74 protein-coding genes and 12 pseudogenes are annotated in these 89,778 nt (G+C 57.6%); 48 read left to right on the top strand and 38 right to left on the bottom strand.

Annotated features, from left to right (window positions below; translation table 11 throughout):
* Window positions 1-55: 55 nt before the first annotated feature.
* Window positions 56-235 (bottom strand): ribbon-helix-helix domain-containing protein, encoded by a 180-nt coding sequence (locus tag HMPREF1257_RS12020; RefSeq protein WP_084529672.1) that lies wholly within the window; start codon window positions 233-235, stop codon window positions 56-58.
* 278 nt (window positions 236-513) lie between these two features.
* Here HMPREF1257_RS12020 and HMPREF1257_RS12310 point away from each other — a divergent pair, with 278 nt between their 5' ends.
* On the top strand, window positions 514-678 hold the full coding sequence (locus HMPREF1257_RS12310; RefSeq protein WP_156904636.1) for a hypothetical protein: 165 nt from the start codon (window positions 514-516) through the stop codon (window positions 676-678).
* Between the two features lie 41 nt (window positions 679-719).
* Here HMPREF1257_RS12310 and HMPREF1257_RS09690 read toward each other — a convergent pair whose 3' ends face one another.
* Window positions 720-1,115, bottom strand: coding sequence for a hypothetical protein (locus HMPREF1257_RS09690; RefSeq protein WP_034659523.1), 396 nt, complete (start codon window positions 1,113-1,115; stop codon window positions 720-722).
* Window positions 1,116-1,322: 207 nt separating this feature from the next.
* Between HMPREF1257_RS09690 and mobF the strand changes: the two genes are divergently transcribed.
* On the top strand, window positions 1,323-5,759 hold the full coding sequence (gene mobF, locus HMPREF1257_RS09685) for a MobF family relaxase (RefSeq protein ID WP_034659525.1): 4,437 nt from the start codon (window positions 1,323-1,325) through the stop codon (window positions 5,757-5,759).
* 83 nt (window positions 5,760-5,842) lie between these two features.
* Here the strand turns inward: mobF and HMPREF1257_RS09680 are convergent, their stop codons facing one another.
* The 3 genes from HMPREF1257_RS09680 to HMPREF1257_RS12545 form a co-directional block, all read right to left on the bottom strand.
* Window positions 5,843-6,082: a peptide transporter gene (locus HMPREF1257_RS09680; protein WP_232208548.1), complete on the bottom strand. Its 240-nt coding sequence runs from the start codon at window positions 6,080-6,082 to the stop codon at window positions 5,843-5,845.
* A 7-nt stretch (window positions 6,083-6,089) separates the two neighbouring features.
* Window positions 6,090-6,686, bottom strand: a complete 597-nt coding sequence (locus HMPREF1257_RS09675) for a ParA family protein (protein ID WP_023024441.1) — start codon at window positions 6,684-6,686, stop codon at window positions 6,090-6,092.
* A gap of 357 nt (window positions 6,687-7,043) precedes the next feature.
* Entirely contained in the window at window positions 7,044-7,748 is a 705-nt protein-coding gene (locus tag HMPREF1257_RS12545) for a hypothetical protein (protein WP_232211484.1), read from the bottom strand.
* On the opposite strand from HMPREF1257_RS12545, the gene HMPREF1257_RS12305 reads away from it, so the two are divergent.
* Complete coding sequence (locus HMPREF1257_RS12305; RefSeq protein ID WP_156904637.1) at window positions 7,738-8,337, top strand: hypothetical protein; 600 nt, start codon at window positions 7,738-7,740, stop codon at window positions 8,335-8,337. The two genes, HMPREF1257_RS12545 and HMPREF1257_RS12305, sit on opposite strands and share 11 nt — an antisense overlap.
* Before the next feature lie 689 nt (window positions 8,338-9,026).
* On the opposite strand, the pseudogene HMPREF1257_RS09665 reads toward HMPREF1257_RS12305, so the two are convergent.
* Together HMPREF1257_RS09665 and HMPREF1257_RS09660 are read right to left on the bottom strand one after the other, a co-directional pair.
* Window positions 9,027-9,737: pseudogene (locus tag HMPREF1257_RS09665) on the bottom strand (IS6-like element ISCef5 family transposase).
* A 329-nt stretch (window positions 9,738-10,066) separates the two neighbouring features.
* Window positions 10,067-11,053: a hypothetical protein gene (locus HMPREF1257_RS09660; protein WP_023024452.1), complete on the bottom strand. Its 987-nt coding sequence runs from the start codon at window positions 11,051-11,053 to the stop codon at window positions 10,067-10,069.
* Window positions 11,054-11,411: 358 nt separating this feature from the next.
* On the opposite strand from HMPREF1257_RS09660, the gene HMPREF1257_RS09655 reads away from it, so the two are divergent.
* Together HMPREF1257_RS09655 and HMPREF1257_RS09650 are read left to right on the top strand one after the other, a co-directional pair.
* Window positions 11,412-11,666: a hypothetical protein gene (locus tag HMPREF1257_RS09655; RefSeq protein ID WP_034659529.1), complete on the top strand. Its 255-nt coding sequence runs from the start codon at window positions 11,412-11,414 to the stop codon at window positions 11,664-11,666.
* The gene (locus HMPREF1257_RS09650) at window positions 11,666-12,259 is read left to right on the top strand and encodes a recombinase family protein (protein ID WP_011117489.1); all 594 of its coding nucleotides are present in this window, start codon (window positions 11,666-11,668) and stop codon (window positions 12,257-12,259) included. Before HMPREF1257_RS09655 ends, HMPREF1257_RS09650 begins: the two co-directional genes overlap by 1 nt.
* 861 nt (window positions 12,260-13,120) lie before the next feature.
* Here HMPREF1257_RS09650 and HMPREF1257_RS09645 read toward each other — a convergent pair.
* The 4 genes and pseudogenes from HMPREF1257_RS09645 to HMPREF1257_RS12690 form a co-directional block, all read right to left on the bottom strand.
* Window positions 13,121-13,384, bottom strand: coding sequence for a hypothetical protein (locus HMPREF1257_RS09645; RefSeq protein ID WP_023024454.1), 264 nt, complete (start codon window positions 13,382-13,384; stop codon window positions 13,121-13,123).
* Between the two features lie 353 nt (window positions 13,385-13,737).
* Window positions 13,738-14,155 (bottom strand): annotated as a pseudogene (locus HMPREF1257_RS12430) (transposase family protein); the annotation flags it as partial.
* A gap of 164 nt (window positions 14,156-14,319) precedes the next feature.
* A complete protein-coding gene (locus tag HMPREF1257_RS09640) occupies window positions 14,320-15,174 on the bottom strand; it encodes a 23S rRNA (adenine(2058)-N(6))-methyltransferase Erm(X) (RefSeq protein ID WP_011117480.1) in 855 nt (284 codons plus the stop codon).
* A gap of 99 nt (window positions 15,175-15,273) precedes the next feature.
* On the bottom strand, window positions 15,274-15,321 hold the full coding sequence (locus HMPREF1257_RS12690; RefSeq protein WP_011116968.1) for an erythromycin resistance leader peptide: 48 nt from the start codon (window positions 15,319-15,321) through the stop codon (window positions 15,274-15,276).
* An 83-nt stretch (window positions 15,322-15,404) separates the two neighbouring features.
* Between HMPREF1257_RS12690 and HMPREF1257_RS09630 the strand changes: the two genes are divergently transcribed.
* Window positions 15,405-16,639 (top strand): IS3 family transposase gene (locus HMPREF1257_RS09630; RefSeq protein ID WP_176453645.1). Its coding sequence is split into 2 segments (ribosomal slippage): window positions 15,405-15,693 and window positions 15,693-16,639, totalling 1,236 coding nucleotides; the frame shifts between segments, so codons are not numbered across the junction.
* A 16-nt stretch (window positions 16,640-16,655) separates the two neighbouring features.
* A pseudogene (locus HMPREF1257_RS09625) lies at window positions 16,656-16,946 on the top strand (transposase); the annotation flags it as partial.
* Here HMPREF1257_RS09625 and HMPREF1257_RS12295 read toward each other — a convergent pair.
* A complete protein-coding gene (locus tag HMPREF1257_RS12295; protein ID WP_023024419.1) occupies window positions 16,943-17,080 on the bottom strand; it encodes a hypothetical protein in 138 nt (45 codons plus the stop codon). The pseudogene HMPREF1257_RS09625 and the gene HMPREF1257_RS12295 sit on opposite strands and share 4 nt — an antisense overlap.
* A gap of 135 nt (window positions 17,081-17,215) precedes the next feature.
* Between HMPREF1257_RS12295 and HMPREF1257_RS09620 the strand changes: the two are divergent.
* Window positions 17,216-17,839 (top strand): annotated as a pseudogene (locus HMPREF1257_RS09620) (transposase); the annotation flags it as partial.
* A gap of 31 nt (window positions 17,840-17,870) precedes the next feature.
* Here HMPREF1257_RS09620 and HMPREF1257_RS09615 read toward each other — a convergent pair.
* Window positions 17,871-19,063 (bottom strand): IS3 family transposase gene (locus HMPREF1257_RS09615; protein ID WP_156904635.1). Its coding sequence is split into 2 segments (ribosomal slippage): window positions 17,871-18,784 and window positions 18,784-19,063, totalling 1,194 coding nucleotides; the frame shifts between segments, so codons are not numbered across the junction.
* 73 nt (window positions 19,064-19,136) lie between these two features.
* On the opposite strand from HMPREF1257_RS09615, the pseudogene HMPREF1257_RS09605 reads away from it, so the two are divergent.
* A pseudogene (locus tag HMPREF1257_RS09605) lies at window positions 19,137-19,856 on the top strand (IS256 family transposase); the annotation flags it as partial.
* A 49-nt stretch (window positions 19,857-19,905) separates the two neighbouring features.
* Here the strand turns inward: HMPREF1257_RS09605 and HMPREF1257_RS12540 are convergent.
* Window positions 19,906-20,746: pseudogene (locus tag HMPREF1257_RS12540) on the bottom strand (IS481 family transposase); the annotation flags it as partial.
* Between the two features lie 135 nt (window positions 20,747-20,881).
* On the opposite strand from HMPREF1257_RS12540, the pseudogene HMPREF1257_RS12685 reads away from it, so the two are divergent.
* Window positions 20,882-20,980: pseudogene (locus HMPREF1257_RS12685) on the top strand (DUF2188 domain-containing protein); the annotation flags it as partial.
* A 218-nt stretch (window positions 20,981-21,198) separates the two neighbouring features.
* Here HMPREF1257_RS12685 and HMPREF1257_RS12535 read toward each other — a convergent pair.
* Window positions 21,199-21,397 (bottom strand): annotated as a pseudogene (locus HMPREF1257_RS12535) (hypothetical protein).
* Between the two features lie 7 nt (window positions 21,398-21,404).
* A complete protein-coding gene (locus HMPREF1257_RS09595; protein WP_084529695.1) occupies window positions 21,405-22,451 on the bottom strand; it encodes a pseudouridine synthase in 1,047 nt (348 codons plus the stop codon).
* Window positions 22,452-22,571: 120 nt separating this feature from the next.
* Here HMPREF1257_RS09595 and HMPREF1257_RS09590 point away from each other — a divergent pair, with 120 nt between their 5' ends.
* The 3 genes from HMPREF1257_RS09590 to HMPREF1257_RS09580 all read left to right on the top strand — a co-directional run bounded on the left by HMPREF1257_RS09590 (window position 22,572) and on the right by HMPREF1257_RS09580 (window position 24,588).
* A complete protein-coding gene (locus tag HMPREF1257_RS09590; RefSeq protein WP_023024400.1) occupies window positions 22,572-23,471 on the top strand; it encodes a universal stress protein in 900 nt (299 codons plus the stop codon).
* A gap of 178 nt (window positions 23,472-23,649) precedes the next feature.
* Window positions 23,650-23,901: a GlsB/YeaQ/YmgE family stress response membrane protein gene (locus tag HMPREF1257_RS09585; RefSeq protein WP_023024398.1), complete on the top strand. Its 252-nt coding sequence runs from the start codon at window positions 23,650-23,652 to the stop codon at window positions 23,899-23,901.
* 78 nt (window positions 23,902-23,979) lie between these two features.
* Complete coding sequence (locus HMPREF1257_RS09580) at window positions 23,980-24,588, top strand: TetR/AcrR family transcriptional regulator (RefSeq protein ID WP_023024396.1); 609 nt, start codon at window positions 23,980-23,982, stop codon at window positions 24,586-24,588.
* Here HMPREF1257_RS09580 and yidC read toward each other — a convergent pair.
* On the bottom strand, window positions 24,545-25,489 hold the full coding sequence (gene yidC, locus HMPREF1257_RS09575; protein ID WP_023024394.1) for a membrane protein insertase YidC: 945 nt from the start codon (window positions 25,487-25,489) through the stop codon (window positions 24,545-24,547). The genes HMPREF1257_RS09580 and yidC overlap by 44 nt on opposite strands.
* Window positions 25,490-25,524: 35 nt before the next feature.
* On the opposite strand from yidC, the gene HMPREF1257_RS09570 reads away from it, so the two are divergent.
* Together HMPREF1257_RS09570 and HMPREF1257_RS12420 are read left to right on the top strand one after the other, a co-directional pair.
* Window positions 25,525-26,187, top strand: coding sequence for a class E sortase (locus HMPREF1257_RS09570; RefSeq protein ID WP_023024392.1), 663 nt, complete (start codon window positions 25,525-25,527; stop codon window positions 26,185-26,187).
* Window positions 26,187-26,339 (top strand): hypothetical protein, encoded by a 153-nt coding sequence (locus tag HMPREF1257_RS12420; RefSeq protein ID WP_023024390.1) that lies wholly within the window; start codon window positions 26,187-26,189, stop codon window positions 26,337-26,339. The genes HMPREF1257_RS09570 and HMPREF1257_RS12420 overlap by 1 nt, the downstream gene beginning before the upstream one ends.
* Here the strand turns inward: HMPREF1257_RS12420 and HMPREF1257_RS09560 are convergent.
* On the bottom strand, window positions 26,336-26,866 hold the full coding sequence (locus HMPREF1257_RS09560) for a DUF2020 domain-containing protein (RefSeq protein WP_034659534.1): 531 nt from the start codon (window positions 26,864-26,866) through the stop codon (window positions 26,336-26,338). The two genes, HMPREF1257_RS12420 and HMPREF1257_RS09560, sit on opposite strands and share 4 nt — an antisense overlap.
* Here HMPREF1257_RS09560 and HMPREF1257_RS09555 point away from each other — a divergent pair.
* Both HMPREF1257_RS09555 and HMPREF1257_RS09550 read left to right on the top strand, forming a co-directional pair.
* Complete coding sequence (locus tag HMPREF1257_RS09555; RefSeq protein WP_023024386.1) at window positions 26,865-28,028, top strand: sensor histidine kinase; 1,164 nt, start codon at window positions 26,865-26,867, stop codon at window positions 28,026-28,028. The two genes, HMPREF1257_RS09560 and HMPREF1257_RS09555, sit on opposite strands and share 2 nt — an antisense overlap.
* A 37-nt stretch (window positions 28,029-28,065) precedes the next feature.
* Entirely contained in the window at window positions 28,066-28,704 is a 639-nt protein-coding gene (locus HMPREF1257_RS09550) for a response regulator transcription factor (protein WP_023018163.1), read from the top strand.
* A 4-nt stretch (window positions 28,705-28,708) separates the two neighbouring features.
* Here the strand turns inward: HMPREF1257_RS09550 and HMPREF1257_RS09545 are convergent, their stop codons facing one another.
* Together HMPREF1257_RS09545 and HMPREF1257_RS09540 are read right to left on the bottom strand one after the other, a co-directional pair.
* Window positions 28,709-29,020 carry an Lsr2 family protein gene (locus HMPREF1257_RS09545; RefSeq protein ID WP_023024383.1) on the bottom strand — a complete coding sequence of 104 codons (312 nt, stop codon included), beginning with the start codon at window positions 29,018-29,020 and terminating at the stop codon, window positions 28,709-28,711.
* A 193-nt stretch (window positions 29,021-29,213) separates the two neighbouring features.
* Window positions 29,214-29,846, bottom strand: coding sequence for a DUF6474 family protein (locus tag HMPREF1257_RS09540; protein ID WP_023024381.1), 633 nt, complete (start codon window positions 29,844-29,846; stop codon window positions 29,214-29,216).
* Between the two features lie 68 nt (window positions 29,847-29,914).
* On the opposite strand from HMPREF1257_RS09540, the gene HMPREF1257_RS09535 reads away from it, so the two are divergent.
* On the top strand, window positions 29,915-31,348 hold the full coding sequence (locus HMPREF1257_RS09535; protein WP_023024379.1) for a TM0106 family RecB-like putative nuclease: 1,434 nt from the start codon (window positions 29,915-29,917) through the stop codon (window positions 31,346-31,348).
* Here HMPREF1257_RS09535 and HMPREF1257_RS09530 read toward each other — a convergent pair.
* From HMPREF1257_RS09530 to HMPREF1257_RS09520, 3 genes are all read right to left on the bottom strand, one after another.
* Window positions 31,345-32,643: a hypothetical protein gene (locus HMPREF1257_RS09530; protein WP_023024377.1), complete on the bottom strand. Its 1,299-nt coding sequence runs from the start codon at window positions 32,641-32,643 to the stop codon at window positions 31,345-31,347. The two genes, HMPREF1257_RS09535 and HMPREF1257_RS09530, sit on opposite strands and share 4 nt — an antisense overlap.
* 10 nt (window positions 32,644-32,653) lie before the next feature.
* Entirely contained in the window at window positions 32,654-33,805 is a 1,152-nt protein-coding gene (locus tag HMPREF1257_RS09525; protein WP_023024375.1) for an MFS transporter, read from the bottom strand.
* Window positions 33,806-33,930: 125 nt separating this feature from the next.
* On the bottom strand, window positions 33,931-34,533 hold the full coding sequence (locus HMPREF1257_RS09520; protein WP_023024372.1) for a superoxide dismutase: 603 nt from the start codon (window positions 34,531-34,533) through the stop codon (window positions 33,931-33,933).
* Window positions 34,534-34,696: 163 nt separating this feature from the next.
* Between HMPREF1257_RS09520 and msrA the strand changes: the two genes are divergently transcribed.
* Window positions 34,697-35,344, top strand: coding sequence for a peptide-methionine (S)-S-oxide reductase MsrA (msrA, locus tag HMPREF1257_RS09515; protein WP_023024370.1), 648 nt, complete (start codon window positions 34,697-34,699; stop codon window positions 35,342-35,344).
* Here msrA and HMPREF1257_RS09510 read toward each other — a convergent pair.
* Window positions 35,341-37,083 (bottom strand): alpha/beta-hydrolase family protein, encoded by a 1,743-nt coding sequence (locus tag HMPREF1257_RS09510; RefSeq protein WP_023024368.1) that lies wholly within the window; start codon window positions 37,081-37,083, stop codon window positions 35,341-35,343. The two genes, msrA and HMPREF1257_RS09510, sit on opposite strands and share 4 nt — an antisense overlap.
* Window positions 37,084-37,170: 87 nt before the next feature.
* Here HMPREF1257_RS09510 and HMPREF1257_RS09505 point away from each other — a divergent pair, with 87 nt between their 5' ends.
* From HMPREF1257_RS09505 to HMPREF1257_RS09490, 4 genes are all read left to right on the top strand, one after another.
* Window positions 37,171-38,118, top strand: coding sequence for an L-lactate dehydrogenase (locus HMPREF1257_RS09505; protein ID WP_023024366.1), 948 nt, complete (start codon window positions 37,171-37,173; stop codon window positions 38,116-38,118).
* Window positions 38,118-38,822: a glycerophosphodiester phosphodiesterase family protein gene (locus HMPREF1257_RS09500; RefSeq protein ID WP_023024364.1), complete on the top strand. Its 705-nt coding sequence runs from the start codon at window positions 38,118-38,120 to the stop codon at window positions 38,820-38,822. Before HMPREF1257_RS09505 ends, HMPREF1257_RS09500 begins: the two co-directional genes overlap by 1 nt.
* 20 nt (window positions 38,823-38,842) lie before the next feature.
* Entirely contained in the window at window positions 38,843-39,763 is a 921-nt protein-coding gene (locus HMPREF1257_RS09495) for a DUF5926 family protein (protein WP_023024362.1), read from the top strand.
* A gap of 736 nt (window positions 39,764-40,499) precedes the next feature.
* Window positions 40,500-41,774, top strand: coding sequence for an MFS transporter (locus HMPREF1257_RS09490; protein ID WP_023027957.1), 1,275 nt, complete (start codon window positions 40,500-40,502; stop codon window positions 41,772-41,774).
* Window positions 41,775-42,355: 581 nt separating this feature from the next.
* On the opposite strand, the gene HMPREF1257_RS09485 is transcribed toward HMPREF1257_RS09490, so the two are convergent.
* From HMPREF1257_RS09485 to HMPREF1257_RS09475, 3 genes are read right to left on the bottom strand one after another with little or no spacing between them, the layout of a single operon-like run.
* Entirely contained in the window at window positions 42,356-43,618 is a 1,263-nt protein-coding gene (locus HMPREF1257_RS09485; RefSeq protein WP_023024358.1) for an LCP family protein, read from the bottom strand.
* 59 nt (window positions 43,619-43,677) lie between these two features.
* Window positions 43,678-44,388, bottom strand: coding sequence for a CPBP family intramembrane glutamic endopeptidase (locus tag HMPREF1257_RS09480; protein ID WP_023024355.1), 711 nt, complete (start codon window positions 44,386-44,388; stop codon window positions 43,678-43,680).
* Window positions 44,385-45,521 carry an amidase gene (locus tag HMPREF1257_RS09475; RefSeq protein WP_023024353.1) on the bottom strand — a complete coding sequence of 379 codons (1,137 nt, stop codon included), beginning with the start codon at window positions 45,519-45,521 and terminating at the stop codon, window positions 44,385-44,387. The genes HMPREF1257_RS09480 and HMPREF1257_RS09475 overlap by 4 nt, the downstream gene beginning before the upstream one ends.
* A 33-nt stretch (window positions 45,522-45,554) precedes the next feature.
* On the opposite strand from HMPREF1257_RS09475, the gene pheA reads away from it, so the two are divergent.
* Together pheA and HMPREF1257_RS09465 are read left to right on the top strand one after the other, a co-directional pair.
* Window positions 45,555-46,463 carry a prephenate dehydratase gene (pheA, locus tag HMPREF1257_RS09470; RefSeq protein WP_023024351.1) on the top strand — a complete coding sequence of 303 codons (909 nt, stop codon included), beginning with the start codon at window positions 45,555-45,557 and terminating at the stop codon, window positions 46,461-46,463.
* Window positions 46,464-46,472: 9 nt separating this feature from the next.
* Complete coding sequence (locus HMPREF1257_RS09465) at window positions 46,473-47,126, top strand: histidine phosphatase family protein (protein WP_023024349.1); 654 nt, start codon at window positions 46,473-46,475, stop codon at window positions 47,124-47,126.
* Here the strand turns inward: HMPREF1257_RS09465 and HMPREF1257_RS09460 are convergent.
* From HMPREF1257_RS09460 to HMPREF1257_RS09450, 3 genes are read right to left on the bottom strand one after another with little or no spacing between them, the layout of a single operon-like run.
* Window positions 47,123-47,470: a metallopeptidase family protein gene (locus HMPREF1257_RS09460; RefSeq protein ID WP_023024347.1), complete on the bottom strand. Its 348-nt coding sequence runs from the start codon at window positions 47,468-47,470 to the stop codon at window positions 47,123-47,125. The genes HMPREF1257_RS09465 and HMPREF1257_RS09460 overlap by 4 nt on opposite strands.
* A complete protein-coding gene (locus HMPREF1257_RS09455; RefSeq protein WP_023024345.1) occupies window positions 47,471-48,520 on the bottom strand; it encodes a septum formation family protein in 1,050 nt (349 codons plus the stop codon).
* 27 nt (window positions 48,521-48,547) lie between these two features.
* A complete protein-coding gene (locus HMPREF1257_RS09450; RefSeq protein ID WP_023024343.1) occupies window positions 48,548-49,297 on the bottom strand; it encodes a GntR family transcriptional regulator in 750 nt (249 codons plus the stop codon).
* 65 nt (window positions 49,298-49,362) lie between these two features.
* On the opposite strand from HMPREF1257_RS09450, the gene serS reads away from it, so the two are divergent.
* The 6 genes from serS (at window position 49,363) to HMPREF1257_RS09420 (ending at window position 57,483) form a co-directional block, all read left to right on the top strand.
* The gene (gene serS, locus HMPREF1257_RS09445; RefSeq protein WP_023024341.1) at window positions 49,363-50,619 is read left to right on the top strand and encodes a serine--tRNA ligase; all 1,257 of its coding nucleotides are present in this window, start codon (window positions 49,363-49,365) and stop codon (window positions 50,617-50,619) included.
* 27 nt (window positions 50,620-50,646) lie between these two features.
* Window positions 50,647-52,278: a 1-acyl-sn-glycerol-3-phosphate acyltransferase gene (locus HMPREF1257_RS09440; RefSeq protein WP_023024339.1), complete on the top strand. Its 1,632-nt coding sequence runs from the start codon at window positions 50,647-50,649 to the stop codon at window positions 52,276-52,278.
* 300 nt (window positions 52,279-52,578) lie between these two features.
* Window positions 52,579-54,303: a glycerol-3-phosphate dehydrogenase/oxidase gene (locus HMPREF1257_RS09435; RefSeq protein WP_034659536.1), complete on the top strand. Its 1,725-nt coding sequence runs from the start codon at window positions 52,579-52,581 to the stop codon at window positions 54,301-54,303.
* A 12-nt stretch (window positions 54,304-54,315) separates the two neighbouring features.
* Window positions 54,316-55,053: an MIP/aquaporin family protein gene (locus tag HMPREF1257_RS09430; protein WP_023024334.1), complete on the top strand. Its 738-nt coding sequence runs from the start codon at window positions 54,316-54,318 to the stop codon at window positions 55,051-55,053.
* A 29-nt stretch (window positions 55,054-55,082) separates the two neighbouring features.
* On the top strand, window positions 55,083-56,630 hold the full coding sequence (gene glpK / locus HMPREF1257_RS09425) for a glycerol kinase GlpK (RefSeq protein WP_023024332.1): 1,548 nt from the start codon (window positions 55,083-55,085) through the stop codon (window positions 56,628-56,630).
* A gap of 22 nt (window positions 56,631-56,652) precedes the next feature.
* A complete protein-coding gene (locus HMPREF1257_RS09420) occupies window positions 56,653-57,483 on the top strand; it encodes a Cof-type HAD-IIB family hydrolase (protein WP_023024330.1) in 831 nt (276 codons plus the stop codon).
* Between the two features lie 19 nt (window positions 57,484-57,502).
* On the opposite strand, the gene HMPREF1257_RS09415 is transcribed toward HMPREF1257_RS09420, so the two are convergent.
* Window positions 57,503-59,404 (bottom strand): N-acetylmuramoyl-L-alanine amidase, encoded by a 1,902-nt coding sequence (locus HMPREF1257_RS09415; RefSeq protein ID WP_023024327.1) that lies wholly within the window; start codon window positions 59,402-59,404, stop codon window positions 57,503-57,505.
* Between the two features lie 157 nt (window positions 59,405-59,561).
* Here HMPREF1257_RS09415 and glf point away from each other — a divergent pair, with 157 nt between their 5' ends.
* The 3 genes from glf to HMPREF1257_RS09400 all read left to right on the top strand — a co-directional run bounded on the left by glf (window position 59,562) and on the right by HMPREF1257_RS09400 (window position 61,989).
* Window positions 59,562-60,758 (top strand): UDP-galactopyranose mutase, encoded by a 1,197-nt coding sequence (gene glf / locus HMPREF1257_RS09410; RefSeq protein WP_034659538.1) that lies wholly within the window; start codon window positions 59,562-59,564, stop codon window positions 60,756-60,758.
* Window positions 60,759-60,820: 62 nt separating this feature from the next.
* On the top strand, window positions 60,821-61,036 hold the full coding sequence (locus HMPREF1257_RS09405; protein WP_023024323.1) for a hypothetical protein: 216 nt from the start codon (window positions 60,821-60,823) through the stop codon (window positions 61,034-61,036).
* A 23-nt stretch (window positions 61,037-61,059) separates the two neighbouring features.
* Window positions 61,060-61,989 carry an alpha/beta hydrolase gene (locus HMPREF1257_RS09400; protein ID WP_023024321.1) on the top strand — a complete coding sequence of 310 codons (930 nt, stop codon included), beginning with the start codon at window positions 61,060-61,062 and terminating at the stop codon, window positions 61,987-61,989.
* Window positions 61,990-62,117: 128 nt separating this feature from the next.
* On the opposite strand, the gene HMPREF1257_RS09395 is transcribed toward HMPREF1257_RS09400, so the two are convergent.
* Together HMPREF1257_RS09395 and HMPREF1257_RS09390 are read right to left on the bottom strand one after the other, a co-directional pair.
* The gene (locus HMPREF1257_RS09395; protein ID WP_023024319.1) at window positions 62,118-62,870 is read right to left on the bottom strand and encodes an aminotransferase class IV; all 753 of its coding nucleotides are present in this window, start codon (window positions 62,868-62,870) and stop codon (window positions 62,118-62,120) included.
* Window positions 62,867-64,714, bottom strand: a complete 1,848-nt coding sequence (locus HMPREF1257_RS09390) for a chorismate-binding protein (RefSeq protein ID WP_023024317.1) — start codon at window positions 64,712-64,714, stop codon at window positions 62,867-62,869. Before HMPREF1257_RS09390 ends, HMPREF1257_RS09395 begins: the two co-directional genes overlap by 4 nt.
* 166 nt (window positions 64,715-64,880) lie before the next feature.
* Here HMPREF1257_RS09390 and HMPREF1257_RS09385 point away from each other — a divergent pair, with 166 nt between their 5' ends.
* The 7 genes and pseudogenes from HMPREF1257_RS09385 to HMPREF1257_RS09355 form a co-directional block, all read left to right on the top strand.
* Window positions 64,881-65,468 (top strand): three-helix bundle dimerization domain-containing protein, encoded by a 588-nt coding sequence (locus tag HMPREF1257_RS09385; RefSeq protein ID WP_023024315.1) that lies wholly within the window; start codon window positions 64,881-64,883, stop codon window positions 65,466-65,468.
* A gap of 143 nt (window positions 65,469-65,611) precedes the next feature.
* Window positions 65,612-67,564 carry a glycosyltransferase gene (locus tag HMPREF1257_RS09380; RefSeq protein WP_023024313.1) on the top strand — a complete coding sequence of 651 codons (1,953 nt, stop codon included), beginning with the start codon at window positions 65,612-65,614 and terminating at the stop codon, window positions 67,562-67,564.
* Window positions 67,554-68,069: a phosphatase PAP2 family protein gene (locus HMPREF1257_RS09375; protein WP_023024310.1), complete on the top strand. Its 516-nt coding sequence runs from the start codon at window positions 67,554-67,556 to the stop codon at window positions 68,067-68,069. The genes HMPREF1257_RS09380 and HMPREF1257_RS09375 overlap by 11 nt, the downstream gene beginning before the upstream one ends.
* Entirely contained in the window at window positions 68,062-69,042 is a 981-nt protein-coding gene (locus HMPREF1257_RS09370) for a decaprenyl-phosphate phosphoribosyltransferase (RefSeq protein ID WP_023024308.1), read from the top strand. The genes HMPREF1257_RS09375 and HMPREF1257_RS09370 overlap by 8 nt, the downstream gene beginning before the upstream one ends.
* A gap of 62 nt (window positions 69,043-69,104) precedes the next feature.
* Window positions 69,105-70,799, top strand: a complete 1,695-nt coding sequence (locus HMPREF1257_RS09365; protein ID WP_023024306.1) for a hypothetical protein — start codon at window positions 69,105-69,107, stop codon at window positions 70,797-70,799.
* Between the two features lie 139 nt (window positions 70,800-70,938).
* Window positions 70,939-71,973, top strand: a complete 1,035-nt coding sequence (locus tag HMPREF1257_RS09360; RefSeq protein ID WP_023024303.1) for an alpha/beta hydrolase family protein — start codon at window positions 70,939-70,941, stop codon at window positions 71,971-71,973.
* A gap of 239 nt (window positions 71,974-72,212) precedes the next feature.
* Window positions 72,213-72,458, top strand: a pseudogene (locus HMPREF1257_RS09355) (IS3 family transposase); the annotation flags it as partial.
* A gap of 130 nt (window positions 72,459-72,588) precedes the next feature.
* Here the strand turns inward: HMPREF1257_RS09355 and HMPREF1257_RS09350 are convergent.
* On the bottom strand, window positions 72,589-73,413 hold the full coding sequence (locus HMPREF1257_RS09350) for a GDSL-type esterase/lipase family protein (protein WP_023024297.1): 825 nt from the start codon (window positions 73,411-73,413) through the stop codon (window positions 72,589-72,591).
* A 93-nt stretch (window positions 73,414-73,506) separates the two neighbouring features.
* Window positions 73,507-74,724, bottom strand: a pseudogene (locus HMPREF1257_RS09345) (IS3 family transposase).
* 324 nt (window positions 74,725-75,048) lie between these two features.
* Between HMPREF1257_RS09345 and HMPREF1257_RS09335 the strand changes: the two are divergent.
* The 6 genes from HMPREF1257_RS09335 to HMPREF1257_RS09310 all read left to right on the top strand — a co-directional run bounded on the left by HMPREF1257_RS09335 (window position 75,049) and on the right by HMPREF1257_RS09310 (window position 86,673).
* Complete coding sequence (locus HMPREF1257_RS09335; RefSeq protein WP_023024295.1) at window positions 75,049-76,998, top strand: alpha/beta hydrolase-fold protein; 1,950 nt, start codon at window positions 75,049-75,051, stop codon at window positions 76,996-76,998.
* 2 nt (window positions 76,999-77,000) lie between these two features.
* The gene (locus tag HMPREF1257_RS09330) at window positions 77,001-77,528 is read left to right on the top strand and encodes a hypothetical protein (protein ID WP_023024294.1); all 528 of its coding nucleotides are present in this window, start codon (window positions 77,001-77,003) and stop codon (window positions 77,526-77,528) included.
* Window positions 77,529-77,561: 33 nt separating this feature from the next.
* On the top strand, window positions 77,562-78,482 hold the full coding sequence (locus HMPREF1257_RS09325) for a cutinase family protein (protein WP_023024292.1): 921 nt from the start codon (window positions 77,562-77,564) through the stop codon (window positions 78,480-78,482).
* Between the two features lie 60 nt (window positions 78,483-78,542).
* The gene (locus tag HMPREF1257_RS09320; protein WP_023024290.1) at window positions 78,543-80,288 is read left to right on the top strand and encodes a FadD32-like long-chain-fatty-acid--AMP ligase; all 1,746 of its coding nucleotides are present in this window, start codon (window positions 78,543-78,545) and stop codon (window positions 80,286-80,288) included.
* A 90-nt stretch (window positions 80,289-80,378) separates the two neighbouring features.
* Entirely contained in the window at window positions 80,379-85,142 is a 4,764-nt protein-coding gene (locus tag HMPREF1257_RS09315) for a type I polyketide synthase (RefSeq protein ID WP_023024288.1), read from the top strand.
* The gene (locus tag HMPREF1257_RS09310) at window positions 85,117-86,673 is read left to right on the top strand and encodes an acyl-CoA carboxylase subunit beta (RefSeq protein ID WP_023024286.1); all 1,557 of its coding nucleotides are present in this window, start codon (window positions 85,117-85,119) and stop codon (window positions 86,671-86,673) included. The genes HMPREF1257_RS09315 and HMPREF1257_RS09310 overlap by 26 nt, the downstream gene beginning before the upstream one ends.
* Before the next feature lie 406 nt (window positions 86,674-87,079).
* On the opposite strand, the pseudogene HMPREF1257_RS11995 reads toward HMPREF1257_RS09310, so the two are convergent.
* Window positions 87,080-87,267, bottom strand: a pseudogene (locus HMPREF1257_RS11995) (transposase); the annotation flags it as partial.
* 40 nt (window positions 87,268-87,307) lie between these two features.
* Between HMPREF1257_RS11995 and HMPREF1257_RS12530 the strand changes: the two are divergent.
* Window positions 87,308-87,481, top strand: a complete 174-nt coding sequence (locus tag HMPREF1257_RS12530) for a hypothetical protein (protein ID WP_023024284.1) — start codon at window positions 87,308-87,310, stop codon at window positions 87,479-87,481.
* 268 nt (window positions 87,482-87,749) lie between these two features.
* Here the strand turns inward: HMPREF1257_RS12530 and HMPREF1257_RS09305 are convergent.
* Window positions 87,750-88,124, bottom strand: a pseudogene (locus HMPREF1257_RS09305) (transposase); the annotation flags it as partial.
* A 289-nt stretch (window positions 88,125-88,413) separates the two neighbouring features.
* On the bottom strand, window positions 88,414-89,652 hold the full coding sequence (locus HMPREF1257_RS09300; RefSeq protein WP_023024270.1) for an IS256 family transposase: 1,239 nt from the start codon (window positions 89,650-89,652) through the stop codon (window positions 88,414-88,416).
* Window positions 89,653-89,778: the final 126 nt, after the last annotated feature.

Below are 89,778 nucleotides of genomic sequence, written 5' to 3'. Positions count from 1 at the left end.
GAAACAAGCCATCAACCAAATGGCCGTAGCCTTTCCCGCCCGCTTCGACAAATACCTATAAACCTAGCCCCACACACAAACAACTTGACACGCTCAGCATGGCTGTAATAGCCATTTTTAAGTAGAACCCTCGACTACGTCCTGTCCTATCGCAGAGAGTGTCGAGTCGTTCAATGATTTCGTCTGGCATCCGTACAGACACCACACGTCCGGAAGGGTGGGGAGATTGTTTCATGTGCAGGATCCTCTCTTTGGCAGCAATGGTAAACAATGTTTACTCTCTGCGAGACTGGTGGAGTCTTTTCAAAACTCTTCAATGGCACCATGGGTAGCACGCACCAAAGAGAGGGAGGAAGGACAACCCCATGGACGCACTGCCCTTTATCGAATCACCAACCACGTGCCCGGCAGCTAGCACTCATCGCCATACCAGCCTGGATGCTCATTGCCCAGATACGGCGCGCAGGACTGGTGGCAGGAATCATCAGAGCCATCGGTGGAGTGATCGCCTGGGTGATCATCTGGTACTTCCTTACCTTCGTCGGCGTGATGATTGGCTCCATGGCCGACCACTACGAGCGCGCCACGGACGAGACCAACGACTCGCCATACTCCAACACGTATGAAGACGCGCCCGCCAACCCCGGCGAGTACTACGACCCGAACGAACAGCAGTAGTCGCTGTCACCAATGCCGAAGACTGTCTTTGTCTCTACTGACTACTGGCCACCATTGTCATGGTCACCATCGCCGTCAGCGCCACTGAGGGCGCTGGCGGCTTCGTCATCGTCCTGGCACTCACTGTCGCCAGTATGCGACTCGTCTTCTCTAGGCGAATCGTTCACACTAGGAGAAGACTCCTTAGCAGTCTTGAGCATTGCGTTGAAATCTCGCTGGCTCATACCGACGAGCTCGCGCACAAATTCCTTAGCTTCGCCTAGGTCGATAATGGACTGTGAGACTTCACCAATCTTTCCGTTCAACTCGTCTCGCTGATCAATAAGGCTGAGCAACGAGTTGGTGCTCTTTTTCCGGTCGCGCAGCTTACGCTGTCCTTCTTCGAGATGCTGACGCAGTTCCTGACGCTTCTTCAAACTTCTACTTGCGGTAACCATAAACCCACAATGCCAGCGAACACACCGCCCCGCTCCTGACACAAACACCACGCGGGAAGTTCGGCGTAATCGGAAGCAAGCAGTGGACTATCCCTGCAGGCTTTCGACAGCGCTGTAGGCCTGTCACGGCGGGCGCGAGCGCCCTTTCCACAACACACTATTGGCACTCTTAGTGTTAATCGGGTTTTGGCTGCTAGACTAGGGCGCATGATGACCCTGCGCGTAGTCAACAGCGGAACAGGTTATGAGTACCTGTTGCGCTCTGTGGCTACCAATGATGGGCCGACAGACGCGCCAAGTTTGTCGAAGTATTACGACGCGAAAGGAACCCCGACAGGTCGTTGGCTAGGTGCTGGGTTGGCCGGTTTGAACACCGAAACGGTCGCCCAAGGTGGGGAAGTTACCGAGTCTCAAATGGCCGCATTGTACGGCGAAGGTCTGCACCCAGATGCGGATATGAAGATGTCCGAGGGGCAGAAAATCAAGGACGTCCAGCTGGGTCGTCCGTTTGCTAACTTCACGAATGATGTCCCGGTTTTGGTCGCTTTACGTGACGCGGAACGCCGCCATAGGCAGACAACTGGCACGTTGATGAGCAAGCAGGAGCGAGCCGAGTTAGTCCAGGATATTGGCCGGGAGTTCTTCATTGAAGAACACGGAGTCGAGCCGCAATCGGGCCGGGAAGTCGTCAACTGGGTCAACGGATTAAAAGACAATGTGCGTCAGTCTGTCTCAGGTTTTGACCTGACGTTTTCGCCCGCTAAGTCCGTGTCGGTGGCGTGGGCGTTGTCCGATGAGAAGACCGCGCGGCGTATTGAGGCGCTTCATCACCAGGCCGTGAGTGAGGCTATAGCGTGGGCAGAAGACAACGTGATCTTCACTCGCTCTGGCAAGCAAGGGCGCGAACAAATCAAGACAAAAGGTGTTATTGCGTCCGAGTTTAAGCACTACGATACGCGCGCAGGAGACCCTGATCTGCACTCGCACGTGCTGGTATCCAACAAGGTTCAAGCCGAAGATGGACGTTGGCTATCGCTTGATTCCAAGGCACTACATAAGCAGGCTCAGGCTATTTCTCACCGCTATGACTCCATCTTGAACACCCTGCTTTCTAACGAGATGGGCTACACATTCACCGCCTGTGACCACGGGGCAAATAAGGAACCCACGTGGGAAATCGACGGTATTTCCGCCTCGCTGATGGAGTCGTTTTCTAAGCGTCGACGCGGCGCACAGCCGGTCTACAAGCGACTGGTGGAAGAGTTTGTTGCCGAGCGTGGCGCAACCCCTAACTCGGTTGAGGTGGGTCGTTTGTGGCAGCAAGCTATCTTGGAAACCCGTGACGCGAAGCGTGAACCAGAAAGCCTCACAGAGCTTCGAGCAGGCTGGAAAGCGGAAGTTTCTGCCCGCGATACTGGGGCAGAAGAACTCGCTGCAATCAACCAACTTGCCGCAGATTCTGGCCGCGATGAGCGTCCAATCTTTCACGCAGAGGAACACCTTCCGGGTCTTATTGACGAGGTTTTAGACACAGTTACCAGGCGTCGCTCTTACTTTCGCGCCTCGCATGTAGCTACTGCGGCGGGCGGAAAACTCCAGGGCTATCGCTTCGCCTCACTTGCCGAGCGCGACCTTATCCACGCCACTGTGGTGGAAGCAATTGTGCGCGATAAGGCCATTTCCTTGAACGATTTTGACGTCCTGGAACTACCCGAAGCACTCAAAAACGCGGCAGGTAAAGCCCGCGATACCCGCGCTGATAGTGAGCTTTATACCACCCAGGACATTCTCGATACCGAAGACAAAGCACTGGGCGCACTCAACGAGCCGGTGGCTGCATTCGCACCGTCTGCAGCGATTGATACAGCACTAGAAGAGCACGAAGCAGAGGCTGAGTTCCGCCTTAACACAGGGCAGGAATCCATGGCGCGCTACCTCCTTACCTGCGGCACACTGGCCGCTACCGGCGTAGGCCCGGCAGGTACCGGCAAGACCGCATCTATGCGTCTGGTTGCCAACGTGTGGGCCAATGAAGGCCGCAACGTGATTGGCTTGGCCCCGTCTGCTCAGGCGGCAGAGGTGTTGTCGAAAGACTTAGGCTTTGACGCTTTTACCATCGACAAACTCACCTACACCTGGCGCGGTAACCACCCGACAAAGCCCGGCCATAGTCTTAAAGACCTTCCGGTATCCATTAACGCAGGCGATATGATAATCGTTGACGAGGCCGGCATGGCCTCTACTCCTAACATCGGGTCACTGTTAGAAATTGCCGAAGAGGCAGGCGCAGTCGTGCGCTTTATCGGCGACCATAAACAGCTCGGCGCGGTCGAAAACGGCGGACTTTTCGGCGCTATGGTCAACGCCGCAGACCGCACCGATAACCAACTATCCGAAGTCGTACGCTTCGGCGGAGATAGTGAGCAATCTGCTACCAGCTTGCGCTTGCGTGAAGGAGATTCGTCTACTTTCGACTTCTATCTAGAGCGTGGTTGGGTCAATGGCGGCGCACGCGGCGACATGCTGGATAAGGCCGCAGCAGACTACCTGGCAGATATTTCTAGCGGTAAAACCAGTCTTCTTATTGCTGCTACCAACCGCGATGTGGCAGAACTCAACGAGACAATCCGCGCCCACTACATCGCTCACAGCGTTGTTGACACCACCGTGGAAGCCCAGCTTTCTAGAGGCGAAAAAGCAGGCGTAGGCGATACGATTCTGGCGCGTAAAAACCAGACTTTCTACGACGATGAGACTGCTACCAGTACCCGTATTAACAACGGCACGCTGCTTACCGTTACTGCCATTGCCGATGACGGAAGTATCACCGCCCGCAACCAAACCACCGGCGAGGCGCTGTGCCTTCCAGCAGACTACGTACGAGGCAATGTGCAGCTAGGCTACGCCGCTACCGTCCACCGCGCCCAGGGCAGCACCGTGGACTGCACCCGCGCCGTCATCGACCACCACGTCGATAGGGCAGGGCTGTATGTTGCACTCACCCGAGGAAAAATCGTCAACCACATCTATGCGGTCACCGAACACCAGCTAGATGAACTTGCCGAAGAAGGCCACTACCACTACCAAGGAATAGACCACGCCCCGAGTGCTAGGGACGTCTTTAATAAGGCAATCTCACGCGATAACAGCCCGAAGGCTGCACGCGAGGTCATCGCCGACGTCGTAGACGAGCAAACCTCACCCGATCGCATCATGGGCCTGTGGCTTATGGGCAAAGACGAAGCCACCAACGACTTCATCGACGCCTACCTACCCGACTGGATCGACACCCTGCCCGGTGATCTTGCTAGAAAGATTGAAGCCAGCGACGACGGTGTCGCACCTATTTGCTATGGCTGGGCACAGCTTATTGATGCAGGCATTGACCCGCGTACCGTCATGGACTCGGCTACCCGCGATATTGACAATGCTCATGATCCGGCACGGCTTATCCGCTACCGCCTAGATGAACAGCTCCGCCAGCTTGATACGGGCAAACGCAACCAACTACCACCTATCTCCAGGCATGCGGACATGGAACTCGATACCTGGCTTCGCACCCACAACCCTTACGACCGCGCGGAGACCACCCGCCTTACAGGTCAAGAACACAACCTCAACCGGCTTAACCAGTCTGTGCTGGCAGAGCACGCACGCTTTGCGCGCTCGAAAGTTGAGTCTCTTACTTGGCAGGAAGCAAGTATTACTACTCGCCTCCACGAAGACAAGAATGCCGCTGTCAACGAGGTAAAGGCTAACTATCAGCAGATAGCACTTGATGCTGCGCGTATTCGCGCCTATGAGCAGGCTATGGCAGACCACAGTGCGGCCCTTCGTGAAGAAGAAGCTGCCCTGGCAGACATTGAGCACCAGCGCCTACTGGCAGAGGACTACACCCGCCCGGTTGCAGACCAAGCCTACGACCACGACGCCGTGGGCTATGGCACCTACCAACAGCGCATAGACCAGGCGCACACGCGCCTTGATATGGCCCAACAGCAGCGCAAGCGTGCCCAGCAGGCCATTGAAGATACCGGCGCTAACCTGCCGGAGTCAGGTCTGTGGGAGGAAATCTGCTACCGTGCCGACGATCAAGAAGAATGGGACAAACGCCTGCGCGAAGCCGAACACCACGACAGCGAGCACACCGATAGACTGCAACAGCGCCTCGATACCATTCGCCGCGAGAAAATGGACTTCGCCGACCGTGCTGATATTGCTACGCGCTTGCGTGCAGAAGAAATCCCTCACGATGTTGCCGACCATGCAGGCTATATCGCTGATGAAGTAAACCTGCTGGCCGCACAACGCACCTACGAACTACGCCGCCTTGGCATAGATGAACCTGCTCAAGAGGCAGTCCGCGAGATGATGGCAGATACCATCGCCGCTGCTTACGAACCGGACAACACTGACTATGACGAGCCAGATACCTCCTACAACGAGGTGGAGGAAGAACCACCAGCACCTGAGACCACCCCAGAACCGAAGCTCCACCCCGGCGCACAAGCAAGCATGGACTTTATCGCAAGTCTCGGACTAGACGACGCACCGCACATCATCACTACCCACAGCAACAACCACGACAACGAGGGACAAGCCCCCACCGACGATCTTGAAGAAGAACAGGGCCCAGAGCTTTAGAAAACAGTGAGGTCAAAGCTCTAGAGATGCATGTGTATATACCTACATACACATGTGCGTATGTAGGTATATACACCGGGCAATCAGCTTCTTTCCTCGAGCCATCGTGTTGCCCACTCTTCAAAAAGCTGGGAGATGCTCTTCTCTTCTTCCACTGCGGCGAGCTTGAGCTCTTTAATCAATTGTCGATCACGGACGTACAACTGAAGTCGTGTCGCTTTATCATTAGCTTGAGCGAACATCTTTGTTGAAGGCGAGCTCTCCAACCTATTTCCAGACGATTCTTCTCGCGCCTTATTCTTAACCTTTGGAATTGCCATCATCTACCCCTTAATCCTCAAATGCTGCGACTACTTCTCGGGCCAAAGAATCCCACACCTTCGTACTGCTGGGCTTTGTTCCGAAAACACGCCGTGTAGCCGCCCTAGTCGGGATGACTGTTTCAGCAAGCGCTGCAGTCTCATCACCCTCCAGCTCGGCATGGACTTCATCTAGAAGTTTTTCCCTCCTGTCGACATTCGCCAGAACAACTGCTGTTGGTATCCCCATTTCTATTAGCCAAGAAAGCGTTACCTGAGTTCGATCAATATCCATCGGGGAAACACCAGTTGGAAGAAGGACTAAATCGGCAGCCTCGGCGCTTTCGGTTATGAAAGATAAACCACCTGGAGGGGTATCGACTATAAGAAAATCCGGATTGTTCCCCCTTCTGACAACTCCAGAGAAATCACTTGAGCTGCGGACAGATTCGATAGGAAATGGAAAATCCTTCACTTTGGTTGCCCATCGGGTAGCAGATTGCTGGGGGTCGCCGTCTGCGACTGCGACCGTATAGCCCAGCTTCCGAATTGCCTCTGCGAGCATTACCGAAAGTGTGGTCTTTCCCGTACCACCCTTCGACTGAATTACGGAAATTACTCGAGTCATACAAAAAGAATAGATTCAGGAAGGATTTACCTGGGTAGTGACATACATATGTGTGTATATCATGCTATACGTATGACACTCGTTAAGTGGAGAGCTGAACTGAAAATCACTTTATACCCATGTACTGATATACACATATGTGTATATACGCATTCTTAAATTTAAAGCTATCCACTTGCCGAGGGATACTCCGGTTGCGGGCGCGCTGTAAGGCGGTATGGTTTTGGGTGTCCGCAGCGCGCTTCCCCCGGCGCATAGTCGGACGGAAGGAAAATAAAAAAGCCACGACTCCCGCACCCCCGTAGGTGGCTTCTCCCCTAGTGCTTCCAACGACGAGAAGCACTAGGGGAGTTTCCTTTATTGCGCGTTTTCCAGCCTTTCTTTGAGGCTGGTGGCTAAGTCTAGAAGCTCGTCAGGATTATCTGCAGGCCTCTGTTGAGACAGATTCCGTTGTGCTGCGCGTACGAACTGAGCGAGCGTGCCGGCGTCGCGGGCCAGTGGGGAAGTGGCAGGTAACTCCGCTTGTATTGCTCGTAGGTGCTTGGCGGCACTGTTGGCGGCGTCGAGTGCATACTCGTAGTCTCCAGTATCCCCGTGCGCCCCAATAAACAACGTACACAGGTGCGTGTCCTGGGCTTCATGCACAATGTCCGTCACGCTGATCCTTTCACCATCCTCAGTACTGTTTTTCTTAGCGGCAGGCGTTGGAATAAGGTCTGCCGCTTTCCACGCAATACATCCTGCGGCACCCTGGCAGACGGTACCGATAGTCAGTTTTAAGAACTTCCACCACGAGGCATTCACCACTCCAGGCGTAGCGAATATTTCGACCCCAGCTGGGATGACCGCTATAAATGTCACGAAAACTAGACCAGTAATCAACATTGGGGGTTTCGGGTGCTGTTGCAAAGTTCGGGCGACAGCACCATATTTTCTATGATTTTGACGATATCTAATGCGGATATCACCATCGCGCCTTACACTAAGAGAGTCCTTCCAATCCAATCTACTTAAGGAGTTCCCTTTGAATAAGACAAGGACGGCAGCTGCTTTGGCTGGCATATTACTGACCTCTACCTTGGGTGTAACTACAGCATCAGCACAGGAAGCTGCAAGTATTAAAAACAATACGGTGGCAGAGAAGTCACCTTCTGAATCATTAACGGGTTTGTTGAGCCCTAGGGAAATTGAAGAAGCTAAGACAAACGGATCCCCTGTCTTTGAAATCACAAAGGGCACCGACCGTGGATTTGATGCGAAGGTCTATAATGCTTCTATCAAGCAAAAAGGAGATAAGCTATCCCTAATAGATAAAAATGGACGAGAGTCACTATATCTAAATTCTCATGTTCTGTTAACTGACGGATCTTCAGTTAAAGTCAACTATAAAGTGACCGGAAGTAAAATAACCGGAACATTTGAGAAACCAGTTCCTAAAAATAAGGTTGTAATCAGCGGCGCTCAGGAACGTGGAGCGGCTACTTGTGCTGCGGGCGTTCTAACGTCTATCGGGGCAGTGACGGGTGGAGCTGCAGGAATTCTTTCCGCCCCCGCAACCGGGCCAGTTGGGCCATTGGCAACGGTTGCCGCTGCTACGTCAATAGCTGGAACCGTTGGTGGAACTGCTGCTGCCTGCAGCGGCCGTGGGTAAAGAGATCCAATTTCTAGGATTGTGAGGAAATATGCGCGAATTATCAATACTAATCGCCGCTTTGTTTGCGCTGATGATTGGAGTTGGGGTATTCACTTTTTCAATATCCACATCTAATCCTTCAACAGGAATTTTGATCAGCTCGGGTGCGTGTGCGCTAATTGGCGCTTTCAGCACTTTTCTTGCTGCCAAAAAGTTCCAAGAGTCAAGGAACCAATAAAAACTCCTGATCCCCTCTTAACCTGCGATCATCACTCACTTTTTCATTGCAGGTTCAGGGGGTGCTCCCTATTTATTTCAGAAATAAGGTTTTTATAATAAAACCATTAATTCGAAAGATTTCAGCAGTCTCTCTGTCTACCATTTCTCTTGGTTTCGCCGTGTCCACTGCGGACGCTTCGGCTGCGGAACCAACGGGGTCATCAAGCGTACTGCAATCCATCAAGTACCAATCTTGCCTTGCGAATGCAGGTCACTCGCCTTTGTTTAACCGACCCGCCACCGTGACTCCCATCAGCCCACAAGAACTGTGTAAGGAACTGCTCAAGTAATATTCGAAAGCATAAAAGGTTGGAGGCACTTAAATACACCCAACCTTTTCTTCTATATACGGTGCTGTTGCAAACTTCAGGCGGAGAGCCGTGACGACCCAGTCTTCATCCTCTGATGCTCGCTGCGGGTCGGCGTTCTCAGGCAGCCTCGAACACCCGGCTGACGATCACCGCATCCGGGTTCGGTTGCCCGTAGGCAAACATCGCGCCCTGGCCTTTCCGTAATGAGTGCATCGCTTCCATCCCTTTCAACGTCCGGTACGCCGAGGTCCGGTTTTTGAACGCCCCCTTCGGTCCGAGGATCCGTTTCAGCCGCCCATGATCTCCTTCAATGACGTTATTGAGGTATTTCACCTGCCGGTGTTCCACGGTCTGCGGGCAGATTCCCTCTGACTTCAACTCGGCGATTGCCCTGGCCAGGGAGGGTGCTTTATCGGTGTTGATCACCCGCGGGAACCCGGTTATCGTGTTCGACCTCAGGGTCTTGGCCAGGAAACGCTTCGCTGCGGCGACGTTACGCTTTGGGGACAGGTAAAAATCCAGGGTATGCCCGCCCGCGGTGATGGCCCGATAGAGGTAGCACCACTTTCCCCGACCCGGATATAGGTCTCGTCCACCCGCCAGGACCGGGCCTGCCAATCCGGGACTTGTCGGTACCACCGGGTCTGCTTGTCCAGCTCAGGAGCATATTTCTGGACCCAGCGGTAGATGGTGCTGTGATCGACCGGTACGCCGCGTTCGGTCATCATTTCTTCCAGATCGCGGTAGCTGAGCCCGTAGCGGCAGTACCACCGGACCGCCCACAGGATGATTTCACGGGGGGAAATGACGACCGGAGAAGATGCCCATGGCTGTGATTATTTCACGCAGGTCTTCCTGTCGCCCGAACTTTGCAACAGCACCCCTAATGTACTCTTCACAGATCCCCTCGCTCCTGAGAATCGCGGCAAGGGCAACGACCTGCAATAAGCACAGGTCGGGGTTCCCGTTTTGAGAAATGGGTCGCTGTCAGGGTTGCGACCCCTAATGTTTAATGGGATTGCTACTGCGATTGCAACCCTTATTGGTTAATAGGGATGCAACTTAGGTTGCATCCCCAATTCAAGACAAACCCCGCCCGGTTATGGGTAAACAACGTTTACACCCGGGTTATGAGGTGGCCAGGCTGGCGCATCAACTCACTGTTCCCACTCGTCTATCTGCACAAGATCTCGTTTCTCCCCTCCCTCAGTAACAGGGGCAAAAGGGGGATTGCCACTGACCTCTCTCCACAGTTCCTGCCAAGAGTGCGATTCCACTAATCGGCTCAATTTTTCGACCCGTTCAAAAATGGGGTAGGGCATAGAGATTTTCATGTTCACTTCTGGCATCCAGACCGTGTACCCTTCTGAGGTTTGACCTCGTTCGCCAGGATAAGCTTTGATGATCTCCATAAACGGCCAGCAGTATGCGGTGTCTACGAGCGTTTTAAATTCATCGTCAGAATATAGAGACTCCACCGGAGCCCCGGGAGGGTCGACCATATATCCACTCCAGTGGCCGTTTTCGAAATAAGATAGGGAAGCAATCCTTGGGGCACCGCTACCGACGAGTTGTAGTACTTCGGCTGGCGCTTCACGCAACTGTTTTTTCGCCTTTTCGACGGGAGGTTGGGAGAATCCATTTGTTCGCCCTTTCGCCTCTAAGAGCAATCTCCCTAGACTGTTCGCTGTCGCGCCTTGCCTGTAGCCCACGAGGTCGGGTCGTTGGACGTTTCCTATTTCCTTTCCGAGAATTTCCAGTACCGCATCGACGTGCACCAAATGGGGTGTGTTCCACAGCTTCTTGGCCATAATGGCCGACAGAACCATACCCAGGTAGTAGCTCACTGCACTTTTCTCACTGGGGTCGAGGCGCTTATATGAAGGATTTTGCTTCCAGCCACCTGAAGTTTGGTCCAAGTTCGCCAGGATCATGTTTACTCGCCATAAAAACTCGCGCCATGTGCGCGGCCGATATCCAAAAACTGCCGAGGTTGCCCCGACTTCTGCGGCGGCCTTGTAGACCTCATCGGATGAGACATCAATAGGAGAGCTGCCGTTTGGCCAAGGCCTACCTCTTCGCCAAGAGGTAGGCCTTGGCAAAGAGGTAGGGAAATTTACAGTTGTGATCTCAATCTGAGGCATGGGATATCTACTTTCATATTAGAAATATCAGTTGATCGCGTATCGCGATTGAGGAACGGTACTTGTCTATATCTCGCTGGAATGAGCCGTAGGCAGACGTCCATAAAACATCTCACGCACCCCACAATACGGGGCGGGGTGCGGGGATAGCCCCGTCATAAAATACGTGTTGCGTGCAGGTCGCAAGTCCGCCACATGCGCGTGGGATCACCCGTAGCCATCTTGTAATCGGTGGTACACCCTATTGTTACGCCGGTGTGCGGCAGAATGTTTCCTGTAAAATAGGGCCGTTCCTAGCATTGTTTTACACGTGTCTAGCGGGGTCTAAGCCTTATGTTTACAGAAAGTGGTGAGTGTGATGTTATCGTCTGACGGTTTCCATATTGAAAGTCATATTGACTCTGTACCCGCGTTGGCGCGGGTGAAAGATCTGCATGGTGGACTCTCGTCGGGGCAGCAGGCGTTGGGCAGGATTGTACAATCCTTGCTTGCTGACGCTGATGGCCTCGACGGTGTTCAGCTTTATGCCCTCTCGGATGCAATCGAGTCGTATCGTGATGCAGTCATAGAACAAGAGAATGCCGCCTTTAAACCTTCGCGGAGCGAAGACTAATGGTCAATGACTCTGGTTCGCATGGGCAGCGGGTGGGCTATATCCGTGTCTCCACGGTGGAGCAGAATAATCAGCGCCAGAAAGAACTACTCAATGCTTCCGGCAGGATTGACCGGTTTTTTGAAGATAGGATTTCCGGCCGCACCAAGACTGCCCGCCCTGGACTTGTCGAGTGTATGGCGTACGTGCGAGACGGTGACGAACTTGTCGTGTCGTCGATTGACCGTCTCGCCCGATCGCTGACAGATCTGCGCGGTATTGTTGATGAACTTACCGGCAAGGGTGTGACTGTTACTTTCCTGCATGAGAATCTCGCGTTTGCGAAAGACACGTCCGATCCGCGCGCGGATTTAATGCTCGGAATTCTCGGTAGCTTCGCGGAGTTTGAGCGGGCCATTATCCGCGAGCGCCAGGCGGAGGGGATTGCGTTGGCGAAAAAGGCCGGAAAGTACAAAGGCCGCAAACCCGCTCTTAGCCCGCAGCAAGTAGCGGAGATTAAACGGCGCATATTGGCAGGGGAGTCAAAGGCAGCACTAGCGCGGGAATTTGGGGTAACCCGTCCTACGGTGTATCGAGCATTGAAAAACACCTAGGGTAGTGCAGCCGTGATGGTAGATCAGCGCGCCCATGAGCCCCGTCATATGTCTTGCCATATGGCGGGACATATGTTTAGGCATATGCTAAAGCATATGTCGGCAGTTATGTAGCACTGCCAGCATTTTCGTGCGTCTAGATAGGGTGACAGGCAGAGAAATTAGCGGTGTTGAGTGCAGCTGCAAGTAGCACTGTACGGGTTTCCCCTCATGGGCGGCTTTTATAAAGGCAGGGGTGAAATCATGCTTCTAGGTCTCGTCAGGGGTGGCTGCTAACGTTAGTGCCGGTTCACAATCATGCCCCGCCACCTGTGGTGGGGCGTGGGCGTGACTTCCTCGTCGGTGCGCGGTAAGGCCCGCGCGTGACGTGGGCTGTCCCGCGCGCCTTTTTCAGGCGAGCGGACAACCCTACGACGTAAAGGGAGGTAGACAATGGGTAAACACTCATTGGATACACCCGGTCGCAAAAGAAAAGACCTTGATGCCACCAAGCTTGACTGGCTAGATGTGGCTACCAAGGTCATAGTTCTTGTGACCGTAATCGTGAAGCTCGTTACCGCGATGCTTCACGTGGGTCTTTAGGCCCGAGGGTCTCAACGAGCTGGCACTCGTTGGGGCCCTTTTTATTGTGCAGCCGCAATTCAGGGATGAACTGTGCTGTCACTTTTTAGGCTAATGGGCGCGCGAAGGTTTCGCAATACTCCCACACTGAGCCCGTAGCCCTCCTTTTCTCTACTGCGGGCGGGAATCTGCGTATTCGTGCGCCCGCGAGTCCTGCCATATGGCGGAACATATGTTTAGGCATATGTTATAGCGTATGTTCCGCCATATGCTAAAGCATATGTTCTGTGTTATGCAGGTTTACCTGCTAGTTCTTGTGTTTAGGCGGAGTCCGAAAATGGTAATCCACAAGGCTAGTAGGCCGAAGGAGATGAGCAGTGCGGCCAGTTCTCGCGAGAGACCGGCCTGGGTGAAAAGGAAGGAGGGGACAAGGATCATTGCTGCGCTTATGCTGCCTCCAAGCGCGGCGTAATACATACGGTCTTCTGGCCGTTCGCGGCGGATGGTCTGGATGATTAAGACGAAAAGTACTGCGAGTGCGGCGAGGGTGATGGTCGTGTACATTCCTTCTCCTTTCGGGACTGGTGCCCATTTTATCGGTGAGGGTGTGCACGGTCTGTGTGCTGCGTTTTCCAAGAGTCAGGGTGTGTTAGTGTTATCCCCCGTAAGATCCTGATGAGCAGTTGAACAAACTGCACCACCGGAAGTAACAAACTCGAAAGGGTATGTTACCTCCGGTTTCTTTCATTTTTCAATCTTTGAGGTGCGAAGATTGCACGCGTGGGGATTGAGGGTGTGAATCCCACTGTCGTGGGTTTGATGAGGTAGTCGATGTTGCGGAAGCTTTGGCATCGGCGTGCGTTGTGCTCCGTACGTTGTTTCAAAAACGGGTTTCATCAAACGGAACAAAACCTGGGACACTTCATATCCCACCCCAGGCCTAATGACTTGGGTGCAGCGGCAACGCTCATCCGATTTAGGCAGAGTCGTTGCAGGATCCAGTGGGTCACCTGGTCCGTGGTCTTTGAATTGTCGGGCGCGCAGGCAAGGCCAGCACGGAAGATCTTCTGCAAGCAACGCTTGTTGGTGCACCGGTAGCGTGGAAGGCGCACATGAAGTTGTTGGGTGGCCGACGATGGGCAGATCGACCAGGCTGCGGATGACGTGGTCGCGGAATACTCCAGGCTGCCCGCAGGTAGGGCATTCATTGATCGGCTCGACGGGTTCGGCTTCAATAACAGTGACGTCACCGTTTTCTGTGGCACCGGTGATAGTAGTTCCTAGTTTTGCGGTGCGGCAGATGGTATCGACGATGACATTTCCGTTAGGCTGCACAGTAGGTCCTTAGTTTTGTACGGATGGATTAGATACCTTTTTCCTACAAAGCCAAGGACCCCAATATCTTGTGCCACGCCCGAACCCCCGGCGAACTAATCAATGCACTCTAAAACCGGAAGAGCCCTTTTAGTACTACTGGTGGATTTCGGTTTTGGTGGGGATTAACGCCGCCGGCTTCGGTTTTTCCGTTGAGGAGGTCGTTGACTACTTCCCGATGGTGAAATGGGTCGATGGTGAGGTAGAGAGGAACCAGTCACCTGGAAGAGATCGATCCAGTCGTTGGTGTGCAATCTGGGAGGTAGGGTCGCGGGGTCGATTCCTCGCGAGCGCAACCATGATTGTGTTTCTGAACGTGATGAAAACAACCCTGCCCTTCGGAGAATTTCCCCTATCCCGCGTCCCCGGGCAGTGAAAACGGTGTGCACCATCGCCTGAAAGGCTTTGCGCTGCTCTATCGGAATCTTCGGGTCACCCACCCGGCGGATCACTAAGATCCCCCCGTCAACGTTTGGCTGTGGCCGGAAAGCAGACCTTGGTACCCGAGAACCCAGGTGAAATGTGAACCATGGGGACCACTGAGCCGTCATCATCGTGCTTGCGCCTACCCCGGCCCGGCGGCGAGCGACTTCCCACTGCATGAGGAGTACAGCGTCAGTCCATGCTGGCGCATGCAGCAACTTTCGAAGAATGGCAGTGGTGAGGTGAAAGGGAATGTTTCCCACAATGACGCAGGGAGTGGCGGGTAACCGGAAGTTAAGGAAATCATCATGGACCACTTCGACCGCCGCCGAGGAGGTTTCTTGTGTGATTTTGGCAGCTAGTTTTGCGTCCACTTCAACTGCCGTTATCGCCCTCCCCAAGTGGGCCATCGGGTGAGTGAGGGCACCGCTTCCTGGTCCGATCTCAATGATGGGGCCGGAGGTTTGTTTCACAAGGTCGATGATGGAGTTGATGATCTTGTGGTTGGTGAGAAAATTTTGGCCATGCTCGTGACGGCCGTGTCCGTATGCAGACATCAGGTGTGCTCCTTGGATTTGAAAGGGAGCCGGGCATGACAAATAGCCGCCCGGCTAAAGGACCGGAGCGGTTTTTAACCTACGGGGTAGGAAACCGCCTTAGCGGTTGGTGCGCAACCGCAAGAAAGCGGTACCTGAAATCAACATGGGTCTAATTATATCCATTTAAATTCGCGGGTGTGAAGTGTCCCAGGTTTTGTTCCGTTTGAGTAGATGGGAAAATCTGGAATATGCCAAGAAAATTTGACCAGGATGCGAAGGATCGTGTGGTCCGTCTTGTAGAGGACCGCATCTTGGCGGAAAATATGTCGATGCAAGCCGCGTGCCAGGCAGTAGCCCCAAAGCTGGGGGTGTCATGGCACACAGCCCGTCAATGGACCCAACAGGCCCGCCGTGCGGGAAACATCCCAGAACCCGTGCCTGAAGATCTGGCCGCCGAAAACGCGAGGCTTCGCCGTGAAAATCAAGAGCTACGCGACACCAATGAACTTTTAAAGGCTGCCTCAGCTTTTTTCGCGTCGGAACTCGACCCAAAACGTCGGAAATGATCCGGTTCATCGATGAATACCGGAATCGTTTCTCTGTCGAGTTCATCTGTAAGACGTTGAAGAAAAACCGCGCTGGTGGGTTCATCACCTCGCGTGGGTATCGTCAGTCCAAGGCCCGTGGGGTAAGTGCTCGCGGCCTTCGTGATGCTGTGCTGGTTGAACGCATTAGTGCTATCCATCGGGATAATTACGGCATCTACGGTGTGCGGAAAATGTGGCATGCTCTTCATCGTGACGGAATCGATATCGGTCGTGAACAAACCGCGCGGCTGATGCGTCTAGCCGGTGTATCAGGCAAAGGCAAAGGCCGCTCGCCTATGACCACTCGCACACCTCAAAGGCCGGATTTGCGCCCGGACTTGGTGGAGCGAGAATTCAAAGCCGAAGGCCCGAACAAGCTGTGGGTGGCTGATATTACCTACGTGCGCACGAAGAAAGGCTTTGTGTATGCCGCGTTTGTCACCGATGTTTACTCCCGACGGATCGTTGGGTGGGCGTTATCAGATTCCATGCGCACCGAAGCGTTGCCGCTGCAAGCTCTCAACCAGGCGATCGCGTCTGCTGAGGAAACAACAGGTCTCATTCATCATTCGGATCACGGCTCGCAGTATGTCAGCGTTGTCTACAACGAGCGTCTTGCCCAGCACGGGATTGCCGCTTCCACCGGAACTGTTGGCGACTCCTATGACAATGCTCTGGCGGAAAACGTTAATGGTTCCTACAAAAACGAGCTGATCCATACTCGCAGGTGGGATGAGGTTGTCGAGGTGGAAATCGCGACGTTTGAGTGGGTGTCATGGTGGAACGAGACGAGGCTTCACCAAAGCTTGGGCTACCGCACGCCAGCTGAAGTGGAAACCGAATTTTGGGACCAGCACCCGCCGCAAGCAATAATAGAAATCAAGGCAAACGCCTAGGAACAAAACCCGGGGCACTTCACAGCTGTGGCAGGTCTGTCAAGAACTAGGGATTGCACAATCGGTCGGCCGTACTGGTGTCTGCTTTGACAATGCGATGGCCGAGTCGTTCTGGTCGACATTGAAGACCGAATTTTACGATCGGAAGGAATGGCGAACCCGCAACGAAGCCCGGAAGGCGGTGGCTCGCTGGATTGAGATTGTCTACAACCGGCGCCGTCGCCACTCGTCCATCGGGATGGTAAGCCCCGTCGATTTCGAAGCCCAGCTCGCTGATCAAAATGGTAATAAGAAGGCCGCTGCTTAACCCCTAAGCAGCTTAACTACGTGTCCACGATTTGCGGGCAACCCCAGTACGGCGTCGTGTTCTTGCCTGCGGGCTAGTTCTTTGACTGCTTCGAGCTTGGCGCGGCGCTCGTCTGGCGTGTGTGGGGGCTGCATGGTGCCTTAGTCTCCTTTCGGATTAGCGACACCGCCCGTGTTGTGCTTTGCTCACTGTCCGTGGGGAAGGAGAGTGTCTAATGGTTTGTGTGTGGGAACCTAACCCGCATAAGGAGATGAACCAGAATGACTACTATGGCGAGACGAGATCCGGCTGATAAGGCCAAGATTGATGCGATTGAAAAGAAGCTGCTTGCTAACCCAGAAATCGCGAAACTGATTGATGAGCTAGGCACGTCCACCACGGATGCCAACGACCTAGTTCGGGGCATGTTGCAAGCCTCAATTACCCGGGGTTTGAATGCTGAAATGGATGCCCACCTAGGCTATGAGCCCGGCGATAGAGCAGCTAAAGCTACTGCTGAAACAGACAATCACCGCAACGGCACCTACCCGAAAACCGTGGATTCTAACTACGGGCCAGTAAACATTGATGTTCCACGAGACAGAAACGGCACGTTTGTTCCTACTATGGTGCCCAAAGGCTCTAGGCGGCTAACAGATGTTGACGATATGATTGTCAGCTTATATGCCGGCGGAATGACCATCCGCGATATCCAGCACCATATGGCTACTGCGATGCGGGTAGATATCTCCCATGAAACAATCTCTGCAGTAACTGATGCCGTCCTCGATGAGGTCATGGTCTGGCAAAACCGCCAGCTAGAAGAATTCTACCCAGTCATTTTCCTGGATGCGTTGCGCATTAAAGTCCGCGACGGCGGCCGGGTAGTCAACAAGTCCGCGTACATGGGCCTGACCCCCGGAAAGTGGACACGTCGGGGGTTAGCTATGCTGCTTTAGTCAGTGTAGCTGAAGTCTCGGCTTCAAAGACATCAGGCGCTACAAGATTGCACCAGGAGTGCCGCCGGCGCGTGTTGTAGCGCATGCACCACCGGAAGACTTCCCGGCGGCAGGAGATCGGATTGTCAAAGACTTTCCTATCACGCAAGACTTCCCGCTTGAGCGTGGCGTTAAACGATTCTGCTAGGGCGTTATCAGCACTCGTTCCTACCGCGCCCATAGACTGGCGCACACCCAACGACGAGCAATAGTTCCTAAAAGCTTGTGAGGTGTACACGCTGCCATGATCGGAATGGAATACAGCCCCGTCAAGACTGCCGCGTACACCGTGTGCGTGGGCTAGGGCATCGATGACCAGTGAGACTCGCATGTGGTCTGCGAGTGCATAACCTGCAAGTTTGCGTGAATACGTGTCAATGACTGTGGCCAAATACATGTTTTTCCCTCCCTTACACGGCAGATAGGTAATATCGCCGACATAGACGCGGTTCGGCTCGTTGGCTGTGAATTTGCGGCCAAGTAAATCCGGCATGACGCGGTGGCCAGGCTTGCGCCTGGTAGTGATGCATCGGCGGCGTTTGGTAAAGCCTTTAAGCCCCATGGCTTTCATGATTCGTGCGACTTTCTTGTGATTCGTCGGGCCAAAGCTCGTATCGGCTTTAAGGCTTGCAGCGATGCGTTTAGCGCCGTAGAGACCAAGCTCATCATCAAAGATGGTTGCGATCCTCGCACCGATAACGGCATCAGAATATATCTTTAACCTGCGATTTTTACGGGTTTGGACCCATTTATAAAACGAGGAACGATTCAGCTTTAACACATGGCACATCCGCTTGACCGAGTACTCGGTTCGGTGGTCATAGACAAACTGGAAGCGGATCACCAGTGAGTCTCTTCGGCAAAATATTTAGCGGCCTTGCGCAGGATGTCACGTTCTTCGCGCAGTTTTGCGTTTTCTTTTTCTAACTGGCGGATCCGTTCGGAATTATTCGCTGCTTGGGCTTGATCGTGCACTGCTTTTATGCGGGCACGTTTGCCGGTGCCGTACTTCTTGATCCAAGAATGCAGCGAGGCACGGTTGATGCCAAGCTCTGCTGATGCTGAGTTCAGTGAGAGGTCCTCATTGTTTTCGTAGAGGGCCACGGCATCGCGTTTGAACTGTTCGGAGTACCTGGACATGGTGGTAGATTACCTTTCTTTCCAGCCCGACTGGGCCGGATATCAGGTGTCCACCAAACAGGGGTCAGGTCCCATGGCAATCGGGGTGGACCTCGACGGGATCAAGCATATTTTGGGATTGTGGATTGCCAAAGAAGAAGGTGCTTCCTTTTGGGCACACGTGTGCGCCAACTTATCTAACCGCGGGGTCAAAGACGTCTTTATTGTCTGCTGTGACGGGCTGAAAGGCCTACCAGAGGCAGTGGAGGCAACTTGGCCGAACTCTATGGTGCAAACCTGTATCGTGCACCTGATACGTGCCGCGAATCGGTGGGTGGCCTATGGGGATCGCCGGGCTGTATCAGCCGCGTTGAAGAAGGTTTATACGGCTACTGATGAATCCACGGCAGAAGCAGCGTTGAAGGAATTTTCCGAGTCTGAACTGGGTGTGAAGTATCCTCAGTCGGTCAAGGTCTGGGAGGATGCGTGGGATAGATTCGTGCCATTTTTGCAGTTTCCTCCAGCGGCCAGGAAGGTCATCTATACAACGAATTCCATTGAATCGTTTAACAACCAGCTGCGTAAAGCCACCCGCAACAGGGTGCAGTTCACTAACGATGAATCCGCGCTCAAGACGCTGTGGTTGATGATCTGCAACATTGAAGACAAACGAGCCGCAAAGAGAGCGAAACAAGGCAAACGAGCCTCGGCTACCGCCAGCAGGCTCGTGGAAGGAGCCCGAGTTTCCGGCTGGAAACAAGCCATCAACCAAATGGCCGTAGCCTTTCCCGCCCGCTTCGACAAATACCTATAAACCTAGCCCCACACACAAACAACTTGACACGCTCCGATGGTTCGGGCGCGTAGTTCCCCGCGACGTTGTGAACGCGTTGCATAGGGTTAACCCGCCGATAGCGGTATGAGACCAGTGGAAATTGTAGTCGTGGCTGGACTCCACATACGCCTTCTGCCGGGCGCCCTGAGACTCAAATACGGCCGGGCGTAGGCCCGCTCAGTCATCAACGTGCGGTCGAACAGTTCCTCATTCCCGCTCGTCTGTGGCCGATTCGCCCCTGGTTCACCGGTGCTTGATACCCGGCCCCAACGCCTCGACGAACACGCGTGAACGGTAACAGGCGCCGTTGTCGGTCATCACCGCGCCGACACGCACACCCAGCGACGCGAAAAAGCCGCTTGCCCGCCGCCAAAAACCCGCCGCGGTGTCTTTATGCTCGTCGTCGAGGATCTCCGAGTGCACCACCCGGGAATGACCGTCGACCGCGTGATGCAGATACCGGTAGCCCCTGCCGGGTTTCGAACCTTTCCGCCCGGCCACGTCACTGGCCCGGCCGGACGCCCGGTCCTGGTCAGAGCCCCTGCCGAACATCCGCCACCCGCCACCGTCGGGGATGCGCCCGAGCTTTTTGATGTCGACGTGGACCATCGCCCCCCGGGGGCGTCGTGCTCGTAGCGCACCGGCGTCGGCTTTCTCACCGGCAGGCCAGTGGCCTGGTCGATGCAAGCGAGGTTCGGCATCCGGCAACGTTTGAGGACTCGCCCCACGGTCGACCGGGGGATGCCCAGGTGGTAGCCGATGCGGTGTGGGCCCCACCTGTGCAGGAACCTGAGATTGATAATGCGGCGTCCGGTGCGGGTGTCCAGCCGGTTCGGGTGCGAGTGCGGTCTGCTGGGCCGGTCGGTGAGCACCTGTCCTCGGTGCGCGTGTCATCAAGTCGCAGGTCATAGATCGAACTGAGGTGCTATAATCCTGCCTAGGTATATGGGCGGGTTAGAGTCTCGTTACTTCTCGCCCCGGGTTGGGCAACGGTTCGGGAAGGGAACGGCTGGGCCAACAAGCGAGACGGGGCAGCCCGTGCATCAAAGCATTTCGACACGCAGAGGGAAGCGATCGATGCCACCCGCACCACTCGACGCTAACTGAAGTGCCCCGAGTTTTGTTCCTAGGCATTTGCCTTGATTTCTATTATGGGCCTAACCCCCGACGTGTCCACTTTCCGGGGGTCAGGCCCGCTGACGCGGCCTTCAGCAACTCGTTGGTATCTCGAAGCTCTTGATTCTCACGGCGTGGCCTCGCGTTTTCGGCGGCCAAGTCCTCGGGCACTGGTTCTGGGGCGTTTCCTGCACGGCGGGCAGGCTTAAGTCCATTGACGGGCTGTGTGCCATGAAACCCCGAGCTTTGGGGCTACTGCCTGGCACGCGGGGTGCATTGACATGTTTTCCGCCACGATGCGGTCTTCCACGAGACGGACCACACGGTCCTTTGCATCCTGGTCAAATTTTCTTGGTATGTTCCAGATTTTCCCATCTACTCAAACGGAACAAAACCTGGGACACTGCAGGCTTAAAGCAATTTGTGCGTGGCCAATGGAAGTCCTGAGATGAAATGGCGCGGCTTTCCGCTGAGTGGATCCGTGAATTCTAAGTCCGTTGCTGTTAAGTGCATGGGTACGGACATGTCTTCAGCTTCCTCAGGAAAAATAGTGGGGTAGACAGGATCGCCGAGGATCGGTAAGCCCGCCTGCCACATGTGTAACCGCAATTGATGGGTCTTCCCAGTCTGTGGTTTTAGGGTGTAGATACCAAGATCGGGTAGTGACCCGTGAACTTTTTCATAAGGGGCCTTATCAATGGGTTCTACCGATTCTAGTGTGGTGAAAGCATTTGGTTCACCATCTGCTATTCGCCCCTGGATTTCACCGGGCGTTTTAGTTAGGTGGGAGGACCATTGGAGGGGCGTCGGCAAGCGGCGGAATTCCGCGACCGCCTGGTAGGTCTTGTGGACTTTCTTTTCTGCAAAGAGGGACTGGTAGGCGCCGCGGACGTCCTTGTGTTTGGTAAAAAGAAGCAGGCCCGAGGTGAGGCGGTCGAGGCGGTGTGCCGGCACTAACTCGTTGTTTCCGGTGGAACGGCGGAGGCGAACGGTGGCGGTTTCGACGATGTGCCGGGCGCGCGGCATGGTAGCCATGAATGGGGGCTTATCGGCTACCAGAATGTTGTCATCTTCATAGATTATGGGGATGTCATAGGGCACGGGTGTTTCTGGTGCAGGGATGCGGTAGAAAAAGACATCGACATCTTTGCCGAGCACGGTACCTGGCTTTAGGGGAGTTTGATCGCGCAGGACTACCTCGCCCGCGGTGAATCGGTCATGCAGCGCCTGTGCATCATCATTGGGGTGGCGGTGACGCTGGGAGGATATGACTTCGCTGAGAAAATCCCAGGTGCTACGGCCTGCCTCCGGGGTGCGTACGCGCGTAGGATTGAGCCCATTTTTGATGGGCAAAGGGATGAATCCCTTTTTGCGATGTATTAGTGTGTTTGACATGGATATTAATTCTCTCGCGGACCAGGTGATGGCCTTTTTCAATGATGGAATTGGCGCGGTGATAAGGGACGTATTCCGAACGCTCCTCGAAATTTTCTCTCCGTCCAATTCTGATCCTGCAACTGTCAACCATTAAGCCTAATCCGTACTATAATTAAGGTATAACCACCGAAAGGAAAGATCATGGCCAAGGAAGACATTGTAGTCGTCGCCGTCGACGGCTCTGACGCCTCAAAGAACGCCGTCCGTTGGGCAGCAAATACCGCGATGAAGAGGGAAATCCCCCTGCGCATCGCATCGAGCTACACCATACCGCAGTTCCTGTATGCAGAAGGTATGGTTCCGCCGAAGGACCTCTACGATGACTTGCAGGAAGAGACCCTGGAAAAGATCGAGGAAGCCCGTGCAATCGCTCACGAGGTAGCCCCAGAGCTCAAGATCGGGCACACCATCGCAGAGGGCTCCCCCATCGACATGCTCTTGGAGATGTCTCATGACGTCACCATGGTCGTGATGGGTTCGCGCGGTATGGGCGGCCTGTCTGGCATGGTCATGGGCTCTGTCTCCGCCGCAGTTGTCTCCCACGCCGCTTGCCCGGTAGTGGTGGTTCGTGAAGATAATAATGTCACCGACTCCACCAAGTACGGCCCAGTCGTCGTTGGTGTGGACGGTTCCGAGGTTTCTCAGAAGGCCACCTCCTATGCCTTCCGCGAAGCCCAGGCTCGCGGCGCGGCCCTCGTTGCCGTGCACACCTGGATGGATATGCAAATCCAGGCATCCCTCGCCGGCCTTTCTGCAGCTCAATCTGAGTGGGCAGAAATTGAAAAGGAACAGACTGAGGTGCTGGAAGAAAACCTGAAGGAACCGCGCGAAGATTTCCCCGATGTTGAGGTGAAGAAGCAGATCACCCGTGACCGCCCCGTCCGTGCATTGACGGAGGCCGCCGAAGGCGCGCAGCTTCTCGTCGTTGGCTCCCACGGCCGTGGTGGGTTCAAGGGCATGGTCCTTGGCTCTACCTCCCGCGCATTGTTGCAGTCTGCACCGTGCCCGATGATGGTGGTACGCCCAGACGACGAAGGCTAAATCTTTCGCTAGCCTGACTTCCCGGCGCTCTTCTCCCGGCTTTCGCAGCTAGGGAGTGGAGCGTTTCTGGTGTTTTAGAGCCACTTTGCTATACAAATGTGTCGTATTTGTTATCCCCACTCGAGCCGCGGGGGTTTAAACTGGGGAGTATTCGATACGTTTATATTAGGAGGAAATCATGGGATTAGGTTTGGGTCTATTCACCTCGATCATTGTTGGTATCATCGCTGGTTGGCTGGCAGAGAAGATTATGAAGCGTGACCACGGGTTGTTTACCAACCTGGTGGTGGGTGTTGTCGGTGGCCTCATCGGTGGCATCATCATCCAACTACTGAATATTGAGGCTAGTGGTGGTTGGATCTTCTCCATCATCGCGGCCACCGCGGGCGCTTGCCTCTTGCTGTGGATTGTGGACAAGGTGAAACAATAGTCCGCATATAATTAGCGTACATACCGGTTTGTCTATAAAGTGTAGATGAACCGGTTTTGTCGTTGTAGAGAGGAATCCATGGCAGAGAAGAAGTCGCGCCGCAATCGACCCAGCCCGCGGAGCCGATTGTTGGAATCTGCAACCAAGCTCTTTAAAACTGAGGGCATTCGCGTCATCGGTATTGACCGCATCTTGCGCGAAGCGGATGTGGCCAAGGCATCCCTATATTCGTTGTTTGGTTCCAAGGATGCCTTGGTTATTGCCTACGTAGAGTCCTTGGATGAGCAGTTCCGCCAGGACTGGGAGCAGCGGACGGCTGCCATGCAGGATCCGGACCAAAAGATCCTGGCCTTTTTTGACAAGGTCATTGAGGAAGAGCCGGAAGAAGGATTCCGCGGTTCGCACTTCTTGAATGCAGCGGGCGAGTACCCGCGGCCTGAAACGGATTCGGAGCGCGGCATCGTCGCGGCCTGCATGCAGCATCGCGATTGGGTGCACTCCACCTTGACAGCTCTGTTGACGGAGCGCAACGGCTATCCCTCGGCCTCCCAAGCAAGCCAGCTCTTAATTTTCCTCGATGGCGGTCTCGCCGGATCCCGCCTGACCAAGGAAGCAGGGCCGCTCTATACCGCCCGCGAGCTGGCTACTCAGATGCTTTCGGCTCCTCCTGCTGATTATTCGATTTAAGGTGCTTGTGCGCCTCCATGCGCAGCCGGTTGACCCGCTTTTTCTCCTCTTTGGAAAGAGCGGGTTGTTTTTCTTTATTGCGCCAATTTTGAAGGCTCTCACGACGCATCGCATTCACTTCATCTGTAAGCGGGTAGAACTCGCGCAGCATGATTTCGAAGATGATGGTCTGAATGAGGGTGATCCAATAGGCACAGCCCCAATAAATAATGATTGCGACGGGAATGGGGCCATTATGGGCCAGGTGCCAGAGGAAGAAGGGCACGATGATGAGCAAGATGCCCATGAAGATGAATACGCGGCGGTTCAGTTTTAGATCGAATTGCGTGGTGCGGAAGCTGCGGATCAGGGCGATGATGGAATTCGCCATGGTAAAGACGATGGCCGCAATGAGCACGGGATTAAGCAGATCGCCGTGTTCGCGGGCGAAATCAGTGATCGGGGCGCCGTAGAAAGTGGTTTCACGGAAGGCCGCGACGTCGTCAGCATTGAGCATGCCGACGGTCTTTGAGTCCTGATCGATTTTCGACATCCGAAGGATCACTTGGTACAAACCAATGAAAACCGGAATCATGATGAGCGGAGGGATGCAACCAGCAGCAGGTTTGTAGTTATAGCTCTTCATGAGGTCTTGCTGCTTTTTGATGAGCGCAGCCATTTCCTCTTTGGTACTGGCGTGGTTCATCTCCTTGGAGATATGGTTATTCTCCGGCCGCATGAGAACGCCGATGCGTGCGGAGCGCACCGACATCCAGTTGAGGGGGATGACGATGCCTCTCACGGTGAGCACCAAAAGGAAAATGGAGACAAGCCAGGCAGCGGATTCATCAACGAAGCCGCTGATAAGCCAATGCCAGAATTTCATGATTCCGGAAACCGGGTACATGAAGAACTCGAACATGCTGTACCTTTCGGTGAGGAAGTATGGTTTAGAACATGACAAAAGTTCTCGGCGAACTCATGCTAACCATTGGTTTGGTTTTAGTTCTATTTGCATTCTATGAAGCATATTGGACGAATGTGGAATCAGGGCGCTTACAAGATGAAGCTAATGCGAAATTAGAAGAGCAGTGGCGCAACCCGCGGGAGAAGAAAGACCCAGATTTGGGAGAGGCCTTCGCACAGATGTCCATCCCTGCCTTTGGCTCTGATTATCACTTTGCCATCATCCAAGGTACGGATGAAGATGATTTATTGCGCGGCCCTGGCCACTATGAGGACACGCAAATGCCAGGTGAATTAGGGAATTTTGCGGTAGCTGGGCACCGCGTGGGCAAGGGTGCCCCATTCAATGATTTGGGTTCATTGCACACCTGCGATGACATCATCATCGAAACCCACACGGAAAAGATTACCTACAAGGTGCTGCCCATCGATGGCGAGCATGCGGATTGCTTCGATGAAGTACCAGAAGAATATACCCATGTTGCCGGCAGGCATATCACCACGCCTGGCGATGTCTCAGTGATCGACCCCGTGCCGGGGACTGAAGCAGACCCCACGCGGGGAATGCTGACTCTGACCACCTGTCACCCGCAATTTTCCAACGCCGAGCGCATGATTGTGCACGCGATGGAAGTTGGAAAGGAAGCTAAGTAATGTATCGCGCTTTGTGGAATCTATTGCCAGGGCCGAAGCCAGTGAAGGCGCTGCTTGCCATTGCCATTGCTGTGGGAGTCTTCTTCCTCCTTATGGAGATCGTCTTCCCCTGGGTTTCGCCGATGATGCCCTATAACGACGTCGCGGTTTAAAGCCCTAAATTGGCAATCGCTTCCTGGGCAATCTGCTCGGACTTGAAGGTCTGTTGCTGATTGCTCCACACCAGCACCGCGTGGGTATCCTTTTGCACGGCGTAGACGGCCTGCTCATTGACGATGCCCCGTCCGCCTTCCCAGCCTGCAAAGGAGGCGGGCTCGGTGGCATCGATTGGCGCGGCCCAATCCACCGCGGCGCGGGCGTCTTCTACGGTGGGCATATCGCGCACGATGACGGTAGCTTGCGGGTGGTCCTGATAAGACCAAAAGACGCACGCGGGGGTGGGAAAGCGCGTGTCGATGCCCTGCTTGGTCAGGCGCTCGCCGTTGGTATTTTCCAACCAACCGGGATCGATATAGGGACAATCGCTCCATTCATTGACCTCTGCGGTCTGTTCCACGTTGATGGCGGCGCTTTCCGATGCCACCTCGTCTCCCGATTCGTCCTGGTCTGCTTGCTCGGTCTGGCATCCCGCGATCCCTATTCCGGTCAGGGTGAGAAGGACAAGTAGGCTTTTGCGCATGAGCTCCACACTAGATCGGGATACCGATGCGCTACGCACCGGCATTCATTTCTTGACGGCGGTCCTGCTGGTGGTGGGTATTTTTACCTCGGTGAAGATGCCGCTATCCCAGTCCCTTATCAACCTATTGCTATTGGTGGGGTTCGCGGCCGTCTACTTTGCGGGATCGATCTATGCGGAGCAGTGGCCGCGACCCATGCGCTACTTGTGGATCAGCATCCTCACGGTGTTATGGGGTGCGGATTTATTTGTGGCTCCCGCCGCCATCTATCTGGTATTCGTCATGTACTTTTTGTACCTGACTGTGCTGGATATGACCGCAGGAATCCTGTGCGTCATCGGCGCTACCGTGCTCACCGTCGTGGTGCAAATACCGGGAGGCCTGACCTTTGGTGGAGTGATGGGCCCGGCGGTCTCGGCACTGGTAACCGTGGCGATTACGTATGCGTTTCGCACCCTATCGCGCATGAACCGGGAGCTAGTAGAAACTCGTACGCAGTTGGCGGCCACGGAACGAGACGCGGGCATGGTGGCCGAGCGCCAGCGCATCGCCCACGAGATTCATGACACCTTGGCCCAGGGGCTGTCATCGATTCAGATGCTCCTGCACTCCGCCGACCGGGATCTGGATAAAGAAGACATTGCTGCCGCACGCAGGCGCATTGAGCTTGCGCGGCGGGCCGCAGCGGATAACCTGCATGAGGCGCGTGCCATGATTGCGGCGCTGCAGCCGCCCACACTAACGGAGACCTCCCTCGAGGCGGCGCTGACGCGCATGGCGGAAAACTTCGCCGCTACGGCGGGGTTCCAGGTGGAGGTCGAAAGCGAAGGCGCGGAGCAACAGTTGCCGATGAAAATAGAGGCGGCGCTATTGCGGATTGCACAGGGAGCGGTGGGGAACATCGTCAAGCATGCCCATGCCAGCCGCGCCCGGATCACCGTCACCTATGAAACCGACGAGGTGCGCGTGGATGTAGTGGATAATGGGCAGGGTTTTGATCCCGCGACGGTGGAAAGCGCGCCGACGGGCCTGGGGCATATCGGCCTTTCTGCCATGCGGCGCCGCGCGCAGGAGCTGGGCGGCGAGGTGGTCATAGAATCCGCGCCGGGGGAGGGAACGGCTGTGTCAGTTAGTATGCCCTTTGATAAGGCGGTAGATTAAACTTTTGGTTGAGAAAAACATCGATAGGAGGGATGTCGTGATTCGGGTCCTTTTGGCAGATGACCACGAGATCGTGCGGCTGGGGCTGCGTTCGGTGCTCGAAGGCGCAGAAGATATCGACGTCGTGGGCGAGGTAGCGACGGCGGAGGCGGCGGTGTCCGCGGCACAAGCAGGCGGTATCGATGTCATCCTCATGGACCTTCGGTTCGGGGCGGGCCTGGAGGGAACGCGCGTTATGGGTGGCGTTGAAGCTACCGCGCAGATTCGGTCCTCCATGAGCACGCCGCCCAAGGTGCTGGTCATCACCAATTACGACACCGATGCGGATATCCTCGGCGCCATCGAGGCAGGCGCGGTGGGCTACCTCTTGAAAGATGCCCCACCGCAGGAGCTTTTGGATGCCGTCCATTCGACGGCGGAGGGGGACTCTGCGCTCTCGCCCATCGTGGCCGACCGCCTCATGACCCGGGTCCGCACGCCCCGCACGTCGTTGACCCCGCGCGAACTAGAAGTGTTGCAACTGGTGGCTGCGGGGGCCTCGAACCGACAAATTGGCCATGACCTCATGCTTTCTGAGGCAACGGTGAAATCCCACCTCGTGCACATTTATGACAAGTTGGGCGTGCGCTCCCGCACGTCCGCAGTGGCGGCCGCCAGGGAACAGGGCGTGCTGTAAAGGCCTAGTGGGCGGCGTTGTAGGCGTCGATAATGTCCTGGGGGATTTTGCCGCGGCGCGCTACGTCATGGCCCTGCTTTTTCGCCCATTCGCGGACCTTGCGGGGATCGACCTGTGGGGATTCCGCATCGGGGGCGGCATGTGCGGCCTCGACAAAGGGGGCGATTGCCTCGTGGAAACGGCGAGCATTGTCGCGGGATAGATCCATGATGTAGCTGCGCCCGTTGACGCTGAAGCGAACTACTTCTAATTCATCCTCACCAATGAGTTCATTATCAAGGTCATCATAAAATTGCGTGATTTCGCGACGTGCCATAGTACCTCCAAGGTTTATTGCGTCGAGATGTTGGACTAATACCGGAATTTGGAATCTGAATTAACTTTAATTCAATTCTACCAGTGCGGAAATTAATAGACAATAAAAATTTACTTATTGGCACTTGCGTATAAAAATATCGCCGCCACCTTAAAGAAAGGTGAACGGCGATTGGTGGGAAGAAAAGGAGAAATTAAGCGCCCAGGCGCTGTTGAATCTCCGCAGTAACGGAATCGATCTCTCCGCTAATGGTCTTATGCGCGCGGCGGCGCTGCTGTTCCGTCATGAATTCGGCGTTATCGATCGCGGCATCAACCTCTTCGAGGCGCTCGCGCACGTCCCGCTTGAAGCCACTGGGCAGATCTACATCCTTGAGGGAATTACGGATGCCGGCGGTGCGTGCCTTGAGCGGGGCGCCGTAACCGGAAAAAGAGGCCATTTCCGCCGAACTTACGCCTGCTTTGTGGGCCTTGCGCTTTTCTTTTTCGGACTTCAGTCCCACAAATGCGCGATAAACGAGGGGAAGCAACAGCGGGGCGGCGGTGCGCAATGCGCCTGCATAGCGCTTGACCTTGCCGGCATTAAAGTGGCCCTCGCGCAACTTTTCCAGTTCTTTTTCTGCCATTTTCTGTTCGTGTTTCCGGCGCTTTTTGAGGCCCTTTTCTTCGGCCTTAACAAGATGCTTTTCTTGCTTGGCAAGGAGCTTTTGTTGGCGGCGACGATCCTTCGACTGGGCCTTTACCTCAGCCTTGGCGCGCGCCTTCGCTGCCTTGGCCTGCGCGCGTGCCTCCTGGCGAGCCTTTTTCAATTTCTTGAGGATACTCATTATTTTCCCTTACGTTCGATCGAGTCTGGATTCAACATTACCTTGCTGTTCTATTAAGCTCACCCGGTGTGGAGGATGTCGTTGTAGCTTCGGATCTCGTTGGGTGCCGCTATCGCTTGGTGCAGCGGCGCGCCCACCCCGAGATTCCGCGCACCCGATCCTCGATCGCTAGGGCCGAGCGCCACAGCGCCGCCGTGGACGCGGTCATGGAATTATTCCCGCGCAAATCCCCTGGCCGTTTCCGGCGCATCGATCTAGAAGGCGATGATTGGGAACGCGCCATGGCCACGCTCGAGGCCATCGCCTCCGGCTATACCCACATCACCAATGCGGTCTTTGCCACCGAAAAGTGGAAAGTACACGTGGAATTGCTTCTCCGAGAGGGCAGCTCCTATACCCCCATTATTGTGAGCAACCACCGTGTCGCGCGCAAGCACCCAAAGAAAACTACGCTGGCCGTACCGACTCATCGCCTTGGGCTGAGCGAACCCATGGAGGTTCCGTATAAGTCGCGCCACCATGCCGTCGATGGCTATCGTCTGGCGCTCGCCGCCCAGGCCCTGGAGGATATGGGCCTGAACTCCGGGCGCGGCGGTGCCATCGGTCAGGACCGCCAGCAGGCCTTTTTCACGGAGACGGCGAAATTTGACGTGCAGCGCGCCTGGGATAAGCCGCTTCCCACCGCACCAGTGCGGGTCAAGGAGTGCGCGAGCTGTAGGTTCTGGCCCTTGTGCGAGCAAGAGCTGGTGGCGGCGGATGATATTTCCCTTTTCTTACCGGGCGATCGCGCACGCCCCTTCCGCGAGCGCGGCATTACCACGGTGCAGGCGCTTATCGATGCCAATGTGGGCGAGCCCTCCCGCCTCGCGGCCGCGTGGCGCTCCGGTCAGACGCTGCTGTGCCGCGGAGATACGGCGGTGCCGCGCGCGGATATTGAGGTGGATGTGGACATGGAAGCCTACATGGACCAAGGCGCTTACCTGTGGGGCGCGTGGTTCGAGGGCGAGTACCACCCCTTCGTGACTTGGGAGCCGCTGGGCGGACGCGCTGAGGCGGAGAACTTCGCCGAATTTTGGCGGTGGTTAATGCAGTTGCGCGATACAGCGCATGCGGAGGGTAAGACCTTTGCGGCCTATTGCTATTCCGCGCACGGCGAAAACCACTGGATGCGCCGTTCCGCGCAGCGCTTCCGAGAGGTGGATGAACGGGAAGTAGAAGACTTTATCTCTTCCCCGGAGTGGGTGGATATGTTTGCCTACGTGAAGAGATCCTTCGCGGGGCCCTTTGGGCTGGGGCTCAAGGTGGTGGCCCCAGTGGCGGGATTCCGGTGGCCAGACGAGGACTTTGATGGCGAAGAATCCGTGAACGCGCGCCGGGAGGCCCTAGCGGGCGACATGAGCGTCCGGCAGCGCCTTTTGGACTATAACGCCGGCGATGTGCACGCCACTCGGATAGTGCGCGAGTGGATGAGCGACGGCGCGCCGGGAATCCCGGAGCTCTAGAGCGCGGCAATGAAAACGTATATGAACAGCAGGATGCCAAGGCCGATATAGATTTGGTTCCAGTCCGCGATGGTTTTTGGCTCGGGACCTTCCGCCTTTTTCATCAACACCTGCTTTTGGGCCTTGACCGCGCGGGCAATGAGAATGGGGTAGATGGCCAAGGAGCCGATGCATAGCAGCGAGGCCACTACCTTAAGCACGGAGATATCCGTGCCGATCCAGATAAGCAGCCCGCCATTGACGAAGGTGGCGCGCAACAGACCCCACCGATCCAGCTCTTGCAGCCCCGCGCGGACCGCGCCGGGGCCGCCGCCCATGGTGGTGGGAAGAAGATAGCTCATGACTCCGATGAGCAGCTGCGCCGCAAAGCCCACCACGAGGCCGAGCGTCGGAAGCCCTGGTTCTGCCACGAGGAAGTGCTGCGTGGTGTAGTACGCCAAAGATAGCACCAGCCAGAGCGCGGCCATCAGCACCGAGACGGAGGCAAAGTTAACGCGGTCGCGCGGAGCGCGGGCGACGTCGATGACGTTGCCAAGCCACTGCTGCAGGCTCAGGATCCAGCCGATGCAATAGATAATCAGCCCGAGCTGCGGGAAGTCCAGAAACGCGCCGATGATCGTTGCCACCACGCCCAGGGTAAGCAGCAGGAACGAAGAGGACATGCGCTCGTTAGTGCCCTGCGTGCGCCAGATGGTGGGAAAGAGGATGGTCAACGAACCTGCCGCGGCAAGGCCAATGAAACCGCCGATATTGGCGGCGATATGGGCCAAGAGCAACTGCGGATCGCCGGGGTGGATAGCCAGGATTGCGCCGAAGACCGCGCCTACCGGTAGGCACAGCGCGGATAGCACATAGGCGCCGACAACTGGGCGGAAGCGCTTATCCTTGGCGGAGCGCCACTGGGTAAACAGGGACACCCCGTGCCATAAGACGGCAAGCGCGATAAGCGTGGCACCAATCTGGGTCAGTATCCAGTGGTGATCCCAGAACTGCACGAGGATTTGGCCCGCCACGGCGATGATGATGCCGATATTGAGGATATAGATGCGCGCGAGCTGTTTGGGGCGGGCGGAATCCGGCAGTTTTTGTTGGACGAATTTTTCCGTCAGGTGCTGCGACCACACCACGATGCTGTTGGTAACCAGGCCCAACGTGAAGAGGTGGATAAGTACCCAGCGATAATTGGGCACGAATATGTGCGCTGCGCCCACCACGATGAAGACCATCATCCAGATGGACACGGGGCGTGAGGCTTTGCGGTGCCAGGTGCGGCTCGACCACTTATCTTGAGGCATAAAACCGAGTTTAGTCGGATTTAAGTTTGGTCCAAGTCAACCCCGTGAGAGCGAGCGCGAAGGCGGTGAAGCAGGCGATGAATTGGTGCCAGGTGAGGGCATCGAAAAGCGTGCCTGCCAATGCGCCCACGATAGAAGAGCCCAGGTAATAACAGAAAACGTACATTGAGGACGCCTCGGCGCGGTCATGGGTGGCTAGTTGCCCCACCCAGCCGGACGCGGTGGATTGGACCGCGAAGAAACCGACGGTCAGGCACACCATGCCAATAAGCGTCATGGCCAGGTTGCCGGCGCAGAGGATAATGCCCACGGTAAAGAGCACGGCGGAACCGACCATGGTTTTTCCGTGCCCAATGCGGGCGACCAGCGTGCCCGCCCGGGCCGAGGACCACGTGCCGGAGAGGTAAAACAGGAAGGTAAAACCAGCCAGCGCCGGGGACAGGCCAAAATCCCCGGTCAGGCGGAAGGTGAGGAAGTTATACATAGACACGAAGGTGCCCATGGATAAAAAGGCAACGATAAATAGTGTGGCCAGATCCTTATTCGCCCAGTGCCCAAAGACCGCGCTGAGCTCGGAGCGGAAGTGGATTGGCTTGGGGTGAAAATTCCGCTGGGCGGGCAGGAGGAGCCAACAGGTAATGGCAAAGACCAAGGAGACCACGGCGGAGCCGAGCATCGCCCAGCGCCATGAGGAAAACTCCACCAAGCCAGCGGGAATGATGCGGCCGGTGAGCCCGCCCACGGAATTGCCGGCGATATAAAGTCCCATCGCTTTAGGCAAAGCATGATCCTCGAGCTCTTCTGAAAGCCAGGCCATCGCCGTCGCCGGAGCGCCGGATAACATCGCACCCTGCAGCCCGCGCAGGGCAATGAGCTGCCAGCCCTCTTGGGCTAGGGGCACCACGAGGCCCAGGATGGTGGCGGCGATGGCGGAGATGAGGAGGATGCGCCCGCGCCCATAGCACTCAGAAAGGATGGACGCCGGAACCACGCAGATGGCCAACGCGCCGGTGGCGGCCGAAACAGTCATGGCCGCTTCCGTGTGCGAGATGCCCATATCCGTTACCAGCGTGGGCAAAATTGCTTGGGTGGTATAGAGGCTAGAAAACACCGCCAAGCCCAAAAGGAGCATGGCGATGGTGGCGCGCCGGTTTCTGGTCATGCATACCAGCATTCTCCTCACAGGCGGCGGTGTAAATTTCGCCACACCCTTGATGGGGTTAGTGCAAGCATAAAAATGCCGCCCTTCCAGCAAGGAAAGGCGGCAGAAGGTAACTAATTAAAAAGTTACTTCTTAGCTGCAGCGTAACGCTCTGCAACGTCGTCCCAGTTGAAGACGTTCCATGCGGCCTTTACGTAGTCAGCCTTCACGTTCTTGTACTGCAGGTAGTAAGCGTGCTCCCACATATCGAGCATGAGCAGCGGGGTGAAGTCAACGGAAACGTTGCCCTGCTGGTCGGTGAGCTGCTCGATGATCAGGCGGTCAGCGATGTGGTCGTAACCCAGCACTGCCCAGCCGGAACCCTGCAGGGAGGTAGCGGCACCAGCGAAGTGTGCCTGGAACTTCTCGAAGGAACCGAAGTCGCGGTCGATAGCTTCTGCCAGCTCGCCGGTGGGCTGGCCGCCACCGTTCGGGGACAGGTTCTTCCAGAAGATGGAGTGGTTGGTGTGGCCACCCAGGTTGAATGCCAAGTTCTTGGACAGGGCGCGGATGCGGTCTGGGTTAGCCTCGCCGTTGCGCTCTTCTTCCAGTGCCTCGAGGGCAGCGTTAGCACCCTTCACGTAGGTTGCGTGGTGCTTGTCGTGGTGGAGCTCCATAATCTCTGCGGAGATGTGTGGCTCCAGTGCGTCGTATGCGTATGGGAGGTCAGGAAGTTCGTAAACAGCCATTTGTGTAATCCTTTCTTCGGGTACGTGTCCCGATGATAGGCACGATCGAAAGATTTCGCCATGATTAATTTGAAATCTGCAAATACAGCGAATATTTAGTGGCCCGGGAATCTATTTGCCCAGTACAACGTTATTAAGGAAATAGAGAAAGGAGCTTTAACTGATGTGGATGTTTAAACCAGAACCGAAGATGGTGGCTGCGGAAGACGCCTTGCCGGGCCGCAGCGAGCCGGTCTTAGACCCCGCCCCGCATGCGGTGCTGGATACCCCAATTACCGGCCCGTGGAAGGACGGCCAGAAATCGATCTTGATTGCCTTAGGCTGTTTCTGGGGCGCGGAAAAGATGTTCTGGGAGACCGACGGTGTTGAGTCCACGTCCGTGGGCTACGCCGGCGGTACCACTCCGAACCCCACGTATTATGAGGTCTGCCGCGGGCAAACCAACCATGCAGAAACCGTGGAAGTCACCTATGACCCAGAGAAGATTTCCTTGCGCGAGCTCGTGGTGAAGGCCCTGGAAGCCCACGATCCGACGCAGGGCTTCCGCCAGGGAAATGACGTGGGCACGCAGTACCGTTCCGCGTTTTATCCCCGTACCGAAGAAGAGCGGAAAGAGATCCAAGCAATCGTGGATAGCTACGCGGATAAGCTCAAAGAATTTGGTTTTGGGGAAACCACGACCGAAGTAAAACGCTTAGCTGATACGGACTCTGGCGAGTACTACTTGGCCGAAGACGAACACCAGCAGTATCTGCACAAGGTGCCGAACGGTTACTGCCCGCACCACAGCACTGGTGTGAAGTGCGATTAGGCGTCGAGCCGGATAAAACCGGCGATTTTCCCGGCTAACTTAGAGGTGAGCTTCTGGCGCGATTGGGAGCCCAAGACCTCGTTCCAGTACCAGAGCATCTCCTGAAAGTAGTTATGCCCGTGGCCGCCTGGGACGTTCAGGGAGTTGATCTGGTCCAGGCCAATTTGCCACCAGGTAATAAACGGCGCCCAGCGCAGGTGGCGGAGCGTATCCGCCCGGAGTGTCTCCGGTTGGGGTTCGTGCATCCAGGTGGGGCGGCGGAACATTAGGTTCAGGTCCCACCACACGATGGCATCGGAGGCATGCTGGGCGATGAGCACCCGGGGCCGGCGCCAGGTCGAGGAAAAATCGTTGCCAAAGGCATCGCGGCGCGAGTGCTCCGGTTGGGCAACAAAGCGGACGTGTTGCCCGCCATCGATGACGGGGAGCCGCTCGAGCGAGCCGATATCGCGGCGCAGGCGCTGGGTAAAGTGCGTCATCCGCGGCGGGCCAGAAAAGACCGCGCCGTTGCAGGCGGCGAGGAGTTCTTCCTTGTTCTGGAAGTTATCCATAATGGCGTAGGCACCCAGTGATTCTCCTGCAAGGTAGAGACGCGGGCGGTCTTCTTCCGGGAGCTTGTCAATTTCTTCTTGCATCACGGAAATGAGCTCGGCCGCGGCGCGCTTGGGCGCGTTCTTATCCACGAGGTAGGCGAAAACCGAGGGCAGGTAGGAATACTGCATGGTGACGGTGACGCAATCACCGGCGGTTAAAAACTCGTAGGCGCTTGCGCTCCAGTTATTAATCCACCCGGATCCTGCGGGCATCTGAATAACGATGGTTTCCCGGCGCAGTGCACCGGTGCGCTGTAATTCTGAGCGCACCTTCTTCGCTGCTTGGGCGAAGGAACGCCCTGGGATATAGCCGGCATAAATGCGGATGGGTTCTTTGGCGGGAGTGCCGGTGATGCTGCGAATATCGCGGGCGCGCGGGCCGTTAGAGACGAAGCGCCGCCCTTGTTGCCCTAGCGCGGACCAAGGTTCAAGTGACCATGGGCTGCCGGAGCGCTCCGGCTCCCAGGGCATCGAGGTGCCGGGAAAGATTTGCTTGTTTAAGCGCTGTGCCTTGTGGGAGAGCGAACGGATCCAGCGCCGGAATACCACGCGGTCCGATAGTCCTACCGCGGCCACGGTTAGCCCTGCGGTGACGACCGGCCAGGCCACGAGTGCTGGAACCCAGCGGCCCAATTGTCGCGATAATTTGGTCACGGTCAGTTGTGCGGCCTCGCCTACCAAGAGCAGCGCGCCGTATCCGGCGGTGCCGGCGGCTAGGCCGATGGCAGCGGTAGCCGGACCGCGAACCAGTTGCTTATTGACAAGACCTGCCTGCTTTTCCTGGTTGCGCAGCGAGAGCGCCGCATTGAAGGCGGTGCCGGCGCCAATAGCTAAGTGCAGAATTTGGCGGTGCTGCGGTCCCAAGCGGTCTTGCGGGCGCTTGCCCAGCCGGTTGAGCACGAAACTCGTCGAGGCCGCCCCGAGGTGTCCGATGGCCTGCCCGATAGATACATTGGCAGCCGTTACCCACCACGGGCGGGGCAGCAGGGACGGGGATACCGCGGCCCACGTGGCCAGCTCTGCACCTAAGATTCCGGCCGACATATGGGGCGGCAACGTTTGCCGGCTGGTCATGCGGACGACGGGCGTGAGATCCGCGACTACGCCAAGAGAAATTAGTGCAGCGCGGCTGAAGGCGCGTTTCATGGTTGCCCATTATCCCAGAACATGTTCCGTTGCGCAGTGTGAAACATTCCGCATGCAAAACCCCGCTAGGCGTTGCACAATGGGGTCATGGCAAAGCATGTAGGAAATAAAGTCGTTCTCATTGGCGCGGGTGACGTGGGAGTCGCTTACGCCTACGCACTGGTCAATCAGAGCATCGTCGACCACCTAGCCATCATCGACATCGATGAGCGGAAGCTGGAAGGCAATGTCATGGACCTCAACCACGGTGTGGTGTGGTCGCCACAGCGCACCCGCGTCACCAAGGGCACCTACGCGGATTGCGCGGACGCTGACATGGTCGTCATCTGCGCCGGCGCCGCCCAAAAGCCCGGCGAAACCCGCCTTGACCTGGTGGACAAGAATGTCAAGATCATGAACAGCATCGTCGAAGATGTCATTGCTAATGACTTCGACGGTATCTTCTTGGTCGCCACCAACCCGGTCGATATCCTGACCTACGCGGTATGGAAGGCCTCCGGCTTTGACCACAAGCGGGTCATCGGCTCCGGTACGATTCTGGACTCCGCGCGCTTCCGCTACATGCTGGGTGAATTGGAGGGCGTGGCCCCGAAGTCCGTGCATGCCTACATCATTGGTGAGCACGGCGATTCCGAGTTGCCTGCCGTCTCCACCGCGAATATCGCCGGTGTGCCGCTTTCGCAGAAGCTGGAAAAGGATCCGGAATACGCCGAGCGCATTGAAAAGATCTTTGAAGAAACCCGCGACGCCGCCTACTCCATTATCGATGCAAAAGGCTCGACCTCCTACGGCATCGGCATGGGGCTTGCACGCATTACCGCTGCGATCATCCAGAACCAGGACGTGGCGCTTCCCGTCTCTGCTTACCTGCAGGGCGAGTACGGCGTAAAGGACCTCTACATCGGTACTGCGGCCATCGTGAACCGCACCGGCATCGTTCGCCCGGTAGAACTGCAGCTCAACGAGCACGAAAAGGAGCGTTTCGACGCTTCTGCGAAGACGCTCAATGACATCAAAGAAAAGTTCTTCGGCTAGTGCACATCGTCGCGCATAGGGGATATTCCGGAAAATACCCGGAGCTATCCCCCTTAGCTTTTGAAAAGGCCATGGAGCTTCCCATCCATGGCGTGGAGTGCGATGTGCGGTTAAGCCGCGATGGCAAGGTGGTAGTCCAGCACGATCCCACCTTGGAGCGAACGACGGGGCGCGCCGGGCGGGTTTCGGCGATGGACTGGCGGGAGCTGAGCGAGGTCGACATCGGCAAGGGGCAGCGCATGATGCTTCTCGATGATCTCCTGGCCATGCTGGGGGACAAGCCTCACCACCTTTATATTGAAACCAAGCACCCCTCTGGGCAAGGTAGCGCCTTGGAAAAGCGGGTCATGGAACGACTGCGCGCCGCCGGGCTTGATGAGGATCCGCGCATGCACGTTATTTCTTTTTCCCATAAGGCCATCCGGCGCATGAAGATTTTGGCACCGCATATTGACCGCATTTACCTGCGCCGAGATTGGGAACGCCATTTCAATCGCTCGGATTTCATGTGGTCGCGGCCGAGCGCCCTGGGGGTTTCCCTGCTGCGCGCCAAGATGCAAGCGGCCATTATTGGGGCGCAAGGCTTGCCCACGTATATGTGGACCGTTGATAAGCCAGAAGACATGAAGTGGGCTTGGTCCAATGGCGTAGACATGCTTGCCACCAATCAGCCGGAGGTGGCCCTGCGCGCTATTGAGCTGTAGAAAGCAGGTATCTTGGAGGCATGGCCAAGAAGAAAAAGAAACAAGAAGACCTGCCTGAGGGCATGTCCCGCCGTCAGGCGAAGCTTGCTGCCCGCGCCAAAGAGCGCGCCGCCTTGGAAAAGGACCCGCGCCCCTTTAGCGGTCTCGCGGCCGAGGCTTCCCTCGTTGCCATGCAAGAGTTCGTGCCCTCCGCTTTTGCGAAGCTCGACGTGAAGGGCTGCGATAGGAACGTCTACGTCTCCACCGTCCTTCCGGGCGCCACCGCTGCGCTGATCCGCGATGAGGAATTCGGCGGCGATGCTTTTGTGGCACTCCAGGTACAGTCCCATACTCATAACCCCGGCCGGGATCTGGCCTTCGCCCTGAATTGGGTAAAGAACAACGAACCAGGCTCTACCTTGGAATCAACCGCGGCCGATGGCTCGCAGCCGGAGCTGAGTGAGCTTATCGATGCCGCAACCACCCTCGACATCGAAGTCCGCCAGGACTTCAGCTGGTGGATCCCGGAAGGCGCGCAGGTCACCCCTGAGGTATCGCAGTCCATGCGCGCCGCCAATGACTCGGTCATCGAATCCCACCAGGTGGGCAAGGACATTACCGGCACCGCCTTTTGGGCCAATGCCGGCGGCGGCAAAGCGCACGTGCGCTGGGTGCGCCCGAATGACGATGAGGCCGCGTTCCTCAACGCCTTGGCGCGAGTCGCCGCGCGCGGCGAGCTGAACTTGGGCGAGGACACCAAGTTTGCCGGAGTATTCCGCACTCACGGCCTCATCGCTCCCGTCTTTGACGTGCAGCCTGAGGTTGATTACTCCTCTTATGAGGACAAGCTCGCGGGCGTAGAAAAGGCCTTGGAAGAAGAAATCTCCAATGATGCGCAATTGAACGCAGAAGAGCGCAAGCAGCTAGAAAACATCAAGTCCCGCCAGGTGACGTTGCGCTAAACGCACCACACCAAAGCGGTCTTTTCCTCCGCATCTTTGTGCTGGAAAGGGCCGCTTTTGCGCGTCTTGCCGCTGTGGTTATCTCAGATTTAGTAGTACAAGGGGAAGTGGGTTTTGTGCGGGGCTGATGCTTTTCCGGCGGTAGTAACCACGATCGGCCTCTTGGAGGTGAGCAAATTCCATGAGCGCAACCGGTCAGGAGGGGGGTATGCATCGATAAGTAAAGTGTCATCCATTCAGGGAATCCCCGCCTAACCATACGGACAGCCGCACCGCCAGCACCGGATGGAATCAAATTTACAAAGCGGAAATTCAGGCAAAACTATTGACTGCAGGCACAGGTACCCCTATTGTGTGAGATGTGTCGCAGATAGTGACCCATGTCATGCTCTACAGCTTTCGAAAGTGGCTACCATGAGATTTCGAAATCATGAGTGATGAAACTGGGGCCACCTATTATGGCTTCCATCCAGTTCTTCAAGAGCAAGCTCCTACCCCAAGAGAATTAGTGAGTTTATTGCGTGGAAGTTTATCGGCACTGATCCGAAATTAATGGCATAGTACCTGGAGCACAGCATGTTCACCTTACTGCATCAATAAATCTCATTTGACATACCGCAAGTTGCGGCGGGTCAAGAGGTTGACCCGTGAGAATTACCCATTTCGGAAATCCGACGCTGGGTTCATGCTGCGCGCATGAGCTTTCAGTCGCGGTTGTCAAATATTGAGAGGCACGATGCAGGATTATAAGCCTTCTGATCAAAAATTTTGGACCATCGTACGCAAGAACCATCCTGACTATCTACGGTGGTTCTTCGCTGATACAGCAAGCGCCTTGGGGGCATCCCTCGTGGCTATCCCTATTTCGCTTGCGAGCTACTACCTCACTGGAAGCCTAAGTCAAGCGGGAGTGATTGGAGCCGCAAGCTCGGCAGGCTCGATGATCATGACGATCCCAGCCGGGATGATCATCGATCGTTTTAACAAGAAGAAGTTACTTCTCTTCTACGGGCTGAGCCAAATTGGTATCTGGTCAACCTTCTCGCTACTGCTTTACTTGGGCAAATTCAATTTCCCACTTTTGTTCTTCTTTAGCCTGTTTGCAGGAATGATTACAGGCACGTTCGGAGGCCTAACCAACGCCATTTTGAGATTCATCATTCCCGAAAATTTGCTTGTTCAAGCGCAAGGCCGTAACCAAACTCGAGACAACATTATCTGGATGGTCGGACTACCTTTAGGAGGCTTTCTCTACGGTCTAGCCCCGGTTATTCCCTTTATTGCGCAAACGTTGTGTGGGTTGGGTCCGCTTTATGCTTCAAGAACCATCAGTACGGACCTGGGGAGGAAAAACAGTGAGCAACGGTATTCGTTTAGACAGTTTTGGTCCGATAGCAAATATTCTTTGGCTTGGATTTGGAAATATCCAATGCTTCGAACAATCTTCAGCATCGATATCTTCTCCAACTTCGCCAACTTTTTCCTCATCGCGTCCATTGACCTATGGCTGGCATACCTCAAAGTTGATGGTTGGATAATCGGCCTCACCTCAACCATGTTTACCCTTGGAATGATTGTTGGAGGACTTCTTCAAGACCGCCTCATCAAGCAATTGCCAGGAAGAAACATCATCCGAGCAACGATGCTTTGGGAGCTACTGTGGTACCTGTTTCTTCTTGTATTTTCTCAGTATTGGCCACTTATCGCCGTTGCAGCATTTTTGATCGTAGTTCCCTCCATTGCGTGCAACTCATACTCCGGAGGACTGCTTGCGTTATCAGCGCCTCCCGAAAAAATAGGAAAATGCTCGGCAGGAGCGCGTTTGATGATGGGATTGCTACCAATCATCGCCTCCGCCAGCGCGGGTGCATTCCTCGCTGCAATTGGTTTTCAGGCAAGCATGGCACTATGCGCTCTGTGCTCGGTTATCTCCTGTTTGATAGCGGCAAGTTCAGTCTTGCGCACACTACCTAAAGCATCCGAGTTCAATTTACTCCCCGTATGCGCGTAAGTCCCAAGGTCATCTACCAATGACTCAAACACAGATCTACAACGACCGGGCCTGACCCCGGCGTGTCCTCTATCCGGGGGTCAGGCCCCATGTCAGGGCAAGATGAAGCGTCCCTTCGGAGTGGAGGAATCACGGGCAAGGCACTTGCCTTGGCGATGAGGGGGGCTGGGGTAGAGTGACTTCCTAGTTGACGTCTCCTCGAAGTGCTAGCAATTCACTCTCTCCGAGGTAAGTATTACAGCAAGAGGCGGGTAAAAGCATGAACAAGAAAAACTCAGGGCCTCAGCGCATAGCTTGGGCTTGCGCAGCCGTCAGCGCAATAGTCTTATGCTTGGCATAATTAGGATGATCTCTATGGATCCTGTGGAATGGAGAATTCTCCCTGAATTCTTTATAGCAACCACACTTGCTGGTTTCTCAATAATGTTTTTCCGTTACGACGATTGAGTTCAGGCCTGACCCCGGACAGTAAATCGTTGGGGTTGTGAAGTGTTCCGGGGTCTGTAGCCCTAGTTTGGGCGGGGCCTGGCCTCGTTTCGCCAGGCCCCGCTCGAGCACCCGATTTACATTAGAATTCCTGGCTATTTCATGGAGTCCCAGAGCTGTTGGGCGCCTTCATCGTCCCAGAGTACGACATTGCCCACGACGGTGTCCTGGAACCCGCCGATGGGGACGGTTTCCGTATCCACGCCGGAGCCCATTGCGAGCGCCACGCGGGCCAAGTGCCATACGTGGTCGCCATCGCCCACGATGAAAGAGGAGGCGGTGTGGTTGATCAGGGAAATAGACCGGAAGGGGTTAATCAGCGTGGCCGGGGAGGTGATCTTATCTAGGAGCGCTGCGAAGAACTCGCGCTGGCGCTGCACGCGGTCCAGGTCGCCCATCGCGGTGGCGCGGGTGCGCACATACCCCAGCGCATCGCCGCCCTCTAGCTTCTGGCAGCCTTCCTGCAGATCGATGCCCGCCAGCGGGTCATTAATAGGCTCTGGCACGCAGATATCAACGCCGCCGACGGAATCGACCACATTGGCCAAGCCACCCATGCCAATTTCGGCATAGTGGTCAATGTGCAGGCCAGTATTGCCCTCCACGGTTTGTGCTAGGAGCTTTGGCCCGCCGTAGGCAAAGGCGGCATTGATCTTATCCATGCCGAAGCCGGGTACTTCCACGTAGCTATCGCGTGGAATGGAGACCAGTTGGGCTTGGCCGGAGCGCGGGATATGCAGGAGCATGATGGTATCGGTGCGTCCCTCGCCCACATCGCCACCGGTGCCGAGCGCTTGTTGATCCTCTTCGGACAGGCCCTGGCGGGAATCGGATCCCACCAACAGCCAATTGGTGCCGGAGGTATTGGCCACCTGCTCATCCGGGAAGGCATCCACGCGGGTCAGGCGCGTATCGGCCCACAGTGCGAAGATGAGGCTGCACACCACGACGACGAGGACAAAGATGCCGGCGCAGCCAAAGAATTGCTTAACCGGATTGGTCTTTTTCCGGCGGCTGTGCGGCTTGGAATGGCGGCGGGGCGGTTGTTGCGCTTGCTGTGGTTGGTAGCGCTGTTGCAGCTGCTGCGGCGATTGTGGCTGCGATCGCCGTGGTGGCCGCTGTGGTGGCTGCTGCGCGGAACGCTGCTGGGCCCGGTACTGGCTGGGGTAGCGGGTGGGGGTTTCCTGGCGTGGGATGCGTTGCTGCGGCTCGGCACGATTCGTGCGTGGCCGGCGGCGGATGGGCCGACCGTAGCGGTCCTTGAGGGGACGGCCATCGGCCCCAAGGACGAACTCACTGGATGAGCTATCGCCAGCGCGGCGCGCCTCCCGATGCGGATCTCGTCCTGATTCAGTCATGCGCTATACCTTACAAGGCGCCGGCCAATTCCCTCGCTTTCCTCGCGAGCACGCCATACTTAAAGTACGGAAAGACCGAAGGAATAGCCGAGGAAAGCGATGGCATCGATAAGAAAGTGCGCGATGACAAGTGGCCACACCCGGCCGGTGCGGTGATAGTAGTAGCCGTAGATTACGCCCATGATGATATTGCCAAAACCGGCCGATACCCCTTGGTACAGGTGATATGAACCGCGCAGGATGGAGCTTGCCGCCAAGGCTGCCGGCAGCGACCAGCGCGCCTGGCGCAGCCTGGTCATCAGCCACATGACCACCACGGTCTCTTCCGCAAAGGCATTGGCGGCGGCCTTGATGAGGGACACCGGAATCTCTAACCACGCATTATCGAAGTCACCGGGGATGACCTCTTTGCTCCAGCCAAGCTGCACCGCGGCGAAATACAAAACTAGGCCCGGGATGCCGATGAGCGCGGCGAGTCCTGCGCCGTGCAACCAATCAGAGGCGCGGTAGGCGGCCGGTTTAATGTGGTCTTTCGCCAGCAGGAAAAGCGCTAGCCCACCATAGGCAAAAAGGACCGCCGCCGAGCACAATTGCAGGCCCAAATCCACCCACGCCAGGCTGGATTGGCTGGAGTTGAGCGTGACGGATTGCTCATTGAGCGGCTGCGGGGCGGCCAGTGAATTGATAAGCCGCAGCACCGCCCTGACCCCGGAAATACCAAAGGTCAGGGTCAGGACGATGAGCAGCTCGGCGCGTAGGTTCTTAGTCATGGGTGCAGGATGTGGGCGAGGCCTAAAAGTCGGGCATCGGAAAGCGTAATGCCTCCCACATGCACGCCGACGGGCGGGTGCGCGGGGATCGCCCAAGGAACGGAAATGGCGGGCAATCGGGCCATATTAAACAGCGAGGCCCACGGGGACCAGCGCGTTTGGGCGTCGAAATTCTCCGCGTGCGGAAGGGACAGGAAATGCCCCCGCGGCGGGGGATCCGCGGTGAGCATAGGCGTGACGATGGCATCGACCCGCCACTGCTGCGCCAAGAGCTCCGGGAGGTGGCGGACATGGCGTTGCGCCGCGCTTAGCTCGGCGGCGGACACGGTGGCGCCTTGCTGGGCCACCCAAGCCGCGTAGCCTTCTGCCTGCGGCAGCCCCACAAACCGGGAGGTAAAGATCTCGCGGAAGTGCGCAAACGTGACCCCTGCCTGCGGATACGGCGCAATGAGGACGACCTCGAACCCCGCGGCGCGCAGCCGATCTGCGGCCTCGCGTGCCGCCCGCAGGTGGTGGGCCTCCACCCGGGTCGCGGCAAAAAGCGGCTCCAGCAAGAGCCCAATGCGGGCGCGCGGGGTGATCATGCGGTGGCCGTGCAGGAACGCATTATCGGCCACGGTGCGGGTAATAAACCCCTCCGTGCCGAGGCTGCTGCCCGCAGGCTTAAACCCCACGACCCCGCAGGCCGCCGCGGGAACACGAATGGAACCGCCGCCATCGCTGGCCTGGGCCGCGCGCACGAGGCCGCGGGCTACCTGGACGGCCGCGCCGCCAGAAGAACCACCCGGGGTGCGGCCTGGATAAAGGGGATTATCGGGGTGGGGAAGATCTACCGGTTCGGTATCGACGCGCAAGCCCAACTCCGGGGTGGAGGACTTGCCAATGAATATGGCGCCCTGCTTTTCCAATGCCGCGATGAACGGGTCGCTGACCGCGGGATAGTACGTGCGCTTGGCATTGCCCATAGTGGTGGGCATGCCCGCGACATCGTTGAGATCCTTTGCAGATAGGACCCACCCGCGCAGCCGGCCGGTGAGGGTAGGCGCGCGCTGCAGATCCAGGTAGGTAAAACCGTGTTCTGCGGGGCCCATGCCCTGCACATCCGCGCGGAGTCGTTCTATGGAAAAGCCCATGGCGCACCAGTCTAGTGGGCTAAGGTGACGGGCATGACTACAACCATCGCATTCTTAGGCCCCGCCGGTACGTTCACGGAGGCCGCCGTGCACAAATTCGCTACCGAGTGGGAAGAGCGAGGGGAGACCGTAGAGGCCCTACCGGTGGACTCGCCATCGGCGGCGGTGGCGGCCGTGCGCGCCGGGCAGGCCGATTATGCCTGCGTCGCCATCGAAAATTCCGTGGATGGTGCGGTGACGACGACCTTTGATGCACTGGTAGAAGGCGATCCCGTACAGATTTACCGCGAGGTAGATATCCCCGTTACCTTCAGCATCATGACCCGCCCGGGAACGAAAGACATCGCGCGCCTGAGCACGCACCCGGTGGCCTTCCAACAAATCCGCGGCTGGGTAGCAGAGAACGCGCCGGGCGTGGAATTCGTGCCGGCTAGCTCGAATGCGGCGGCGGCGCAGGCCGTAGCGCGCGGGGAGGTCGACGCGGCGGCGGCACCAGCGCGGGCGGCAGAAATCTTCGGCCTAGAAACCAAGGCGAGCGGCGTGGCCGACGTGCAGGGCGCGGCCACCCGCTTTGTACTGGTGGGCCTGCCGGGGCGCCCGACCGCGCGCACCGGCCAGGATCGCACCAGCGTCATTTTCACCTTGCCCAACCAACCGGGAACCCTGGTGGGGGCCTTACAAGACTTTGCCCATCGCGGGGTGGATCTCTCCCGGATCGAGTCGCGGCCGACGCGCCAGACCTTTGGCACCTACCGCTTCTATGTGGACTTGATTGGGCATATCGATGACCAGCCGGTTGCTGAGGCCCTGCGCGCGGTGTGGTTGCGGGCGGAGGAACTGCGCTTTTTGGGCTCTTGGCCCACCGCGACGCCCGCCGGCCATCCACCGCGGGACTTGGCTGAGGCGGATGCCTGGGTGGCGAGGGCGCGCAGGGGTCAATAATCTGGACGCATGACTGGAAGAATCATCCTGCTGCGCCATGGCCAAACCCATTCCAACGTCTCCCGGCTGCTTGATACCCGGCCGCCGGGCGCGGAGCTTACGGATCTGGGGCGCAACCAGGCCACGGAGGTGGGCCGGGAACTAGCGGGGTTTGTGGGCGATCGCGAGGTCGAATTCAAGTGCTCGATTGCGCTGCGGGCGCAGCAGACCGCCACCTTGGCGGCGCGCGCTTTTGAACAGGAGCGGAACCTGCCGCGCTTTTCCATTCCCATCGATGTCATCCCGAATGTGCAGGAGATTTTCGCCGGCGATTGGGAGCTCGATGCCAGCGAGGCCGCCCACCGCAGCCACGATTCGGCCATGCGCGGCTGGTGCTATGGCGATAGCCAGGCCGCCATGGAAGGCGGCGAGCGGCTTCAGGACGTGCTGTCGCGTTTCCAGCCCGCGTTGGAAGAGATTGCGGCGCAGCTTGCCGATGACCGCGATGTCATCCTCGTCAGCCACGGCGCCGCCATCCGGGTGGTAACCAAGCATGCCACCGGCGCGGATGCGGACTTTGCCTATACCGGGTACATGCCCAATTGCCGCTTTACCGTGATGGAGCCGCGCGGCAAGAAATTCGGCGAGTGGACGCTTACCCGCTGGGCAGATATCGAACTTTAGCCCCAGCCCAGCCGGTGCAGTTCGTGTTCTTCCATGCCAAAGTAATGGCCGAGCTCGTGGAAGACCGTGACCTTGACCTGCTCGGCCAAGTCTTCTTCTGACGTACTCCAGCGCTGCAGGGTGTTGCGGTAGATGAAGATCGCATCGGGTAAATACCCGGTGTGGTCGAAGGTGCGCCGAGGCAAAGCGACGCCCTCATAGAGCCCCAGCAAGGTGGGATCATCGGGGTTTTCTTCTTCCACCATGATCACCAGGTTGCGCATTTTGCGCACGAATTCATCGGGCACTTGATCGAGGGCGTCATTGACCATTTCCTCGAAGCGTTCTTCCGATACGGAATACATTTACGGCGCCGGCTTATCATCGCGAATCGGGTTGCGCTCTGGGCGCTCCTCCGGCGGGTTGCCATCGATGGATAGCGCCTGGCGGCCACCGGTGGCGGCGCCGGTGATGGAGGAAAAGCCGCCATCATCGCGGGCGTGGACGAGCGAACAGTTCACGGACTTGGTGCCGCCATTCCAGGACTCTTCAGACACGGTGCCCCAGAACGGTTGCAGCGTGGATTGGTAGAGCTGCTCCTCCCCGCCCAGGTAATCCTCGGCGGCGGCGGTGCAGGAATCCGAGAGGAATTTATCCATCTCCTTGCCATCCGGGTACGCGTCGGGGAATTTCTTGCCCAGGTCGATGACGGATACCGTCTCCAGCTGGTGTGGCTGGCCGCAGTCCACGACGTGCGGTACCTGCTGATCATCGATGGCCAAGCATTCGCCCGGCTTGGCCAAATTGGCCTGCTCGGAGGCCTCAACATTGCCGGTGGTCAACTGCGGCACGCCGTGATCATCGGTGGTCTGTAGGCCGCACAGCAGGGTGCGGTCACCGTTATCCCACGCGGATTCCGGCGGCAGGATGGAAGCAATATCGTATTTGCCGTGCGGATCCCACTTGCTGTGCAGGTAGCTCACCGTGGCGGATTCACAGAGCTCATCGCGCAGCTGGTGCTGGCGGGTGAGCGCGGGCCGTGAGGCATCCGGGCCGAATTCACTGGTGGGGTAGACGCTGAGATCCTCCACGGTGGAGACCTCGAAGCGGTGCTGCTCCGAGCATTCCACCTCCTTGAAGGAAGCGGCAGAGCCATCCTCGTTAATATCCCACGTCACGCAGGATCCGGCAGAAGCGGAGGTAAAAGGCTCCGTCTTCGGATCGGAGGATCCCGAGCCATCCGCACCGCCCTCAGAGGACTGCTCGGAAGAGGCCGTATTATCGGCCCCGTTGGAGCCGTGGTTGCTGACAATGCCGTAGATGCCCATGAAAACGGCCGCCGCGATTGCTGAGATCAAGGCAATCTGGACGGCCACAGCGGAACGCCACGCAGGTGATTTCTTCATAAGGCCCATTATATTACCTCTTAAGCAGGGTCTTTTCTAGATTGAGGTATCCCGGGAAACGCGGGTATTCAGGTGGTACCTATCGGTGCGGTAGACCGAGGAACACCATTCCACGGGCTTATCCCCCGAACGCGAGCAGCGCACGATGTGCAGCAATGGGGAACCCACGGGGACATCGAGAAGCGGCGCAATCTCCTCATTGGCGGCAATGGCGGATACGGTCTGGTCCGCGTCCGTGATGGGGACACCAAACGTCTTATCCAAAATCGAGTACACCGAGTTATAGGTGTCATTTTCCAGCAGGCTCGGCGCAAAGGTGGAGTTGTACCAGCCGTCATCGATGGAATAAGGCTCGCCATCGCCCAAGCGCAGCCGGCGCAAATGAATCTGTTCCTCTGTGGCAGGGGTGCCAAAGAAGTTGGTGGCCGCCTCCGGTGCGCTGGCGCGGCCGCTGTTGAGGATCTTGGAGGAAGCCACCACGTTCTGGGCGCTCATTTCATCAGAAAAAGAAGCCAGATGCAGGCGCGATACCAAGGGGTTGGGGGCAACGAAGGTTCCCTTACCGCGCACGCGGCGCAATTTTCCGGCGGCAACGAGATCCCCAATGGCCCGGCGCACCGTAATGCGGGAGACACCGTAGGTCTCCTCCAGGAGTCTCTCACCGGGGAGGATATCACCGGGTTTGAGGGTGGTATTACATAATTCCTCCAGAATATCGTGCAACTGGGCGTACTTGGGGGTGGGGCCATCGCTGATTTCGCGGGCCGGCAATTCTAGGGAGGACATGATTCCATAATAATTCGCTGGTTATTACCACGGCAAGGCAATGGCAGTGCGCTAGAATCAGTCCCGTGATTGATCTCAAGCTACTCCGTGAAAACCCAGACGTTGTCCGCGCCTCTCAGGTCACCCGTGGGGAAGACCCCTCGCTCGTGGATCAGCTCCTTGCCGCCGATGAGAAGCGTCGCTCTGCCATCCAGAAGGCAGACGAGGTGCGTTCCCAGCAGAAATCCCTGGGGAAGAAGATTGGTCAGGCCTCCCCGGAAGAGCGCTCGGCGTTGCTGGAAGGCGCAGATGAGCTGAAAGCCAAGGTAAAAGAGGCAGAAGAGGCTCGATCCGCTGCTGAGGCCACGGTGGAAGAGCTGCAGTACAAGATCGATAACGTCGTCGAAGGCGCGCCCGCCGGCGGCGAAGATGACTTTGTTCTCGTTGAAGAAGTAGGCGAGATCCCGCACTTCGATTTCGAGCCTAAGGACCACCTTGAGCTTGGCGAGTCCCTGGGGCTCATTGACGTCAAGCGCGGTGCGAAGGTCGGCGGTGCCCGCTTCTACTACCTCACCGGCGATGGCGCCTTCCTGCAGCTGGGAATGCTGATGCTGGCGGCGCAAAAGGCACGGGAAGCCGGCTTCCAGTTGATGATCCCGCCGGTCCTCGTGCGCCCAGAGATCATGGCCGGCACGGGCTTTTTGGGCCAGCACTCCGATGAGATCTACTACCTTCCGGCCGATGATCGCTACCTCGTGGGCACCTCCGAGGTAGCCCTGGCTGGCTACCACAAGGATGAGATCATCGATTTGTCCAATGGCCCTCTGCAGTACGCCGGCTGGTCCTCCTGCTTCCGCCGGGAGGCCGGTTCCCACGGCAAGGACACGCGCGGCATCCTGCGCGTGCACCAATTCGACAAGCTAGAAATGTTTGTCTATTGCAAGCCGGAAGACGCCGAGGACATGCACCAAAAGCTCCTCAACATGGAAAAGGAAATGCTGGCTGCGATGGAATTGCCGTACCGCACCATCGATATCGCCGGCGGTGACTTGGGCTCTTCGGCTGCCCGCAAATTCGATAACGAGGCGTGGGTACCAACCCAAGGCACCTACCGCGAGCTGACCTCTACTTCCAATTGCACCACCTTCCAGGCCCGCCGTCTATCCACCCGCTACCGTGATGAGAACGGGAAAACACAGGTAGCCGCCACCTTGAACGGCACCCTGGCCACCACCCGTTGGATCGTGGCGATTTTGGAAAACCACCAACAAGCCGATGGCTCCGTCGTTGTTCCAGAGGCCTTGCGCCCATTTGTGGGCAAGGATGTTCTCACGCCGCAGTAGCCTGCGAAGCAAAGCTAAAGGAGCACCATGAACGCTGCGACGAATTTCTTGTACCGCCAAATCACCCACATTGGGCGCGGCCTCACCTTGGCCCAAGGCCTACAGATGCGCCTGTCGGGGGAAGAAAATATTCCTGATGACGGCGGTGCCGTCCTCGTGTGCAATCACACCGGGTATATGGATTTTCTCTTCGGTGCGTTCATTGCCTATCGCAAAAAGCGTTTGGTGCGCTTTCTGGCCAAGGCCAGCATCTTTAGTGCCCCGGGCGTGGGTGCCCTGCTGCGCGCCATGGGGCACGTGCCGGTAGATCGCATCGATGGCAAAGAGTCCTTGCGCAAGGCGGTGGAGCTTGCCGAAGCCGGCGAGCTCGTCGGCGTCTTTTCTGAAGGCACGATTTCCCGCAGCTTTGAAATCCGCAGCATGAAAACCGGCGCATCCCGCATCGCTTTTGAAGCCGGCGTGCCGGTTGTCCCGCAGGTGATGTTCGGTTCGCAGCGCCTGTGGACGAAGGGCCACAAGAAGAACTTGGGACGCACCAAGACTCCGGTCTTTATTACCGCGCTCGAGCCGTATTACCCCACCGGGGATCCAGAAGCCGATACCGCAGAAATCCGCCGCCGCATGCAGGAGGGCTTAGAAGGGCTTTGGGAGGATTATGAGGCGGAGTTCGGCCCGATGCCCGCCGGCGAATATTGGGTTCCCGCGCGCAAGGGCGGTTCCGCCCCGACGCTGGAAGAAGCCGAAGCGCGCGACGCGGAGGTGGAAACGGAGCGGCACCGGGTGCGTCGTTTGCGAGATGACCTGGTAGGGCTCAAAGAGCGCGTTTCCGTTTCCACCGTTGAACTCGTGCGCAACCACATGGCCTCTGCCAAAGGTAAGGAAGGCCAGGAAGAACACGTTGGCGACGAGCCCCAGGAAAAGAAGCACATCGCGGCCGATACCTTGGATTGGGTCAAAACCAATCTCAATGCCGTGGTGGAGGAGGCGACCCGTGGCTTGGATGAAGGCAAGGATAAGGTCGCCGATGTCATGGCGCAATTGAAGTCCGACGTAGCGCAGGCCCAGGCCTCTATTGCCGCAAGCAGCAAGGAGATCTGGGAAGGATCCGTGGTAGAGCAAGGACTGCTCGCCGCAGCGACCCAATCGCGGCTGATCGTTTCCCGCCTGCCGCACCGGCTCAAGGCCCAGTTTTCTGATATCCCGCGCGTAGTGGTGGCGCACCAAAGCGCACTGAACTGGGAGGACGATGCCCTGACCCCGCGGTTGAAGGCGGCGCTAGAAGGCATCTACCCCGCGGCGGAGGTACTTATCGTGGTGTCGTGCGATGCGGATCTCGATGTCCCGCAGGCGGTGTGGCATATCGAGCTTGATGAGCAGGCCGAAAAGCTGCTCGTGGACAAGGAAGCGATGAAGGTTACCTCGGCCACGGCCGCCGCCGGCGTGGACTGCATCCTAGATGATTTGGACGCCAAGCCGAGCGAGACATTGGTCTTTGGTAATGAGCCAGGGGATGAAGAATTCTTGAATCACATCCCGGTCGTTGCTCTAGAGACCGCACCCATCGAGGTGGTCAAGGAGGCGCAGGCTGTGACGTATTCCGCCGAGCGCGCAGGTATGTCCGAGGTTTTGGAAGCGATGGCCCGGCTACAAAAAGATTAGCCGGGCGCAAACGTTGGCGTTACCACCCCCGCAGGGGGGTGGTTTTCCTTTTGGGTGTCTAAGCAAAGGGCGGAAATTGACTGCTTACGGGGCCGGAAGTTACGTGTGAGAAACCTCTAGTGAATGTTTAACCGGTGACCTCTAGCATAGGAGATAGGAGATATTGGCTCTATTTTTCAGAGTGCAATAGTCGCCATCATGAATCATCCAAAACCTGCTTTTAGCTGTGCTTACGCCATCTCATTCATTGTTTGTCGGAGCAAGCACACATGAGCACCAAGGAAGGAGATGCGGTCTCTAATGACCCAGCAAAGCAACCAATCCTTTAACCCCGAATATTTTGAAAATGTGTGGAATGGCTACGCGGATGAAGACTATGACGTCGTCATCATCGGTGGTGGCTCCGTAGGTGCCGGCGCGGCACTAGATGCAGCAACCCGCGGTTTGAAGACTGCAGTGCTGGAGTCCCGCGACTTCGCCGCAGGTACCTCTTCCCGCTCTTCCAAGATGTTCCATGGTGGCCTGCGCTACCTTGCAATGTTTGACTTCCGCCTCGTGGCAGAGTCCCTGAAGGAGCGCGAGCTCAACATGTCCACGTTGGCTCCCCACCTAGTCAAGCCGCTGAAGTTCATCTTCCCGCTCACCCACCACGTATGGGAGCGCGTCATGATGTTCGGCGGCTTTACCCTGTATGACCTCATGGGTGGTGCAAAGAGCGTGCCGATGCAAAAGCACCTCACCCGCAAGGGCGCCCTCAAGGTCACCCCGGGCCTGAAGGAAGACGCCATCGTCGGCGGCGTGCGTTACTATGACACCTTGGTGGACGATGCTCGCCACACCATGACCGTGCTGCGCAGCGCCGCTGAGTACGGCGCCGATGTGCGCACCAATACCGAGGTCATCGGCTTTGACAAGGATCGCGGCGGCCGCGTAGTTGGCGCCAAGGTCCGCGATACCGCCACCGGCCGCGAGGCCACCGTACGCGGTAAGGTCTTCATCAACGCCACCGGTGTCTGGAACGACAAGATCCAGGAGCTGGCCGGCGTGGAAGGCAAGTTCACCGTTCACGCTTCCAAGGGTGTGCACATCGTTGTGCCTAAGGATGCCCTGGATGCAGAAGCAGCACTGTGCTTCGTGACCGAAAAGTCCGTCCTCTTCGTCATTCCATGGGGCGATTACTGGATCATCGGTACCACCGATACCGATTGGGAAAAGGGACTGTCCCTTCCGGATCCCGCCCCCACCAAGGCGGATATTGACTACATCCTGGATCAGGTCAACCAGCGCGTGCGCCGCCAGATTACCCGCGATGACATCGTCGGTGTCTACTCCGGTCTGCGCCCGCTGCTGTCCGGTAAGTCTGACTCCACCACCAACCTGTCCCGCAACCACGCCGTGGCTCGCGTAGCCCCAGGCATGGTGTCCGTTGCCGGCGGTAAGTACACCACCTACCGCGTCATCGGTAAGGATGCAGTTGACCTGGCCGTGGAAGAACTCGGCGGCAAGGTGCCGGAGTCCATTACCGAGCACACCCCGATCCTGGGTGCTGCCGGCTACCACGCGCTGGCCAACCAGATTCCTACCCTGGCCCGCCGCTACAACCTGAGCGAGGACTTCATCGAGCACCTGCTTGGCCGCTACGGATCACTTTTGGGCGAGGTTCTGGCACCTGCGCAGGATGATGAGTCCTTGCTCGAGCCCGTTCCTGGCGCAGAGTCCTACCTCTGGGCTGAGGTGCGCTACGCCGTCACCCACGAGGGTGCGCTGCACTTGGACGATATCTTGACCCGTCGCCTCCGCGTTGCCATCGAGTTCGGTGACCGTGGCGTCAACGCAGCTCCTGCTGTTGCGGACTTCGTTGCTCCGCTGCTGGATTGGAGCGAGGATGACAAGCAGCTCGAGGTGGATACCTTCACCAAGCACACCGAGGCCGAGCTGGCTGCCGAGGCAGCTGTAACCGACCGCGAAGCTAACGACATTCTGGTCCGCGCTGGCTCCGCTCGTCCGACCGAGACTCAAGGATAAGGGGAGGCGCTAATGGCTGGATCTGACGCATTTTTGTGGGAGTTTATCGGCACCACGTTGCTGATGCTTCTTGGTAACGGCGTGTGTGCGCTGGTAAACCTCCGCACTTCGGGTGCCCGTGGCTCCGACTGGATTGTCATCGCCTTGGGTTGGGGCATGGGCGTCTTCGTCGGCGCCAGCGTCGCTGACCCAACCGGCGGTCACTTGAACCCTGCGGTAACGCTTATGCTCGCGCTCAATGGTTCGCTCGAATGGAACTTGGTTCCGTTCTACGTGCTGGGCCAAATCCTGGGTGCTATGCTCGGTGCTTTCCTGGCATGGGCCGCATTCAAGCAGCTCTTCGATGCGAATAACTACGACGAAGAGGGCAATGTCACCGGTGCCAATTCTGAAACAGCGGGGATCTTCCTCACTGCCCCCGCTCACCCACACAATGGCTGGAATACGGTAACCGAGTTCATCGCCACCTCCGTATTGTTGATGTTCATCGCCTTCGGCCCTGCCGGCGGCGAGCTGGGACCACTGAGCTACTTCGGTGTGGCGTTCGTTGTTGTCGCCGTCGGTCTGTCCCTGGGTACGCCTACGGGATACGCCATCAACCCGGTCCGTGACTTGGGTCCACGCTTGATGTACGCCTTCGTCCTGCCCATTAAGGACAAGGGCAGCGCTAATTGGGGCTATGCTTGGGTGCCGATTGTTGGCCCGCTGCTTTCAGCCGTCGCCGTTGGTCTACTGTCCATTGCGCTTTAATCCAACCCTAAACAGGAGAAATTAGACACATGAGTGATAAGAAATACGTCGCAGCTATTGACCAGGGAACCACCTCAACCCGCTGCATCATCTTCGACCACGATGGCGATCAGGTATCCGTGGGCCAGCTCGAGCACGAGCAGATCTTCCCAGAAAAGGGTTGGGTAGAACACGACCCGCAGGAGATCTGGAGCAACACCCGCCGTGCTGTGGGGGAGGCTTTGGCCAATGGCGATATAACAGTAGAAGATATCGACTCCGTCGGTATCACCAACCAGCGCGAAACCACCGTTGTGTGGGATAAGGACACTGGCGAGCCCGTTTACAACGCCATCGTCTGGCAGGACACCCGCACCTCCGCTATCTGTAAGGAACTGGCTGGTGAAGAGGGCCCGGATAAGTGGCGCCGCCGCACCGGCCTGCTGATCAATTCCTACCCCGCCGGCCCGAAGGTTAAGTGGATCCTCGACAATGTCGATGGCGTCCGCGAGCGCGCTGAAAAGGGCGAATTGCTCTTCGGCACCATTGACTCCTGGCTGCTGTGGAACCTGACCGGCGGTGCCGAGGGAGACGGCGATATGGAAGCGCTGCACGCAACGGACGTGACGAACGCTTCGCGTACGCTCCTCATGGACATCGAAAAGCTGGAGTGGGACGAAGAACTGTGCAAGGAAATGGGCATCCCGATGTCCATGCTGCCGGAGATTCGCCCGTCCCTGGGTGATTTCCGTACCGTTCGGGAGCGCGGTTCCCTCGCCGGCGTACCTATTCGCGCCATCCTGGGGGACCAACAGTCCGCTATGTTCGGTCAAGGCTGCTTCCGTGCTGGTTCCGCGAAGAACACCTACGGCACTGGCCTCTTCCTGCTGCTGAACACCGGTACCACCCCGAAGTTCTCCGATAACGGTCTGCTGACCACCGTCTGCTTCCAGCGCGAGGGCGAGCGCCCCGTATACGCACTGGAAGGCTCCGTATCCATGGGTGGCTCCTTGGTGCAGTGGCTGCGCGATAACCTGCAGCTCATTCCTAATTCCTCTGCCATTGAGAACCTGGCTCGGGAGACCAAGGACAATGGTGGCGTTTACATTGTTCCGGCGTTCTCCGGCCTCTTCGCCCCGCACTGGCGTCCCGATGCCCGCGGCGTCATCGTGGGCCTGACCCGCTTTGCCAACCGTGGACACCTGGCCCGCGCCGTCCTCGAGGCAACCGCTTACCAGACCCGCGATGTGGCAGATGCCATGGTGGCGGACTCCGGTGTGGAAATCACCGAGCTGCGCGTGGATGGTGGCATGACCACCAACGAGCTGCTCATGCAATTCCAGGCTGACATCTTGGGCGTTGAGGTACACCGCCCGAAGAACATTGAGACCACCGCAACCGGCGCCGCTGTTGCTGCCGGTTTGGACAATGGCTTCTGGGAAGACCTCAGCATCCTGGATACCCAGCGCGGTGACCTCACCGTATTCAAGCCCAAGATGGAGCAAGAAGAGGTAGATTACCTCTACGGTGAATGGAAGCGCGCTATCAAGCGTTCCTTGAACTGGGAAGACTCCGATGAGGATGAGTTGGACTTCTAAGTCCTGAAGTAAACTCGCGGGTATGGATACTTTCCCTACCCGGGCCCCTCGGCTCATCGCGAGTGATATTGACGGCACCCTGCTGGACCGCAATCATCGCGTCCCGCGTCGCAACCGCGACGCAGTGGCGCGGGCGGTGCAGCAGGGTGCTTATTTTGCTTTGTCCACCGGCAGGCCCTTTCGCTGGATAGAGCCGGTGCTGGAGCAGCTCACGGTGCGCCCGGTATGCGTGACCTCAAATGGGGCGGTGCTCTATGATTCCGCGGAAGACCGCGTGCTATCCGCGCGGGAGCTTTATCCAGACGCGCTAGAAGAGGTGGTGACGGTAGCGCAGCGCGTCCTCGGCGCGGTTGGCTTTGGCGCAGAGCGGGCGGGCGGTTCGCTTGCCGATGCCCCCGATCAGCTCTTCGTGGTCGACCCTCACTACTCCGAAAATGCCCTCTTTGAGGGCTTTGGCGTGGTGAGCGTGGGCGAACTGGTGGCGCAGCCAGTGGTCAAGCTGCTTATCCGCAATACGGATTATTCTGCGCCGGAACTCTACGACTTGATTGCTCCACATATTGATCCGGAGCTGGCGCATATTACCTATTCCATGCAGGAGGGTGTATTAGAGGTCGCGGCCCCCAATGTCACCAAGCGCCGCGGCGTGGAGTGGTTGGCTAAGCAGCATGGGATAGCGCAGGAAGAGACCATTGCTTTTGGGGATATGCCCAACGATATTGAGATGCTCACCTGGGCCGGTTGCGGGGTGGCAATGGAAAACGCCCTCCCGGCGGTGAAGGCGGCCGCTGATGCGGTCACCGTGGCCAACCACCAGGCGGGCGTGGCGAAGGTTTTGGAGCGCTGGTTCTAACTCCCGCTCCACGGGGAGGCTAGTCGGTGTAAATGTCTACCTTTTCGGTATCCATGTTGTAGACAATCTCGCCGCCCTGGAACTGGACGCGGATCTCCTTGCCGTCTTTCATCTCGTTTGTGGTGGGCAGCCCTAGCTTGGAAGCGTTATCGCCTTCCGCCCACTTCTTGGCAATCTCTCCGGTCAAGGCCTTTGCACCAGAGTCCTCAGAGGAGAGGACCACACCGTTTTTGAAGAGCTGGTACATAATCTTGCCGGAATCGGTGGTGTCCGGTCCGCCAACGGCGAGACCCAAGACTGGGCCAAAGGCGTTCAGGACGGAGGTCCAGGATTCCTTGAGGCCTTCGTTATTAGAAAGCTGCACAACCTTGTTGACGATCTTCGGAATCTCGCCGACGGTAAGCTCACCCGCAACCTTCTTATCGGCATCCGGCTGCGCTACGCGGTCATTGGCAACCAAGACGCCGAACACGGTGGCGGCGATGCCAGCCAAGGCCTGGATGGTCGATACTGGGACATCGACACCAGCGATGGAAGAGGTGGTATCTCCCGAGGTGGAATGATCGCCGCCACTCGATGGCGACTTCTTATCCCAGTTCATTGCTGCGGAGTTACCGCCAGCCTTAACAGCGTCGTACTTCTTTTTGGTGTTCTTGCGGATCTCGTCCCAGTGCTGCACGGTGTAGCGACCCGGGCACTGGGTGTAGTGGAAATCATTGTGACCGCTGAAGGCAGGCACGGTTGCCTGCGCACCGGCTGGAAAGCGGGAGCCGCCAAAGCCGCCAGAGGTCAGGGTAGCGGTGCCCGTGGGATCGATGCCGGAAATTGCTGCCTTCCACCCGGCAATTTCTGCCACCGAGTTCAGCATCTTCTGTGATGGCTCCTCAATTTCGTAGTTGCCAATCATGGAAATACCCCAGTTATGGGAGTTGAAGCCACCAACGTGTGCGCCCTGGACGGCCTTGTCCAGCCCGCCGTAGCGGCCCTCGTAGATGGTACCGAACTTATCCACGAGCACGTTGTATCCAATATCGCACCAGCCCAGATTCTGGGCGTGGTACTCGTAGGCAGCGCGAACCTGTGCGGCAGCCTGTGCCGGGGTGTAGTTATTGGAGCCCGCGGTGTGGTGCAGCGTCATCGCCTTGATGCCGTCATCGTAGGTGGGCTGTTGGCAGCGCTTGGATTCATCGGCGCCCCACCCAGAGCGGGACACTACCTTGGGCATGCCATCGGTGGCAGCAGTAGGTTCGATGGCTTGGCCTTCTTGGGCATTGCCGTCCATAAAGACGGCATCCAGGTCCGACACGGTGGTGCGGTCGGTGTTGTTTTTATCAGCTACAGGGGCGATATCGCCGACGTTAGAAGGCTGTGAGGCGGCGCGGTTGGCATCCGCAGCGCCGGCTGCTTTATCGGGCAACTCAGCATCGTCATCCAGGTTGGAACCGGTTACTAGGTCTACATTGGCCATGGATACCTGCACATCGTTGGTATCGCCCACGTAAATAAGCTCGGTACCGTTCTTGCCATCACCGTAGTTCATGGCATCCATATCGAACCACTCGCTCCAGGAGCCGTCCTCCTGCTTGGAGCGGACGAAGGAGTGCACGTCGCGCTTGCCCTCCCAGGTCACGGCGAACATGTTGAACGCCTCGTCGCGGTGGAAGTGCTTGACGGCACGTGGGCCCTCGCCATCGCCTTGCGCTGCTACGGCGGGATCATCAACGACGACGGAGTCGGCGTTACTAAAGCTTTCTGAGGCGTTTTTCACCTCGATGGGTCCGCCAGAACCGGAGTCCTGGGTTTTAAGGACCTGCTGGCCGCCGAATGCGGCCGCCATGACGAGGGCAATGGAGGAAACCGTCGCGATGACGGGTGTGGTCCACGTTGACCTCGTGGGGACTAGTCGACGTCGTTGCTTCACTCTATTCTCCCTGGGTTGAGTAAGTGCCGATGTAGCTGTAAAAACGGTAGCCAAAAGTTAACAGTTGATAGTGATGCTACGAGTGTGACAACTGTGAATCTTGTTGCGACACGCCGATGACCCGTGTTCCCCTCTGGAGTGCAATAAAGTGGAAGCCATGACTTCTTATGACCTCATCGTTGTTGGTTCCGGATTCTTTGGCCTGACCGTTGCGGAAAGGGCCGCTAGCCAGCTGGGAAAGAAGGTGCTCATTGTTGAGCGCCGCGAGCACCTGGGCGGCAATGCCTACTCCGAGGCGGAACCCACCACCGGAATTGAAGTACACAAATACGGCGCGCACCTCTTCCACACCTCTAATAAGCGCGTGTGGGAGTACTGCAACCAGTTCACCGATTTCACCGACTACCAGCACCGCGTCTTTGCCATGCACGATGGCACCGCCTACCAATTCCCCATGGGGCTGGGGCTAATCAACCAATTCTTCGGCCGTTACTACTCGCCCGATGAGGCCCGCGAATTGATCAAGGACCAAGCCGGCGAATTCTCTGCGGATGAGGCCAAGAACTTGGAGGAAAAGGCCATCGCGCTTATCGGCCGCCCGCTCTATGAGGCATTCATCCGCGACTACACCGCCAAGCAGTGGCAGACCGACCCCAAGGAACTGCCGGCCAGCAATATCACCCGCCTGCCGGTGCGCTACACCTTCAATAACCGCTACTTCAACGACACCTATGAAGGCCTGCCCGTCGATGGTTATGCGGCATGGCTAGAAAATATGGCGGATCATGAAAACATCGAGGTCCGCCTGGATACCGATTGGTTCGATGTTCGCGAGGATCTGCGCGCCGATTCCCCGGATGCTCCCGTTATCTACACCGGCCCGTTGGACCGCTACTTCGACTTCGCCGAAGGCGAGCTCGGCTGGCGCACCTTGGACTTCGACCTCGAGGTCCTCGATACTGGCGACTTCCAGGGCACCCCGGTGATGAACTACAACGATTCCGACGTGGACTTCACCCGCATCCACGAGTTCCGCCACTTCCACCCAGAGCGCAAGGACCGTTACCCCTCCGATAAGACGGTCATCATGAAAGAGTACTCGCGCTTTGCCGATAAGGGCGATGAGCCGTATTACCCCATCAATACCCCGGAAGACCGTTCCAAGCTGGAGGCGTACCGCAAACTAGCCGCCCAAGAAGCCAAGCAGAACAAGGTGTTATTCGGCGGCCGCTTGGGCACCTATCAGTACTTGGATATGCACATGGCCATTGGCGCCGCGCTGTCCCTATTCGATAACAAGCTCGTGCCCTTCTGGAACGAGGGCAAGGCCATCGAGCAAGAGCGCGGGCACTAAGAGCTGCTAATCTGCCCTGGGCACGCTATGCTTAGTCACCTCACAGGTTAGGAGGTGACGGCATGGCTCAACGCAAGAAATACACCAAGCCCGGGCACGCGGACCGCAGCATGTGGAAGATGTCCCCGGAGCGGCTCCAGGAGCATTTGAAACTGCGCAGCCGCGCAACGCGCATTCCCGATAAGAAAAAGCAGCAAGCAAAGAAGGCCTGCCGGAACACCCGGCGGGCCTTTCCGCTATTCAACCCAGCTATTATGAGTGCTCGCATCGCTCATTAGGTGCAGTACTGGAAAGTATCTTTATGGTGTTTATTCAGCCCGAAGCCCAAAAATTCCTCGACCTGAACAGGAACTCCCCACAGCTGGACACGCGTACCCCAGAAGAAAACCGTGCCGCCCAGCTGAAGACGGCAGCGGCTTGGGGCAAGAAAACCCCGATGGCTTCCGTATATGAGACTTCGGTGCGCGGTGTCACGGTGCGGGTTTATGTACCGGAGGGGCTCACGCTTTCTGATGCCCCACCAGCAGAGCCCGCCTTCATCTTCTTCCACGGCGGCGGCTGGGTGCTGGGGGATTTAGAAACCACGGATACAACCGTGCGTGATATTGCCGCAGAATCGGGAATCATCTGTATCAGCGTGCACTATCGCCGTGCACCGGAACACCCCTTCCCAGCACCATTAGATGATTGCCGGGCGGTAGTAGACGGGGTGCTACAAGGAGAATTGAGAGTTGGTGTCGATCCAGCGCGCGTTGCCGTGGGCGGAGACAGTGCGGGCGGCAATATCGCAGCGGTCATCGCACAAGAACTCCGCGATCAGCTGGCTCATCAAGTGTTGATCTATCCCGTCATGGATTTATCCACCTTTGACACGCAATCCCATTCGGATTTTAGCGACGGCTACTACCTCACCCGGCGGCGCCTTAACTATTTTTACGATTCTTATGCTGGCGCTGCAGACCGCACGGATATACGTATGTCTCCCGGCAGGAATGGCGATCTGGCGGGGCTGCCCCCAGCGACTGTGATCACCGGTGAACTCGATCCGTTGGTCTCTGAAGTAAGTGACTACGTTGAGCGGATGCTCAATGCGGGAAATGTAGTAAGCTCTATCGAATTTAAGGGCCAGGTCCATCCGTTCGTCCAGATGGGCGGGATTATTTCGGATGCATTGATCGCGCGCACCATTATTGGCAGCGAATTGAAACGTGCGTTGCGAGGCCAAAGCTAAAAGGCCGCGATCTGCCGGAGCTAAAGGAAAGCGCGGCGTGAACACCCAACACTCAACACAACACCAACACAACACTCAACACTCAACACTCAACACAACACTGCACATGTTGAGTGTTGTGTTGAGTGTTATGTGTAGTGTTCACCCATGGTTTCGGGGTTAAAACCCTGCCACCACCAGTTTTGCCAGATTGCGGCCTCCGGGTGCGGCGGTGGAGTGATGGTGTCGTGTGGTGTGTGTATGGAGCTGACGGGGCTAATGCCGTGCAGCGAGTTGATAAACCACAGGGGACATTCCGCAGCGAGTGCTGGGGTCAACGGGCGCTGCGCGGTGGAAATCCCCAATTCTTTGCAGCGGTGCAGGACCTGGCGCAGGGTCACGCTGGGCAGGCGCACGTCGGTGGGAAGCAGGAGCGTGTCGCCGTCCCAGGCGATGAGCGCGCCGGTGGTGGTTTCTGCGATGGCGCCGTGGGCATCGACAATCGCGGTGTCATCGGTGCCGCTTTCCTGATACCGGCTGCGGTAGGCGGCCAGGGCGGGCAAGTCCGGGCCTTTAATGAGAGGCTGCACGCGGGGATCGGGGGCCTTAACGTAGGTAAGGCGCGTGTGGGCGCGCGGAGCCGGTGCGGGCCGGATATCGAGGTATAGCTCGTCGGCTATGAGGGCAATGCGGGGAAAGAGCTCGCCGCCTGAAAGCAGCTCCAGCATGGCGGGAACGAAGCCTGCGGGCAAGGTCCCGGCGGCGGATTCGAAGCGCTCCAAGTGCAGGTGGAGACCGTGCGTGCGGCCTTGCGAATGCCGCCAAGAATCGGCCACGGCGCAGGGGATAGCCGGTGGGGTGCAGGGGATGAAGGCGCCGTCGCGCCAGATATAGGAGCTCATGACCACGCCCCGAGGACCGATTGGGCCTTGAGGTTTCTTTCGGCCAGCTCGGCTGCGGGATCGGAATCGAGGACGATGGCCCCGCCGGCGCCGACGGTGACCTCGGAACCCGCGCGCACCGCGGTGCGGATGACCACGCTGAAATCAGCCTCGCCGGAATACCCGAGGTAGCCCACGATGCCGGAATAGACGCCGCGGGGTCCTGCCTCGAGGGCATCGATAATCTCGCAGGTGCGCAGCTTCGGCGCGCCGGTCATAGAACCGGGCGGGAAGGCGGCGCGGATGGCGTCGAGCGCGGTGGCGCCGGGGCGCAATTGGCCGGTGATCGTGGAGACGAGCTGGTGCACGGTGGCATAGCTTTCCACGTTCATCAACCCCGGAACGCGCACGGTGCCGGGCTCGCACACGCGGGATAAATCGTTGCGCAAAAGGTCCACGATCATGAGGTTCTCGGCGCGGGTTTTGGGGTCATCGCGAAGCAGCGCGGGGTCCTGGTGGGCTGGAATGGTGCCCTTGATGGGCTTGGCCTCGACGCGGTTATCGCGCACGCTAAGGAAACGCTCGGGCGAGGCGCTGCAGATTTCCACGCCGTCGAAGACCAGATGCGCCGCGTACGGTGCCGGGTTGTGCCGGCGCAGCGCAGCATAAATATCGCCGGTGGCCTGCGCGGTATAGGTATCGGTCAGGCATACCTCGTAGCTTTCCCCAGCGTGCAAGAGCTCTTGGGCGCGCTGGATTCGGTCAAGGTAGTCGGTGGCGCGCCAGGCGCCCGCGCTTGCCGATGCCCCCTCGTTTCCCACCTGCCCGCCCTCCAGGGCTGCCTCCAACCGGTCGAGAAGGCCCTGCGCGCCGTCGCCATCCAGGCAGCATAGGTGCGCCATTTGCCGGTGGTGGTCGTAGATAAGGAAGGACTGCGGCCGGATGAAGTAGGCATCGGGATACGGCGAGCGGTGGCGCAGCTGGATGGGCAGGGTAAGCTGCGCGCATTCGTAGCCGAGGAAACCTACCACCCCGCCGGTAAACGGCAAATCCGGCGCGTCAAAGACCTGCGTGGATAGCTCGCGCTCGAGGGCGGTGAGGATATCGGGGGCTTCGCCAAGCCGGTAGCGAAAGGATTGGCTAAGCGGACCGGTGGCATCGCCAAGAATGCTATAGCGCCCGCGCGCGTCGGCGGAGTCGAGGAAGAAGGCGTCGGTGCCGTCTGCCTGCAGCGCCGCGAAGACCCGTGGGCAGTCAATCGCGCCGGGGACCTCGCGGTGGAGGAGGCGAAAACCGCCGAGGAAGTTGCGCAGCAGGGTCGCGCCGTGCCGGGTGAGTACCGATTCGGGGTGGAATTGCACGCCCCAATGCGGCAGGCCATCGACCTTGAGGGCTTGGACGGTGCCATCTTCGCTGCGGGCGTGCACGGTGATGCCCGGGGCAGGCTCAATGTGCAGCGAGTGGTAGCGCACCGCCTGAAAGTTCTGCGGGATGGAGGCGAAAATCCCCTCGCCGGAGTGGCTAATGGTGGACACGAAGCCGTGGCGCGGTTCGGGCGCGCGGCGTATGCGGGCGCCGGCGAGCATCGCCAGCCCCTGGTGGCCAAGGCAGACGCCGAGCAGGGGGATTCGCGCTGCGGCGGCCGCCTCGATAACGCGCCGGGACATGCCGAAGTCGTTGTTTTCCTCCGGGGTTCCGGGGCCAGGGGAGATAACCACGTGGCTGAATTCGCCGGCGCGCACGCGATCTGGGATGTCGGCGGCCTCGCCCGCGGGAACGACGAGGGGCTCGGTTCCGGAGACCTCAGCGATGAGGTGCGCAAGGTTAAACGTGTACGAGTCGTAATTATCAATGAGCAGGATCATCAAAGGCAGAGTCTATAGCCCAGTGCGCCCCACGCGTAACTTGCTCCACGGGAGGTCTAACTATTGGGTGATGACCAACTAATTGACGTATGTCACACTACGTTGTAAAGTTAACTTTAAGTTAACAACAAGCAAACGGGGGAAGAATTCAGGAAAGGGGATAACAATGAACCAGTTTGAAACCCTCCGTCATGACCTGCACACCAAGTACGGTCACGGATATACCCGTGCTGAAATCGATACGAAGTTGGACGAGGTCATCGCCAAGCACACCGCCAACGCCGAGCTCGTGGAATTCATCCCCGTGCTGGTAGAGCGCGAGGTGCGCGAGTTCTTCGGCGCCCACCGCATCCACGTTCGCTTCGCCGCGGGCAATAACCACGCCCTGGCCAAGGCCGCAGCGGACCTCACTAAGAAGCACGCGGGGGAGGCGCTTTACGTCGATACCGCCGCCGCGCACCCGGAAAATGACGGCAATGACCACCTGGCCCACGTCATGAGCGAGCGCGGCATGGGCCAAGCTCCTAAGAAGTACCTCGAAGAGGTGCGCACCGTGGCCATGCCGGACTACATCGTTTACCTGGGACGCGAGATCGAGCGCGATGAGGCCGGCAAGGACATCAAAATCTGGGACATCGCCCCGGCTGAGACCGTTGAGCAGGCCCGCGAGCTTGCCGATGACCTAGAAGCCCGCGTCTACTACATGCTGAACAAGCTGGGCATCGACCCGGTAACCGAGCGCGTGAATGCATAAGGGGAGGCACCATAAGCCCTGGGCCGAGGAGGAATTCCTCGGCCCTTCTTTTATTGTCCGCGTGTAAACCCGAGCAGGCGCGCGAAAGCAACTACGCTAGGTCGCTGACTACTGTTTGAATCGTTTGGAGAATCGAAGCAATCGTGACTGCCAACAACACCTCGGCCTATGAGCCCCTGCAGCGAATCTTGCTGCCCAAGCGCGGCGAACCCTTTGATGTACGCATGCTCTACCTCATCGAGGCGGAGCAAAACCGCGAGCGCTTGAGCTGGACAAACCGCACCGCCGTGACCATCCCGGCCGGCGAGGAAGCCTCCTTTGAAACCTACTTCAACGCCTTCCCAGCCTCCTACTGGCGCCGCTGGTCGCAATTGCGCTCGGTGGTTTTAAGCCTGGAGATCGAGGGTCAGGCCAACGTTTCTTTGTACCGTTCCAAGCAGGATGGCCAGCGCATCTCCGTGGCCAACCACCTCGTGGGCACCGGCCACCACGAGTTTGAGCTGCCGCTGAAAAACTTCGAGGACGGCGGCTGGCTGTGGTTCGATATCACCGCGGAAAAGGAAACCACGGTGTCGGATGCAGCCTGGTGCTCCCCGCAGGCCCCAGCGGCGCAAACGCTTCCCGATGGCACCGAGCTCGCCCCTTCCGAAAAGCGCGTCGCCGTCGGTATTCCCACCTTCAACCGCCCCACCGATGCCGTCGCTGCCCTGCAGGCCCTGGCAGAAGATCCCGTGGTGGATGAGATCATTGACTTCGTCCTCATGCCGGACCAAGGCAACCAGCACCCGGCCGATGAGCCGGGTTACGACGAGGCGGTGGCCCACTTTGGCGAGCGTTTCCGCGAATTCCGTCAGGGCAACCTGGGCGGCTCCGGCGGCTATTCCCGCATTATGTACGAGGCGCTGGAGAATACGGATTCGCCCTTCATCTTGTATATGGACGATGACATTGCCATCGAACCGGACTCCGTGCTGCGCGCGGTGCAAGCCGCACGCTATGCGGAAAAGCCGATCATCGTTGGCGGGCAGATGCTCAACCTGCAGGAACGCTCCCAGCTGCGCACCACCGGTGAGCAGGTCAACCGCTCCGATTTCATGTGGGGCGCCGCGCCGCATGCCGTGTATGACCACGACTTTGCCAAGTACCCGCTGCGCGCCATTGGCACGCCAGAAACCCATGTGGATCCAAAGAAGTACGATTCTCGCGCGCTGCACCGCCGCGTGGACGTGGAATATAACGGCTGGTGGATGTGCCTCTTCCCGCGCGTGGTGGCAGAGACCAACGGTCAGCCACTGCCGCTGTTTATCAAGTGGGACGATACCGAGTACTCCCTGCGCGCCGCCCGCAATGGCTTCTCCACGGTGACCTGGCCGGGCGCGGCCATCTGGCACATGGCTTGGGCGGATAAGGACGATGCCATTGACTGGCAGGCCTATTTCCACCTGCGCAACCGCTTGATCGTGGCCTCGCTGTACCACGATGGCGCAGTATCTGGCATTACCAAGTCCATCTTTAAGTCCACGCTCAAGCACACCATGTGCATGGAATACTCCACCATGGCCATCCAAATTGAGGCCATGAAGGACTTCCTGGCGGGACCGGACCACCTCTTCGATATCTTGGATACCTCGCTGCCGCGCATCGCGGAGATCCGCAAGAACTACTCGGATGCGGTCATCATCGAATCCGCAGACCAGCTGCCGGCGCCGACCGGCGCGCCGGGCGTTCCCACCCGCAATGTGGGCGGGCGCTTGGCCAAGGTCAAGAAGCTGCCGTGGGCAGCAAAGGGGCTTAAGCACCTGCTGAGCAAGGAGGATCCCGCGCATCACGCGGCGCCACAGCTGAACCTCACCCCGGACGAGGCGCGCTGGTTTACCCTTTCCCGCGTTGACTCCGCCACCGTTTCCACGGCCGGCGGCACGGGCGTGGCCTTCCGCAAGCGCGACCGCGATTTGGCCAAGGAGCTTATCGTTGAAACCCGCAGCCTGCTGAAAGAAATCGAAGAGAACTTCGATGACCTGCGGGCACAATACCGCGCCGCGTTGCCGGAATTGACCGCGCGGTCCTCCTGGAAGAAGGTTTTTGATGCCCAATAAGCTTTCCATCGCAGAATCCCACGTCTTGGAGTCCATCCAGAACGCCGCCTTTGACGTGCCGGGAGTGCTGCCCGCCGCCCGCGGATTAAGCCACTTGGGCGAGCACGCCCTGGGCTGGATGGGTGGCGCGGCACTTGGGGCCAGTTTGGACAAGCAACGCCGGGAGGAGTGGATTCGGATCGGTGCCGCGGCGTTTACCGCGCATGCGGCAAGCGTGGTGCTCAAGCGCATCGTCCGGCGCAAGCGGCCCGATTATTCCTACGTGCGCGTTGGGGTCAAAACCCCCTCGCGCCTATCCTTCCCGTCCTCGCATGCCACCTCCACCACGGCCTTTTTGGTGGGCCTATCCCGCCTGACGGGGTCCAAGGCACCGCTTGTGGGAGTGCCGGTGATGATGGCATCGCGTATGGTGCTCGGGGTGCACTATCCAACCGATACCGTTGCGGGCGCAGCCATTGGCGCTGCTACCGCGCGGGCAATGACGAAGGGAAAGACGCATGAGTGAGGACGGCAACCAGCACTTTCTCCATTCGGAGCCGCATACGTCCGGCGTCGATACCGGACGCAAGCGCAAGCCGCCGAAGAATTTGGCCGATGGCATGGTCAAGGCCCTGCGCCCGAAGCAATGGGTAAAAAACATTCTCGTGCTGGCCGCGCCCGCTGCGGCCGGTGCGGACTCGCTCTTTCACGGGCGCGTGCTTGTCGATGTCCTCCTAGCCTTCATCGTCTTCTGCCTCGGCGCTTCTTCCATCTACCTGATTAATGACGCCAAGGATTGGCGCGAGGACCAGGAGCACCCGACCAAGCGCTTCCGCCCGATTGCCTCGGGCGTGCTGCCCATCAAGGTGGCCTATGTCATGGCTGTGGTGCTCGTTGGCCTGTCCATCGGGCTGTCTTTTTTGGCCACCGCTGGACTAGAGCTAGCCATCGTCATGGCGGTTTATATCGCCCTGCAGCTGGGCTATTGCTTTGGCTGGAAGCATATTCCGGTCATCGATATTGCGCTGGTGTCCTCCGGATTCATGCTGCGCACCATGGCCGGCGGCGTGGCCGCCGATATTGAGCTTTCGCAGTGGTTCTTGCTGGTTGCTGCCTTTGGCTCGCTGTTTATGGCCTCCGGTAAGCGCTATGCCGAAATCCTACTGGTGGAAAAGACCGGTGCGAAGATTCGCAAATCCTTGCAGGGCTATACGCCGACCTACTTGCGCTTTGTCTGGACGCTAGCGGCCACCGCCGTGGTGGTCTTCTACTCCCTGTGGGGCTTTGAACTGGCTAATGCCGCAACCTCTGGTGGTGTGTGGTACCAGATTTCCATGGTGCCGTTTACCATCGCCATCCTGCGCTATGCCGCCGACGTGGACCGCGGCCAAGGTGGTGCGCCGGAAGAAATCGCGTTGGGGGACCGCACCCTGCAGATCCTCGCCATCGCTTGGCTGGCCTGCATCGCCATGGCCGTCTACATCATGCCATTGGTCTAAGCAGCGGTGGCATAGACGTGTTGAACTAGAAGATCTTGAGGGACCTGATATACTCACCCCACGTGGTTAACACCGGTAACAAGAGAATCGTACGTTGGAGCGTACCCGCCTCGGTTCTTATTATCGGTGTTTTTTCTTTGTGGGGTGGCTTTGCCCGCCGCTGGATCGCCGATGATGGACTCATCGTCCTGCGCACCGTCCGCAACTTAGAGGCCGGCAACGAGCCTGTGTTCAATGTGGGCGAGCGCGTCGAGGCCAATACCTCCACGGTCTGGCAATACCTCATCTTTGTGGCGCGGTGGGTAAGCGGTGCTGAGCTCGAAACGATCGCCATCTACCTCGGGCTTATCCTGGCGGTTGCGGCGATGGTGGTGGGCACGTGGGCATCGGCAAGCATGCACAAGGGAATTGTTCTTCCCGCTGGTGCCTTGGTGTATCTGGCCCTGCCACCGGCACGGGACTTTTTTACCTCCGGCTTGGAATGGAGCCTGTGTCTTTTCTACTTGGCCGTCTTGTGGTGGATGCTGATTTCATGGGCGCGACCGCGACAAGAATTGCCGCCCGATCCTCTCGTGTATGGGTTGGCATTCTGGGCGGGGCTGTCCTGGCTCATTCGCCCTGAGCTCGCCCTGTATGGCGGCTTGGTTGGCGTTGTACTCATAGTGAGCACGCGTTCGTGGAAGGTTATCGCTGCCGCCTTGCCCCTGCCCCTGGGGTATCAAGTCTTCCGCATGGGCTACTACGGCCTGCTTACGCCTCATACCGCCGTTGCGAAATCCGCGGCCGGTTCCGCGTGGGGCAAAGGGTTTGCGTATCTGGGTGACTTTATGGTGCCCTACGCGCTGTACCTCCCACTCATCGTGCTGGCAGTGGCGGCGCTATGGAAAGCCAATTTTCGCCCGCCGGCGCTGCGCTCGCTGCAGACTGTGGTTTATATATTCTTGGGCGCTGCGCTTTTGCATGCCTTGTATGTTGTGCACGTGGGCGGCGATTTTATGCATGGACGCATGTTGCTGCTTCCGCTTTTTGCCGCGCTCCTGCCCATCTTCGTAGTTAATTTACGAACCTGGTGGGCTGCCGTATTCTCTGCGGTGTGGGCTCTCGTTATTGTCGTGCATGGCCACCCGGTAGACCGCGCTGCGTACGCGGGGAAGCTTACTGTTGTGGATGAGCGGGACTATTGGACCGATATCACCAACCGGCAGGAACCACCTCGCCGGGCCGAGGATTTCCTGGGTATGGATTTGATGAATGACTACGAAAAAGCGGTGCAGGACTTGGCAGCCGGCGATGCCATGACCTTCCGCTATATCAAGGAAGGGGGCCAGCCATCGTGGACGACGGTGCCCGCGGATCCGGAACGCTCCGATCCTCCCACTGTGTATTTTCTTAGCCTCGGTCTTACTTCTATGAATGCCCCGCTTGAGGTGCGCGTGCTCGATGAAATTGGGCTCAGTAATCCCCTAGCAGCGCGCCAGCCCCGCATCGAGGGCGGGCGCATTGGCCATGATAAGAGCCTTGGTGTGGCGTGGCAGATTGCCGATTCTGCAGTGGATATTGACTCCCTATTGCTGGGGCAGGATAAAGATTCCGCGTGGCAAGCACGCACTGCGCTTAATGATGCCAATTTCCAGAAACTCTTTGCCACCTATAGGCAACCGCTAACCTGGGGCCGATTCTTAGAAAATATTAAATTTTCCCTGACAGAGGGAAGGACCCTAACCTTTTCCTCCGATCCGGGGGATTACCTGCAATGATGGTTGATAATGAGGCAAAAAGCCTGTGAGTGAACTACACTGCCTTTCAGTGAGGTTTTCGCTGAGGGGTGTTAACGATTCACAGGTTCCCAGCGATAAAGCCAAAGAACAATAATTGAGTACTTTGTGGAGGAGAAAGATGACTGCATCTTTGAGGGGACGCGTCCTATCGGTCATCATGGCGGTGGCCGTAGCGCTTGGCCTCGCCGTAGTGGCAGGCGGCACGCAGCAGGCACACGCGGGAAACCGCGATTGGCTGCGTCCGGATAATACTGGCACCTGTGAATGGGACCCAGTTGCATTTTGGGTTCAGCGCTGTGATGTCTGGTCCCCGTCCATGAACCGTAATATCCCGGTACAGATTCAGTCCGCAAAGAATGGCGGCAACGCTGGTTTCTACCTATTGGATGGCATGCGCGCTACCTACGCAACCAGCGGCTGGGTTAGCCCGCATAGCGAGGTTAATGCCGCAAAGACCTACTCGGACAGCAACCTCACCCTCGTGATGCCGGCAGGTGGCGAGTCTTCTTTCTATGCCGACTGGCAGGCACCGGGCAAGTATGATCCGAACGATCCGGTTAACTACAAGTGGGAGACCTTCCTTACCCAGGAGCTTCCTGCCTACCTCGAGCAGAACTTTGGCGTGGCCCGCAACAACAATGCGATCGCTGGCCTCTCCATGGGTGCCGGTTCCGCCATGACTTTGGCTGCTAAGCACACTGACCAGTTCAAGCAGGTACTGTCCTACTCTGGTTACTTGACTATGACGGTTCCAGGTGCCCAGACTGTCCTTCGTTTGGCCATGCTGGATGTAGGCGGGTTCAATGTCAACGCCATGTACGGTTCCCTATTTAACCCAAGGCGTTTCCAGAATGACCCGCTCATGCTGATTCCGCAGCTGCGCGATGGTGGTACCGATGTTTATATTTCAGCCGCATCCGGTATGCCGGGTCAATTGGATAAGGAAACCCTCCCACCGAAGTTCCAAGCACCGGGTGTCGCACTGGAGGTTGGTTCTCAGCTGACCACCCGCGCTTGGGAAGGCGCCGCTCGACTGCAGGGTCTGAACCCAACGGTGAGCTACCCGGCCGAGGGCTTGCATAACTGGTACCAATGGGACTACCAGCTCAATGCTTCCAAGCCACGCGTTCTCAACGCTTTGAATGCCTGGTAAGGCTCACTAACGGACTATCCCCGCGCCGTTTGAACTGCTCCCCAGTAGTTGGACTGAGAAATCAGCTACCAACTAGTGGGGAGCATTTTTCTTTGGGACTATGAAGTTCGCTAAGTGAAACGCAGCGCGAGCAAATGGTGGAGCGTTTCGAACAGGGCAGGGGCACCAAGCCGGAGGGGCTTACTGAAGGAGACAAACAGCGTCGCAAAAACGAACTGTTGCCGGCCGAAAATGCCTAGCTGAAAAATACAGATGAAGGCTTCCAATACCAGCATTCAACCTGGCGGACATTGATCCACGACAACGGCGGCGTTCAGTCGATGTCGCGTACAGCCAACTGCTACGACAACGCAGTAATAGAGAACGCTTTCGGTCACCTGAAAAGCGAGACATACCACGGAGAAGACTTCAGCACCGTCGAGGAGTTCACCCAGGCGATCGAAGATTACATCCAGTGGTACAACACCGAACGCACCCAACAATGACTTAAGGGCCTGACCCCGATGCAATATCGGAGTCAGGCCCTTGCTCCCCAAACCTTCTTGAATTAAACCCGTCTAACTCTTGGGGACTAGTTCATGGCGTTTTCGGTGGTGTTGCGGGTTCGTGCTTTGGTTAGTGGTTTTGGAGTTCTCGGGTAATGATTTGGGTCATTCCGTCGTGTCCTACGTCTGTTGGGTGTAGTGGCATGACGGATGGGGCGGTTGGGGTCTGCACGAGCGTGGCCCATCGCTGGTTGGTGTCTGGTTGGCAGGGGTCGTGGGTCTTTGCTTGGTCGTGGAGGTTGATGAAGTTGACTCCGAGGTCGTGTGCTGCGCGTCCGATTTCGCGGTTGAATTCGTCTTCTGCGATTGTTGCGCCCGGGATAGTTACTGGGAGCTGCAGCTGGTCGTGGTTTACAACGCACAGGGTGTCGTTGACGGTCATTGGGACGTAATTGACCATGGTGATGCGGGCGTTGGGTGCGGCTTTACGAATTTTGTTGAATTGGAAGTCTAGTAGTCCGCGGTAGGTGGAGGCTTTGGGAACGTCGGGGAGGGTGGCGTTGGCTAGGGCATCGAAGTAGGTTCCTTGCTGGAGACCGCCGTACATGAACACTACTTCTTTGGTGTCTTGGCCGATGTTGCCTTTTTCGATGGCGTCGTCGACGTATTGGTTGATCCAGACGCTGGTTCCGTTGCAGGAGTAGTCGGCGAGGTTGTGGTCGAGGTTGTTGGCGGTTTGGTGCGCCCAGTTGTGTTTGTCGTTGAAGCAGGGGTGGAAGGGGCGCTTATATGGAGAGGCTGATCCTCGGTCTCCTGGTGCGCCGCCGTTGGCGGTGAAGGAATCGCCGAAGGTGACCATTTCCTTGCCTTGGTCCGCATTTGCAGTCTGGGCCATGGTGAGGCTTGTGGTGAGGGCGATGAGTCCGGCGGTGATTTTGGTCTTTATGTTTTTCATATCTTTCGCTTTGGGTAGGGGATGTTTACAGGGTGCACTTTTGTGCATGGGGTTGCCCGCAAATCGTGGACACGTAGTGGAGCTACCTAGTGGTTAGGCAGCTATTTCTTTTCTGCTGGTGGTTAGGCTGGTGTGGTTCTCGAAATCGACGGGGCTGACCATCCCGAGTGCGGAGTGCCGGCGCCGACGGTTGTAGACGGCTTCAATCCAGTAGGCAACGGCCTGACGCGCAGCATCGCGGGTTGGCCAGCGCTTCCGGTCGTAGAACTCGGTCTTAAGCGTCGACCAGAACGACTCAGCCATCGCATTATCGAAACACACCCCAGTACGCCCCACAGACTGAGCAACACCTAGGTTGCGGCACACCTCCCAGAGCTGCTCGCTGGTAAATTGTGTTCCCCGGTCGGCGTGAAACACCAGCCCGTCAGGAACGTCACCACGCAGTGTATGTGCCATCCGCAGTGCTCGTTCGACCAGGAATGTATCTTGCACGCTATCCATAGCCCAGCCCAGCACCCTGCGGGAATGACCATCGCGAACTGCGCATAAGTACAACCAACCCTCGCCGGTTCGCAGGTAGGTAATGTCTGACATCCATACTCGATTGAGCTCGCCGGTATCAAACATGCGCTTTACCAGGTCAGGAAGACTCGACTTACGTTTAGATTGAATCGTTGTCGCTGGGACGAAGGCACGCGGTGAAATTCCTTCAATTCCCATCAGGCGCATCCGCTTAGCCACAGTCTTGCGGTTAAGAACAATCTGGTAGCGCTCACCTAGTTCTGCGGTGATTCGCGGGGCACCGTAGACCTCGTTGGAGTCTTTTCCAGATCTGATGAATCTTGCGATCAACATCATCGTAAAATGCTGCACGATCATCCTTACCGGATAAGCGTTGCTGCTGCATATGGGCCCATTTGTAGTATCCAGACCGAGATACCTTCAAAAGGCGTGCCATGCGCTTGATACTGAAATTCGCCTTCTCCTGCTGCATTAATTCGAACTTTTCTGATCGCGTTGCTTTGCGGCGAAGAAGGCTGTCGCTTTTGACAAAAACTCGTTATCCATCTTGGCTTCTGCCAGCTCACGACGCAGACGAGCGTTCTCAGCACGAAGATCAGCCTCGCTTAGCCCATCAGAGGATCCTCGGCGTTGACGCTCATTTTTCACCCACCGACCTAAAAGGCCAGGTGCGACACCAATTTCTTTCGCTACATGAGCAATCGGGCGTTCTGACTCGATTACTAGGTTTGCGGCTTCACGCCGGTACTCCGGCGTGTATTTCTGGCGTTGTTGACTCACAATGAACATCCTCTCTTACGGACACAAAATCCGCACAAATAGGGTGTCCACTAAACGAGGGTAACCTCATGCATGCTGTGGTTATCTTAGTGGTTTCTTGGTGAGAGTCCAGTCTGTGGTTAAGCTGGGAGATTGCTTATTGGGCGATTCCGGGGGACAGCCTCTGCATCGAGATAAATGGTGATATAACTTTGCACGGCGTGTCAGCCTTTCCAAAGCTTCAAGTTCAACTTAAACTTAAGCGCACAATAGACAGCTCACGCCGCAGGTAGCAGTCCGGAGGAGGGGAACCTTCGGAATGCGGCCGCGGTAAATCTTCAAGGACGTTTACCTATGCGCAAAAACACTTCCCCGGGCAAGGTCCGTAAGGGGCTCGCGGTAGCAGCCATGCCGACCGCCATTGCCGTTGGACTTGCCCTGCTGCCCAACGCCACCGCCCAAAGCTCTCTTGGTGACATGAGCTCCGCTCAGCCAGGCAACGGCAGCAGCCTGTCTGATCACTTTGCGCCTAAGGATCCGCCGGCCCGTACCCCAGTGGAGACCGAATACCCACAGGTGGAGGGGCTGCCGGGTGGCGTAAAGATCAACCGTGTGGAGTACCTGTCCAACCGTCACCTGATGGTTTATATCCAGTCCGCAGCCATGCCGGATCACGAGCAGAAGGTGCAGATCCAGCTCGCGCGCGACTGGTATTCGCAGCCGGAGAAGAAGTTCCCAGAGGTATGGGCACTTGATGGCCTGCGCGCCCGCGATGACGAGTCCGGCTGGACCATTGAGACCAATATCCTCAACCAGTATGCGGATCGCAACGTCAACCTCATCATGCCGGTGGGCGGCGAATCTTCCTTCTACTCCGACTGGCAGCAGCCGGATGCGGGAAAGAACTACAAGTGGGAGACTTTCCTTACCAAGGAATTGGTGCCAATTTTGGATCATGAATACCGCTCCAACCAGAAGCGCGCGGTGACTGGGCTGTCCATGGGCGGTACCGCAGCGGTCAACTTGGCGGAGCGTAACCCGCACTTGTTTGATTTCGTGGGTTCGTTCTCCGGCTACCTCGATATGACTACCCGTGGCATGCCACAGGCCATCATGGCTGCGCAGCGCGATGCTGGCGGCTACGATTCCCGCAAGATGTGGGGCGAGCCCGGCTCGCAGGATTGGATCGACCACGATCCGAAGCTGGGCATCGAAAACCTCAAGGACATGCAGGTCTATGTCTCTGCTGGTAACGGCAAGGACGACTTTGGCCAGGAAGACTCGGTGGCCAAGGGACAGGCAAGTCTGGCCGGCATGGGGCTGGAAGTTATCTCTCGGATGTCCACCCAGACCTTCGTGGATTACGCGAAGCGCGCCAATGTGGAACCAGTAGTGGAATTCCGGCCCTCCGGCGTGCACAGCTGGGAATACTGGCAATTTGAGATGCAAAATGCATGGCCGCACATTGCTGATGCCCTCGACCTTGACAAGGCTGACCGCGGTGCGGATTGTAATACCGAAGGCGATATCGCCAAGGCCACCAAAGAAGGCATACTCGGTTCCTGCCTGAATAACGAATATGATGTTGCCGGTAAGGGCAAGGCACAAGACTTCGAAACCGGTACGGCGTACTGGTCCCCGGAGAATGGTGCGCACGCCCTGTACGGCCGCATCGGCGCCCGCTATGCGGAAATCGGTGGCCCCACCTCCTGGTTGGGCTTCCCTAAGACCGGTGAAACTAAGACGATGGATGGCAAGGGACGCCTCGTGCGTTTTGAACACGGTTCCATTTACTGGAGCCCAGAGACCGGCGCCTGGGAAATTACCGGTGACATGTACAAGAAGTGGGGCGAGAAGGGCTACGAAGGCGGCGATCTGAAGTTCCCGACTGGCCCGGTAAAGAAGGTGGGCGATGGCCTTGTCCAGGAATTCCAAGGTGGCATTCTGACCCGCAACCCGGACGGCAAGAACCAGGTCTCCTTTGGTGCCATTGGCAAAAAGTACAAGGACATGGGTGGCGCTGACTCCCCACTGGGCTTCCCCACGGACGGTGAGAAGAAGGTAGAGGGCGGCTTCTTCCAGGAGTTTGAACATGGCTCCATCTACTGGTCCCCAGAATCCGGCGCGCACTACATTTTGAAGGGCGCCATTATGGATGAATGGGGTAAGAAGGGCTGGGAGCAAGGCGAGTTTGGCTGGCCCACTTCTGATTACTCCGAAATCGCCGCTGGTGGATTGAAGCAGGAGTTCCAGCACGGGACGATCAGTGAAGTCATGGGCCGCGTACAGACTGAAAAGAAGTAAGCATGCGTAAATTAGCCCTCGTAGGAGCGGTCTTATGCCTCGGATTGGCAGGGTGTGACTCTGCCACCGTGGATAGTGACTCCGGCAATGACACCTCGGTGGCGCCGCTGTCGCGCGAAAAAACCTCCGAAGAATCGACCACGAGTAGTAGCGAGTCCGCATCCAGCAGCGCTTCCTCCTCGCAGGAGCCATCCGAACCCAAGGACGGTTCCAAGGAATCCGCGGAGCCGACGAATGGGTCTCGTTCAGCGAACTCCCCAGAGGATCGCGGTGCGCGCGAGATTTCAGAGATCCCCTCCGCGCAGCTGCCCAAGGAAGAGACTGCGTACTTGGATTCGTTAAAGGATTCCGGCGTGAATGTCGAAGGGGTAGAAGATCAGCTCCTCGGCGCCGGCCAGGGCGCTTGCGGCGAGGATGACATCACCATTCCTGCGGTGGCCGGACAACTGATTGAGCAGCAACGCACTGACATGGACTTTGACGAGCTCACAAAGCTACTCCAGGACAATGCACGTTCAGCTCTTTGCTAGCTTTCTTTGAGGTTTTCCGGGTACAACTAGTTCATGCGAAAAATCATAACCGTCGTTGCCGTCCTCGTCCTTCTCGTCGTTATCGGCGCGGGGGCGGCGCATTACCTCACGAACTCGGACTCGGCGGGACCTAGCGCTCCCGAGGAGCCAGACTCCGCGGCACCACCGGAGGAATCCCAGCCGGAGTGGTGCCCGAGTGTGGAGTTCATTTCTGCGCCAGGTACCTGGGAATCCGCCGCCGACGATGATCCCCTCAACCCTTCTGCTAATCCGCGCTCGTTCATGCTGTCTATTACGCAGCCGTTGCAGGAGGCCTACGGGGATGATGTAAAGGTGTGGACCCTTCCTTATACTGCGCAATTTAAAAATATCAATGCGCAGGAGGAAATGAGCTACGACGATTCCCGCAATGAGGGCACTGCGAAGATGAATGAGGAGCTGCGCGGCATGCATGAAAGCTGCCCGCAGACCAAGTTTATTTTGAGCGGTTTTTCTCAAGGCGCGGTCATCGCCGGCGATGTGGCCGATGACATTGGTGGTGGCGAAGGCGCAATCCCCGCAGAGAATATCGCGGGCGTGGCGTTGATCGCAGACGGCCGGCGTGAAAACGGCGTGGGCCAAAATCCGGGACACGAGCTCGGCGGAATCGGTGCCGAGATTGCCTTGGAACCTGTCTCCGGACTCGTTCAGCCCATCGTGCCCGGAGCGACTATGCGCGGCGCGCGCCCGCACGGCTTCGGTGAGCTCGCGGATAGGACCTTCCAGATTTGTGCCCCCGATGACTCCGTGTGTGATGCACCCACCGGCGTGGGCAATGGTCTGGAACGCGCCAAGGATTTGATCGGGGCCAATGGAGTGCACGCGCAATACGCCAGCAACGACGGTGTGATTGATGGGACTACCGCAAATCAGTGGGTTGTGGATTGGGCACACCAGGTCATTGACGCCGTGTAACATGAGGCGCTACAGCATCGATAATTTTTTAAGACAAAAGCATTTACTAAAGGAGAATCGATGGATTTACAGCAACTCATGGGGAAGTTTTTTGACGCCGAGGGCAATATCGCCCTCCCCACAGAGCTCACCTTGGCAGGCCTGACCGAGACCCTCTACGAAGCAGACGCGGATACCTCGCAGATAGTCATGCGCCAGTGGCTCTACGGTGAGGAAGACACCGTCCGTGAGCTCAGCCGCCAAGAGATCAATACCCGGATCAAAGTGGTGGCAGCGCGCCTGCAACAAGTTGCAGAACCCGGCACCCGCGTGGCCATTCTGGCGGGCAACTCCCCTGAGTACCTCTTTGGTTTCTTGGGTGCGCTGTATGCGGGCATGACCCCGATCCCGCTCTATGATCCGAATGAGCCGGGGCATGCGGATCACCTCAAAGCGGTCTTTGCTGACTGCGAGCCCCCCATCGTGTTGACCAACCGCGTATCGGCTGCGGCGGTGCGCGCCTATTTCTCCACCGAGCGGGAGCGCCCGCGCGTCATCTCCATCAATGCGCTGCCTGACTCCTTGGCAGCGTCGTGGAAGCCGGTCGCTGGAGAGGGAGTGGAGTCCACCGCCTTCTTGCAGTACACCTCTGGTTCCACCCGCACCCCCGCCGGCGTGGAGCTCAGCAACCGCGCGATTTTGGTGAATGTGCTGCAGATCTTTCGGGCCGTAAACCTACAGTTCCCACCGCGCGTGGTCTCGTGGCTGCCGATGCACCACGATATGGGCATCATCCTGGCGTTATTCGCCACGATTCTGGGCATCGAATTGGACATGATGACCCCGCGCGACTTCATCCAACATCCCAACCGGTGGGTTGAGCGCATCAGCCGCCAGCCGGGTGAAGAGAAGAATACCTATACCGCCGTGCCCAATTTCGCCCTGGAATTGGCCGCGCGCTACGGCAAGGACGCGGATTTCTCCAACGTTGATGGCATCCTCATTGGTTCCGAACCGGTGACGGAACCAGCGGTGCAGAAATTCCTCGATACCTTCAGCATCGAGCGTTCCGTGCTGCGTCCCTCCTATGGTTTGGCGGAAGCAACCCTCATCGTTGCTACCGCGCAGGGTGAAAAACGCCCCGTCATTTCCCACTTCAACCGCGAAAAACTGGCGGACGGGCACGCTGTTATTGAAGAAAAGTCCGCTGCAACGGTGGCCTTCGCCTCGAATGGCCAGGGCGTCTCGTTCCAGCACTTGGCCATCGTAGATCCTGAAACCAAGGCCGAGGTCCCAGAGGGCACCATCGGTGAAATCTGGGTGCATGGACAAAATATGGCAACTGGCTATCTCAACCGCCCGGAAGAAACCGCGGCTGCCTTCCGCAATACCCTGGGCGAGCGCATCCAGGATGGCCTGCCAGAAGATGACTGGTGGATGGCCACCGGCGATCTCGCCACCATCATTGAGGACGAGCTGTATATCACCGGGCGCCTCAAGGATCTCATCGTCATCGCCGGGCGTAATCATTACCCGCAAGATATTGAAGGCACCGTGCAGGAGGCATCCGCGCACGTGCGCCCAGATTCCATCGCCGCCTTTGCCGTGGAGGGCGAGAATTCAGAGTCCTTGGTGCTCTTGGTGGAGCGCGCCGATAACGCGGATCCGTCCGGTGACGCCGCAGCCAGCGAGGTCATTCGCACGGCCGTAACAAAGAATCACGGCATTACCCCGAGCGATATCGTGTGGAAGGCGCCGGGCGAAATTAAGCGCACCTCCTCGCACAAGATTGCCCGCCGCGCAGCAAAAAAGGACTACCAAGCTTAAAGCCGGATTCGGACGTTAAGTTAACGAGGTGACAAAATAGAGCGATATAGGTATTTGTCGTTCTATTAACCCCACTAGGAAAGACGGTTTATGACCATCGAGCAACTTCGTGCATGGCTGCGTGACTGGGTATCCCAGGCCACGGGCGTTGCCGCCACAGAGATTTTAGATTCCACCCCACTGGAAAACTATGGTCTTTCCTCTCGAGATGCCGTGGTGCTGTCGGGTGAATTAGAAAATCTTTTAGGCACGCGGCTCGATGCCACGGTGGCGTATGAGTATCCCACGATTGAGCTCCTAGCCAATCGCCTGCTTACTGAGCCTGCGGGGCGCCGCGACGATGTACCGCGTGTGCAGCGCACAACTCGCGCCGCGCAGGGGTCAGATATTGCGGTTATCGGCTTGTCCGGTCGTTTCCCAGGCGCTAAAGATGTGCCGGAGTTCTGGACCATGCTCGCAGAATCGCGCGCGGGCACTGGTCCGCTGCCGGTGGGGCGGTGGTCTGAGTACAGCGCCGACCCGGTAATGAGCGAGAAGATCGCGCAGCACAATACCGATGGCGGTTATATCGACGATGTTGCATCTTTTGATGCGGAGTTCTTCGGCCTGTCGCCGTTGGAGGCCGCGAATATGGATCCGCAGCAGCGCATCCTGCTCGAGTTGGTATGGCACGCGCTGGAAAACGCTGGCCTTCCCGCCAATGAGCTGCGCGGCACGCACACGGGCGTGTACATGGGCTCGACCAATAATGATTACGGCATGCTGATTACCGCCGATCCCACGGAGATGCATCCTTATGCGCTCACGGGTAATTCCTCGGCAGTCGTTGCCAATCGCATTTCCTATGCCCTGGATTTCCGCGGCCCCTCCATCAATGTGGATACGGCTTGCTCGTCTTCCTTGGTTGCGGTCGATCATGCCATCAAGGATCTGCGCACCGGTGCCGCCGATGTAGCACTGGCGGGTGGCGTGAATATCTTGGCCGCCCCGCACGCCTCCACCGCTTTTTCGGAGCTTGGCGTGACCTCTCCTACCAGCGCCATTCATGCTTTTTCTGATGACGCCGATGGCATCGTGCGTGCCGATGCCGCCGGTGTGCTGGTACTTAAGCGCCTGGAGGATGCAGAAGCCGATGGCGATGAAGTCCTAGCCGTCCTCAAGGGCTCTGCCGTCAATTCCGATGGCCACTCGAATGGCCTGACCGCGCCTAACCCAGAAGCGCAAGAAGACGTACTGCGCCGCGCCTACGCGGATGCGGGCGTGGCGCCCGAGGACGTGGATTATGTGGAGGCTCACGGTACGGGCACCATCTTGGGCGATCCCATTGAGGCCAGCGCGCTTGGTCGCGTGCTGGGTGCTGGGCGCGGGATTGAATCGCCGGTGCTCTTGGGCTCTGCCAAGACCAATATTGGCCACTCCGAATCCGCCGCGGGCGTCGTGGGCCTTATCAAGGTCATCGAAGCCATGCGGCACGATATTATCCCGGCAAATATCAATTACTCCGGGCCCAATCGCTACATCGATTTCGTGGGCGAGCGCCTCGAGGTCGTTGAAGATCCGCGCGAGTGGCCGGAATACTCCGGGAAAAAGGTGGCCGGCGTATCGGGCTTTGGCTTTGGCGGCACGAATGCCCACGTCGTATTGACGGATTACCAGGGCACCCCGCGCACCAGCGAGCCGCAGCTATCCACCGACACGGTGGCGTTGCCGGTCTCTGGCCTCTTGCCCTCTCGCCGCGCGCGTGCGGCGAGCCTGCTCGCGGATTTCTTAGAGGCAGAACAACCAGACTTAGCCGATGTAGCGCGCACGGTCGCGCGCCGCAACCACGCGCGCTCGCGCGCCGTCGTCATGGCCAGCTCCATTGAAGAGGCCATTAAGCGCCTGCGCCAGGTGGCCGAGGGCAAGGTGTCTGTCGGCATCGCCGCGGCGGATTCCCCGCAGGTGCAGGGGCCGGTCTTCGTGTATTCCGGCTTTGGCTCGCAACACCGCAAGATGGCGAAGGACATGATCGCCCTCTCACCGCTGTTTAGCGAGCGGCTGAAAGAACTCGATGCCATCGTGGATTTCGAGTCGGGCTGGTCCATCCTGGACATCGTTAAAGACGATTCCCAAACCTATGACACGGAAACGGCGCAGGTTGCCATCACCGCCATCCAGATCGCGTTGACGGACCTATTGGCCTCCTTCGGCGTGCGCCCGGCGGGCGTTATGGGCATGTCCATGGGTGAAATCGCTGCGGCCTATGCCGCAGGTGGCATTTCCGCGCAGGATGCGATGATTATTGCCTGCCACCGCGCGCGCTTGATGGGTGAGGGAGAGGCATCGCTAAGCGATGCCGAGCAAGGAGCCATGGCAGTCGTCGAGCTGTCTGCCGAGGACATTGCCGCCCTCGATGCATCCATTGAGCCAGCCGTCTATACCGGCCCCGGCATGACCACCGTGGGTGGCCCGCGCCAGGCGGTACTGGAGCTGGTGGAAAAACTCGATGGGGAAGGCAAATTCGCCCGCGCGCTCAACGTGAAGGCCGCGGGGCATACCTCTGCCGTCGACCCGATTTTGGGCGAACTCGAAGCGGCCATCGCCGGCATGGAGGCCCACCCGCTGCACACAACGCTCTTTTCCTCCGTGGATAAGGGTGAGGTCTACCGCCCCGGCACCACCGTCCACGATGAGGATTACTGGCTGCGCATGACCCGCTACCCGGTGTATTTGCAGGACGCTACGGAACAGGCCTTTGCCGCAGGGCACACCCAGCTGGTGGAGATTTCGCCCAACCCGGTGGCGCTCATGGGGCTTATGTCTACCGCGTTTGCCGTGGGCAAGGCCGATGCGCAATTGCTGTATAGCTTAAAGCGCAAGGTGGACCCCACCGAGTCCTTGTTGGATCTGTTGAGCAAGCTCTACGTAACGGGAACTCCGGTTAATTTCGCCGCCGTATTGGGCTTGGGCGCGCATGCGGAAGCACCGTACACGCAGTTCAACCGCCAGCGTTTTTGGACCAATGCGCGGCCTTCGGCCGGGGTCTCCGGGCTGCCCGGCACCCGCGTGAACTTGCCGGAGGGCAAGGTGGCCTTTTCCACCAACGCTGACCAAGCCCCGTCCGCGCTGGCCATCGTGGAGGCCGCCGCAGAAGCGGTACAGCCTGGGGCACACATCGTGGCCGCGGAGGAACACCGCGATCTCCCGCCGTACGGGGAAATTACCACCGTCGTCACCACGTCCATCGGCGGCATGTCCATTGCCGTCTATAGCGTGCAGGACACGCGCACTGAGCTCTTGGCGGAAGGTTTTGCCTCCGGCCTGGACTTGGGTGCGGGTGCGATCCCTGGGGTTGCAGCGGTGCCAGAGAGCAACACCACCCCAGAAACGGCTGTCGATGAGGCGGGCGTAGATGCGGTGCGCTGGGATCCGCGGCAAGAGACCGTCGAGGACCGCCTGGCGCTTATCGTGTCCGAATCCATGGGCTATGACGTCTCGGATCTGCCGCGCGAGCTGCCACTGATTGACCTGGGCCTGGATTCCTTGATGGGCATGCGCATTAAAAACCGCGTGGAAAATGACTTCCAGATTCCACCGTTGCAAGTGCAGGCGCTTCGCGATGCCTCCTTGGCAGACGTCATCACCATGGTCGAAGAGGCCGTTGCCGGCGGACACGTCGATAACAGTGATAACAGCGGCGGCGATGTTGCACCGGTTTCAGAGCCCGCAGCGCCCGCAGCAAGCGAGGCTGCGGAGGCAGCGGAGAAGGGCGTGGGCGTTGCCCCGCGCGATGCTTCTGAGCGCATGGTCTTTGGCACGTGGGCAAGCATTACCGGCAAGGCCCCGGCGGGAGTGACTTCGCCGCTTCCGGAAATCTCTGCGGAGATGGCCGCACAGATTGCTGAGCGGCTGCGCGACCGCGCCCATATCGATGTCACCCCGCAGCAGGTCCTCGATGCTGAGGTATTGGAAACCTTGGCTGACTTGGTCCGCGAGGGCCTTGAGACCGAGGTGGAAGGCAATATTCGCGTCCTGCGCGAGGCCGATGGTCCCGCCGTATTCATGTTTCACCCGGCCGGTGGAACCACGGTGGTCTACCAGCCGCTGACCCGCCGGCTGCCAGCGGATGTCGCTGTCTATGGCGTCGAAAGGATTGAAGGCTCCTTAGAAGAGCGAGCCGCTGCTTATATCGAGGACATTATTCGTTATGCGCGCGGCCGCAAGATCGTCCTCGGTGGTTGGTCCTTTGGCGGCGCCTTGGCATATGAGGTGGCTTACCAGCTGGCCGAGCGCAGCAAGCGCGGTGAGGACAGTGTGGAGGTCGCGTTTATAGCCTTGCTCGATACCACGCAGCCTGCCCACCCGGCACCGGATACGCCGGAAGAAACCCGCGCGCGGTGGGAGCGCTACGCCGCTTTTGCCAAAAAGACCTATGGCCTAGATTTCGAGCCGCCGTACGAGATGCTGGAAACCATGGGCGAGGATGCCCTGATGACCATGCTGGCGGAATTCTTGGCCACGACGGATGCGTCCGAACACGGCCTATCCGCCGGTGTCTTGGAGCACCAGCGCGCGTCCTTCGTGGATAACCAGATTTTGGCCAAGATCGACTTCCACCGCTGGGCCGAGGTCAGCGTTGCCGTGTTGCTCTTCCGCTCGGAGCGGATGCATGACGGTGCGGTGGAGCTGGAGCCGCGCTACGCTGAGATTGATCCGGATGGCGGCTGGGGCGCTATCGTTAAGGATCTAGAAATTGTGCAGCTGCCTGGTGATCACTTGGCAGTGCCGGACGAGCCAGCTATTGGCACCGTGGGCAAGCATATGAACGATTGGATCGAGGAGAAGATACGTGGCGGCCAAGCAAACAACCGCTGAGAAACTCGCTGACCTGCGCAAGCGCCTAGAAGAGGCGCAAGATCCAGGCAGCGATCGCTCCCGCACACGCCGCGACGAGGCGGGCCGTACCACCCCTCGCCAACGCATCAACGAGCTCTTGGATGAAGGTTCTTTCGTGGAAACCGGCTCCTTGGGTAAGACCCCGGGTGACCCGGAAGCCATTTATTCCGATGGCGTGGTCACAGGCTATGGCCGCGTATCCGGCCGGCCCGTGTGCATCTATGCCCACGATAAGACGGTCTACGGCGGTTCCGTGGGCGTGACCTTTGGCAAGAAGGTCACCGAGATCATGGATATGGCCATCAAGATTGGCTGCCCAGTCATTGGCATCCAAGATTCCGGTGGCGCCCGCATCCAAGATGCGGTGACCTCGTTGGCCATGTATTCCGAAATTGCCCGCCGCCAGTTGCCGCTATCTGGCCGCAGCCCGCAGATTTCCATCATGATGGGTAAATCCGCCGGCGGCGCGGTCTACGCGCCGGTGACCACTGACTTTGTCATCGCGGTGGATGAGGAAGCGGAAATGTATGTCACCGGTCCCAACGTCATCCGTGAGGTTACCGGTGAAGACGTCACCTCCGCTGAACTCGGCGGCGCCCGCCAGCAGGAGCTCAACGGCAACGTCTCCGCGGTGGTGGATTCTGAAGAAGACGCCTTTGACATGGTCCGCGATATTTTGGATCATTTGCCGTTGACTTGCTTTGATGAGTCGCCGACCTTCCCTGCGCCTTCTGATGCCGAAATCACCGAAGACGAGGACCTAAATTCCTTTATGCCGGATGACACTAATGCCGGCTACGACATGATGGATCTGCTCACCCAGCTTGGCGATGACGATGAGCTCATCGAAATCCAAGAAAACTTCGCGCCGAATATGATCACCGCCTTTGGTCGCATCGACGGCAAAACGGTGGGCTTTGTGGCTAATAATCCTATGCATTTGGCCGGCTGCATCGATGCCGATGCCGCCGATAAGGGCGCGCGCTTCATCCGCATCTGCGATGCCTACAATGTCCCTCTCGTCTTTGTCGTCGATACGCCCGGCTACCTGCCGGGCGTGGAACAGGAGAAGGTGGGCCTGATTCACCGCGGTGCGAAGTTTGCCTTCGCCGTCGTGGAAGCGACCGTGCCGAAGGTCTCGCTCATCGTGCGCAAGGCCTACGGCGGCGCCTATGCCGTCATGGGGTCGAAGAACTTGAGCGGCGATATTAACTTGGCGTGGCCTACCGCGCAGATCGCCGTCATGGGCGCGGCCGCCGCCGTGGTCATGATCGCGGGCAAGCAGCTCGAGGCCGCCGAGACCCCAGAGCAGCGCGAGATGACCAAGAAGATGTTCATGGACTTCTACGATGAGACCATGACTGCGCCCTACGTGGCAGCGGAACGCGGCTACCTCGATGCCATGATTCAACCGAATCAGTCGCGCATTGCCTTGCGCCAGGCGCTGCGGCAATTGGCTACGAAGTCGGCGCATGACCTGCCTAAAAAGCACAATATTGCGCCGATGTAACGCTGTGCTGCGCTGTTGCGATACCTAAATAATAGTTTCGTGACAGCTAAAGGAGAATCCCTTGTTTAATTTGCTCTACGCTCTCGACCTGATTGGTGAGATCATTGGCTACGCTTACTGGGCGTACAACCAGTTCGCAGCAGGCCTGCCAATTAACGTGCCGTTCTAAGCTGAGAACGTTCGCACAAATTTAAAGCTTCGAGGCTAAACAGCAGGATGCGTGATTGAGGATGTCTCGTTAGAGGGTCTGGGCTGGTGGTACTGGTCCTTTTCCACTCTTTTACGATGATTACCGGTCTTTGACTGGGAAAGACCGTACACAACTTCCTGCTGTGCTAGCCGGTTCGGATCGCGATGAAAGGATGAGTAAAAATCATCCTCGATGCCTTGTCAGTGGCGGGGATGGTCAAGTCCGTAGAAGTGGTGTATCTGTTCTTTCTGAGTCGAGGACAGATATGTAGCGCTTTTGCTGGATCCAATTATCATGTTGTTCGGCTAGCACAGAGCCGACCAGGCGGATCACAGACCTGCGGTAAGGAAGATCCCTACAGCGTCGGTACGCCGCCGGATTTCCCGATTCAGGCGTTCTGTCGGGGGTCAGGCTCACTTAATGCTCAAGTGTGAAAGAGGACTAATGAACAGGCATAAAGTAACTCCTAATGCGATTGTCGTTGCACTATTTGGGCTGGCAATTTCAAGTTATGTTGGCATCGCAAACAAGTCGATCCTCGGATTTTTCGTCCTCATACTGCTCACCATAGTTGGAGCAGTACTGGTCAACCGCATCAAAAACAGGCATCAGGAATAATCGGCGAGTAAAATTGTCTGCCGGACACTAACCCCATGTCGGCATCCTGACGAAACGTTTTGTCATCGTTTATTCTTGCGTTGTTTGGCGGGGATTCGCGTGCTCTCCTGCCCTCGGAGATGACCACTGTCTGGTGGCCATCTGATACCGGCCTAGTCGGCTTGGCGCAATTGTAATCTACGACCATGTCTACGTACTGGGAACAGTTCACACGCGATGGTGTGGCTGTCTAAGAGAACAATACGTCCACTTTCCGGGGGTCAGGCACATTGAGCTTTAACACGTGGCACATCCGTGTGAGCCGAGTACTCGGTTCGGTGGTCATAGACAAACTGGAAGTGGATTACCAGCGTGTCTCTTCGGCAAAATATTTCGCGGCCTTGCGCAGGATATCGCGTTCTTCGCGCAGCTTAGAGACTTCTTTTTCTAGCTGGCGGATCCGTTCGGAATCAGTCGTCGCCTGGGCCTTGTCACGCAGGGTCTTCGTGCGGGCGCGTTTGCCGGTGCCGTACTGCTTGATCCAGGAATAAAGTGAGGAACGATTGACTCCAAGCTCTGCTGAAGCCGCGTGAAGTGAGAGGTCCTCATTGTTTTCGTAGAGGGCCACAGCATCACGTTTGAACTGTTCGGAGTACCTAGGCATGGTGGTAGATTACCTTTCTTCCCAACCCAACCGGGCTGGATATCAGGTGTCTACCAAACAGGGGTCAGGTCCCTCAGCGACATCCAACTGCGTCAGCCCACGATGCTTTCGCTGCTGGCGCACAAATGCGCCCAAAGTCGCGGTGTCCACTTGCTCCCTAGCGGATCGATCGCGCCGGAATGGTCAAGTCCGGTGGAGTGGTGTATCTGTCCTTTCTGAATCGGTGGATCGGGGGGGGGACAGTGTCAGGGGCGGTGTTGGGGTCCGTCTCGGGGTTGATGTTGGTTCATTAGGAGGCTGCCTTGATGGTGTCTGCGTCGTTGGCGTGGATGGTATTGGTAGCTCGTCGGGTGTGTTCCAAGCTTGCTAGTGACATATAACGTTTCTGCTGAATCCAATCGTCATGCTGTTCAGCTAGTACGGCGCCGACGAGGCGGATGACTGCTGCGCGGTTGGGAAATATTCCTACAACGTCGGTACGCCGCCTGATTTCACGGTTCAAACGCTCTGTTGGATTATTGGACCATACCTTCGTCCATACAGCTTTGGGCGTGGCTGTAAACGCGAGTATCTCATCTAATGATTCTTCCAGGTAGTCGGCTGCGTCGGGAAAACGCTCGGTGCAGAAATCTACGACCTGGCGGGCTTGGTCCCAGGTAGCTTGCGCGTCGGTTTGCTGGAAGATGGAGTGAAACATTCCCGATAGTGTTGTCCACTGGCGTTTTGACACTTTTGAGGACAGGTTCTTAGCAAAATGTGTCCGGCAGCGTTGCCAGCTGGCTGTAGGTAGTACTTGACCAACAGCAGCTTGGATTCCTAGGTGCGCATCGCTGGTGACGAGATAGACTTCGCCAAGACCACGGGCTTTGAGGTCTTGGAAGAATCCGGTCCATGATTCCACGGATTCTGATGTTGCGACCTGCATGCCTAGTAGTTCACGGTAGCCGTCTTTGTTAACGCCGGTAGCGATAAGCACACTGGTTTTAACGACACGTCCGCCTTCGCGGACTTTCATTGTCAATGCGTCACAGGACAGGTAGTAATACGGCCCTGAATCCAGTGGGCGGGTTCTAAAGTCAGCGACCATCTCGTCGAGTTCTTTGGCCATGTCAGACACTTGTGATTTCGACAGATTGTTAATGCCCAGCGTGGCCACCAAATCATTCATGCGTCTAGTGGAGACCCCTTTGAGATAACACGTGGCTATCACGGTAGTCAGGGCTCTTTCGGTGCGGGTGCGCCTTTCTAAGAGCCAGTCGGGAAAGAATGCGCCGTGACGTAGCTTCGGGATAGCAACGTCAATGCTTCCTACCCTGGTGTCTAAGGGACGGTGGCGGTAGCCATTGCGGGTATTAGTCCGTTGTGGAGATACCGTGGCGTAATCAGCGCCGCAGACAGTGTCAGCCTGGGCCGAAAGTATCTGGTTAATGAAGTCTGTCAGCATCTGGCGCATCAAGTCTGGGGAGGCTTGGGTGAGCAATTCTTCCAGATACGCAGTGGGATCGATATGATGGGGGTTAGCGGCCATCGCGGTTACATTCCTTTCGAGGATAAGTAGAAGTTGATTCGAAAGGTACCCGTGATGGTCGCCTTATTGTGCACCGGCACGAGGCTTACCACGGGTTACAGATACACCACACTAGTGGACGCAACC

This window comes from Corynebacterium sp. KPL1814, assembly GCF_000478175.1.
GTDB lineage: Bacteria > Actinomycetota > Actinomycetes > Mycobacteriales > Mycobacteriaceae > Corynebacterium.
The sequence above is the reverse complement of the archived record's forward strand: the minus strand, read 5'-3'. Positions and strand labels throughout refer to the sequence as shown.

Excerpts from the sequence above, each read along its gene's own strand:
- HMPREF1257_RS12020 (WP_084529672.1), bottom strand. The coding sequence starts at position 235 with ATGAAACAATCTCCCCACCCTTCCGGACGTGTGGTGTCTGTACGGATG.
- HMPREF1257_RS09690 (WP_034659523.1), bottom strand. The coding sequence starts at position 1,115 with ATGGTTACCGCAAGTAGAAGTTTGAAGAAGCGTCAGGAACTGCGTCAG.
- mobF (WP_034659525.1), top strand. The coding sequence starts at position 1,323 with ATGATGACCCTGCGCGTAGTCAACAGCGGAACAGGTTATGAGTACCTG.
- HMPREF1257_RS09680 (WP_232208548.1), bottom strand. The coding sequence starts at position 6,082 with ATGATGGCAATTCCAAAGGTTAAGAATAAGGCGCGAGAAGAATCGTCT.
- HMPREF1257_RS09675 (WP_023024441.1), bottom strand. The coding sequence starts at position 6,686 with ATGACTCGAGTAATTTCCGTAATTCAGTCGAAGGGTGGTACGGGAAAG.
- HMPREF1257_RS12545 (WP_232211484.1), bottom strand. The coding sequence starts at position 7,748 with ATGCCAGCCAAAGCAGCTGCCGTCCTTGTCTTATTCAAAGGGAACTCC.
- HMPREF1257_RS09660 (WP_023024452.1), bottom strand. The coding sequence starts at position 11,053 with ATGCCTCAGATTGAGATCACAACTGTAAATTTCCCTACCTCTTTGCCA.
- HMPREF1257_RS09655 (WP_034659529.1), top strand. The coding sequence starts at position 11,412 with ATGTTATCGTCTGACGGTTTCCATATTGAAAGTCATATTGACTCTGTA.
- HMPREF1257_RS09650 (WP_011117489.1), top strand. The coding sequence starts at position 11,666 with ATGGTCAATGACTCTGGTTCGCATGGGCAGCGGGTGGGCTATATCCGT.
- HMPREF1257_RS09645 (WP_023024454.1), bottom strand. The coding sequence starts at position 13,384 with ATGTACACGACCATCACCCTCGCCGCACTCGCAGTACTTTTCGTCTTA.
- HMPREF1257_RS09640 (WP_011117480.1), bottom strand. The coding sequence starts at position 15,174 with ATGTCTGCATACGGACACGGCCGTCACGAGCATGGCCAAAATTTTCTC.
- HMPREF1257_RS12295 (WP_023024419.1), bottom strand. The coding sequence starts at position 17,080 with ATGCAGCCCCCACACACGCCAGACGAGCGCCGCGCCAAGCTCGAAGCA.
- HMPREF1257_RS09590 (WP_023024400.1), top strand. The coding sequence starts at position 22,572 with ATGGCCAAGGAAGACATTGTAGTCGTCGCCGTCGACGGCTCTGACGCC.
- HMPREF1257_RS09585 (WP_023024398.1), top strand. The coding sequence starts at position 23,650 with ATGGGATTAGGTTTGGGTCTATTCACCTCGATCATTGTTGGTATCATC.
- HMPREF1257_RS09580 (WP_023024396.1), top strand. The coding sequence starts at position 23,980 with ATGGCAGAGAAGAAGTCGCGCCGCAATCGACCCAGCCCGCGGAGCCGA.
- yidC (WP_023024394.1), bottom strand. The coding sequence starts at position 25,489 with ATGTTCGAGTTCTTCATGTACCCGGTTTCCGGAATCATGAAATTCTGG.
- HMPREF1257_RS09570 (WP_023024392.1), top strand. The coding sequence starts at position 25,525 with ATGACAAAAGTTCTCGGCGAACTCATGCTAACCATTGGTTTGGTTTTA.
- HMPREF1257_RS12420 (WP_023024390.1), top strand. The coding sequence starts at position 26,187 with ATGTATCGCGCTTTGTGGAATCTATTGCCAGGGCCGAAGCCAGTGAAG.
- HMPREF1257_RS09555 (WP_023024386.1), top strand. The coding sequence starts at position 26,865 with ATGAGCTCCACACTAGATCGGGATACCGATGCGCTACGCACCGGCATT.
- HMPREF1257_RS09560 (WP_034659534.1), bottom strand. The coding sequence starts at position 26,866 with ATGCGCAAAAGCCTACTTGTCCTTCTCACCCTGACCGGAATAGGGATC.
- HMPREF1257_RS09545 (WP_023024383.1), bottom strand. The coding sequence starts at position 29,020 with ATGGCACGTCGCGAAATCACGCAATTTTATGATGACCTTGATAATGAA.
- HMPREF1257_RS09540 (WP_023024381.1), bottom strand. The coding sequence starts at position 29,846 with ATGAGTATCCTCAAGAAATTGAAAAAGGCTCGCCAGGAGGCACGCGCG.
- HMPREF1257_RS09530 (WP_023024377.1), bottom strand. The coding sequence starts at position 32,643 with ATGCCTCAAGATAAGTGGTCGAGCCGCACCTGGCACCGCAAAGCCTCA.
- HMPREF1257_RS09525 (WP_023024375.1), bottom strand. The coding sequence starts at position 33,805 with ATGACCAGAAACCGGCGCGCCACCATCGCCATGCTCCTTTTGGGCTTG.
- HMPREF1257_RS09520 (WP_023024372.1), bottom strand. The coding sequence starts at position 34,533 with ATGGCTGTTTACGAACTTCCTGACCTCCCATACGCATACGACGCACTG.
- msrA (WP_023024370.1), top strand. The coding sequence starts at position 34,697 with ATGTGGATGTTTAAACCAGAACCGAAGATGGTGGCTGCGGAAGACGCC.
- HMPREF1257_RS09510 (WP_023024368.1), bottom strand. The coding sequence starts at position 37,083 with ATGAAACGCGCCTTCAGCCGCGCTGCACTAATTTCTCTTGGCGTAGTC.
- HMPREF1257_RS09505 (WP_023024366.1), top strand. The coding sequence starts at position 37,171 with ATGGCAAAGCATGTAGGAAATAAAGTCGTTCTCATTGGCGCGGGTGAC.
- HMPREF1257_RS09495 (WP_023024362.1), top strand. The coding sequence starts at position 38,843 with ATGGCCAAGAAGAAAAAGAAACAAGAAGACCTGCCTGAGGGCATGTCC.
- HMPREF1257_RS09490 (WP_023027957.1), top strand. The coding sequence starts at position 40,500 with ATGCAGGATTATAAGCCTTCTGATCAAAAATTTTGGACCATCGTACGC.
- HMPREF1257_RS09485 (WP_023024358.1), bottom strand. The coding sequence starts at position 43,618 with ATGACTGAATCAGGACGAGATCCGCATCGGGAGGCGCGCCGCGCTGGC.
- HMPREF1257_RS09480 (WP_023024355.1), bottom strand. The coding sequence starts at position 44,388 with ATGACTAAGAACCTACGCGCCGAGCTGCTCATCGTCCTGACCCTGACC.
- HMPREF1257_RS09475 (WP_023024353.1), bottom strand. The coding sequence starts at position 45,521 with ATGGGCTTTTCCATAGAACGACTCCGCGCGGATGTGCAGGGCATGGGC.
- pheA (WP_023024351.1), top strand. The coding sequence starts at position 45,555 with ATGACTACAACCATCGCATTCTTAGGCCCCGCCGGTACGTTCACGGAG.
- HMPREF1257_RS09465 (WP_023024349.1), top strand. The coding sequence starts at position 46,473 with ATGACTGGAAGAATCATCCTGCTGCGCCATGGCCAAACCCATTCCAAC.
- HMPREF1257_RS09460 (WP_023024347.1), bottom strand. The coding sequence starts at position 47,470 with ATGTATTCCGTATCGGAAGAACGCTTCGAGGAAATGGTCAATGACGCC.
- HMPREF1257_RS09455 (WP_023024345.1), bottom strand. The coding sequence starts at position 48,520 with ATGGGCCTTATGAAGAAATCACCTGCGTGGCGTTCCGCTGTGGCCGTC.
- HMPREF1257_RS09450 (WP_023024343.1), bottom strand. The coding sequence starts at position 49,297 with ATGTCCTCCCTAGAATTGCCGGCCCGCGAAATCAGCGATGGCCCCACC.
- HMPREF1257_RS09440 (WP_023024339.1), top strand. The coding sequence starts at position 50,647 with ATGAACGCTGCGACGAATTTCTTGTACCGCCAAATCACCCACATTGGG.
- HMPREF1257_RS09435 (WP_034659536.1), top strand. The coding sequence starts at position 52,579 with ATGACCCAGCAAAGCAACCAATCCTTTAACCCCGAATATTTTGAAAAT.
- HMPREF1257_RS09430 (WP_023024334.1), top strand. The coding sequence starts at position 54,316 with ATGGCTGGATCTGACGCATTTTTGTGGGAGTTTATCGGCACCACGTTG.
- glpK (WP_023024332.1), top strand. The coding sequence starts at position 55,083 with ATGAGTGATAAGAAATACGTCGCAGCTATTGACCAGGGAACCACCTCA.
- HMPREF1257_RS09420 (WP_023024330.1), top strand. The coding sequence starts at position 56,653 with ATGGATACTTTCCCTACCCGGGCCCCTCGGCTCATCGCGAGTGATATT.
- glf (WP_034659538.1), top strand. The coding sequence starts at position 59,562 with ATGACTTCTTATGACCTCATCGTTGTTGGTTCCGGATTCTTTGGCCTG.
- HMPREF1257_RS09405 (WP_023024323.1), top strand. The coding sequence starts at position 60,821 with ATGGCTCAACGCAAGAAATACACCAAGCCCGGGCACGCGGACCGCAGC.
- HMPREF1257_RS09400 (WP_023024321.1), top strand. The coding sequence starts at position 61,060 with ATGGTGTTTATTCAGCCCGAAGCCCAAAAATTCCTCGACCTGAACAGG.
- HMPREF1257_RS09395 (WP_023024319.1), bottom strand. The coding sequence starts at position 62,870 with ATGAGCTCCTATATCTGGCGCGACGGCGCCTTCATCCCCTGCACCCCA.
- HMPREF1257_RS09390 (WP_023024317.1), bottom strand. The coding sequence starts at position 64,714 with ATGATCCTGCTCATTGATAATTACGACTCGTACACGTTTAACCTTGCG.
- HMPREF1257_RS09385 (WP_023024315.1), top strand. The coding sequence starts at position 64,881 with ATGAACCAGTTTGAAACCCTCCGTCATGACCTGCACACCAAGTACGGT.
- HMPREF1257_RS09375 (WP_023024310.1), top strand. The coding sequence starts at position 67,554 with ATGCCCAATAAGCTTTCCATCGCAGAATCCCACGTCTTGGAGTCCATC.
- HMPREF1257_RS09370 (WP_023024308.1), top strand. The coding sequence starts at position 68,062 with ATGAGTGAGGACGGCAACCAGCACTTTCTCCATTCGGAGCCGCATACG.
- HMPREF1257_RS09360 (WP_023024303.1), top strand. The coding sequence starts at position 70,939 with ATGACTGCATCTTTGAGGGGACGCGTCCTATCGGTCATCATGGCGGTG.
- HMPREF1257_RS09350 (WP_023024297.1), bottom strand. The coding sequence starts at position 73,413 with ATGAAAAACATAAAGACCAAAATCACCGCCGGACTCATCGCCCTCACC.
- HMPREF1257_RS09335 (WP_023024295.1), top strand. The coding sequence starts at position 75,049 with ATGCGCAAAAACACTTCCCCGGGCAAGGTCCGTAAGGGGCTCGCGGTA.
- HMPREF1257_RS09330 (WP_023024294.1), top strand. The coding sequence starts at position 77,001 with ATGCGTAAATTAGCCCTCGTAGGAGCGGTCTTATGCCTCGGATTGGCA.
- HMPREF1257_RS09325 (WP_023024292.1), top strand. The coding sequence starts at position 77,562 with ATGCGAAAAATCATAACCGTCGTTGCCGTCCTCGTCCTTCTCGTCGTT.
- HMPREF1257_RS09320 (WP_023024290.1), top strand. The coding sequence starts at position 78,543 with ATGGATTTACAGCAACTCATGGGGAAGTTTTTTGACGCCGAGGGCAAT.
- HMPREF1257_RS09315 (WP_023024288.1), top strand. The coding sequence starts at position 80,379 with ATGACCATCGAGCAACTTCGTGCATGGCTGCGTGACTGGGTATCCCAG.
- HMPREF1257_RS12530 (WP_023024284.1), top strand. The coding sequence starts at position 87,308 with ATGAACAGGCATAAAGTAACTCCTAATGCGATTGTCGTTGCACTATTT.
- HMPREF1257_RS09300 (WP_023024270.1), bottom strand. The coding sequence starts at position 89,652 with ATGGCCGCTAACCCCCATCATATCGATCCCACTGCGTATCTGGAAGAA.